The 109,978-nt window shown below is 74.9% G+C and carries 115 protein-coding genes (2 of these 115 running past the window's edge); 62 read left to right on the plus strand and 53 right to left on the minus strand.

Annotation, left to right across the window (positions count from 1 at the left end):
- A protein-coding gene (locus tag K1J57_RS24520) for a sugar nucleotide-binding protein (RefSeq protein ID WP_220560994.1) crosses the window boundary here: on the minus strand, positions 1–383 show its 5' portion. 451 nt of this gene lie to the left of the window's left edge; 383 of the gene's 834 nt are visible here — the first part of the coding sequence; its start codon is at positions 381–383; the stop codon falls past the left edge of the window.
- A 130-nt stretch (positions 384–513) separates the two neighbouring features.
- Here K1J57_RS24520 and K1J57_RS24525 point away from each other — a divergent pair, with 130 nt between their 5' ends.
- The gene (locus K1J57_RS24525; protein ID WP_220560995.1) at positions 514–915 is read left to right on the plus strand and encodes a DUF2784 domain-containing protein; all 402 of its coding nucleotides are present in this window, start codon (positions 514–516) and stop codon (positions 913–915) included.
- A gap of 19 nt (positions 916–934) precedes the next feature.
- Here the strand turns inward: K1J57_RS24525 and K1J57_RS24530 are convergent, their stop codons facing one another.
- Entirely contained in the window at positions 935–1,900 is a 966-nt protein-coding gene (locus K1J57_RS24530) for a DMT family transporter (protein ID WP_220560997.1), read from the minus strand.
- Positions 1,901–1,998: 98 nt separating this feature from the next.
- Complete coding sequence (locus K1J57_RS24535; protein ID WP_220560998.1) at positions 1,999–2,523, minus strand: GNAT family N-acetyltransferase; 525 nt, start codon at positions 2,521–2,523, stop codon at positions 1,999–2,001.
- 41 nt (positions 2,524–2,564) lie between these two features.
- On the opposite strand from K1J57_RS24535, the gene K1J57_RS24540 reads away from it, so the two are divergent.
- Positions 2,565–3,128 carry an XRE family transcriptional regulator gene (locus tag K1J57_RS24540; RefSeq protein WP_220560999.1) on the plus strand — a complete coding sequence of 188 codons (564 nt, stop codon included), beginning with the start codon at positions 2,565–2,567 and terminating at the stop codon, positions 3,126–3,128.
- 13 nt (positions 3,129–3,141) lie between these two features.
- On the opposite strand, the gene K1J57_RS24545 is transcribed toward K1J57_RS24540, so the two are convergent.
- Positions 3,142–3,930, minus strand: coding sequence for a phosphotransferase (locus K1J57_RS24545; RefSeq protein ID WP_338151216.1), 789 nt, complete (start codon positions 3,928–3,930; stop codon positions 3,142–3,144).
- Positions 3,931–4,030: 100 nt separating this feature from the next.
- Between K1J57_RS24545 and K1J57_RS24550 the strand changes: the two genes are divergently transcribed.
- Positions 4,031–4,408 (plus strand): hypothetical protein, encoded by a 378-nt coding sequence (locus K1J57_RS24550; RefSeq protein WP_220561001.1) that lies wholly within the window; start codon positions 4,031–4,033, stop codon positions 4,406–4,408.
- Positions 4,409–4,541: 133 nt separating this feature from the next.
- Here the strand turns inward: K1J57_RS24550 and K1J57_RS24555 are convergent, their stop codons facing one another.
- Both K1J57_RS24555 and K1J57_RS24560 read right to left on the minus strand, forming a co-directional pair.
- The gene (locus K1J57_RS24555) at positions 4,542–5,654 is read right to left on the minus strand and encodes a Gfo/Idh/MocA family protein (protein ID WP_255646568.1); all 1,113 of its coding nucleotides are present in this window, start codon (positions 5,652–5,654) and stop codon (positions 4,542–4,544) included.
- The gene (locus K1J57_RS24560; RefSeq protein WP_220561002.1) at positions 5,651–6,370 is read right to left on the minus strand and encodes a GNAT family N-acetyltransferase; all 720 of its coding nucleotides are present in this window, start codon (positions 6,368–6,370) and stop codon (positions 5,651–5,653) included. The genes K1J57_RS24555 and K1J57_RS24560 overlap by 4 nt, the downstream gene beginning before the upstream one ends.
- A 232-nt stretch (positions 6,371–6,602) precedes the next feature.
- On the opposite strand from K1J57_RS24560, the gene gdhA reads away from it, so the two are divergent.
- From gdhA to K1J57_RS24595, 7 genes are all read left to right on the plus strand, one after another.
- Positions 6,603–7,976 (plus strand): NADP-specific glutamate dehydrogenase, encoded by a 1,374-nt coding sequence (gdhA, locus tag K1J57_RS24565; protein ID WP_220561003.1) that lies wholly within the window; start codon positions 6,603–6,605, stop codon positions 7,974–7,976.
- Positions 7,977–8,387: 411 nt separating this feature from the next.
- Entirely contained in the window at positions 8,388–8,894 is a 507-nt protein-coding gene (locus K1J57_RS24570; protein ID WP_220561004.1) for a DinB family protein, read from the plus strand.
- 64 nt (positions 8,895–8,958) lie between these two features.
- Complete coding sequence (locus K1J57_RS24575) at positions 8,959–9,849, plus strand: DUF2268 domain-containing protein (RefSeq protein WP_220561006.1); 891 nt, start codon at positions 8,959–8,961, stop codon at positions 9,847–9,849.
- A 17-nt stretch (positions 9,850–9,866) separates the two neighbouring features.
- Positions 9,867–10,622, plus strand: coding sequence for a MerR family transcriptional regulator (locus K1J57_RS24580; RefSeq protein ID WP_220561007.1), 756 nt, complete (start codon positions 9,867–9,869; stop codon positions 10,620–10,622).
- Positions 10,623–10,721: 99 nt separating this feature from the next.
- Positions 10,722–11,918: an erythromycin esterase family protein gene (locus K1J57_RS24585; protein ID WP_220561008.1), complete on the plus strand. Its 1,197-nt coding sequence runs from the start codon at positions 10,722–10,724 to the stop codon at positions 11,916–11,918.
- Positions 11,919–12,018: 100 nt separating this feature from the next.
- Positions 12,019–12,888, plus strand: a complete 870-nt coding sequence (locus tag K1J57_RS33680) for a GNAT family N-acetyltransferase (RefSeq protein ID WP_255646569.1) — start codon at positions 12,019–12,021, stop codon at positions 12,886–12,888.
- 250 nt (positions 12,889–13,138) lie between these two features.
- The gene (locus K1J57_RS24595; protein ID WP_220561009.1) at positions 13,139–13,666 is read left to right on the plus strand and encodes a DUF1062 domain-containing protein; all 528 of its coding nucleotides are present in this window, start codon (positions 13,139–13,141) and stop codon (positions 13,664–13,666) included.
- A gap of 75 nt (positions 13,667–13,741) precedes the next feature.
- Here K1J57_RS24595 and K1J57_RS24600 read toward each other — a convergent pair whose 3' ends face one another.
- From K1J57_RS24600 to K1J57_RS24630, 7 genes are all read right to left on the minus strand, one after another.
- The gene (locus tag K1J57_RS24600; protein WP_220561010.1) at positions 13,742–14,497 is read right to left on the minus strand and encodes a DUF899 family protein; all 756 of its coding nucleotides are present in this window, start codon (positions 14,495–14,497) and stop codon (positions 13,742–13,744) included.
- 90 nt (positions 14,498–14,587) lie between these two features.
- Positions 14,588–15,415, minus strand: a complete 828-nt coding sequence (locus K1J57_RS24605) for a phosphotransferase (RefSeq protein WP_220561011.1) — start codon at positions 15,413–15,415, stop codon at positions 14,588–14,590.
- A gap of 24 nt (positions 15,416–15,439) precedes the next feature.
- The gene (locus K1J57_RS24610; RefSeq protein ID WP_370634502.1) at positions 15,440–16,177 is read right to left on the minus strand and encodes a phosphotransferase; all 738 of its coding nucleotides are present in this window, start codon (positions 16,175–16,177) and stop codon (positions 15,440–15,442) included.
- A gap of 308 nt (positions 16,178–16,485) precedes the next feature.
- Positions 16,486–16,875: a VOC family protein gene (locus K1J57_RS24615; RefSeq protein WP_220561014.1), complete on the minus strand. Its 390-nt coding sequence runs from the start codon at positions 16,873–16,875 to the stop codon at positions 16,486–16,488.
- A 363-nt stretch (positions 16,876–17,238) separates the two neighbouring features.
- On the minus strand, positions 17,239–17,799 hold the full coding sequence (locus tag K1J57_RS24620; protein WP_277615508.1) for a DUF4291 domain-containing protein: 561 nt from the start codon (positions 17,797–17,799) through the stop codon (positions 17,239–17,241).
- Positions 17,800–17,867: 68 nt separating this feature from the next.
- Positions 17,868–18,434, minus strand: coding sequence for a YciI family protein (locus K1J57_RS24625; RefSeq protein ID WP_220561016.1), 567 nt, complete (start codon positions 18,432–18,434; stop codon positions 17,868–17,870).
- A 72-nt stretch (positions 18,435–18,506) separates the two neighbouring features.
- On the minus strand, positions 18,507–19,400 hold the full coding sequence (locus K1J57_RS24630; RefSeq protein ID WP_255646570.1) for an alpha/beta fold hydrolase: 894 nt from the start codon (positions 19,398–19,400) through the stop codon (positions 18,507–18,509).
- Between the two features lie 84 nt (positions 19,401–19,484).
- Here K1J57_RS24630 and K1J57_RS24635 point away from each other — a divergent pair, with 84 nt between their 5' ends.
- The 5 genes from K1J57_RS24635 to K1J57_RS24655 all read left to right on the plus strand — a co-directional run bounded on the left by K1J57_RS24635 (position 19,485) and on the right by K1J57_RS24655 (position 22,759).
- The gene (locus K1J57_RS24635; protein ID WP_220561018.1) at positions 19,485–20,078 is read left to right on the plus strand and encodes an ABATE domain-containing protein; all 594 of its coding nucleotides are present in this window, start codon (positions 19,485–19,487) and stop codon (positions 20,076–20,078) included.
- Between the two features lie 324 nt (positions 20,079–20,402).
- Positions 20,403–20,729, plus strand: coding sequence for a co-chaperone YbbN (locus K1J57_RS24640; protein ID WP_220561019.1), 327 nt, complete (start codon positions 20,403–20,405; stop codon positions 20,727–20,729).
- Positions 20,730–20,848: 119 nt separating this feature from the next.
- A complete protein-coding gene (locus K1J57_RS24645; protein ID WP_220561020.1) occupies positions 20,849–21,442 on the plus strand; it encodes a hypothetical protein in 594 nt (197 codons plus the stop codon).
- Positions 21,439–22,014 (plus strand): GNAT family N-acetyltransferase, encoded by a 576-nt coding sequence (locus K1J57_RS24650; RefSeq protein WP_220561021.1) that lies wholly within the window; start codon positions 21,439–21,441, stop codon positions 22,012–22,014. The genes K1J57_RS24645 and K1J57_RS24650 overlap by 4 nt, the downstream gene beginning before the upstream one ends.
- Before the next feature lie 100 nt (positions 22,015–22,114).
- On the plus strand, positions 22,115–22,759 hold the full coding sequence (locus K1J57_RS24655) for a LysE family translocator (protein ID WP_220561022.1): 645 nt from the start codon (positions 22,115–22,117) through the stop codon (positions 22,757–22,759).
- Between the two features lie 48 nt (positions 22,760–22,807).
- Here the strand turns inward: K1J57_RS24655 and K1J57_RS24660 are convergent, their stop codons facing one another.
- The 3 genes from K1J57_RS24660 to K1J57_RS24670 all read right to left on the minus strand — a co-directional run bounded on the left by K1J57_RS24660 (position 22,808) and on the right by K1J57_RS24670 (position 24,939).
- A complete protein-coding gene (locus K1J57_RS24660; RefSeq protein WP_255646571.1) occupies positions 22,808–23,929 on the minus strand; it encodes a hypothetical protein in 1,122 nt (373 codons plus the stop codon).
- Between the two features lie 172 nt (positions 23,930–24,101).
- Positions 24,102–24,743: a DsbA family oxidoreductase gene (locus K1J57_RS24665; protein WP_220561023.1), complete on the minus strand. Its 642-nt coding sequence runs from the start codon at positions 24,741–24,743 to the stop codon at positions 24,102–24,104.
- A 16-nt stretch (positions 24,744–24,759) separates the two neighbouring features.
- Positions 24,760–24,939 (minus strand): hypothetical protein, encoded by a 180-nt coding sequence (locus tag K1J57_RS24670; protein ID WP_220561024.1) that lies wholly within the window; start codon positions 24,937–24,939, stop codon positions 24,760–24,762.
- Positions 24,940–25,024: 85 nt separating this feature from the next.
- Between K1J57_RS24670 and K1J57_RS24675 the strand changes: the two genes are divergently transcribed.
- Complete coding sequence (locus K1J57_RS24675) at positions 25,025–25,429, plus strand: helix-turn-helix domain-containing protein (RefSeq protein WP_220561025.1); 405 nt, start codon at positions 25,025–25,027, stop codon at positions 25,427–25,429.
- A gap of 184 nt (positions 25,430–25,613) precedes the next feature.
- Here K1J57_RS24675 and K1J57_RS24680 read toward each other — a convergent pair whose 3' ends face one another.
- Together K1J57_RS24680 and K1J57_RS24685 are read right to left on the minus strand one after the other, a co-directional pair.
- Positions 25,614–26,096, minus strand: coding sequence for a DUF6194 family protein (locus K1J57_RS24680; RefSeq protein ID WP_220561026.1), 483 nt, complete (start codon positions 26,094–26,096; stop codon positions 25,614–25,616).
- A 155-nt stretch (positions 26,097–26,251) separates the two neighbouring features.
- Positions 26,252–27,154, minus strand: coding sequence for an ADP-ribosylglycohydrolase family protein (locus tag K1J57_RS24685; RefSeq protein ID WP_220561027.1), 903 nt, complete (start codon positions 27,152–27,154; stop codon positions 26,252–26,254).
- 215 nt (positions 27,155–27,369) lie between these two features.
- Between K1J57_RS24685 and nirB the strand changes: the two genes are divergently transcribed.
- The 11 genes from nirB (at position 27,370) to K1J57_RS24740 (ending at position 41,894) form a co-directional block, all read left to right on the plus strand.
- Positions 27,370–29,874 carry a nitrite reductase large subunit NirB gene (gene nirB, locus K1J57_RS24690; RefSeq protein ID WP_220561028.1) on the plus strand — a complete coding sequence of 835 codons (2,505 nt, stop codon included), beginning with the start codon at positions 27,370–27,372 and terminating at the stop codon, positions 29,872–29,874.
- Positions 29,871–30,269, plus strand: coding sequence for a nitrite reductase small subunit NirD (gene nirD / locus K1J57_RS24695; RefSeq protein ID WP_220561030.1), 399 nt, complete (start codon positions 29,871–29,873; stop codon positions 30,267–30,269). The genes nirB and nirD overlap by 4 nt, the downstream gene beginning before the upstream one ends.
- Positions 30,266–31,429 carry a uroporphyrinogen-III synthase gene (locus K1J57_RS24700; protein WP_220561031.1) on the plus strand — a complete coding sequence of 388 codons (1,164 nt, stop codon included), beginning with the start codon at positions 30,266–30,268 and terminating at the stop codon, positions 31,427–31,429. The genes nirD and K1J57_RS24700 overlap by 4 nt, the downstream gene beginning before the upstream one ends.
- Before the next feature lie 5 nt (positions 31,430–31,434).
- Complete coding sequence (locus tag K1J57_RS24705; RefSeq protein WP_220561032.1) at positions 31,435–32,127, plus strand: sirohydrochlorin chelatase; 693 nt, start codon at positions 31,435–31,437, stop codon at positions 32,125–32,127.
- Between the two features lie 101 nt (positions 32,128–32,228).
- Complete coding sequence (locus K1J57_RS24710) at positions 32,229–33,374, plus strand: dual specificity protein phosphatase family protein (RefSeq protein WP_220561033.1); 1,146 nt, start codon at positions 32,229–32,231, stop codon at positions 33,372–33,374.
- A 289-nt stretch (positions 33,375–33,663) separates the two neighbouring features.
- A complete protein-coding gene (locus K1J57_RS24715) occupies positions 33,664–34,395 on the plus strand; it encodes a septal ring lytic transglycosylase RlpA family protein (protein ID WP_220561034.1) in 732 nt (243 codons plus the stop codon).
- A gap of 165 nt (positions 34,396–34,560) precedes the next feature.
- Positions 34,561–38,157 (plus strand): TM0106 family RecB-like putative nuclease, encoded by a 3,597-nt coding sequence (locus tag K1J57_RS24720; protein WP_220561035.1) that lies wholly within the window; start codon positions 34,561–34,563, stop codon positions 38,155–38,157.
- A gap of 154 nt (positions 38,158–38,311) precedes the next feature.
- Positions 38,312–38,635, plus strand: coding sequence for a hypothetical protein (locus K1J57_RS24725; protein WP_220561036.1), 324 nt, complete (start codon positions 38,312–38,314; stop codon positions 38,633–38,635).
- Between the two features lie 10 nt (positions 38,636–38,645).
- Positions 38,646–39,140 carry a hypothetical protein gene (locus K1J57_RS24730; RefSeq protein ID WP_220561037.1) on the plus strand — a complete coding sequence of 165 codons (495 nt, stop codon included), beginning with the start codon at positions 38,646–38,648 and terminating at the stop codon, positions 39,138–39,140.
- A 17-nt stretch (positions 39,141–39,157) separates the two neighbouring features.
- Complete coding sequence (locus K1J57_RS24735) at positions 39,158–40,378, plus strand: integrase (protein ID WP_255646572.1); 1,221 nt, start codon at positions 39,158–39,160, stop codon at positions 40,376–40,378.
- Between the two features lie 127 nt (positions 40,379–40,505).
- On the plus strand, positions 40,506–41,894 hold the full coding sequence (locus tag K1J57_RS24740) for a hypothetical protein (RefSeq protein WP_220561038.1): 1,389 nt from the start codon (positions 40,506–40,508) through the stop codon (positions 41,892–41,894).
- A gap of 78 nt (positions 41,895–41,972) precedes the next feature.
- Here the strand turns inward: K1J57_RS24740 and K1J57_RS24745 are convergent, their stop codons facing one another.
- Positions 41,973–42,491, minus strand: a complete 519-nt coding sequence (locus K1J57_RS24745; RefSeq protein WP_220561039.1) for a hypothetical protein — start codon at positions 42,489–42,491, stop codon at positions 41,973–41,975.
- Positions 42,492–42,664: 173 nt separating this feature from the next.
- Positions 42,665–44,047: an amino acid permease gene (locus K1J57_RS24750; RefSeq protein WP_220565767.1), complete on the minus strand. Its 1,383-nt coding sequence runs from the start codon at positions 44,045–44,047 to the stop codon at positions 42,665–42,667.
- 345 nt (positions 44,048–44,392) lie between these two features.
- Between K1J57_RS24750 and K1J57_RS24755 the strand changes: the two genes are divergently transcribed.
- The 3 genes from K1J57_RS24755 to K1J57_RS24765 all read left to right on the plus strand — a co-directional run bounded on the left by K1J57_RS24755 (position 44,393) and on the right by K1J57_RS24765 (position 47,262).
- Positions 44,393–45,685, plus strand: coding sequence for a sensor histidine kinase (locus tag K1J57_RS24755; protein WP_220561040.1), 1,293 nt, complete (start codon positions 44,393–44,395; stop codon positions 45,683–45,685).
- Entirely contained in the window at positions 45,682–46,329 is a 648-nt protein-coding gene (locus tag K1J57_RS24760) for a response regulator transcription factor (RefSeq protein WP_220561041.1), read from the plus strand. Before K1J57_RS24755 ends, K1J57_RS24760 begins: the two co-directional genes overlap by 4 nt.
- A 183-nt stretch (positions 46,330–46,512) precedes the next feature.
- Positions 46,513–47,262: a class I SAM-dependent methyltransferase gene (locus K1J57_RS24765; RefSeq protein WP_220561042.1), complete on the plus strand. Its 750-nt coding sequence runs from the start codon at positions 46,513–46,515 to the stop codon at positions 47,260–47,262.
- A gap of 60 nt (positions 47,263–47,322) precedes the next feature.
- Here K1J57_RS24765 and K1J57_RS24770 read toward each other — a convergent pair whose 3' ends face one another.
- The 3 genes from K1J57_RS24770 to K1J57_RS24780 are packed head-to-tail and all read right to left on the minus strand — an operon-like array spanning position 47,323 to position 49,932.
- Complete coding sequence (locus tag K1J57_RS24770) at positions 47,323–48,087, minus strand: alpha/beta fold hydrolase (protein WP_220565768.1); 765 nt, start codon at positions 48,085–48,087, stop codon at positions 47,323–47,325.
- A 24-nt stretch (positions 48,088–48,111) separates the two neighbouring features.
- Complete coding sequence (locus K1J57_RS24775; protein ID WP_220565769.1) at positions 48,112–48,912, minus strand: exodeoxyribonuclease III; 801 nt, start codon at positions 48,910–48,912, stop codon at positions 48,112–48,114.
- A gap of 21 nt (positions 48,913–48,933) precedes the next feature.
- Positions 48,934–49,932: a tyrosine-type recombinase/integrase gene (locus tag K1J57_RS24780; protein WP_220561043.1), complete on the minus strand. Its 999-nt coding sequence runs from the start codon at positions 49,930–49,932 to the stop codon at positions 48,934–48,936.
- Positions 49,933–50,088: 156 nt separating this feature from the next.
- Here K1J57_RS24780 and K1J57_RS24785 point away from each other — a divergent pair, with 156 nt between their 5' ends.
- Genes K1J57_RS24785 through K1J57_RS24795 form a run of 3 tightly spaced genes read left to right on the plus strand, consistent with a single transcriptional unit; the run spans position 50,089 to position 52,491 of the window.
- Positions 50,089–50,655: a TetR/AcrR family transcriptional regulator gene (locus K1J57_RS24785; RefSeq protein ID WP_220561044.1), complete on the plus strand. Its 567-nt coding sequence runs from the start codon at positions 50,089–50,091 to the stop codon at positions 50,653–50,655.
- Positions 50,656–50,692: 37 nt separating this feature from the next.
- Positions 50,693–51,646, plus strand: a complete 954-nt coding sequence (locus tag K1J57_RS24790; protein WP_220561045.1) for an ATP-binding cassette domain-containing protein — start codon at positions 50,693–50,695, stop codon at positions 51,644–51,646.
- On the plus strand, positions 51,643–52,491 hold the full coding sequence (locus tag K1J57_RS24795) for an ABC transporter permease (protein ID WP_220561046.1): 849 nt from the start codon (positions 51,643–51,645) through the stop codon (positions 52,489–52,491). The genes K1J57_RS24790 and K1J57_RS24795 overlap by 4 nt, the downstream gene beginning before the upstream one ends.
- 78 nt (positions 52,492–52,569) lie before the next feature.
- On the opposite strand, the gene K1J57_RS24800 is transcribed toward K1J57_RS24795, so the two are convergent.
- The 3 genes from K1J57_RS24800 to K1J57_RS24810 form a co-directional block, all read right to left on the minus strand.
- Positions 52,570–52,875, minus strand: coding sequence for a hypothetical protein (locus K1J57_RS24800; RefSeq protein WP_220561047.1), 306 nt, complete (start codon positions 52,873–52,875; stop codon positions 52,570–52,572).
- Between the two features lie 220 nt (positions 52,876–53,095).
- Positions 53,096–54,178 (minus strand): acetate/propionate family kinase, encoded by a 1,083-nt coding sequence (locus tag K1J57_RS24805; protein ID WP_220565770.1) that lies wholly within the window; start codon positions 54,176–54,178, stop codon positions 53,096–53,098.
- Positions 54,178–56,526 (minus strand): phosphoketolase, encoded by a 2,349-nt coding sequence (locus K1J57_RS24810; RefSeq protein ID WP_220561048.1) that lies wholly within the window; start codon positions 56,524–56,526, stop codon positions 54,178–54,180. The genes K1J57_RS24805 and K1J57_RS24810 overlap by 1 nt, the downstream gene beginning before the upstream one ends.
- Before the next feature lie 907 nt (positions 56,527–57,433).
- Here K1J57_RS24810 and K1J57_RS24815 point away from each other — a divergent pair.
- Together K1J57_RS24815 and K1J57_RS24820 are read left to right on the plus strand one after the other, a co-directional pair.
- Positions 57,434–58,585, plus strand: a complete 1,152-nt coding sequence (locus tag K1J57_RS24815) for a winged helix DNA-binding domain-containing protein (protein ID WP_220561049.1) — start codon at positions 57,434–57,436, stop codon at positions 58,583–58,585.
- A gap of 334 nt (positions 58,586–58,919) precedes the next feature.
- Entirely contained in the window at positions 58,920–59,567 is a 648-nt protein-coding gene (locus K1J57_RS24820) for a flavin reductase family protein (protein WP_220561051.1), read from the plus strand.
- A gap of 165 nt (positions 59,568–59,732) precedes the next feature.
- Here the strand turns inward: K1J57_RS24820 and K1J57_RS24825 are convergent, their stop codons facing one another.
- The gene (locus K1J57_RS24825; protein ID WP_220561053.1) at positions 59,733–60,272 is read right to left on the minus strand and encodes a dihydrofolate reductase family protein; all 540 of its coding nucleotides are present in this window, start codon (positions 60,270–60,272) and stop codon (positions 59,733–59,735) included.
- Positions 60,273–60,582: 310 nt separating this feature from the next.
- Here K1J57_RS24825 and K1J57_RS24830 point away from each other — a divergent pair, with 310 nt between their 5' ends.
- The 3 genes from K1J57_RS24830 (at position 60,583) to K1J57_RS24840 (ending at position 62,651) form a co-directional block, all read left to right on the plus strand.
- Complete coding sequence (locus K1J57_RS24830) at positions 60,583–60,909, plus strand: co-chaperone YbbN (RefSeq protein WP_220561056.1); 327 nt, start codon at positions 60,583–60,585, stop codon at positions 60,907–60,909.
- A gap of 168 nt (positions 60,910–61,077) precedes the next feature.
- Complete coding sequence (locus tag K1J57_RS24835) at positions 61,078–61,344, plus strand: hypothetical protein (RefSeq protein WP_220561058.1); 267 nt, start codon at positions 61,078–61,080, stop codon at positions 61,342–61,344.
- 230 nt (positions 61,345–61,574) lie between these two features.
- A complete protein-coding gene (locus tag K1J57_RS24840) occupies positions 61,575–62,651 on the plus strand; it encodes a hypothetical protein (protein WP_255646573.1) in 1,077 nt (358 codons plus the stop codon).
- Positions 62,652–62,673: 22 nt separating this feature from the next.
- On the opposite strand, the gene K1J57_RS24845 is transcribed toward K1J57_RS24840, so the two are convergent.
- Entirely contained in the window at positions 62,674–63,639 is a 966-nt protein-coding gene (locus tag K1J57_RS24845; RefSeq protein ID WP_220561060.1) for a GlxA family transcriptional regulator, read from the minus strand.
- A 70-nt stretch (positions 63,640–63,709) separates the two neighbouring features.
- Between K1J57_RS24845 and K1J57_RS24850 the strand changes: the two genes are divergently transcribed.
- Positions 63,710–64,663, plus strand: coding sequence for an NADP-dependent oxidoreductase (locus K1J57_RS24850; RefSeq protein WP_255646574.1), 954 nt, complete (start codon positions 63,710–63,712; stop codon positions 64,661–64,663).
- A gap of 50 nt (positions 64,664–64,713) precedes the next feature.
- On the opposite strand, the gene K1J57_RS24855 is transcribed toward K1J57_RS24850, so the two are convergent.
- From K1J57_RS24855 to pabB, 4 genes are read right to left on the minus strand one after another with little or no spacing between them, the layout of a single operon-like run.
- Positions 64,714–66,219: an amidase gene (locus K1J57_RS24855; protein ID WP_220561062.1), complete on the minus strand. Its 1,506-nt coding sequence runs from the start codon at positions 66,217–66,219 to the stop codon at positions 64,714–64,716.
- Positions 66,220–66,266: 47 nt separating this feature from the next.
- Complete coding sequence (locus tag K1J57_RS24860; protein WP_255646575.1) at positions 66,267–67,022, minus strand: MBL fold metallo-hydrolase; 756 nt, start codon at positions 67,020–67,022, stop codon at positions 66,267–66,269.
- Positions 67,019–67,630, minus strand: a complete 612-nt coding sequence (locus tag K1J57_RS24865) for a DUF4291 domain-containing protein (RefSeq protein WP_220561064.1) — start codon at positions 67,628–67,630, stop codon at positions 67,019–67,021. Before K1J57_RS24865 ends, K1J57_RS24860 begins: the two co-directional genes overlap by 4 nt.
- A gap of 53 nt (positions 67,631–67,683) precedes the next feature.
- On the minus strand, positions 67,684–69,681 hold the full coding sequence (gene pabB, locus K1J57_RS24870) for an aminodeoxychorismate synthase component I (protein ID WP_220561066.1): 1,998 nt from the start codon (positions 69,679–69,681) through the stop codon (positions 67,684–67,686).
- Positions 69,682–69,832: 151 nt separating this feature from the next.
- Here pabB and K1J57_RS24875 point away from each other — a divergent pair, with 151 nt between their 5' ends.
- A complete protein-coding gene (locus K1J57_RS24875; protein ID WP_220561068.1) occupies positions 69,833–70,048 on the plus strand; it encodes an SHOCT domain-containing protein in 216 nt (71 codons plus the stop codon).
- A 48-nt stretch (positions 70,049–70,096) separates the two neighbouring features.
- Here the strand turns inward: K1J57_RS24875 and K1J57_RS24880 are convergent, their stop codons facing one another.
- Positions 70,097–70,882 (minus strand): MerR family transcriptional regulator, encoded by a 786-nt coding sequence (locus K1J57_RS24880; protein WP_220561070.1) that lies wholly within the window; start codon positions 70,880–70,882, stop codon positions 70,097–70,099.
- A 301-nt stretch (positions 70,883–71,183) separates the two neighbouring features.
- Between K1J57_RS24880 and K1J57_RS24885 the strand changes: the two genes are divergently transcribed.
- Together K1J57_RS24885 and K1J57_RS24890 are read left to right on the plus strand one after the other, a co-directional pair.
- Complete coding sequence (locus K1J57_RS24885) at positions 71,184–72,326, plus strand: serine hydrolase (RefSeq protein ID WP_220561072.1); 1,143 nt, start codon at positions 71,184–71,186, stop codon at positions 72,324–72,326.
- A gap of 451 nt (positions 72,327–72,777) precedes the next feature.
- The gene (locus tag K1J57_RS24890) at positions 72,778–74,439 is read left to right on the plus strand and encodes an ABC-F family ATP-binding cassette domain-containing protein (protein WP_220561074.1); all 1,662 of its coding nucleotides are present in this window, start codon (positions 72,778–72,780) and stop codon (positions 74,437–74,439) included.
- A gap of 40 nt (positions 74,440–74,479) precedes the next feature.
- Here K1J57_RS24890 and K1J57_RS24895 read toward each other — a convergent pair whose 3' ends face one another.
- From K1J57_RS24895 to K1J57_RS24910, 4 genes are all read right to left on the minus strand, one after another.
- A complete protein-coding gene (locus tag K1J57_RS24895) occupies positions 74,480–74,893 on the minus strand; it encodes a VOC family protein (RefSeq protein ID WP_220561076.1) in 414 nt (137 codons plus the stop codon).
- The gene (locus K1J57_RS24900; RefSeq protein WP_255646576.1) at positions 74,826–75,749 is read right to left on the minus strand and encodes an AraC family transcriptional regulator; all 924 of its coding nucleotides are present in this window, start codon (positions 75,747–75,749) and stop codon (positions 74,826–74,828) included. Before K1J57_RS24900 ends, K1J57_RS24895 begins: the two co-directional genes overlap by 68 nt.
- 41 nt (positions 75,750–75,790) lie before the next feature.
- On the minus strand, positions 75,791–77,149 hold the full coding sequence (locus K1J57_RS24905) for a sugar porter family MFS transporter (protein ID WP_255647242.1): 1,359 nt from the start codon (positions 77,147–77,149) through the stop codon (positions 75,791–75,793).
- 234 nt (positions 77,150–77,383) lie between these two features.
- Positions 77,384–78,742, minus strand: coding sequence for a sugar porter family MFS transporter (locus K1J57_RS24910; protein ID WP_255647243.1), 1,359 nt, complete (start codon positions 78,740–78,742; stop codon positions 77,384–77,386).
- Positions 78,743–79,057: 315 nt separating this feature from the next.
- On the opposite strand from K1J57_RS24910, the gene bioB reads away from it, so the two are divergent.
- On the plus strand, positions 79,058–80,119 hold the full coding sequence (bioB, locus tag K1J57_RS24915; RefSeq protein WP_220561083.1) for a biotin synthase BioB: 1,062 nt from the start codon (positions 79,058–79,060) through the stop codon (positions 80,117–80,119).
- 39 nt (positions 80,120–80,158) lie between these two features.
- On the opposite strand, the gene K1J57_RS24920 is transcribed toward bioB, so the two are convergent.
- Both K1J57_RS24920 and K1J57_RS24925 read right to left on the minus strand, forming a co-directional pair.
- Positions 80,159–80,440 carry a YiaA/YiaB family inner membrane protein gene (locus tag K1J57_RS24920; protein WP_220561085.1) on the minus strand — a complete coding sequence of 94 codons (282 nt, stop codon included), beginning with the start codon at positions 80,438–80,440 and terminating at the stop codon, positions 80,159–80,161.
- An 89-nt stretch (positions 80,441–80,529) separates the two neighbouring features.
- Entirely contained in the window at positions 80,530–81,648 is a 1,119-nt protein-coding gene (locus tag K1J57_RS24925) for an FAD-binding oxidoreductase (RefSeq protein ID WP_220561088.1), read from the minus strand.
- 268 nt (positions 81,649–81,916) lie between these two features.
- On the opposite strand from K1J57_RS24925, the gene ddaH reads away from it, so the two are divergent.
- The 3 genes from ddaH (at position 81,917) to K1J57_RS24940 (ending at position 84,427) form a co-directional block, all read left to right on the plus strand.
- Positions 81,917–82,663 (plus strand): dimethylargininase, encoded by a 747-nt coding sequence (ddaH, locus tag K1J57_RS24930; RefSeq protein ID WP_220565775.1) that lies wholly within the window; start codon positions 81,917–81,919, stop codon positions 82,661–82,663.
- A gap of 76 nt (positions 82,664–82,739) precedes the next feature.
- The gene (locus K1J57_RS24935; RefSeq protein ID WP_370634505.1) at positions 82,740–83,777 is read left to right on the plus strand and encodes an NAD(P)/FAD-dependent oxidoreductase; all 1,038 of its coding nucleotides are present in this window, start codon (positions 82,740–82,742) and stop codon (positions 83,775–83,777) included.
- A 26-nt stretch (positions 83,778–83,803) separates the two neighbouring features.
- Positions 83,804–84,427: a bifunctional 2-polyprenyl-6-hydroxyphenol methylase/3-demethylubiquinol 3-O-methyltransferase UbiG gene (locus K1J57_RS24940; RefSeq protein ID WP_220561089.1), complete on the plus strand. Its 624-nt coding sequence runs from the start codon at positions 83,804–83,806 to the stop codon at positions 84,425–84,427.
- A 33-nt stretch (positions 84,428–84,460) separates the two neighbouring features.
- On the opposite strand, the gene K1J57_RS24945 is transcribed toward K1J57_RS24940, so the two are convergent.
- Together K1J57_RS24945 and K1J57_RS24950 are read right to left on the minus strand one after the other, a co-directional pair.
- Positions 84,461–85,066, minus strand: a complete 606-nt coding sequence (locus tag K1J57_RS24945) for a response regulator transcription factor (protein WP_220561090.1) — start codon at positions 85,064–85,066, stop codon at positions 84,461–84,463.
- A gap of 22 nt (positions 85,067–85,088) precedes the next feature.
- Complete coding sequence (locus K1J57_RS24950) at positions 85,089–86,210, minus strand: sensor histidine kinase (RefSeq protein WP_220561091.1); 1,122 nt, start codon at positions 86,208–86,210, stop codon at positions 85,089–85,091.
- 223 nt (positions 86,211–86,433) lie between these two features.
- On the opposite strand from K1J57_RS24950, the gene K1J57_RS24955 reads away from it, so the two are divergent.
- A complete protein-coding gene (locus K1J57_RS24955; protein WP_220561092.1) occupies positions 86,434–86,916 on the plus strand; it encodes a hypothetical protein in 483 nt (160 codons plus the stop codon).
- A gap of 48 nt (positions 86,917–86,964) precedes the next feature.
- Here K1J57_RS24955 and K1J57_RS24960 read toward each other — a convergent pair whose 3' ends face one another.
- From K1J57_RS24960 to K1J57_RS24970, 3 genes are read right to left on the minus strand one after another with little or no spacing between them, the layout of a single operon-like run.
- Positions 86,965–87,234, minus strand: coding sequence for a hypothetical protein (locus K1J57_RS24960; protein ID WP_220561093.1), 270 nt, complete (start codon positions 87,232–87,234; stop codon positions 86,965–86,967).
- Between the two features lie 11 nt (positions 87,235–87,245).
- A complete protein-coding gene (locus tag K1J57_RS34050; RefSeq protein WP_220561094.1) occupies positions 87,246–87,803 on the minus strand; it encodes a Clp protease N-terminal domain-containing protein in 558 nt (185 codons plus the stop codon).
- A 4-nt stretch (positions 87,804–87,807) separates the two neighbouring features.
- Complete coding sequence (locus K1J57_RS24970; RefSeq protein WP_220561095.1) at positions 87,808–87,999, minus strand: HTH domain-containing protein; 192 nt, start codon at positions 87,997–87,999, stop codon at positions 87,808–87,810.
- Between the two features lie 131 nt (positions 88,000–88,130).
- Here K1J57_RS24970 and K1J57_RS24975 point away from each other — a divergent pair, with 131 nt between their 5' ends.
- Positions 88,131–88,535 carry a RidA family protein gene (locus K1J57_RS24975; RefSeq protein WP_220561096.1) on the plus strand — a complete coding sequence of 135 codons (405 nt, stop codon included), beginning with the start codon at positions 88,131–88,133 and terminating at the stop codon, positions 88,533–88,535.
- A gap of 50 nt (positions 88,536–88,585) precedes the next feature.
- Positions 88,586–89,428 carry an alpha/beta hydrolase fold domain-containing protein gene (locus tag K1J57_RS24980; RefSeq protein ID WP_220561097.1) on the plus strand — a complete coding sequence of 281 codons (843 nt, stop codon included), beginning with the start codon at positions 88,586–88,588 and terminating at the stop codon, positions 89,426–89,428.
- A gap of 4 nt (positions 89,429–89,432) precedes the next feature.
- Here the strand turns inward: K1J57_RS24980 and K1J57_RS24985 are convergent, their stop codons facing one another.
- Both K1J57_RS24985 and K1J57_RS24990 read right to left on the minus strand, forming a co-directional pair.
- The gene (locus tag K1J57_RS24985) at positions 89,433–90,221 is read right to left on the minus strand and encodes an SDR family oxidoreductase (RefSeq protein WP_370634507.1); all 789 of its coding nucleotides are present in this window, start codon (positions 90,219–90,221) and stop codon (positions 89,433–89,435) included.
- A 67-nt stretch (positions 90,222–90,288) separates the two neighbouring features.
- A complete protein-coding gene (locus K1J57_RS24990) occupies positions 90,289–90,825 on the minus strand; it encodes a CGNR zinc finger domain-containing protein (RefSeq protein WP_220561099.1) in 537 nt (178 codons plus the stop codon).
- Positions 90,826–90,880: 55 nt separating this feature from the next.
- On the opposite strand from K1J57_RS24990, the gene K1J57_RS24995 reads away from it, so the two are divergent.
- The 3 genes from K1J57_RS24995 (at position 90,881) to K1J57_RS25005 (ending at position 94,010) form a co-directional block, all read left to right on the plus strand.
- Positions 90,881–92,020 (plus strand): MFS transporter, encoded by a 1,140-nt coding sequence (locus K1J57_RS24995; RefSeq protein WP_255646577.1) that lies wholly within the window; start codon positions 90,881–90,883, stop codon positions 92,018–92,020.
- Positions 92,021–92,059: 39 nt separating this feature from the next.
- The gene (locus K1J57_RS25000; RefSeq protein ID WP_220561100.1) at positions 92,060–93,016 is read left to right on the plus strand and encodes a YafY family protein; all 957 of its coding nucleotides are present in this window, start codon (positions 92,060–92,062) and stop codon (positions 93,014–93,016) included.
- 100 nt (positions 93,017–93,116) lie between these two features.
- Positions 93,117–94,010 (plus strand): GNAT family N-acetyltransferase, encoded by an 894-nt coding sequence (locus tag K1J57_RS25005; protein ID WP_220561101.1) that lies wholly within the window; start codon positions 93,117–93,119, stop codon positions 94,008–94,010.
- Here the strand turns inward: K1J57_RS25005 and K1J57_RS25010 are convergent.
- Entirely contained in the window at positions 93,991–95,004 is a 1,014-nt protein-coding gene (locus K1J57_RS25010; RefSeq protein ID WP_220561102.1) for a Gfo/Idh/MocA family protein, read from the minus strand. The genes K1J57_RS25005 and K1J57_RS25010 overlap by 20 nt on opposite strands.
- A 135-nt stretch (positions 95,005–95,139) precedes the next feature.
- Entirely contained in the window at positions 95,140–96,201 is a 1,062-nt protein-coding gene (locus tag K1J57_RS25015; protein WP_220561103.1) for a YihY/virulence factor BrkB family protein, read from the minus strand.
- A gap of 633 nt (positions 96,202–96,834) precedes the next feature.
- Between K1J57_RS25015 and K1J57_RS25020 the strand changes: the two genes are divergently transcribed.
- Positions 96,835–97,218: a hypothetical protein gene (locus K1J57_RS25020; RefSeq protein ID WP_220561104.1), complete on the plus strand. Its 384-nt coding sequence runs from the start codon at positions 96,835–96,837 to the stop codon at positions 97,216–97,218.
- Between the two features lie 3 nt (positions 97,219–97,221).
- Here K1J57_RS25020 and K1J57_RS25025 read toward each other — a convergent pair whose 3' ends face one another.
- The 3 genes from K1J57_RS25025 to K1J57_RS25035 form a co-directional block, all read right to left on the minus strand.
- A complete protein-coding gene (locus K1J57_RS25025; protein ID WP_220561105.1) occupies positions 97,222–98,196 on the minus strand; it encodes a DUF4097 family beta strand repeat-containing protein in 975 nt (324 codons plus the stop codon).
- Between the two features lie 48 nt (positions 98,197–98,244).
- Positions 98,245–98,859 (minus strand): DNA-binding response regulator, encoded by a 615-nt coding sequence (locus tag K1J57_RS25030; RefSeq protein ID WP_255647246.1) that lies wholly within the window; start codon positions 98,857–98,859, stop codon positions 98,245–98,247.
- A gap of 122 nt (positions 98,860–98,981) precedes the next feature.
- Positions 98,982–100,241, minus strand: coding sequence for a sensor histidine kinase (locus tag K1J57_RS25035; protein ID WP_370634691.1), 1,260 nt, complete (start codon positions 100,239–100,241; stop codon positions 98,982–98,984).
- A 249-nt stretch (positions 100,242–100,490) separates the two neighbouring features.
- Between K1J57_RS25035 and K1J57_RS25040 the strand changes: the two genes are divergently transcribed.
- Together K1J57_RS25040 and K1J57_RS25045 are read left to right on the plus strand one after the other, a co-directional pair.
- On the plus strand, positions 100,491–101,252 hold the full coding sequence (locus K1J57_RS25040; RefSeq protein ID WP_255646578.1) for a (2Fe-2S)-binding protein: 762 nt from the start codon (positions 100,491–100,493) through the stop codon (positions 101,250–101,252).
- Between the two features lie 31 nt (positions 101,253–101,283).
- Positions 101,284–102,039, plus strand: coding sequence for a cyclopropane-fatty-acyl-phospholipid synthase family protein (locus tag K1J57_RS25045; protein WP_220561107.1), 756 nt, complete (start codon positions 101,284–101,286; stop codon positions 102,037–102,039).
- 183 nt (positions 102,040–102,222) lie between these two features.
- Here K1J57_RS25045 and K1J57_RS25050 read toward each other — a convergent pair whose 3' ends face one another.
- On the minus strand, positions 102,223–102,705 hold the full coding sequence (locus K1J57_RS25050) for a VOC family protein (protein WP_220561108.1): 483 nt from the start codon (positions 102,703–102,705) through the stop codon (positions 102,223–102,225).
- A 159-nt stretch (positions 102,706–102,864) separates the two neighbouring features.
- Between K1J57_RS25050 and K1J57_RS25055 the strand changes: the two genes are divergently transcribed.
- The 6 genes from K1J57_RS25055 to K1J57_RS25080 all read left to right on the plus strand — a co-directional run bounded on the left by K1J57_RS25055 (position 102,865) and on the right by K1J57_RS25080 (position 108,144).
- Entirely contained in the window at positions 102,865–103,302 is a 438-nt protein-coding gene (locus tag K1J57_RS25055; RefSeq protein WP_338151217.1) for a helix-turn-helix domain-containing protein, read from the plus strand.
- 97 nt (positions 103,303–103,399) lie between these two features.
- Positions 103,400–104,197: a methyltransferase domain-containing protein gene (locus tag K1J57_RS25060; RefSeq protein ID WP_220561109.1), complete on the plus strand. Its 798-nt coding sequence runs from the start codon at positions 103,400–103,402 to the stop codon at positions 104,195–104,197.
- A 116-nt stretch (positions 104,198–104,313) separates the two neighbouring features.
- A complete protein-coding gene (locus tag K1J57_RS25065; protein ID WP_220561110.1) occupies positions 104,314–105,915 on the plus strand; it encodes a hypothetical protein in 1,602 nt (533 codons plus the stop codon).
- A gap of 92 nt (positions 105,916–106,007) precedes the next feature.
- Positions 106,008–106,619, plus strand: coding sequence for a DUF3887 domain-containing protein (locus K1J57_RS25070; protein ID WP_255646579.1), 612 nt, complete (start codon positions 106,008–106,010; stop codon positions 106,617–106,619).
- Positions 106,616–107,620, plus strand: a complete 1,005-nt coding sequence (locus K1J57_RS25075; protein ID WP_220561111.1) for a CPBP family intramembrane glutamic endopeptidase — start codon at positions 106,616–106,618, stop codon at positions 107,618–107,620. The genes K1J57_RS25070 and K1J57_RS25075 overlap by 4 nt, the downstream gene beginning before the upstream one ends.
- Before the next feature lie 80 nt (positions 107,621–107,700).
- A complete protein-coding gene (locus tag K1J57_RS25080; protein WP_220561112.1) occupies positions 107,701–108,144 on the plus strand; it encodes a nitroreductase family deazaflavin-dependent oxidoreductase in 444 nt (147 codons plus the stop codon).
- A 104-nt stretch (positions 108,145–108,248) separates the two neighbouring features.
- Here K1J57_RS25080 and K1J57_RS25085 read toward each other — a convergent pair whose 3' ends face one another.
- On the minus strand, positions 108,249–108,998 hold the full coding sequence (locus tag K1J57_RS25085) for an SDR family NAD(P)-dependent oxidoreductase (protein ID WP_220561113.1): 750 nt from the start codon (positions 108,996–108,998) through the stop codon (positions 108,249–108,251).
- A gap of 133 nt (positions 108,999–109,131) precedes the next feature.
- Here K1J57_RS25085 and K1J57_RS25090 point away from each other — a divergent pair, with 133 nt between their 5' ends.
- Positions 109,132–109,978: the 5' portion of an AraC family transcriptional regulator gene (locus tag K1J57_RS25090; RefSeq protein ID WP_220561116.1), read on the plus strand. It continues 104 nt past the right edge of the window; 847 of the gene's 951 nt are visible here — the first part of the coding sequence; it begins with the start codon at positions 109,132–109,134; its stop codon lies off the right edge, out of view.

The raw sequence follows: 109,978 nt of genomic DNA on the forward strand, positions 1-109,978 counted from the left end.
GGGTTGACGGGGTCGGGGAGGGCGGTCTCGGGGTAGGCGGGGGCGGTGCCGGAGAACACGGCGTCGCTGGAGACGTGGACCAGGCGGGCGCCGGCCGCGGCGGCGGCCAGGGCGGCGTGGGCGGCGCCGTCGGCGGTGACGGCCCAGTCGCCCTGCCGGTAGGCGGTGTTGACGACGGCTTCGGGGCGCACCCGCCGGACCAGGTCGGTGACGGCGTCGCGATCGCGCAGGTCCAGGGCGTGCCAGGCGATGCCCGGGGCGGCGGGGGCGCCGGTGGTGGAGGTGGCGCTCACCTGATGGCCGGCGGCCAGGGCCCGGCGGGCGACCTCGCCGCCCAGGTGGCCGCTGGCGCCCAGGACGAGGAGGGAGGGTGCGGTGGTCATGGACGCACACGGTACCGGGGTGCGGCCGGGCCGGGAGGGCGGGCGCGCGGGTGCGGATGAGTACGGGTGCTCAGGCGGGGTGAGTACGCGTGCGGATGGCGGGAGGCCTGCCGCTGCGTAGCTTCGGGGCATGACCTCCCTCGTCCTCGCGGCCGGGTACGCCGCCGCGGCCCTGCACTTCGTGTTCTTCGCCTGTGTCGTCCTGGGCGGTTTCGCCGCCTGGTGGCGTCCGCGCCTGTTCTGGGTCCACCTGGGGGTGGCCGCCTACGCGCTGGGGATCGTCATCGTGGACTGGCCGTGTTTTCTGACCGAGATCGAGAACTGGTCGCGGGCGGCGACCGGGCGGGCGGTGATGGAGTCGGGGTTCATCGACTTCTACCTGACCGGGACCCTGTACCCGCGCGAGCACCTGATGACGTCGCGGGTGGTGATCGCGGCGGTGGTCGCCTGCTCGTGGGCGGGGGCCTGGTGGCTGGCGCGGCGCCGTGCGGCCCGGGGGCGGGAGCCGTTCGCGGTGGGCGGGGGCGGCTGAGGGCTGCCGGCCCGGCTGTTCAGGCCAGGGCGGCGGGCCGGTCGGGGTCGGCGGGCTCCGCGGGGGCGGGGGGTTCGGGGGTGCCCGGGACTGCGGTCTGGGCGATGAAGGCCCCGGCGACGATGACGGCCGCCCCGAGGATCTGCACGGGTGCCAGGGCCTCGCCGAGCAGGATCCAGGCGAGCACGATGGCGGTGACGACCTCCAGGTAGGCGACGCCTCCGGCGATCTGCGGGGACAGCAGGCGTACGGCGGCGATGCCGGTGAAGTAGGCGATCACGGTGGAGACCAGGCCCAGCCACAGGGCCAGGGACCAGCCGGGCAGCGGCAGCGGGCCCAGGGCGGTGGTGGTGGCGAGCAGTTCCCAGTCCATGGACCAGGGGCGGGCCAGGGGCAGCAGCAGGACGGTGGCGGTGAGGGAGCCGAAGGCGATGACGGCCAGGGGGTCGGCGTCCTGGCCGGTGCGGTCCGACAGCAGGAAGTAGGCGGCCTGGGCGGCGGCCGCGCCCAGGGCCAGGCCGACGCCCACGGCGTCCAGGCGCATGCCCGCCCAGACCTCCAGCAGCAGGACCAGGCCGGTGACGGCCATGATCACGCCGACGACGGCGGCCGGGGGGACCTTGGTGCGGCGTACCAGGCGCAGCCAGACCAGGACCAGGACGGGGCCGAGGAATTCGATGAGCAGGGCGATGCCGACGGGGATGCGGGCGATCGCGGCGAAGTACAGGGCCTGGACCCCGGCCATGGGGAACACGCCGTAGGCGAGGATGAGCAGGGGGCGGCGGGTCAGCAGGCGGCGGTGGCGCACGGCGACGGGCAGCAGCAGGAGGGCGGCCCCGGCCAGGCGCAGCCAGGTGACGTGGACCGGGTCCAGGCCGGCGTCCAGGAGGGGGCGGGCGAAGACGCCCGAGCCGCCGAACGCCAGGGCCGAGGCGAGGGCGAAGGCCAGGCCGGTGGGGCGGTGGCGGGCGGGTGCTGGGGGCACGGGCTCTCCCGGGGCGGCGCGGAAAAGGTGGGATCTTTCGAGGATAGAGGGCGGTGGGAGCGGCCCGTGTCGCCGGGGCGGCCGGTGGGGGTGGTCGGTCAGGCGTTCGGTGCGGTGAGGTCGAGTTCGGCCCAGGCGACGTCGTGCCAGGCGTCGTGCTTGCGGCCGACCCGGTGCATGACGCCGACGTCGGTGAACCCCAGGGCGCGGTGCAGGCCCAGGCTGGCGTCGTTGGGCAGGGTCATGCAGGCGATGGCGCGGGTCATGCCGCGTTCGGCCAGGCGGGGCAGCAGCGCCGAGTACAGGGTGCGCCCGGCGCCGGTGCGGCGCAGGCCGCGGCGGAGGTAGACGCTGACCTCGCAGCAGCGGTCGTAGGCGGCGCGGGTGCGGAAGGTGCCGCCGTAGGCGTAGCCCAGCAGGGTGCCGTCGGCGTCCTCCAGGACGAGCCAGGCGTGGCGGTCCTGGGCGGTGGCGATGCGGGCGGCCATCTCCCGGGTGGTGGGGGGTTCCAGTTCGAAGGTGATGGCGGTGTCGGTGACGTAGGGCGCGTAGATGTCGGCGCAGGCGGCGGCGTCGGCCGGGGTGGCGTCACGGACGGTGTGGAGGGCGGGCATCGCGTTCATAGTGAGGATGCTAAACGAATGTGTTCACTATAGTGAACGCCATGAGCGATGACCTCTCTGTGGCCCTCGCCACCACCCTCCAGCGCCTGCGCTCGGACCGGGGCCTGACCGGCGCCGCCCTGGCCGACCTGTCCGGGGTCTCCCGGACCATGATCAGCCGGATCGAGAACGGCGACGTCCAGCCCACCGCCTCCCTGCTGGGGCGGCTGTCGGCGGCCCTGGGCATCACCCTGTCGGAGCTGATCGCCGACGCCGAGCGCGGCGAGCGCCGGCTGGTCCGGCGCGCCGACCAGCCGGTGTGGACCGACCCCGACACCGGCTACACCCGCCGGGCCGTCTCGCCCGCCTCGGGCGGGCGCCTGGAGCTGGTGGAGGTGCACCTGCCGCCGGGGGCGCGGGTGGCCTTCCCCGCCGAGGCCTACGCCTTCACCCACCACCAGATCTGGGTCCTGGAGGGGTTCCTGGAGTTCACCGAGGGGGAGACCGTGCACGGGTTGGGGGAGGGCGACTGCCTGCGGCTGGGCTCGGCGGCCCCCTGCGAGTTCCACAACCCCGGGCGGGGCGGGTGCCGCTACCTGGTGGCGGTCACCCGCCGCACCCCCTGACCGGGGGCCGGCCTCAGGCCAGCGCCCGGACCAGGCGGGGGCGCTGGTCGGCGAGCCGGTCGCGGCGCCGGTCCCAGCGCTCCCAGCCGCCGGAAGCGGCGTGGGCGCGGACGAACGCCGCGTCGCCCGCGGCGATCCGCCCGGCCACGAACGCCCGGGCCACCTCCAGGTACTCCTCCACCGTCCGCGGCAGCAGGGTCCGGTCGGCGCCGGCCAGGCCGTAGGCGTCGGCGATCACGCGCAGGCGGCGGGCGGTGTCCAGGCCCTCCCAGACCGTCCCGGCCGCGGCCTCGGGGGGCAGGGTGGGCCCCATGTAGTACGCCAGGGCGGCCACGTCCCACAGCGGACGGCCCGGGGCGGCCAGGTCGAAGTCGATGAGGGCGGCCGCCCTGCGCCCGCGGAACACGAGGTTCTCCACGCACGGGTCGTTGTGGCACAGCAGCGGTCCGCCGTGCGGGTCGGCCAGGTCGGCGGGCCAGGGCGCGGCGGTGTCCACGGGGACGCGGGCGGCCGCGTCGTGGTAGCGGCGCAGCAGGCGGGCGGCCGAGGCCAGGACCGCGTCGTCGGCGATCCAGGCGGGGAACGGGGGCAGGGCCACCTCGCCCTCGACGAAGCCCAGCTCCTCCCGGCCGTCGGGGCCCAGCGCCAGCGGGCGGGGCGCGCCGTCGAACCCGGCTCCGGGCAGGGCGCGCACGTGGGGGTGCAGGGCGGCGGCGGTGGCGGGGGCGGTGCGCAGCACCCGGTCGCCGCGGCGGGTGACGGTGTTCATCATGCCGCCGGGCAGGGGGAGGGGGTCGTTCACGGGTCCAGCCTCGCACGGGTCCGGCGGCGGGAAAACCGGTGGCGCCGGGGCCGGGGCGGGGGACAGGATCGGTGGCAGATGGCGAACGAAGGGAGGGCCCATGGCCCGCCGCCGCTCTCCGCAGGAGGAGAAGCTGCTGTCCTACACCCGTGACCGCCGCAACTGGTACGGCGAGAACGACAAGGCCTCGCGCAAGGGCGTCCCCCGCGCCAAGAGCCGGGTCTCGCGCCGCAACCGGCGCGCGGAGGCCATGGCCCTGTCCGGTGGGCGCACCACCGCCGACCTGGACGCGGGCGCCGACGTGCAGGAGCGCGTCGAACGCAACCGGCGCGCCCGCTGGGCCAAGGCCCCCGACGTGCCGTTGGCGACCGAGGTCCTGTACAAGATGGGGCGGCGCTCGGCCAGGGGCGACGGGGCCGCGGACGAACGGGCCGAGCGAGTGCGCTCCCGGCTGCGCGGGGCGCCGCGGCGCCGGTGATCCCCCGCCTCCGGCCGGGCCCGCCGCCCGTGGGCGGGCGGCCGTCCCGCCGGGGCGGTGCGGCGTTCGCCCTGTTTCGGTCTCCGTCCTGCCCGCGGGCGGGGCGGAGGCCGGGGCCGTCGGCCGGGCGGGGTCAGGGCAGCGGTACGGGGACCGGCCGCGACCCCTCGGCCAGCGAGCGGGCGCCGGCCACCCCGACCAGGGAGGCGGCCACCGCCTCGCGCACCCCGACCGGGGGCGGGGTGCCGTGTGCGACCGTGTCGCGGAACCCCCGCAGGATCAGCACCGTGCCCTCCTCCCCCCGGGCGAGGGGGGCGCCGTCCAGCAGCACCGGCGGTGCTGTGAGCTCCTCCTCGTGGGCCGTGCCGTCGTCGCGGGTCCAGCCCTCGCGGCGTACCCGCACCGACCAGGCGCGCTCCCCGGCGGCCCGGACCGATTCGGCGGCGGCCTGGGTGCCGTGCACCGACATCCGGCTCCAGTGGGCGTCGGACTCGCCCTGGAGGAAGCCGTTGCGGGTCAGGGCCAGGGCGCCGGTGGACAGGCGCACCGCCATCACGGCGGCCCGGCGCGGGTCGGCGGTGTCGACGGGGAACGCGGTGACCTCCACCGGCCACGCCCCGGTGACGGCCAGGATCGGCGACAGCGAGTGCGTGCAGTAGGCGGTGGAGGGGATGCGGCCGCGCCAGTGCGCGGGGTCGCCGGTGAGGGCGCGGACGGCCTCCGGTGACATGCCGTGCAGGTAGTCGGCCTCGATGAGGGAGATCCGGCCCAGGGCGCCCTCGTCGGCCAGCCGGCGCAGGACCCGCACGTGCGGGTGCAGGACGTAGTTCTCGGCGAAGGAGTAGGTGGCCTGGGACCTGTCGGCGGCCTCGACCAGGGCGCGCCCCTGTTCGGCGTCGGTGCAGGCGGCGGTCTCCGACAGGACGTGGACGCCGCGTTCGAGGAAGGCCAGGGCGGGTGCGGCGTGGGTGTCGAAGTCGTCGGCCAGGAGCACCCCGTCCAGGTCGGCGTCGAGCAGGTCGCGCCAGTGCCCGCCCAGCGGGACGCCGGGCAGGTGGGCGCGGGCCCGTTCGCGGGCGGCGGGGTCGGTGTCGCACCCGGCCACCACGTCGATGCCGACCCTGCGGGCCCAGCGGGCCAGGTGGAGCCCCTGCCCGAGGCCGACCACCCCCATCCGCACGGGTCGCGCGGACGGTTCCCGCGCGGGGGAGGGGGCGGCTGTTCCGGGGCGGAGAGGGTCTGTCATGGCGCCCATGATGGTGCGGGGCCGGGGCCGGGCGCACGGGGTTTTCCGGGCGGGGTGCGGGCGATGAGGACGGTGGCGCGGGGCGTCCAGCCCAGGGAGGTGTACAGGTGGCGCCCCTGCGGGGAGGCGACCAGCAGGCCGTGGACGGCGCCCGCGCGGCGGGCGTGCCCGGCCAGGGCCGACATCACGGCCGCGCCCAGGCCGCGGCGGCGGTGGTCGGGTTCGGTGGTGATGGAGTCGGCGACGGCGTCGTCGGCCGAGATGCCCATGACCCCGGTGGCGGCCTCCTCGCCCTGGGCGGTGGAGACCCGTACCCGGATCACCGCGCGGGCCCTGCCGACGGTGACGCGGTAGGGGCGGGGCGGGTCCAGGGACGGGTGTTCGTCCAGGTCCGCGGTCATGAGGGTCTCGGTGCCCGGGTCGACCGCCAGGCCGGCCTCCTCCAGCAGCAGCGCGGTCTTGTCGGGCGCGGCGGTGGGCACGGTCAGCCAGTCGGTGTGCTCCGAGGCCAGGACGCGCTCGGCGGCCGCGGCGATGGTGTCGGGGGCGCCGTCGGCGTCGAGCAGGATGTACTCGTCGTGGCGGTGCGCGAACCCGAAGTGCACGCGCAGCGCCCCGTCGGCCTCGGCCGGCTCGGGCAGGGAGCGCGCCGTCCCCCAGCCCCGTTGCCAGCGGCGGACGAGGTCGGGCAGGGGTGCGGCGGGCGGGTTCGGCATCGGTTTCCTCGCGCAGGGCGGGGCCGGTGGGGCCCCTGGGGCTGGTGTCTGCCATTCGACCACACCGGGGGGACCGTCCCGGCCGGTCGGCCGTGGGGTACCCCGGGGGCGGGGGTGCCGGTGGGAGCGTGTGTAACGTCGATGGCACGCCACCGAAACAGCCACGACCCCGTCATGTCGCGGTCGCCCCGCCCGGCGTCGGGGTGCCGCCATCGAGAGGACCGCGTTGCGCATGTCCGACGTCCACGTCACCGGCCTGGCCGACCACCACCCCGCCGTTCGGGCCGCCTACGAGCGGGTGGTGCGCCGCGACCCCGACCAGCCGGAGTTCCGCCAGGCCGTGCTGGAGGTCCTGGAGACCCTCTCCCCGGTGCTGGTCCAGCACCCCGAGTACGTCGAGGCCGGGATCCTGGAGCGCCTGTGCGAGCCCGAGCGCCAGATCGTGTTCCGTGTGCCCTGGCGCGACGACCGCGGCCGTGTGCACGTCAACCGGGGCTTCCGGGTGGAGTTCAACGGCGCGCTGGGCCCCTACAAGGGCGGCCTGCGCTTCCACCCGAGCGTGGACCTGGGCGTGGTGAAGTTCCTGGGCTTCGAGCAGATCTTCAAGAACGCGCTGACGGGGATGAGCATCGGCGGCGGCAAGGGCGGCTCCGACTTCGACCCCAAGGGGCGCTCGGACGCCGAGGTCGAGCGGTTCTGCCAGTCGTTCATGACCGAGCTCTTCCGCCACCTGGGCGAGCACACCGACGTGCCCGCCGGGGACATCGGGGTGGGCGGCCGCGAGATCGGCTACCTGTTCGGCCAGTACCGGCGCCTGGCCAACCGCTGGGAGGCGGGGGTGCTCACCGGCAAGGGCCTGGAGTGGGGCGGCTCGCGGGTGCGCACCGAGGCCACCGGGTACGGGGCGGTGCTGTTCGCCCAGCGGATGCTGGAGCGCCGGGGCCGGTCCCTGGAGGGCGTCCGCGTGGTGGTGTCGGGGTCGGGCAACGTCGCCCTGTACGCGGCGGAGAAGGCGCAGCAGCTGGGGGCCGTGGTGGTGGCCTGCTCCGACTCGGGCGGCTACGTCCTGGACGAGAAGGGCCTGGACCTGGACCTGCTCAAGCAGATCAAGGAGGTGGAGCGGGGCCGGGTCGCCGACTACCCCGCCCGGCGCGGCGGCGCCGCCCGGTACGTGGCGGGCGGCAGTGTGTGGGAGGTGCCGTGCACGGTGGCGCTCCCGTGTGCCACCCAGAACGAGCTGGACGCCGAGGACGCCCGCGCCCTGGTGCGCAACGAGGTGGCGGCGGTCGCGGAGGGCGCGAACATGCCCACCACCCCCGAGGCGGTGCGGGTGCTGCGCGAGGCCGGGGTGCTGTTCGCCCCGGGCAAGGCGGCCAACGCGGGCGGGGTGGCCACCAGTGTGCTGGAGATGCGCCAGAACGCCCGCCGCGAGTCGTGGTCGTTCGAGTACACCGAGGCGGAGCTGGCCCGCATCATGGCCGACGTCCACGACCGCTGCGAGGAGGCGGCCGAGCGCCACGGTGCCCCGGGCGACTACGTGCTGGGGGCCAACGCGGCCGGGTTCGAGCGGGTGGCCGACGCCATGCTCGCCCAGGGGCTCGTCTAGCCGGTGTTCTCGCGCGCCTCCGCCCCGGTGCGGTTCGTGCCCGGCGCCCCGGGCGGCGCGGGAGGGCGTTCGGAGGACGGGCCGTGGCCGGCCGGGTCCGGTGCGGTGGCGGCGCCCTGCCGCCGCACCGCCCGCCCCGGCCGGCGGCCGCGTCCCGCAGGACGCCCCGGAGGTGAAGGTGTCCGCCGGGCCGGGGCGGTGTCGCCGGAGCACGGGGGCGGAGCTCCTAGCCTTCCGCGTCTCCGGGGCCGGTGCGGACGCCGGTGGCGGAGGGCCCCACCCGGGCGGGGCGGTGTCATCGGAACACCGGAGAAGGCGGCGCTCCCGGCCTCCCCCGCCTTCAGGGCCGGTGCCGGGGCGGGCGGTATTTGCCGTTGACCGCCGTTGCGGGGCGCCCCTAGGGTCGCGGCCATGAGCGATCCCCGTGTGTTCCCGCGGTTCGTGGCCGACGAGCGCACCATGTTGACCCAGTGGCTGGACTGGCACCGCGAGACCCTGGCCCTCAAGTGCGCCGACCTGGACGAGGCGGGGCTGCGCGAGCGCTCCGTGCCGCCCTCGCAGATGTCCCTGCTGGGACTGGTGCGGCACCTAGCGCACGTGGAGTTCACGTGGTTCCAGCGCCACCTGATGGGAGAGGACACGCCCAACCCGGTCAAGTCCCCGCAGGACCCCGACGGCGACTTCCTCGGCGCGGACACCGCGCCGGTGCGGGAGGCGTTCGCGCTGTGGCGGGCCGGGGTGGAGCGCTCCCGCGAGGTGTCGGCGTCGCTGCCGCTGGACGCCCTGGCCCGGAGGGAGTGGCGGGGGAACACCGTCTCCCACCGCTGGATCCTGATGCACATGGTCTCGGAGTACTCCCGCCACAACGGCCACGCCGACCTGCTGCGCGAGCGGGTGGACGGCGCGACCGGCTTTTGACCGGAGCGGGGCCGCGGTTCCCCGGTTTGCGGTTGACGCAGCGTCAACCCCTAGCGTCGGGGCCATGGAGATCACTGTTGTGGACACCCGTACCGGCATGGAGCGCGTGCTGCGCGCCCCGGCCGAGGACCGCCTGGGACTGCTGGCGGAGATGCTCGAACCCGTGCGGGGCATGTACCGTTTCGCGCCCGTGGAGGTCGACCTGGTGGACGTGCACCTGCGGGGCATGGGCTTTCCGCTGGACCGCGACGAGGAGCGGTGCCTGGCGGCGCTGGAGGACCTGGCGCGCGCCGACGCGTGGAACCGGATCGGGGCCGCCATGGAGCGCGGCGCGGCCCGGCTGGCCGAGGCCGTGCCGGGGCTGGAGCCGCACGACGTCACGGTGCTGCTCACCCTGGGCGACCCGGGCGACGCCCACTTCACGGACACCGTGCTGGGCGTGGCCGGGTTCGGCGGCATCTGGGGCTACATCACCATCACGCTGTGGCCGTTCCCGGAGAACCTGGAGCGGTTGGAGACCACCGCCGTGCACGAGCTGCACCACAACCTGCGCTACGCCCCGGGCGGGGTGGTGTGGGACCCGGCGACCGTCACGGTCGGCGAGCACGTGGTGGGCGAGGGGCTGGCCGACGCCTTCGCCCGGGAGCTGTACGGCGACGACCTGGGCCGCACCCGCATCGCCGTGCCGCACCTGCGCGACGAGGCGGTGTTCGACAAGGTGGTTTCGGGGCTGGGGGTGACCGGTATGGAGAACTTCACGGCCTGGGTGCACGGCGACGAGAGCGCCAGGCGCTTCGGCACCGCCCCGGTGGGGCTGCCCGCCGGGGCGGGGTACGCGGCCGGGAACCGGCTGGTCGACGCCTACCTGGCGGCGACCGGGCGCACCGCGGCCCAGGCGCTGCGCGACGACCACGCGGAGGTCATCGACACCGCACTGGCCCGGCTGGGCCGGTGACGGGAAGGGGGACGGCGGTGGAGTGGACGATCGGGGAGCTGGCGGCGCGGGCGGACGTCAGCAGCCGCACCCTGCGCCACTACGACGAGGTCGGGCTGCTGTCCCCCTCCCGGACGGGGCCGGGGGGCCTGCGCCACTACGGTCCCGAGCAGGTCGCCCGCCTGCAGCGGATCCTGCTGCTGCGCCGCACGGGGATGGGCCTGGCCGACATCGGCCGGGTGCTGGCCGAGGAGGTCGACGAGGCCGAGGGGCTGCGGGCGCACATCGCCGCCCTGGAGCAGGAGCGCGAACGGATCGACCGGTACATCCGGGAGGTGCGGCACACCCTCCGGGCGCGGGAGGAGGGGGTGGACCCCTGCCCGGACGTGATGTTCGAGGGGTTCAACGACCGCTACCGGGACGGGGTCGTGGAGCGCTGGGGCGAGGAGGCGTTCCGGGCGGGCAACGAGTGGTGGCACGACAAGAGCGTGCGCGAGCAGCGGGAGTGGAAGCGCGCGACGGAGGCGCTGGTCGCCGACTGGGCGGCCGCCTCGCGGGAGGGCGCCGCCCCGGACTCCGACCGGGCGCAGGAGCTGGCGGCCCGGCACGTGGAGTGGCTGGCGATCCCGGGCACCCCGGTCCACGCGGGCGACAGGGAGCGGTCGATCGCGATGGTGACGTGCCTGGCCGACACCTACGTGGAGGACCCGGCGTTCGCCCGGACCTACGGGGACCGGGAGGGCGCGGAGTTCGTGCGCGAGGCGCTGCGGCTGTACGCCCGCACCCGCATGTAGGACACCTGGGGGTACCAGCGGCTTTGAGGGTTCTTGTCCCAGGCCCCGGGGTTCTCCGCGGAAAGTCTCACCCGGGTTTTCAAAGATAGCGTTGAGGGCATGGCTATCGACATCGCACCGGCCGCACGCCCCGTCGAGGCGGACGCCGTCCTGGACCTGCTCCCCGCCCGGCCCCGGCTGCTCGCCCTGGGCGAGCCCGCCCACGGGCAGGACGCCCTGCTCCGGCTGCGCAACGACCTCTTCCGCATCCTCGTCGAGCAGGCGGGGTACCGGACGATCGCGCTGGAGAGCGACTGCCTGAAGGGGCGGATCGTGGACGGGTACGTCACCTCCGGCACGGGCACCCTCGACCGGGCCGTGGAGGAGGGGTTCGGCCACGGGTGGGGCGCTTTCCCGGGCAACCGCGACCTGGTGCGCTGGATGCGCGCCTACAACGAGGGGCGGCCCGCGTCCGAACGGGTCCGCTTCGCCGGGTTCGACGGACCGCTGGAGATCACCGCCGCCGACAGCCCCCGGCGGGCCCTCACCGGGCTCCACGGCCACCTCGCCGCCCGGGTCGGCGCCGACCTGCTCCCGTGCACCGCCGACACGCTCGACCGCCTGCTCGGCGACGACGGCCGATGGACCGACCCCGAGGCCATGATGGACCCGGCCCGGTCGGTGGGGCGCTCCGCCGAGGCCGTCCGGCTGCGGCTGATCGCCGACGACCTGGTGGCGCTGCTCGACGAACAGGCGCCGCGCCTGGTCGCGTCCTCCTCCCGGGAGGAGTGGGAGCGGGCGCGCCAGGACGGGCGCACCGCCCTGGGCCTGCTGCGCTACCACCACTGGATGGCCGACACCTCGCCGGGGCGCATGGGGCGGCTGCTGGGCGTGCGGGACGCCATGATGGCCGCCGAGCTGCTCGCCCTCGCCGAACGCGGACCCGTGCTGGCGAGCGGGCACAACAGCCACTTCCAGCGGCAGGAGAGCACCATGACCCTGTGGCAGGGGCCGGTGCGCTGGTGGAGCGCGGGCGCGCTGGCGGGCACCCGGCTGGGGGAGGAGTACGCGTTCTGGGCCACCGCCGTGGGCGCCATCGGCGACCGGGGGGTGGGCGCCCCGCCCCCGGACACCGTGGAGGGCATGCTGTACGCGCTCCCGGGCGAGCGCTGTGTCGTCGACCCCGCCGGGCTGGCTACCGCCCTCGCCGGCGCGGAGCCCGCCGCCCGGGTGTCCCCGTGGTTCGGCTACGCGCCGCTGGACCCGGCCCACCTGCCCGGCCTGGACGGTCTCGCCTTCGCCCGGGGGACCGCCTAGCGCCTGCTCCCGGAGGCCCTTGTGCGGTGCCGGGCACGGACCGCGGGTTCGCGCGGGCACCGTCTGGCGTTGGGGGCGGCCCTCCGGGAGGATGGCGCGCATGCATCCGGACGGCTGGCACCTCACCGACGACATCGACGTCTTCCTCGACCGGGCCGGGGGCTTCCTGCGCTCGCGCCCGGCCCTGCACACCACACCGCTGACGGCGCTGGAGAAGGCGCGCGCCGGCGGAGCGGGCCCGCCGGGCGCCGACCCGGCCGAGTTCGGGTGGTGGGAGGACGGGGACGGGGTCGGCGCCTTCTTCTACCGCCTCGGGGGCCGCCGCCTGTACCTCTCCGCCGTGTCCCCCGGGCGGGCCGACGCCCTCGCCGCCCGCCTTTCCGGCCTGGGCAGGTCCCTGCCCGGCGTCCTCGCGGACCGGGACACCGCCGCCGCCTTCGCCCGGGCGTGGCAGCGGCGCACGGGCGCGGCGGCCACCCCTGAGGATTGGTGCGTGCGCCTCCACCGGCTGGGCGTCCTGACCGCGCCGGGACCGGTCCCGGCGGGGCGGGCGCGCGTCGCGGGCCCGGGGGACCGCGAGCGGGTCGTGCGCTGGTGCCGGGACTTCTGCGTCGACGTCGGCGAGCAGACCTCCATCGACGCCATCGACGCCGGGAACTGGGCGGACACCCGCTTCGGCGACAAGGGCTTCACCTTCTGGGAGACCCCGGACGGTACGCCGGCCTCCATGGCGGGCACGACCCCGATGGTCGCGGGCATGGTGCGCGTGGACCCCGTCTCCACCCCGGCGCACCTGCGCGGGCGCGGTTACGCGGGCGCCGTCACGGTGGAGGTGAGCCGGGCCGCGCTGGCGGCGGGCGCGACGGACGTGGTGCTGTTCGCCGACCCGGGCAACCCCACCAGCACGGCCCTGTACCGGCGGATCGGGTACGTCCCGCTGGCCGACTTCACCGTGTACGCGTTCTCCTGAAGGGTCCGCGCCCCGGCGCCTCCCGCCGGCCGGCGGCGGTCGGATAAACGTGTTGCCCCGGCGGGCGGCGGGGCCCTAGCGTGTTCCCGCCCTGTTCGCCTACGTGAGGACAACGCGCGCATGACGCCCCCTGCTCTCTGACCCTGACGCTTTTTCGCGCATCGGACGCCGACGGACACCGTCGGCTCTCTTTCCCGTGCACTCCGTCAGGTCTTGAGAGAGATCAGGTTTGTCCTCACCTACTTTTTCCGTGCTGCCCTGGGCCGTGCGGCGCACCCGCCTGCCCCTGCCCGTCCTCACCTGCGTGGACTGCTCCTGTGAGCGCGCCACCACCAAGGACGGCCGGTTCCGCGTCAACGCCAACGGCAAACTGCTCCACGTCTGGCTGCTGGTCAACTGCGTCGGCTGCGACCGGACCGGCAAGCTCATCGTCCATGAGCGCGTCCCGGTCCGCTCGCTGCCCGCGGACCTGCTCGCCGGGTACACCGCCAACTCGGCGGACCTCGTCGCCCGGGTCCTGCTCGACCCGTCGACCGCCCGGCGCAACCGGTTCGCGCTCGACTGGGAGGGCTGCTGGGAGCTCGACGCGCCCCCGGCCCCCGAGGACCCGTGGCCCGTCCGGGTCGAGGTGTCCTTCGAGGACCCCGTGCCGGTCCGCCCCGAACGGCTCATCGCCCAGGCCCTGGGCATCAGTCGCGGCGAGGTCGCCCGCCGTGTCAAGGCGGACTTCCCGCTGAAGCGCAGGACGGCGCAGGACTTCTCGTTCCTGCTGCTGTAGCCCGTGCGGTCGGGGCGGGGCGCCGTGCCCCGCCCCGACCGGCCCCCGTCGGGCGGCCCGGTGCGGCCGCGGGGCCTACAGCCGGGTCGCCCCGGGGCGGGTCCACTGCGGGGTGGGGCGGCCGGTCGGCCCCCAGGTGGGGTTGCCGTCGGCGTCGGTGAACCAGGTCCAGCAGGAGTCCCCGCCCTCGGGCCAGCCCTCGGGCTTGTCCTCCCACGCCTCGCCTCGGCCGTAGGGCGTCATGTCGAGCAGGCCCATGGAGGCGTTGACCCGCTCGCAGCCGCGGCCGGTGGTGGAGTAGGTGAGGAACGTGCGCTCGCCCTCGCGCAGGTAGCAGACGAGGTAGCCCATCTCGCCGCCGACGGGTTCGGGCAGGCCGCGCACCGAGTACCAGGGCTGGGTGTAGCCCATGAACCCGACGAAGGGCTCCACCTCCTCCCAGCGGCCCTCGGTCACGAACGCCAGGGAGACGCCGCGGGCGTTGAGGTAGGAGGCGTCCCGCAGGTGCCAGGCCGCGGTGGTGCAGCCGTAGCACTGGCCCTGGTGGGGCTCCCCGTCGTTCCACATGTGCCTGTAGACCACGAGTTCGTCGCGTCCCTGGAACAGGTCCGTGAACGGGACGGGGCCGTCGGCGCCCGCGACTTCGACGGTCCCGTCGAACTCCACCATGGGCAGGCGGCGGCGGGCGGCGGCGATGGCGTCGCCCTCGCGGGTGTGGGCCTTCTCGCGGAGGAGGAGCTCGTCGCGGGCGGCCTGCCAGGTGGCCTGGTCGACGACGGGCGGGCGGCCGGGGAGCGCGGTGGTGTCCGGGCCGTCGTTGGTGGTCGTCATGGTGTCCTCCGGGTGTCCGGTGCCGGATCGGTCACTACGACTGACCCCTACCCGGGCCGGAACTCATCGCGAGGGGGAGCGCGGTGTTTCTCAGGCGAGGGCGGCGCGGATCCGGGCGAGCCATTCGGTGCCCATCCGGTGCCCGTCGGGGAACCGGTCGTCGCGGTCCCAGCGCCACGTGGCGATCATCGCCGGCACGAGGATCCGGCAGTCGCGCAGCAGGTCGTGGTCGACTCCCGGGTAGTGCGTGCCGACCTCCTCGGGTGCGTGGGCGAGGTCGAACTCGACGGGTCCGGTGCAGCACGTCTCCAGGTCGACGAACAGCGGGCCCTCGCGTGTGGCGAGCAGGTTGCCGGGGTGGGGTTCGCCGTGCAGGAGCTGTTCGGAGCCGCCGCGTTCGCCGACGGTCCTCTTGAGGGTGGCCAGGGTGTCGCCGAGCAGTTCCCGGTCGGGGTCGGTGAGCGCCGGGGTGCGGTCGCGGTCCGCCACGAGCCGCTGGGCGTCCTGGACCCGGTCGGTGAACCGCGGTGCGGGGAGGTCGATGCCGCGCATGCCGGTGTGCAGGCGTTCCAGGGCGTCGGCGTAGTCGGCCGGCGGGACCGCGTGGGAGGTCACGGGTTCGTGGTAGGTCCACAGGGTGACCGTGAAGCCGTCGCGTTCGTGCACGCGCGGCTCCACCCGGGGGTCGAGGGCGGCGACGGGGCAGCCGGCGCCGACGAGCCTTCGTGCGAGGTCGACCTCGAACCGGGCGACCTGATCGGCCGTCGGCGCCACCCGGGCCAGGACGTCGCAGGGCAGCAGCCGGAGGGTGAGCTTGTTCGAGTCGTGGAGGACGACGGCGTCCTGGGCGTCCAGGCCGAGTGAGGAGGCGATCGCGGTGGCCGCGGCCACCGCCCGTGGGAACTGCTCTGCCCGCATGCGGGTCGGTCCTTTCTTCGGTGTTCACATCCGGGCCTTGAGCACGTCGATCTCGCAGCCCGGCGCCGCCGGGTCGAAGCCGTGCCCGACCAGCCAGCGGATCGCCAGCAGGCAGCGCAGGGACCACCACGCGCGGATCAGGTCGGGGTCGACGTCGGCGCCGTAGCCGGCGATGACGTCGTCGAGGTGCTCCTCGTGGCCCAGGGTCAGGACGGCGAGGTCGAACAGGGCGTCGCCCGGTCCCGCCTCGGTCCAGTCGATGACGCCGGTGACCTCGTCGCCGTCGACGAACACGTGGGCGGGTTGCAGGTCGCCGTGGACGAACACCGGTGTCCACGGCCGGAGCGCGGCCTGCGCGAGCCGGCGGTTGTGCGTGACCAGGTCGGCGGGGAGGAGGCCGTCGTCGAGGAGTCGGGCGCACTCGGCGTCCAGGTCGGCCGCGAGCCGGTCGGGGTCCCGGCCGGACCAGGGGGGCGGCGGCGCGTCGTGGAGTGCCCGCACGGCGGCCCCGGCCGCGGCCCACGCCGCCGGTGACGCGGTGGACGGTCGGCCGAGGCGGCCCAGGGGTCGGCCCGGGAGGGCGGCGAGGGCGAGCGCGGGGGGTCTGCGCCACAGGACCTCGGGGGTGGGGATTGGTGCCAGGGCCATCGCCTCGACCTCGGTGTCGGTGCGGCTCTGGTCGGCGTCGATTTTCAGGAACACGTCGCCGACGCGCAGTGTCGCGCAGTCCCGGTGGGCGACGACCACCTCGACCTCTTCCACGTGGAGCATTGTCACAGGGCGCGCTCCGGCGGGGCCAGGGGTTTTTCCGCGTGCGGGGGCCGGCCCCGCCGCGCGGCCACGGGTCGGCCCGGGGCGCGGGGCGGGATGATCCGCCGAACAGCGCTAGGGCGTGTTCGGTGGATGCTTTCGAGCGTTTCGGCGCTTGCGCCGAATGCCGGGAGCGGGCGCGAGGCGATCTCTCGCAAGACGGCCGGCGCAGGTCGGCCCGGGTTCGGCCGTCCGAGCGCAGGCGGCGCGGCAAGAGGCGGCCTCGCGGGCGCGGGGCGGAATGACCCGCTGAAGGGGCGCTAGGGGCGGCGTGTGGCCAGGACGCAGAACTCGTTGCCCTCCGGGTCGGCCAGCACCACCCAGGTGTCCCCCTCGCCCTGGCCCACGTCCGCGCGCCGGGCGCCCAGCCCCAGCAGCCGTTCGACCTCTTCGGCCTGGTCCCGGTCGGTCGGGTTGACGTCGATGTGCAGCCGGTTCTTGACGACCTTGCCCTCCGGTACCCGGGCGAAGGTCAGTACCGGGGGGACCGGTCCGGGCCTCCGGGCGCCCTCGGGGACCTCGGGTGAGCCGATGGAAACGAAGCCGTCCTCCCGCCCCTGCACCTCATAGCCCAGGACCTCGCACCAGAACCTGGCGAGACCCTCCGGATCCGCGCAGTCGAACGCGAGCTCGGTGAACTTGCTGGCCATGTCGGCATCCCTTTCTCCGGCACCGGTGTTCCCGCCCCCACCCTGCCGAAGAACCGTGCGCCGGCGCCATCCATTTGCCGCGCCCCGCCCGGGGTGTTCCTCACCGTGACCTCGACGGGGCCCTCACTCCCTTGGCCGGCGGCGCACTTCTGCACCGGCGGGTCGCGGTTCGCCCGACCATCCGGCCGGCTCCGCCCCCGTCCACCGCCACGACCGGCGCGGCACCGGTCGCTCCCTCCGGCCGGGGCGGCACACCCACTGCCGGGCCGAATCCCACCCCTGACCCGGATCGGGAGCGTCGGGCACGAACCCTGGCTGGAGCGGCGCGGCACCGGCCGCGCCCACCGGCTGGCGGGCCGCGTCCTAGGCCGGGGTGAGGCGCTCTTCCAGGTCCGGGCCCACCGGGTAGAGGCGCTCGGGGGGCAGGAGCCGCCGGGCCTGGTCGGCGCGCCCGCCGCGGACGAGCGCCGCCGCCTTGTGGACCTGCGGGGTGAGGTCGGTGAGGCCGACCACCCAGTCCTCGGCGAACGTGCGGATCAGGTGGCGGCCGATGCCGACCTGGATGCTGTAGTGGTTCAGGGCCGCTCCGCGCAGCGAGCGCTCGGGGTCCCACTGCAGGTGCACGGCGGCCCTGGACAGCTCCTCGGGAGCAGCGGTGGTCGGTACGGCCCGGGACAGCGCCTGCTCCCAGCCCTGCCGGGTCATCCGCACCGCCAGGACGCGTTCCTGCCCCGGTTTGCGGGCCCAGTTGCTGCGGTGCATCAGCCACAGGAACGAGGGCTTGATCCAGGTCATCCGCTGGAACGAGAAGGGGGCGACGAAGCGCCCCGCCCGCAGTGCCGCGTCGGCGATCGCGGGCGGGTACGCCTGGTAGACCACGATGGTGCGGGCGTCGTAGTCGGCGCGGATCCGGTACTGCGTCATGGGCCGCATCCTGTCATCAGCCGTTCCGGCGCGGCCAGCGGTTTACCGCCGTGCGGGCCCGCCCCGGTTCAGCGGCGCCCGCCGAACTCCCAGGGGTGGACCTCGACCTCGGCGTGCCGCTCCCCGTCCAGCACGGTCCGCGCGGCCCCGGCGTCCGCGGCCCGTACCAGCGCCGCCGTCCCCACTCGGACCGTCCCGTCGTCGGACAGCAGCGGCCCGTAGGCGATCAGCGCGTCCCGGTCGTCGGGCACCGCGGTGTCCGGTGCGTCCCCGGTGTTCTCGGGGCCCAGGCCGAGCACCAGGAACAGGTGGCCGTCATCGCCTCCGCCCTCGGCCCGAGGGAAGTCCCACATGGTGCGCCCCAGCAGGTTGCGCCACCGGCGCAGCAGCACGTCCCGGTACGCCCCCGCCTGGTAGTTCGGCTCCGCGAAGGCGAACTCCCGGGCGGCCGCCGCGTCCGGCAGGTCCACGATGTGCACGCTGCCGGTCGGCGTCTCCCCGTCCTCGGCGAACGTCGGCCCGCGCGCGATCATCCCCTCGGCGAACCGGTCCATGTAGGACCAGTGCGCTTCCAGCAATTCTTCGCGCAGGGCCAGGGATCCCCGCCGGTCGCGGTGGTAACAGAAGAACTCCATGGCCTCATTCTTCACGGGAGGCCCACTCCGGGAGCGGCCGGGGTCGCGTGGGGGATACCGGGGAGCGGGCCCTCACCGCGGGAGCCGGTCCAGGAAGTCGGCGACCAGCGGCGCGATGGCCCCCAGGTGGTCCTCCAGGGCGAAGTGCCCGGTGTCGAACAGGTGCAGTTCGGCGTCGGGCACGTCCCGCAGGTACGCCCGCGCGCCCGGCTCCGGGAAGAAGGGGTCCAGGGCGCCCCACGTGATCAGCGTCGGCGGCCGGTGCCCGCGCAGCCACGCCTGCCAGGCCGGGTAGGCGGCCACGTTGTTCTTGTAGTCGAAGGCCAGCGCCAGCTGGGCCCGCTCGCGTCCGGGCCGGTCGAAGAACGCGGCGTCCAGCAGCGGGCCGTCCGGGTCGATCAGCTCCGGTGCGGCCGCTCCGGTCTCGTACTGGCCGCGGATGCCCTGCGGGGTGAGCAGTCCCAGGACGGCCTCCCGTGCGCCGGGGGCGTCCGGTGTCAGGGCGACGAAGTCCCGCGCCCCCTCCGAGAGGCCCTCCTCGTAGGCGTTGCCGTTCTGTACCACCAGGCCGGTGATCCGCTCGGGGTGCCGCAGGGCGTGGCGGAATCCCACTGGCGCCCCGAAGTCGAACATGTAGAGCGCGTACCGCTCCAGTGCCAGCGCGTCGGTGAACGCGTCCACGACGTCGGCCAGGCGGTCGAAGGTGTGGGCGAACCCCTCCGGTTCCCGGGTGCGCCCGAAGCCCGGGTAGTCCGGGGCGATCAGCCGGTACCGCCGCCCCAGGGCGTCGATGAGGCGGCGGAACTGGTGCGAGCCGGACGGGAAGCCGTGCAGGAGCAGCAGGGTCGGGGCGTCCTCGGCGTCGGGGAGGGACTCGCGGTAGAAGACGTCCGCCCCGGCGGCGGTGACGCGGCGGTGGGCGGTCCGGGCGGGGAGTGCGAGCGGCGGGGCGGTGCGAACGGACATGTCACATGCCTTCCTGTGGAGAAGATGCATTAGTTCTACTCCGGAGTCGGCTAATGCGTCAATGTCGCCATGTAGCATTAGCCCATGGACGAGCGCGGACCCCTCACCGGAGAACCCCTGGCCCTGGACCTGGTCAACACCCGGCCCGCGGGCCCGGACGGACGCCGCACGGACCTGATCGCCACCCCCGAGCTGCTGGCCGCCTGGCTGTCCCTGGAGGCGGACCGCCTGCCCGCCGAGGCCCGCGGTTCCGCCACCGCCGCGGACCTGGCCGCCCTGCACGCGGTACGCGCCGACACCGGGGCGGTGGTGGACGCCCTGCTGGAGGGGGCGGCCCCGCCCCGGGCGGCCCTGGCCGGGCTCAACGCCGCCCAGCGCGCCGCGCCGCCCGTGCGCGAACTGCACCGGGACGGCACCGGGGTGAGGGCGGTGACCTGCCGTACCGGCCCGGCGGGGGCGGTGCTGGCGGCGGTGTTCGCCGAGGCCGCTGTGGATCTGGTCACCGGGCCGGGGGCCGCCGGGATCAAGCGGTGCGAAGCCGAGGGTTGCGTGATGCTGTTCCTGCCCGCCCACCCCCGGCGCCGCTGGTGCTCACCCGCCCGCTGCGGCAACCGCGCCCGTGTCGCCCGCTACTACCGGCGCCACAGGGCGGCGCAGGCCGGTTCCGAGCCGTCCTGACCCGGGCGGGCCGCCTGCGTCGGGCGGCGCCGGCCGACTGACACGTCCGGGCCCCGGGCGCGCTGCCGGTGATCGCGGCCACCGGGCAAGACTCCGCGGCAGGGCGTCCCGGTGGAGCCGCCCCCAGGGCAGGCCGCCGGTCCCGGGCATCGGCTGATCCGGAACCCGCCTTGCGGCGCTCCGGATCCGCACCCGCGAAAGCGGGCGTACCGCCACGAACCCCTCCAGGGAACCGGCGTCGGCTCCGTTCCACCGCGGAACCCGGCACGAAATGGGGACGATGGGCACCGTCATCCCGACCCGCGGTCACGAAGGAGCACCACCATGGCCAACACCGTTCTGGACGTCACCGACGCGGACTTCGAAGCGAAGGTCGTCGAAGCACAGGGACCCGTTCTGGCGGTCTTCCGGGCCGAGTGGAGCGCGGTGTGCAGGGCGCTGGACCCGGTCCTGGCCGAGGTCGCCAAGGAGTACGCGGACCGGGTGACCGTCGCCCGGCTCGACATCGACCGGAGCCCCGAGACGCCTCCCAAGTACGACATCACGGCGATCCCCACCCTGCACGTCTTCAATGGCGGGAACATCGTCGCCACCCGGATCGGGCCCGCCTCCAAGAACAACGTGGTCGACCTGATCACACCGCACCTGTGACACCCGCCCCGGACCGGGCCCCGCGGCCCCACCGGGGGCGGGGCCCGGTCCGCTCCCGCCGTCCGTGGGGGCGCGACCGTCCGGGGCGCGGTGTCGGCGGGGGCCGGTAGCGTTCCCGCATGAGTTACGCGCTGACGACCTACGTGGTCGACCTCGACGTCCTGCACGCCTCCGTGGGTTCGGGGGACGACAAGCTGCGGCGGATGATCGGCGGCCGGTTCAAGCAGCACCTGGAGCACTTCGACGCCCAGTTCTCCGGCCTGGACCTCCTCCCCGTCCGCGACGCGATCCGCGCGGTCATCGAGGGCGGGCCCTTCGAGCCGGACCAGGGCACCATGTACAACTACGCGTACAAGTGGATCTGCGAGTTCCACGGCCGCTACCTGGACAACAACGACTTCTCCCCGATGCGGGCCGGGTGGCCCGAGACCGTCGACGAGGGGCTCGGGGCGGTGGGGGTGACCGCGGTGAGCGTCGCGGAGTTCGGCTACGGCCGCGCGCCCGATCCGGTCCCCGCGCCCTCGGACTTCGTCCCCGGCTACGGCGAGTGGAGCACCGAGCGGTGCCGCAAGGCCCTGGAGCAGTGGGGCGCCGCCGACGACGGGTCCAAGGCCGCGCTCGACCCCGATGTCCTCCAGGCCGCCGAGTCCTGCATGGGGTGGTGCCGGGCCGCCGACGCGGCCGGCCGGGGCGTGGCGGGCTTCTTCAGTTGACCGGAGCGCGGCCCGGCGGCGCGCCCCTCCTGCCGCCGCCCCCTCCGGGGCCCTCGCCCTTCCTGCTGCGGCTGTGGGAGGAGGCCGACCTGCCCCTGGTCGTGGCGGCGGCCGCCGACCCCTACACCGTCAGCGTCACCACGCTCCCCGACCCCTGTGACGAGGCCGCCGCCCGCCGGTACATCGAGAGCCGGGCGCTGGTGCTCTCCCGCGGGGTCGGCGTTCCTCTGGTGATCGCCGACACCCGCACCGGGCGCGGGGTCGGCGGGATCACCCTGTCGCTGCGCGACGCGGCCGAGGGCCGCGGCTCCCTCGGCTACTGGGTGGCCCCGGGCTACCGGGGGTGCGGTGCCGCCGCCCACGCCCTGCGCCTGGCCTCCGCCTGGGCGCACGACGCCCTGGGGGTGCCCCGGCTGGAGCTGGCGATCGAGCCGTGGAACACCGGGTCGCTGCGGGTGGCCGGGGCCGCCGGGTTCCGCCGGGAGGGCCTGATGCGCCGGTGGCAGGAGATCGGCGGCGAGCGCCGCGACCTGTACCTGTACGCCCGCCTGGCCGGGGACCCCCGCCCCTGACCGGCCGTCCCCCGCGCGGCCTTCGCCGGACGGGACCCGCGGAAGGGCCGCCGGGGGAACCGGATTGTGCCGCGGGCGGGGGAGGGGTGTCATAGGGGGCATGGACCTGACGACCTCCCTGCCCGCGTTCCTCGTCGCCGTGGTGCTCATCTCCGCCTCCCCCGGACCCGCGATGGTGCTGATCATGCGCCGTGCCGCGCTGCGCGGCCTGCCCGGGGCCGTGCCCACGGTCCTGGGCCTGGAGGCGGGCCTGTACGTGTGGGCGCTGTGCGTCGGCGCCGGCCTGGCCGCCCTGGTGGCGGCCTCCGAGGCCGCCTACCTCGTCCTGCGCGTGGCCGGTGCGGCCTTCCTGCTGTACCTGGGGGTGAAGGCGCTGCTGTCCGCCCGGCGCGGCCCCGCCGAGGCCGGCCCCGTCGACGCGCACCCGCCGCGGGAGGCGGCCCGGGCCTGGTGGCGGGCCTTCGGGGAGGGGTTCCTGGTGATGCTGGCCAACCCCAAGGCCGCCGCGTTCATGGTCGCGTTCTATCCGCAGTTCGTCCCGGCGGACCGGCCGCTGTTCGCTACGACCGCCCTGCTGGCGCTGCTCCAGGTGGCGGTGGAGATCGTCCTGTACCTGGGGCTGGCCGCCGTGGTCGGCCGGGCGGGGGAGTGGTTCCGGCGCCCGGCCGTCCGCCGCTGGTCGGACGCCGTCAGCGGGACGGTGCTGGTCGGCCTGGGCGTCCGGATGGCCGTCCACGGCCGCTGACGCGGGCGGCCCCGGCCCCCGTGCGGGGGCCGGGGCCGCGGGGGCCTCTCAGGCGGCGGTGCGCAGGTCGCGCGGCTCGGCCTCGGGCAGGCCGCGCTCGCAGGTCCCGCACTCGGCGCGGCGGCGCACCGCGTAGGCCGCCACCGCCGTGGCCAGGGCCACGCCCCACACCGCCATCGACATGAAGATCGCGGTGTGCAGCGCCGACGAGCTCGTCATGCCCACCTGGTCCAGGGCGAACTGCACGATGACGCTGCGCCCCATGGCGATCAGCGCGACCGCGACCGCGGTCGCCGGGACCACCGCCAGCGCCACCGGCACCCGGCGGCCCGCCAGGCCGACCATCCAGAACGGGAACCGCACGCCCCAGCGCTGCACCAGCCCCAGCATCAGCACGGCGCCGACCACTCCCGCCGAGCCCAGGCCCACGCCGATGAACAGGGTGCCCGGGTCGGCCCGCAGCTCCTCGGCGAAGCCCTCGCCCATGCCCGGGGTGATGCCGAACAGCCAGGGGAACCGGATCGACGGGTAGAGCAGGGCGCTCAGGCAGGCGACCAGAACCGCGATCCGGCCCACCCGCAGCGCCCGCACCCGGGTGGCGTGCTCGGCGTGCGGGGTCCAGCCGTGGGCGCGTCCGCAGTCCTGGCAGGCGCCGCGCGCGGCCCGCAGGGCCGAGAGCCCGGCCACCGCCCACAGCGCCGCGCCCGCGGCGAAGAAGAACAGGCCCAGGTTCTCCGGCAGCATCACCTGGGTGATCCACTTCCCGGCCAGGCCGGGCACGAACCAGCCCGCCACCGGCATGATCATCGTGTACCCCAGGAACGCCAGCAGGCTCCCGGTCACGAACAGCGCCACCACGGCCGCCGACAGGCCCCAGGCGGTGTAGGCCACCGCCCGGCCGCCGCGGCCCGGGCGCATCATCAGCAGGGCGGTCGCGGTGCCCGCGGCCCCCAGGGCCAGGGTGGTCCAGGCGGCCGCGCCGGCGCCCCAGCGCCCGTACAGGGAGCCGAACCCGTCGCCGTCGGGGACCCCCGGCGGCAGCAGGCCGGCGGCCCAGCCCAGGCCCAGGGCGAGGGCGACCGCGGACCAGGCCAGGACGGCCCAGGTGATCGGTGCGGTCCGGGCGGCGGACGCGGTCCCGGGTGCGGCGGGGGGTGCCGAGGTGTTCACGGCGTGCTCCTCACAGGCGTGCGGTGTCTTCTCCACCAAGCCTGTCGGCGCGGGGGCGGGTGATCCTCACCTGCGCGGGGGAGCCGCCTCCCCCGTCCGGGGGAGGGTGCCGCGCCGAGGGCCCCGCGCCCGGGGGACCGGGGGCGGGGCCGTGGGAGCGGTGGGGCCGGGGTCAGCCGCGGGAGGCCTGGTGGGCCTTCTCCAGGGCGGAGGCGAACACCTCCACCGGCTGGGCGCCGGACACCCCGAAGGCGCGGTCGATCACGAAGAACGGCACCCCGGTCGCGCCCAGCCGCCGGGCGGCGTCGATGTCGGCGTTCACCTCGGCGGTGTAGGCGTCCCCGGCCAGTACCTCGCGGGCCTCGGCCTCCTCCAGGCCGATCTCCACGGCGATCCTCACCAGGGTCTCGGGGTCGGAGAGGTCCTCGGCCCGCACCAGCTGGGCGTTCATGAACGCCTCGTGGGCGGCGTCGCCCAGGCCCCGGCTCTGGGCCAGGTGGACCAGGCGGTGGGCGTCGAAGGTGTTGACCATGACGCCGGAGGCGAAGTCGTACTCCAGCCCCTCCTCGGCGGCGACCCGGGTGACCTGCTCGGTCATGGCGCGCACCTGCTCGCGCGGGGCGCCCATCTTCTTGGACAGCGCGTCGTAGACGGGGATGCTCTCGCCCTGGGCGAAGCCGGGGTCGAGCTGGAAGCTGCGCCAGGTGACCTCGACCTCGTCGGCGTGCGCGAAGGACTCCAGCGCCCTCTCGAAGCGGCGCTTGCCGATGTAGCACCACGGGCAGACGATGTCGGACCAGATCTCTACCTGCACGGAACGAACTCCCCACTCACCAGCACACGCCGTCCGAGCACGCGGGCGCGTCCTCGGTCCCCACCGTCACCAGGCCCGTGACCATGGCCAGGGGCGGTGTCGCGGGCGGTGCCGGGTCCGCGGGGGCGGCCTCGCGCCCGTCGGTGGTGCCGGTGGCCTGCTGCGGCGCGGTCCGCTCGGTGTCCTGCTCGTCCACGACGCCCCCTTACTTACATATTGTGCGTAACCACATTATCAGTGAGTATGGGGGAGTCGCAGGTCAGGGACAAGGAGGCACTTCAATGTCCGCAACGAACACCCGTGTTCCCCCGGGGGAGGGTGTCGGCCCCGCCGTGAACCCCGACGACTGCCCGGTCCGGGAGGTCCTGGACCGCATCGGCGACAAGTGGAGCGTGCTCGTCATCGTGCTGCTGGGGCGGCGCACCCACCGCTACAGCGAGCTGCACCGCACCATCGACGGCATCAGCCAGCGCATGCTCACCCTCACCCTGCGCGCCCTGGTGCGCGACGGCCTGGTGGAGCGCACCGCCCACGCCAGCGTCCCCCCGCGGGTGGAGTACTCCCTCACCGGTCTGGGCCGCACCCTGCTCGAACCCCTGACCGCGCTGGACCGGTGGGCCGTCGAGCACCGGGAGGACGTCCGGGCCGCCCGCGAACGCCACGATCGCGAACGGCCCGGGGCTTAGGACGGCTCCGGCGGGTCATCCCGGTCGCGGCCGCCTGTGCCCAGGGGGCCGACCCCGACGAACGCTCCCGGCACTCGGGGCGGGCGCCGGGCCTCTCCTTGAGCGCGGTCGGCGAACGGGGATTCCGACGCAGGCTCCAGGGTTCCCGCCGGCGCGGCCCGTCAGGCCGCGGTCCGGCGGGGCCTCAGGCGCCGCCGGTGCGGCGGGCGCTGCGCGCCGCGTCAGCCTCGCGGGCCGTCCGCACCAGTGCGCGCACCCGCTCCGAGGTCGCCTCGCCGGGGCACACGACCGCCACCCACCCCTGGGCCGCGTACAGCGGGTGGGCGATGATCCGGTCCGCCTGCGAGGGGTCCGTGCCGTCGGCGTGCTCGGCGTGCGCGGCCGGCGGGTACCCCACCAGCTCCTCGAACAGCTCCCGCCCCACAGCGATGTTCACCCGGAACACGCCGGGCCGGTCCAGCCGGGAGGCGGTGTCGAACCCGGGGTAGTCCGAGGCCACCACCGTCGCGAACGGCATGTTCCGGCGCCGGGCGGGGTCGCCGCCGGGCTCGTGGAAGAAGAACACGTCCCCCCACGCCGCCTCCGGCGCCCCGTTCTCGGAGCCGGCCCGCACGGTGCCCACCTCCGGCAGTCCTTCGATGAACGCGATGATCTCGTCCTGGGTCATGGCAGGCCCCTTCCGGTCGGTCCACGGGCCCCGGTCGGCGGCCCGTACCTTCCATCGTGGCCTTGAACTCCTTTCGGAACCCCGGAGCCGCGTTCACCCCGTGGAACAGGGGGTGCGGTCCCCGAAACCCTCCAAACGCGGACCAGGGCGCCCGGTCAGTCCAGCGCCCAGGCGGGCAGCGCCTCCACCCGGTCGGCCCACCTCGGGGCCGCCGCCGGGTCCGCGCCCAGCACCCCGCCCACGATCGCGGCCACGGTGTCCATGTCGCCGCCCGGCGCGACCGCGGCCCACAGCGCCGGCTCCAGCGGCGCGCGCAGGTGCTTGGCCGCCACCCACAGCGCGAACGGCACCGTGTCCAGGGCCCGCACCCGCGAGCCGTTGCCCAGCCGGTGGGCCGCGCCCACGGGCTCGGGCACGATGAGCAGCGCTCGCGCGGCCCGCACCCCCTCCCGCAGCGCGCCCCGGGGCAGCAGGTCGGCCACCCAGCCCAGGAACGTCCCCGGAGCCCCCGCCTCGCCCCGTGCCACCAGGGCGGCGGCCACCGCCACCGCGACCGCCCCGTCCACCGCCTCGGGGTGGGTGTGGGTGACGCGCGCGCTCACCGCCGCCCACCCGGCCGCGGCCCCGGGGTCGTCGGCGAAGAACGCGCCCAGCGGGGCCACCCGCATCGCCGCGCCGTTGCCCCACGACCCGGCCCCGTCGAACAAGCCCGCCGCCAGGTCCTGGTGGTCGGCGCCCTCGCGCACCAGCCGCAGCAGGCGGCCGGTGGCGGGCCCGTACCCGCGGTCGAAGTCGTGGTGGGCGGCGAAGGACCCCGCCAGCCGGTCGGCGTCCACCTCCCCGTGCCGGACGACCTCCCGGTACACCGACGCGGCCATCTCGGTGTCGTCGGTCCACGACCACACCCCCTCGGGCAGCTCCCGGGCGCGGTGCCGGAACCGGTTGCCGGGCACGAAGAACTGGGAGCCGAAGGCGTCGCCCACGGCCAGGGCGGACAGGCTGGACAGTGCGCGGCGGGCGCGCTCGGAGGCGTCGAAGGAGAGCGGAGAGGTGGTCATCGCCCGCCATCCTCCCCCACCCGCGCCCTCCCGAACAGGGTGTGACCGAGGTCCCACCGGGGCCCGCGACCCCGCCCACGCTCGCACTATGCCCCCATCACTCGGCTCCCACCTGCGGTGACAGCACAACGAAACATGCCCGACACCATCGCCCAACGCCCGGGTAACACCTCGGAGGTTGCCTGAAACGCAACCGCACCGGGAGGAACACCCCCATGGAAGAACTCGTCGTCATCGGCAACGGCATGGTCGGCCACCGACTCGTCGAGGCCCTGCGCGACCGCGACGCGGCGGGCCACTGGCACATCACCGTCGTGGGCGAGGAGCCCCGCACCGCCTACGACCGCGTCGCCCTGTCCTCCTACTTCGACGGCGCCACCGCCGAGGACCTGTCCCTGGGCGACCTGTCCGGCCCCGCCGTGGACGTGCACGTCGACGAGCGGGCCACCGCCGTCGACCGCGCCGCCCGCACCGTCACCACGGCCTCGGGGCGCACCCTGGCCTACGACCGGCTCGTCCTGGCCACCGGCTCCAGCCCCTTCGTGCCTCCCGTGCCCGGACACGACCTGCCCGGCTGCCACGTCTACCGCACCATCGAGGACCTGGACGCCATCACCGCGGCCGCCCGCGCCGGGGCCCGCACCGGCGTCGTCATCGGCGGCGGCCTGCTGGGCCTGGAGGCCGCCAACGCCCTGCGCCTGCTGGGCATGGACGCCCACGTCGTGGAACTCGCGCCCCACCTGATGCCCGCCCAGATCGACGAGGGCGCCGGATCGCTGCTCGCCGGGCTCGTCTCCGACCTGGGCGTGCACGTCCACACCGGCGCCGCCTCCACCGCCGTGGAGGCCGGCCCCGACGGCCGCGCCGCCCGCCTGCTCCTGGCCGACGGCACCCGCCTGGACACCGACCTGGTCGTCTTCTCCGTGGGCATCCGGCCCCGCGACGAGCTCGCCCGCGCCGCCGGACTGGACGTGGGCGAACGCGGCGGCATCACCGTCGACGACACCTGCACCACCTCCGACGCCCGCATCCACGCCATCGGCGAGGCCGCCTGCCACCGCGGCACCGTCTACGGGCTCATCGCCCCCGGCAACGCCATGGCCGAGGTCCTGGCCGACCGCCTCGTCGGCGGACGGGCCACCTTCACCGGCGCCGACACCTCCACCAAGCTCAAGCTGCTGGGCGTGGACGTGGCCAGCTTCGGCGACGCCCACGGCCGCACCGCCGACTGCCTGGACGTGGTGGTCAACGACGCCGCCACCGGCCGCTACGCCAAACTCGTCCTGTCCGACGACGCCACCACCCTGCTGGGCGGCGTCCTGGTGGGCGACGCCACCGCCTACGCCACCCTGCGCCCCCTGGTGGGCTCGCCCCTGCCCGGCGACCCGCTGGCCCTGATCACCCCCCAGGGCGAGGCCCTGGGCGCCGACGCCCTGCCCGACTCGGCGCAGATCTGCTCCTGCAACGCCGTCACCAAGGGCGCCATCGCCCAGGCCATCTGCGACGGCAACCACGACGTCCCCGCCCTGAAGGCGTGCACCCGCGCCGGCACCAGCTGCGGCTCGTGCGTGCCCATGCTCAAGAACCTCCTGGACAAGGCCGGGATCGCCCAGTCCAAGGCCCTGTGCGAGCACTTCGCCCACTCCCGGGCCGAGCTGCTGGAGATCGTCCGCGCCACCGGCATCACCACGTTCTCGGCCCTCATCGAGGCCCACGGCACCGGCGCCGGCTGCGACATCTGCAAGCCCGCCGTCGCCTCCATCCTGGCGTCCCTGGGCAACGGCCACATCCTGGAGGGGGAGCAGGCCTCCCTCCAGGACACCAACGACCGCCACCTGGCCAACATGCAGCGCAACGGCACCTACTCCGTCGTGCCGCGCATCCCGGGCGGGGAGATCACCCCCGACAAGCTCATCGTCATCGGCGAGGTCGCCCGCGACTTCGGCCTCTACACCAAGATCACCGGCGGCCAGCGCATCGACCTGTTCGGCGCCCGCCTGGAGCAGCTGCCCGCGATCTGGACCCGCCTGGTCGAGGCCGGGTTCGAGTCCGGGCACGCCTACGGCAAGTCGCTGCGGACCGTGAAGTCCTGTGTGGGCACCACCTGGTGCCGCTACGGCGTCCAGGACTCCGTGGGGCTGGCCATCCGCCTGGAGGAGCGCTACCGGGGCCTGCGCTCGCCCCACAAGCTCAAGTCCGCCGTCTCCGGGTGCGCCCGCGAGTGCGCCGAGGCCCGCGGCAAGGACTTCGGGATCATCGCCACCGAGCACGGCTGGAACCTGTACGTGGGCGGCAACGGCGGGTTCACCCCCCGCCACGCCGACCTGCTCGCCTCGGACCTGGACGAGCCCACCCTCATCCGCTACATCGACCGGTTCCTGATGTTCTACATCCGCACCGCCGACCGCCTCCAGCGCACCGCCGCCTGGATCGAGGCCCTGGACGGCGGCCTGGACCACCTGCGCGAGGTCGTCGTGGAGGACTCCCTGGGCATCGCCGCCGACCTGGAGGCCGCCATGGACCGCCACGTCGCCTCCTACACCGACGAGTGGGCCGCCGTCCTGGCCGACCCCGACAAGCTGGCCCGCTTCCAGTCCTTCGCCAACGCCCCCGACACCCCCGACCCCACCATCGCCTTCACCACCACCCGCGACCAGCCCGTCCCCGCCGCGCCCGTCGGGCTCGGCATCCCCACCCTGCGCACCCGGGAGAACGCATGACCGCCTACGCCACCGAGGCCGCCCACCCGGCCGCCGAGGACACCGGCTCCGCCTGGACCGCCGCCTGCCCCAGCGCCCGGCTGCGCCCCGACGACGGCGTCGCCGTCCTGCTGCCCGGCGGCCGCCAGGCCGCCCTGTTCCGCACCCGCACCGGGGAGCTGTACGCCGTCGACAACATCGACCCCTTCACCGGGGCCGCCGTCCTGTCCCGCGGCATCGTCGGCGACCGCGCCGGCGAGCCCACCGTCGCCTCGCCCCTGCTCAAGAACGTCTTCTCGCTGCGCACCGGCCGCAGCCTGGACGACCCGGACGTGGCCCTGGACACCTGGGCCGTCCACGACGACGGCACCACCGTGCGCATCGGCGCCCGGGCCCGTACGGAGGGAGCCACATGACCACCGCCCCGCCGCTCACCCCCGGCCCGCGCACCCCGAGCCCGCCCACCACCGCGCCCCTGGCCGGGTTCACCGTCGCCGTCACCGCGGCCCGCCGTGCCGACGAGCTCTCCGCCCTGCTGCGCCGCAAGGGCGCCCAGGTGATCGCCGCCCCGGCGCTGCGCATCGTCCCCCTGAGCGACGACCAGCGCCTGGCCGCGGTCTCCGACGACCTGGTCCGCCGCCCCGCCGACGTCGTCGTCGCCACCACCGGCATCGGCTTCCGCGGCTGGGTGGAGGCCTGCGAGACCTGGGGCACCGTCGACGGCCTGCTGGACTCCCTGCGCGCCTCGCGCCTGCTCGCCCGCGGCCCCAAGGCCAAGGGCGCCATCCGCGCCGCCGGGCTCACCGAGGAGTGGTCCCCGCCCTCGGAGTCCTCCGCCGAGGTCCTGGACTACCTCCTGCAGCGCGGCGTCCAGGGGCTGCGCGTGGCCATCCAGCTGCACGGCGAGCCCCTGCCCGACTTCACCGCCGCCCTGCGCCTGGCCGGGGCCGACGTCGTGGAGATCCCCGTCTACCGGTGGACCCAGCCCGAGCAGACCGGCCCCCTGGACCGGCTCATCGAGGCGATCACCTGCGGGGGAGTGGACGCCGTCACCTTCACCAGCGCCCCGGCCGCCGCCGGGCTGCTCGCCCGCGCCCGCGCGACCGGCCACGGCGACGCCCTCGTCCAGGCCCTGCGCCGCGACGTGCTGGCCATGTGCGTGGGCCCGGTCACCGCCCGCCCGCTCATGGCCCAGGACATCCCCACCACCTGGCCCGAGCGCGCCCGGATCGGCGCCCAGGTGCGGTCCCTGGCCGAGGAGCTGCCCGCGCGCTTCCCGACCCTGGCCGTGGCCGGGCACCGGCTGCGCCTGCGCGGCCACGCGGTCCTGGTCGACGGCACCGTCCACACCCTCTCGCCCACCCTCATGCGGCTCATGCGCGCCCTGGCCCACCGCCCCGGCCAGGTCCAGGACCGCACCCGCCTGCTCACCTGCCTGGGGGAGGACGCCGACGCCCACGCCGTGGAGACCGCCGTGGCGCGGCTGCGCACCGCGCTGGGCGACCCCAAGATCATCCAGACGGTCGTCAAGCGCGGCTACCGGCTGGCCCTGGACGACACCCCCGGATGCGAGTGAGGACCGTGCACCGACACCCCGCCCTGCTGCTGGCCCTGCACGGCACCCGCGACCCGCGCGGCACCGCCGTCGCCCACTCCCTGGCGCTGCGGGTGGCCGAGCTGACGCGCGTGCCCACCCGCCTGGCCTTCGCCGACGTCCTGGAGCCCGCCGTCGGCCGGGTCGCCGCCGACTCCCCGGGCCCCCTGGTGGTGGTGCCGGCGTTCCTGGCGGCGGGCTACCACGTGCGCACCGACATCCCCGACCAGCTCGCCCGCGCCGGGCGCGCCGACGCCGTCGTCACCCCCGCCCTGGGCGACCACCCGGCCGTGCGCGACACCGCGGTGCGGCGGCTGGTCCGCGCCGGGTACCGGCCCGGCGACGCCGTGGTCCTGGGCTGCGCGGGGACCTCCGACCCCCGCGCCATGGCCGACCTGCGCCGCGCCGCCGACGCCCTGTCGGGCCGCCTGGAGGCCCCGGTCCACCTCGCGTTCGCGGCCACCGCCGCGCCCTCCGTCGCCGAGCGCGTCGCCGAGCTGCGCGCCCGCGGGCACCGGCGCGTCGCGGTGGCCTCCTGGCTGCTGGCCCCCGGGCTGTTCCAGCGGCGGTTGGAACGGTCCGGGGCCGACGTGGTGGCCGGACCCCTGTGCCCGGACGCGGCCGTCGCCCACGCCGTCGCCGCCCGCTACGCCGGGGCCGCCATCCCCCAGCCCGCGTGAACGCCCGGGCGGGTGGCCGATTGCGGCAACCGGGTGCGCATCCGCCCCCGACGGGGAAGACATCCCGGTGGACCCGCCACCGCCCCCCGAGAGGCAGCGCCATGCCCACGCCCCTTGTGTCCGACGACGTCCGCGAACCCGCCTGGGACCGCGCCATGGGCGTCCTGACCGGGGCCGCCGCCGCAACGGCCCTGGTCGGCGCCGACCCCGGCCTGCTCGCCCGGTTCCTGGACCCGGCCCCCTCACCGCCCGCCCGCCTGGCCGTCCTGGCCCGTACCGCGCTGGACCACCGTTCCCCGCCGCCCGCCGACCCCCTGGACCGGGCCTGGACCGATGTCCTGCGCGCCCTGGTGCGCACCGGTGCCGCCCCCGACCGCTCGCCCGAGCTGGAGCACGCCCCCGTCGACGACCCCCGCGGCGCCTCCTGGCGGGCCCTGGTCCGCACGCCCGTCCCCGAGCACGCGCCCCACCGGGGCTCCTTCGCCTGCACCCACCTGGTGGACGCCGTCTGGACCGCCTACACCGCCTCCGGGGACCCGGCCGCCATGTACACCGGGGCCCTGGCCGGGGCGCGCTGGGGCCTGTCCGCCGTCCCCCTGCAGGCGCTGCGGGTCCTGGCCGGGACGGTGGACCCCCACACCCTGGTCGCCGACACCTTCGCCCTGGTCCGCGGCCCCCGCGCCGACCTGTGGCCCCACTGCAGCGTCCTGGCGGCCGAGCCGCGCCGCCTGCCGCCCTTCGCCGTCCCCCACCCCCTGGACCCCGAGGTCCTGCTGGGCAACATCGACCACCTGCGCGCCCGCCCCGAGACCGTCGACGCCGTGGTGTCGCTGTGCCGCACCCACCCCACCGACGCGCCCCACCTGGCCCCGGCCGACTGGGTCCGGGTGTGGCTGCACGACAACCCGAGCACCAACGCCAACCTGCACTTCGCCCTGGACGAGGCCGCCGCCGCGGTCGCCGCCCTGCGCGCCGAGGGCAAGCGCGTCCTGCTGCACTGCTGGGCCGGGGCCTCGCGCACCCCGGCGGTGGCCGCCCGCTACGCCGCCGCGGGGCTGGGAGCCCCCGTGCTGCCCTCCCTGGCCCTGCTCATCCGCACCGTCGGGGGGCACCTGGACAACCCCTCCCTGGCCCGCGCCGTCGCCCACCTCAGCGGCCACGACCTGGCCGACCCGGCCGCCGCCCTGTTCCCCGACGGGATCCCGCCGCGCCGCGCGGACCTGCCCGAGCCGCGCATCACCGGATGACCGACCCGTGACCGGATAGGGACCGTCCGCAACGGTGTCGTGAGAAGTTCCACAAACCGTCGCTTTCCGGTACCGTGACCTCAGCGTTACCCCTTAGGCTCTGCGCTCAGACCCCGCGTGACGCCACCCGGCGGTCCCTCTCCGGCCCCGCGCCCGGGCCCCGGTACGGCCCGGCACCGGCGGGCGCCGTGCACCCGGCGCACCCCCCGCCCTCCTTCATCCGGGCGGCGCCGTGCACGGGCCACCCGAGCGGCCCGCCCTGCCCTGTTCCCGTTCAAAGGACTCCGACGTGGGCGAAAACCAGCCCCAGACCACACCGGTCGACGAGGACACCGCGCTCCTCGACGCCGCCCACGGACCCGCGCCCGTGGGTCCCCGGGTCGCCGCCAAGCGCGCCCGCCGCAAACGCACCCTCATCCTCGCCGGCGCCGCCGGCCTGGCCCTGCTCGTGGGCGGCACCGCGACCGCGGCCGTCGTGGCCACCGGCGCGGGCCCCGAGGGCGCCACCAACGCCACCGTGGTCCCCGAGGCCGACCCCGACCCCCTCGTCCCCGCCCAGGAGCAGGGCGAGCCGGACACCGGGGCCGCCCAGGGGGCCGAGGAGGCCGTCGCCGGGGCCACCCAGACCACCAGCGCCGAGGCCTCCGACATCAAGGAGGAGCCCGAGCCGGAGCCGGAGGAGGACACCTCCACCGACAACGGCGGCGGTGGCGGCGGCGAGCCCACCGGGGAGGGCGGCACCTGCGAGGCCTCCTTCTACGGGGCCGACTTCGCGGGCCGCACCACCGCCAACGGCGAGACCTTCGACCCCAACGCGATGACCGCCGCGCACAAGACCCTGCCCTTCGGGACCATGGTGCAGGTCACCAACCCCAACAACGGGCAGTCGGTGACCGTGCGCATCAACGACCGCGGGCCCTTCGTCGCCGGGCGCTGCCTGGACCTGTCCACGGCCGCGTTCGACCAGATCATCGGCACCGGGGCCGGCGTCGGCCAGGTGCAGTGGCAGGTCGTCTCCTAGCCCCCGACCCGCCCCTCGGGCGCCCCGCACCCTCCCCGAGGGCGCGGGGCGCCCTGCGTTGCGGGCGGTGCGGGATCCGCGTGTGATCCCCCGCACGTCCCCACCGCGTGGCACAATCCCCGTCATTCGCAAGATCATCCACCGACATGCGAGGGAGCAGGGGCGTTGTTCCGCACCACCACCGGCTGGGTCGTCTCACCCACAGACCTCGTCGACACCCTCGAATGCGACCACCGCAGCGCCCTCAAGGCCGCGCTGGCCGCCCGGGTGGAGGGCGCACCCGCCCCCGAGCCCGTCGACCCCCTGGTCGCCCACCACGGCCTCCTGCACGAACAGGCCGAGCTCGAACGCCTCACCGCCCTGTTCGGCCACGTCGTGCACATCCCCGACCCCCACCCCGACGACACCTCCCTGGCCGAGGCCGCGGCCGCCACCGCCCACGCCATGGCCCAGGGCGCCCCCGTCATCTACCAGGGCTGCTTCCACCACCCCCTGCCCTCCCGCGGACCCGTCCCCGTCGCCTTCCACGGCCGCGCCGACTTCCTCATCCGCGCCGACCTGGACCCCGCCACCGGCGCGCCCCGCCCCGACGCCGACCCCGAGGAGCCCTTCACCTACGAGCCCTGGGACACCAAGCTCGCCCGCCGCCCCGGCCCCGGCGCCGTCGTCCAGCTCGCCGCCTACGCCCACGCCGTCACCGTGGCCACCGGCCGCGCCCCCCGCCGCATGCACCTGCTCACCGGCGACGGCCACACCCACAGCCTGGACACCGTCGACTTCACCCCCATCCTGGGCACCGTCACCGACCGGCTGCTGGACTCCCTGGCCGCCGCCCCCGCCCTGCCCTCGCCCACCTGGGGCGCCCCCCGCCCCTCCTGCGACGGCTGCGGCTACTCCACCTGGTGCTCCTCCGGGCGCACCGCCGCCCGCCACCTGTCCCTGGTCGCGGGGCTGCGCACCGACCAGGCCGCCAAGCTCATCGACGCCGGCGTCTGCACCATCGACGACCTGGCCCGCGCCGACGACGACCAGCGCCCCGCCACCCTGCCCCGCCGCTCCTTCGAGCAGCTGCGCGCCCAGGCCCGTCTCCAGGTCCGCCAGGACACCACCCGCACCCCCGACAACCCGCAGGGCACCGTCACCGCCGAGGTGTTCGCCCCCGACGGGCTGGCCGGCCTGCCCGCCCCCAGCCCCGGCGACGTCTTCTTCGACATGGAGGGCTACCCCTACCACTCCCGCGAGGGCGGGCGCGGCCTGGAGTACCTCTTCGGCGCCACCACCGAGGACGAGCACGGAGCCGAGACCTTCCACACCTTCTGGGCCCACGACCGCGTCCAGGAGAAGAAGGCGCTGGAGGACTTCGTGGACTTCGCCTGCGCCCGCATCGAGGCCGACCCCGGCGCGCACATCTACCACTACGCCTCCTACGAGGTCGACCGCCTCAAGCACCTCAGCTCCGAGTTCGCCACCCGCGAGGAGGAGGTCAACCGGCTCCTGCGCGAGCACCGCCTGGTGGACCTGTACACCGTGGTCCGCAAGAGCCTGCGCGTCTCCCAGCGCTCCTACTCCATCAAGTACCTCGAACCCCTCTACCTGCCCGACGCCCGCTCCGGCGGGGTCACCACCGCCACCTCCAGCATCGACGCCTACGCCGCCCACCTGTCCGCCCTGGAGGCGGGCGACCACGACCGCGCCGCCCAGGTCCTGGCCGACATCGCCGCCTACAACCGCGACGACTGCCACTCCACCGCCCGCCTGCGCGACTGGCTGGAGGAGCACCGCACCCTCCAGGGCATCACCGACCGGCCCGCCGTCCAGCTCGAACTCACCGAGGACGAGGCCGAGCGCGCCCGCAAGCGCGCCGAGCGCCTGGCCCGCCAGGCCGCCCTCACCGGACCCCTCCTGGACCAGGTGCCCCAGGACCCGACCGAGCGCACCGAGGAGGAGGCCGCCCGCGCCTCCCTGGCCGCCCTGGTCGGCTACTACCAGCGCGAGAACCTCCCGCCCTGGCGCGAGCACTACCGCCGCACCAACGCCCCCCTCACCGACCTGGAGACCGACACCGACTGCGCGGTCCCCTGGCAGGTCCGGGCGGGGGAGTGGATCGAGCCCACCGGCCGCCAGCGCAAGGTCCGCCGCGAGATCCTCATGCGCCTGGACACCTCCCACCCCCATCCCTTCACCGCCGGACAGGACGTCCACCTGCTCTACCCCGGCGCCCCCGGCCAGCCCGCGCTGGCCGCCACCGCCTCGGTCGCCGAGGCCCGCCCCGACAGCCTCACCGTCCTGGAGACCTGCGACGCCGACGCCCTGCACTTCCGCAACCCCGTCGCGGTCCTGCCCGGCTCGCCGGTCAACCCCGCCCCCAAGGACGGCGCCCTGGAGCTGGTCGCCGGCCGGGCCCTGGAGGACCTGCCCGACTGGCCCCGCCACGCCGGGCTGGACCTGCTGCGCCGCATCCCCCCGCGGCTGGCCCCCGCCGGGCCCCTGCCCGACCCGGCCGCGCACGGCGGCGACCTCATCGAGGCCACCATCGCCGCCGTCGACCGTCTGGACCACTCCTACCTCGCCGTCCAGGGCCCGCCCGGGGCGGGCAAGACCTATCTGGCCGGGCGCCTGATCACCCACCTGGCCCGCCAGGGCAAGAGCGTGGGCGTGTGCTCCACCAGCCACAAGGCCGTGGAGAACGTCATGTCCGCCGCCCTGCGCGCCGCCCGGGAGGCGGGGGTGGAGCTGCCCGCGGCCAAACGCGCCAAGTCCAAGAAGGACGCCGACCCCGACCTGCCCTGGGACCAGCCCACCAGCCCCCAGGCCCTGGCCGGGTGGCGCACCAAGCACACCGCCGAGGGCCGCCCCGTCCTCATCGGCGGCACCGCCTGGGCCATGGCCAACGCCTCCATGGTCGCCGACCCCCTGGACGTGCTCATCATCGACGAGGCCGGCCAGTTCGCCCTGGCCGACACCCTGGCCGTCTCCGCCGCCGCCCGCGACCTGGTCCTGCTGGGCGACCCCCAGCAGCTGCCCCAGGTCGTCCAGGGCACCCACGGCGAGGGCGCCGACGCCTCCGCCCTGCAGCACCTCATGGGCGGCCGCCAGATCATCGACCCCGCCCGCGGCTACTTCCTGGACCAGACCCGCCGCATGCACCCGGCCGTGTGCGCCCCCGTCTCGGACCTGTCCTACCAGGGCCGCCTGCACGCCCACCCCGCCACCGCCCAGCGCACCCTGTCCGTCCACGAGCCCGGCCTGTACGCGCACGTGGTGGACCACCGGGGGCGCACCACCCACAGCCCCGAGGAGGTCGACGCCGTGGTGGCCGCGGCCACCGCCCTGGTCGCCGACAAGGTCACCCTGGACCCCGGTGCCGGGCCCCGGCGGCTGACCGGCCACGACATCCTCGTGGTGGCCCCCTACAACCTCCAGGTGCGGGCCCTGCGCCGGGCCCTGGCCCGCGCCGCCGAGGCCGACCCCGCCCTGGAGGGGGTCCGGGTCGGCACCGTCGACCGCTTCCAGGGCCAGGAGGCCCCGGCCGTCATCTGCTCCATGACCACCTCCGACGCCGCCGAGACCAGCCGCGGCACCGCGTTCGTCCTGGACCGCAACCGCCTCAACGTGGCCCTGTCGCGGGCCCAGCTGATCGCCGTGCTCGTCCACTCCCCGCACCTGGCCACCACCGCCCCGCGCAGCATCGAGGAGCTGCGCCTGCTGGCGTCCTTCACCCGCCTGAGCGGCGCCGCCCGCCCCTGGCCCGACCACCGGTGACGGCGGCCCGCCACCGGTTTCGGGCACCCCGCGGGTGGAGTACGTTTTACAGAGCACGCCCCCTGCCACGGCCGGTCCGCGCGATCGCGAGGCCGTGCGCCGCGCGTGCGCGACGGCCCTCCCCGACCCGTTCCCGAAAGGCACCCCGGCCCCCGTGTCCGACAGTCCCTCCGCCTCCGGTGGCGGCCGCAACACCCGCCACCCCACCGGAATCCGCGTCGTCGTCCTCATCCTGGCCCTGATGGCCCTCGCCCTGGGACCCGCCGGGTACCTCATGGGCGCCAACGCCCAGTCCCACGCCGGGTCGGCCGCGGAGTGGTTCACCCTCTCCTTCGGCGCCTTCGTCGGCATCCCCCTGCTCGCCGCCGCCGTGGCCACCGTCGCCGGGGACCGCAGGGCCGCCCTGTGGTCGCTGGTGCTGCTGGCCTGGCCGCTGGTGTTCGTGTCCCTGATCCACTTCACCCCCCTGGGCGGGTAGGCTCCCGGGCGTGTCACCCAAGAAACGCAGACAGCGCAAACCCCGGCGGGACCACGACCGCGGCGCCGCACCGGAGCGCGCCGGCGCGGAGGCCGGGCAGGAGCCCGGGACCCGGGGCCGGGTGTCGCGCACCCCGGTGGTCCTGGACGACCCGCCCGACCGGCGCGTCACCGCCCTGTGGGTGGTCCTGGCCCTGGTGTGGGGCCTGGGGTCGCCGCTGGCGCTGGCGATGCTGCTGTTCACCACCATGGACGCCGCCGCCGTCGACCCCGCCGACCCGGCCGCCGCGGCGGGGGCCGTGGACTCCATCGGCACCGCCCTGATCTGGCTGCTGGTGCTGGCGCTGGTCGTGCCCGCGGTGTCGGCGGTCGCCGCGGTGGTGCTGCGGCGCAGGATCGCCGCGATCGGGTTCGCCGTCGCCCTGGCCGTCTCGGCCGGCCTGATCTTCTGGGCGATGCCCCCGGCCGAGCTGTGGGACGCCCTGCGCTCCCACCTGTCCGGCTGACCCGCGGGGAGAGCCCGGTGGAGACCCCCGAGCACGCCGTGGCCCTGCCGGACGCCGTGCGCACCCGCCTGGCCGCGGGCACCCAGAGCGTCCTGGTGGACGCCCGCGCCCTGGAGCGGGTGCGCGAGCGCTTCGACGACGACCAGGCGCGGGCGCTGGGCCGGTTCCTGGCCAACGCCCAGTCGCCCAACACCCTGCGCGCCTACCGCACCGACTGGACCGCGTTCACCGCCTGGTGCCTGGCCGAGGGGCGCACCGCGCTGCCCGCCGAGGCGGTCGACGTGGCGGTGTACCTGGCCGCCTGCGCCCAGGCCCGCACCCCCGACGGGCGCCCGGCGCTGGCCCCGGCCAGCATCGAGCGCCGGGCCGCGGCGATCGCCGCGGTGCACGGCGCCCACGGGCTGGCCTCGCCGACCCGCGCCGAGGTGGTGCGTCTGACCCTGCGCGGCATCCGCCGCACCCGCCGGGCCCGCCCGCGCCGCAAGGACCCGGTGGTGCTGGCGACCCTGGAGGCGCTGCTGGCCCACCGGCCCGGGCCGGGGCACCCGGGCGGTGTCGCCCGGCTCCGCGACACGGTGCTGCTGCTGACGGGGTTCGCGGGGGCGCTGCGCCGCTCGGAGCTGGCGGGCATCACCTTCGACGACATCACGGTGCGCACCGACCCGGCGGGCGGGGCGACGACGCTGCTGGTGGAGCTGGGCGCCACCAAGACCGACCAGGAGGGGCGGCGCGGCCACGTCGTGGCGCTGCCCCGGGGCCGCCACCGGCACACCTGCCCGGTGTGCGCGCTGGCCGACTGGGCGGAGCTGCGCACCGCCCACCTGGAGGGCGGCGCCGACGCGGTGCGCGCCCTGCTGGCCCGGGCCGCCGCCGAACCGCCCGCCGCCGCGCACCGGTGCGCCCGCCTGGACGCCGCCGCGCTGGCGCCGCTGGCCGACGGCTCGCAGCGCCCGCTGCTGGTGTCGGTCTCGCGCCACGGCGCCCTGGGCACCCGCGCCATGACCGGCCAGTCGGTGGGGGACACGGTCAAGAAGTACGCGGCCCGCGCGGGGCTGGACCCCGACGCGTTCGGCGGGCACTCCCTGCGCGCCGGATTCGCCACCCAGGCCGCGCTGGGAGGCGCCGCCGACCGTGAGATCATGCGTCAGGGGCGCTGGACCAACCCGCGCACGGTGCACGACTACATCCGCAGCGCGGACCCGTTGGACGACAACGCGGTGACCCGCCTGGGGCTGTGACGGGGCCGGGCGGGGCCTCGTCTCGAATCGTCAACGAACCCGCCTGTGAGGACGGAAAACCGCACTTATCGTGCGATCCTTCACTCACGACACATTAGGTTGGTTGCGTGAGAAAGGGGACGGGCCCATGGTCGACGAATTCCGCGCCACATTCCAACAACTGATCGACGCCTCGGTGACCGCCGACCCCGGCCAGTTCCCCGCCGCGGTCCACCGCGTCCTCGTCCTGGCCTCCCGGATCCCCGTCTCCGAGCGCGAACTCGCCCTGGAGGCCCTGGCCCCCCTCCTCACCGGCGACCACGCCGCCCCCGGCATCACCGCCGACCTGTGCGTCGTCGCCGGGGCGCTCGTCGAGACGGGCACCGACCCCGGCCCCGCCGGCCCCGAGGTCCTGCGCCGCCTGCGCGCCATCGGCCGCGGCGCCATCGTCTTCGCCCGCGCCTGGCAGCGCACCGGCGGCGGCGAGCCGCCCGACCCCGACTCGGTCACCGCCGCCGACGAGAACCGCGTCGCCACCGACCTGGGCGCCGACGCCCCCGGCGCCACCATGTGCTGGTGGACCGTGGCCCGCCACGCCCTGGCCGCCAAGACCATGCTCACCCGCTCCACCGTGCGCTCCCACGTGCGCCGCGACCCCACCCTGCACGCCGAACTCGTCGCCGTCGCCAACCAGCTCGGCGACCACCTGCCCGACCTGCAGGAGGTCCGCGCCCTGCTGCGCATGGCCGAGGCGGGATCGGCCCTGGTCCTGGACCGGGAGTCCGGCCGCGCCTTCCGCGTCCTGTTCGACGGCATCGGCGACAACTTCCAGCTCCACACCCTGCTCGCCGACGCCCTGGTCGGCCCCAACGGCATGGGCCTGGCCGGGGACCCGCCGGACCCGCGCTGGGTGCGCGCCTTCCGCGACGGCGACCCCGACCCGGCCGCCCGCACCGTGCGCGGCTGGTGGAACCTGGTCGCCCACGACGGCACCTGGGTGTGGAACGAGGGCGTCCCCGCCGAGATCCCCACCCTGGACGGCGAGCACGTCCTGGTCCTGGACGAGCAGCCCTACCCGCGCTCCTGGAGCGCCCACCGCCGCCACCCCCTGGTCGCCGGCTGGCTGGAGGTGGAGGGCGAGCTCCTGGCCGAGGAGGCCGCCCTGTGGTGGAAGCGGGTCGCCCCGGCCGAACCGGCCATCCCCGACCCCACCGACGACTCCACCCCCATCCCCGAGCCGGTCCTGGCCGAGGAGGCCGCCGGCGCCGAGCGCGTCCGCGGCTTCCTGCCCCCCGAACCCGAGCCCGAGCCGCTTCCCCGCCGGCCCGAGGCCGCCCCCCGGCCCGAGCCGGCACCGCCGGAGCCCGCGGCGCCCGCAGAACCCCCGGTGCCCCCGGCACCCGCGGCCCGACCTGAACCCGCGCGCCCGGCCGCGGCCGAGCCGCCCGCGCCGCCCCGCACGGGCGGCGGCACCGGCCTGCCGCCGCTGCCGCCCGGGGTCTCCAACAGCTCCGCCTGGGGCCCCACCTGGCGCTGAACCCCCCTTACACGGCCGCGGGCCCGCACCCCCTCTTCCCGGGGATGCGGGCCCGCGGCCGTGCGGGGGACGGGGCGCTCAGGCCCGGTGCCGGGGGACGTGCTGGGCCTCGGGCTCCGCGCGCTTGTCCGCGGGCCGCTCCTCGCCCTCCTCGTACAGGCCCTCGAAGTACTCCTCCTCGGTGACCTCGTGCTCCTCGGAGCGCCGCCAGCGCCCGCCGACGAACACCGTGGCCGCCAGCACCAGCGCCACCGGCACGAACACGCCCAGCGGCAGCAGGTCCAGCGCGCCCTCCAGGCCGGGCACCGGGGGCAGCCGCTCCAGCAGGTGTCCGCGCACCAGCGCCACACCCGTCGCGGAGCCCAGCACCAGCGCCACCGACAGCGGCAGCATCGGGGTCAGCCGCGGGGGGACGGCCAGCAGCGCCACGATGACCCCCACGCCCACCAGGCCCGCCAGGACCAGGGGGCCGCTGCCCTCCAGGACACCGCGTTCGGCGGCGTGCAGGGAGCGCAGGTGGGAGAAGGCCCAACCGCAGGCCAGCAGCAGGACGGGGGCGAGGATGAGACCGGACAGGAAGCCGACGATATGTCGCACGGGGGTGCTCCTCTCAGGGGTTGCGCGACACCTTAGCGACAAAACCGGTGACCAGCACCCGAACCCCCACCGAACGGGACCACCCGGTCCCCGCCCCGCGGTCCGTGCCCCGGACGCGCGGCGGGCGCCGCGCCCCGGTGGGGAGCGGCGCCCGCGTCCGGACGTCCGGTGTGTCAGGGGGCCCCGGGGTCCCGGCGCAGCCCGTCCGCTCCGGCCCGCCCGTCCATGGGCAGGACGCGGTCCGAGGGCGGGCTGCCCAAGCGCCGCCGCACCTCGAAGGCGGCCAGGGCCACCGCGACCGCGCCCAGGGACGCCAGCAGCGCCGGGCGCTGGTCCGGGATGACCAGCATCGCCACCCCGATCACGACCAGGCCGACGAGCGTGGCCCAGGTCAGGTACGGGAACGCCCAGATGGCGAACCCCAGCCGCTCCGGCTCGCGCTCGCGGACCCGGCGCCCCACCACCAGTTGGGAGGCGCAGATCGTCAGGAACAGCACCAGCAGGATCGCGCCGATGGAGGCCACCAGGAACGGGAACACGTGCCCGGGGAACAGGTACTCGGCCACCGCGGCCACGTACCCGACCACCGTGCCCAGCAGGATCGCCCGCACCGGCACGCCGCGCCGGCTGGTCCCGCGCAGCACGCGCGGGGCGTCCCCCTGGCGGGTGAGGGTGAACAGCATCCGGGAGGAGGTGTACATCGCGGCGTTGAGCACGCTCAGCACGGCGATGAACACCACGATCTCCATGATCAGGGCCGCGCCGGGGATCCCGACGTGCTCCATGACCGCCACGAAGGGGCTGGCCCCCGGATCCACCGTACCCCAGGGCAGCACCGCCACGATGACCAGGATCGAGGCCACGTAGAACAGGCCGATGCGCCACAGCACGTTGGTGACCGCCGTGGCCACCCCGCGCTCGGGCTCGGCGCTCTCCCCGGCGGCGACGGTGATGATCTCCACGCCGCCGAAGGCGAACAGCACCACCACGGTCGCGGCCAGCACGGCCGTCCACCCCTGAGGCGCGAACCCGCCGTGCTGCCACAGGTTGGCGACCGAGGAGCCGTCGGCGCCCTGCCACAGGCCCAGCGCCCAGGCGCCGCCGATGAACAGGAACGCCACGATGGTGGCGACCTTGACCAGCGAGAAGAACGACTCGGTCTCGGCGAAGACGCGCACGGAGATGAGGTTGGCGGCCGTCATCGACAGCAGGACCGCCAGGGCCAGGATCCAGGCCGGGACGCCGGGGATCCACCCGGACAGGATGGTGGCGCCGGCGACGGACTCGGCGGCCACCAGGACCGCGTACATCCACCAGTAGACCCAGCCGATGGTGAAGCCCGCGCGGGGGCCGAAGGCCAGGCGCGCGTAGTCGGAGAAGGAGCCTGCGGCCGGGACCGACACGACCATCTCGCCCAGGGCGCGCAGGGTCAGGAAGACCAGGGCGCCGGCGATGAGGTAGGAGACCACGGACGCGGGGCCGGCCGCCTGGATGACCGCGCCGGAGCCGATGAACAGGCCCGCCCCGACCGAACCGCCGATGGCGATGAGCGCCATGTGGCGGCGCCGCAGGGTGTGGGCCAGCCCGGTGGTGGTGGACTGATCTGGGGTGTTCGCCGCGGGGTTGGGCGGCGTTGTACTGCTCGTCACATCCCCAACACTAGGAGCACACCGTCACCCCGGTGAGCACCGACCCCACAGAAAACACCCCATCAACCCATCAATATGGGGCAAATCACAGTGAAATCCGGTCAACCGGCACGCACATGACCGGGGACACCCACGGGGGCGACCGCCGCCACTGCACGGTGTGAGCGCCGCCACGCCACCGGTCCGGACCGGTCCGGACCCTCCCCACCACGGGGGAGGCGCACCGCCGCCCCGGCGTGCGACGATCACCCTGTGCGCCACCTCCACCGACCGCTCACCACGGCCGCCCGGCCCTTCACCAGCGCCCACACCTACCGCCGCTGGGCCTACCTCATCATCGGCGGCGCGCTCCTGACCCCCTACGCCATGGCCGGCCTCGTCCTGGCCACCCTCATCACCCAGGGCGGCACCGCCCAGGAGAGCCCCGGCCCCGGCGGCTGGGTCCTGGGCCTGCTCATCACCCTGGCCGCGCTGGCCGCCACCGCCCGCGTCCCCGCCGTCGCCGGCGCACAGCACCAGCTCGCCCGCGCCCTGCTGCGCGGCCCCCTGAACCTGCTGCCCGACACGCCCCCCGCACCCGGTGCGCGCACCTTCGTGTGGCTGTGCCTGTTCACCTTCACCGGCATGGCGGTCTGCCTGGCCACCATGGTCGGCCTCACCGAGTCCGCCCTGCTCGCCGTCGCACCCCTGACCGGCGACCCCCTCGCCCCCGCCGGGCCCCTCACCGTCCTGGGCCCCTCCCCGGAACCGGTCCCCAGCCCGCTGGGCCCCCTCGCGGGCCTGGCCCTGCTCCTGGCCGTCATCGCCGCCGTCGCCCTGACCGGCCACCTCATGGCCCGGCTCGCCCCGCGCCTGCTGGGCCCCTCGCCCGCCAGCCTGCTCGCCGACGCCCAGGCCCGCGCCCGCACCCTGGCCGAACGCAACCGCCTGGCCCGCGAACTCCACGACTCCCTGGGCCACGCCCTGTCCGTCATCACCCTCCAGTCCGCCACCGCCGCCCGCCTCATCGACACCGACCCCGACTTCGCCCGCCAGGCCCTCACCCACATCGCCGACCAGGCCCGCACCGCCACCGCCGACCTCGACCACGCCCTGGGCATCCTGCGCGAGGACACCACCGCCCCCACCGCGCCGCCCCCCGACCTCACCCACCTCACCCACCTGGCCGAGACCGCCTCCCACACCGGCACGCCCCTGCGCCTGGCCCTGGACGGCGACCCCCGCGCCGTCCCCGCCCTGCTCTCCCGCGAGACCTACCGCATCGCCCAACAGGCCCTCACCAACGCCCTCACCCACGCACCCGGCCGCCCCCTCGACCTCACCCTGGACATCGCCCCCCGCCACCTCCACCTCACCGCCACCAACCCCCTTCCGCCCCGCCGCCCCCTGGGACGGCGCCGCACCGGCGGCCGCGGCATCACCGGCATGCAGGAACGCGCCCACCTGCTCGGCGGCACCCTCACCGCGGGCCCCCACCCCGCCGCCGACCCCACCCACTGGACCCTCGACCTCACCCTGAACTGGAAAGACACCGACACCCCATGATCCGGATCGCCCTGGTCGACGACGAAGCCCTCATCCGCGCCGGGCTCGCCGCCCTCATCAACGCCGAACCCGACATGGAGGCCGTCGGCCAGACCGACGACGGCGCCGGCGTCCCCGACCTCGTCGCCCGCACCCGCCCCGACCTGGTCCTCATGGACGTGCGCATGCCCCGCCTGGACGGCATCCAGGCCACCCGCACCCTCACCGCCCGCCCCGACGCCCCCCGCGTCCTGGTCCTGACCACCTTCGACAACGACGCCTACGTCTGGGACGCCCTGCGCGCCGGCGCCACCGGGTTCCTCCTCAAACGCACCCCGCCCGAGGACATCCTGGCCGCCATCCGCATCACCCACCGCGGCGAGAACCTGCTCTTCCCCACGGCCCTGCGCGACCTGGCCGCCGCCAGCCCCTCCCGGCCGACCCCCGCCGCCCGCGCCGTGGCCACCCTCACCCCCCGCGAATCGCAGACCCTCACCCTCATCGCCCAGGGGCTCACCAACACCGAGATCGCCCACCGCCTGCACCTGGGCACCGAGACGGTCAAGACCCACGTCTCCAACATCCTCACCAAGCTCGGCGCCCGCGACCGCACCCAGGCCGTCATCGCCGCCTACGACTCCGGCCTCGTCCAGGCCCGCCGCTGACCGCGGCCGCGCCGCCGCGGGGGAGGGGCGGACCGGGCCACGGCGGGGGAGAAGGGGCGAACCCCGACGAACCCGCCCCACCCCGGGCCCGCGGCGACGACACGCCCACCACAACCCCGGCACCGGGTCACCGGGCTGCTACGTTCGGCAATCACACTCCGTCGCACCACCGGGAGCAGCACCGTGCCGACCATCGACCTGGACCACATCAGCACCCTCTACCGCACCCACCGCGACGGCCTCGCCCACGCCCGCGACCACATCCGCGCCCTGCCCGCCACCCCGGCCCCCGCCCCCGCACCCCACGACATCGAAGCCGAGATCACCTACCTCCTCGTCCGCCACCACGCCCCCGACCACGTGGTCCGCATCGGCACCGCCCACAGCACCGCCACCGCCTGGACCCTCGCCGCCCTGCACCACAACGGCACCGGCCGCCTCCACACCTTCGACACCCACGACCCCCACCCCCACCACCTCCCGCCCGGCATGGACCCCGACCGCTGGACCCACACCAAGGGCGACGTCCGCGCCAAACTCACCCACCTGCCCGAACACACCGGACTGCTCGCCCTCGACAGCACCCACGGCGGCTGGTTCGCCCGCTGGTACCTCCACCACCTCCTGCCCACCCTGGACCCCCACACCCCCATCGCCGTCCACGGCGTCTTCCAGCACCCCCACACCCCGCCCTTCACCGAGGGCGCCCTCGTCCTGTCCTGGCTCGCCAACAACACCACCGGCTACTTCACCGCCTCCGCCGCCCGCGCGCCCCACACCCACCGCGCCCTCACCGACCTCAAGGCCTCCCTCGGCCTGGACGCCCCCCTGCACCCGACCCGCACCGACCCCGCGATCTTCTTCCACCTGCCCACCCGCCCCCACCCCGCCTCACCGGCCACCACCCGGCCCCGCGCCCACGCCACCCGCTGACCCGGCGCACGAAAAAAGGGGGGCGGCCCCAGGCCACCCCCCCCGCACACAAAACCCGGATCAGTCGGACTTCAGATCCGACTCCAGCGAACGCCCCTCCCGGGCCGCCGCGTTCTCACGCACCCACACCACGTCGGCCGCGTCCGACACGATCCGCGTGAAATCCACCGGCTGGTCCAGACTCACCATGTGACCCGCTCGCGGCACGTTCAACAGACGCCCCTCCGCGCACGCCTCGAAGAACTGCCGCTCATGCAGCCGGAAATGATCCCGCGCCCCGTTCACCAGCCACACCGGCCCCGGGTAGCGCTCCAGCGCCGCCAACGCGTCCATCTCCGCCACCGCGTCGATCACCGCCGTGGCCGCCTCCACCGCCAACCCGCCGTCCAGCACCGCCTCGGCCGCCGTGTCGCGCAACGTCAACCGGTGGAAACGCTCGTTCAACGTCGCACCCTTGTCCGGCAGCCGGTCCATCAGCACCGCCGGGATCCGGTACACCTGCGCCAACGCCTGCGCGGGCTTGGCCGTGCAACTGGCCGCCACCAGGCCCGCCACCTTCCCCGGCGCCGCAGCGGCCGTCGCGATCGACACGAACCCGCCCAGGCTCAGCCCCACCACCAGGGCCCGGCCGCCCACGCCGTCGATCGCCTCCACCACCGCGTCCACCGCACGGCCCAGCGAGAAGTCCTCACCCCGCCGCGACCCGTGGCCCGGCAGGTCGGGCGCGACCACCCGCCGGCCCTGCTCCGTCAACAGGTCCACCTGCGGCCGCCACATGCTCCCCGACACCCGCAGACCGTGCACCAGCACGATCGGCACACCCACCGGAACGCCCACGCACCCCACCCCTCACACCTGGTAGCGCACCGTCACCGGCGCATGATCGGACCAACGCCCCGCACGGTCGGGATACCGCTCCACCCGACCCTCCACCACACGGCCGGCCAACTCCGGCGTGCAGACCTGGTAGTCGATGCGCCATCCCGTGTCGTTGTCGAAGGCACGCCCACGATACGACCACCACGAGTACGGGCCCTCCTGGTCCGGGAACAGCGCCCGCACCACGTCCACGTACCCGGCCTCACCGAACACCCGGTCCATCCACGCCCGCTCCTCGGGCAGGAACCCCGAGTTCTTCGTGTTCGCGCGCCAGTTCTTCAGGTCGGCCTCCCGGTGCGCGATGTTCCAGTCCCCGCACACCACCAGGTCCCGGCCCTGCTTCCGGAGCTCCTCGCGCCGCCCGACCAGGTAGGGCAGGAACGCCTTCATGAAGCGCTCCTTCTCGTCCTGGCGCTCGGTCCCCACCTCGCCCGACGGCAGGTACAGGCTCGCCACCGACACCCGGCCGAAGTCCGCCTCCAGGTACCGGCCCGACGCCTCGAACTCGGCCTCGCCGAACCCCACCCGCACCGCGTCGGGCTCCACCCGCGAGTACACCGCCACGCCGGCGCGCCCCTTGGCCGCGGCCGGGGCCAACGCCACGTGCCACCCCGGGGGAGAGGCCACCTCCGGCGGCAGCTGGGCCGCCTCCGCGCGCACCTCCTGAAGGCACACCACATCGGCCGCCGAGGCCGACAACCAGTCCACGAACCCCGGCGACTTCTTCGCCGCGGCCCGCAGCCCGTTCACGTTCACCGTCGAGATCACCATCGTCTGCTGCACGCACCCAGCCTAACCAGCGCCGCCCACGACCTCGCCGCGATCGCCCCCCGCCAACCGCCGCACCACCCCGTACGTCCGGTTCGACGACGCCGCGTCCCGCGTCGCCCGCGCCGTCACCTCGATGTACGCCTGCGAGGACGCCACCGAGGCGTGCCCCAGCAGGTGCATGATCTCGGTGACCGACGCGCCGTCCTCCGCCAGACGCGTGGCGAACGTGTGCCGCAGCGCGTGCACCAGCGTCCCCCGCGCCACCCGGTCGTTCACCCCCGCGTGCCGGTAGCACTGCCGCACCAGGTACTGCAGCCCGCCCCGCCGCAGCCCCTCGCCCCGGTTGTCCACCAGCAGCGGGTCCGCCCCCGCCACCGCCCCGAACCGCTCCCGCCGCGACGCCAGGTACGCCTCCAGCAGCACCTCCAGCGGCCGCTCGATCGGCAGCACCCGCTCGCCACCCCCCTTGCCGACCACGCGCACCCGCATCTCGCCCGACCGCCCCGACACCGAGTCCACCCGCAACGCCAGCATCTCCGCCGACCGCATCCCCGTCAGCAGCGCCAGCGCCAGCACCGCCAGGTCCCGCTCCGGCCACGGGTCGCGCGCCTTGCGCGCCCCCCGCGCCAGCGCCTCCAGCAGCCGCTCCGGCGTGTCCTCGCCCCGCAGCGGCTTGGGGCCCGAGGGCCGCACCCGCGGCCGCGGCACCGCCGGCATCGGGTTGCCCGACAGCACCCGCTCCGACACCCAGAACCCGAAGAACCCGTTCCACGTCGACCACGCCCGCAGCACGCTCGACGCCGCCCTGGACGCCGCGAACTCCGCGAAGGCCCCCCGCAGCGTCGCCACGTCCAGGTCCGCCCACCGCAGCTCCTCCGGCCGCGCCCCCCGGATCCCGGCCGCGCACCCCAGCACCCCCAGCAGGTCCCGCCGGTAGGCCGCCACCGTGTGCTCCGACGGCTTGGCCGCCCGACGCGCCACCAGATACTCCTCCACCGCATCCACCAGACGCTCGCTCATGCCCACAGCATTCCCGATCCCGGCGCCCACCGCCCACACGGCGGACGGGGGAGTGCCGCACCGCTGGTGACGCACGTCACGGCGAACCCCGCACGCGCTCTACCGACCGGTAGGTAGAGTGAGGTCGCAGGCCACCCCGACACCCGGAGCACCACCATGACCACCGACACCCGCACCCGCGCCATGACCGTCTACGCCGCCCACTTCGCCGCCCACGGCTACCGCGGCGCCTCCCTCGAAGCCGTCGCCCGCGAGGTCGGCGTCCGCAAACCCACGCTCTACCACCACTTCCCCGGCGGCAAGGAGACCCTCCACCAGCTCGTCGCCCTCGACTTCATCGAACGCCGCGGCCGCGACCTGCGCCGCGCCCTGGACACCGAAGGAGACCTCGACACCGTCCTGCGCGCCGTCATCACCGAGGCCGTCTCCGACCCCACCGGCGCCGACACCTCCTTCGACCAGCACCTCTTCGACTCCCTCGACCTCCTAGAGGACGACGTCCGCACCACCATCCGCACCGCCTACACCGCCGCCCTGCTCACCCCCCTCACCGAACACCTGCGCACCGCCATCACCGCCGGAGAACTCGCCGACCGCGACCCCGCCCTGCTGTGCAACGCCTTCCTCCACCTCGCCCGCGCCGTCGACATGACCGGCCCCGACCCCGAACAGGGCGCCCGCGCACTGGTCTCCCTCTTCCTCGACGGCGCCCGCACCCCCTGACCCCCACCCACCCGAACCAGGAGACGAGACAGCCGACGTGAACACCACCTGGGCCATCCAGACCGACGACCTCACCCGCACCTTCGGCGACACCGACGCCGTACGCGGTATCGACCTGCGCGTACCCCCCGCGACCGTCTTCGGCCTCCTGGGCCCCAACGGAGCCGGCAAGACCACCACCGTGCGCATGCTCACCACCCGCCTGCCCCCCACCGGCGGCACCGCCCGCGTCATGGGACTGGACGTACGCACCCACGCCCCACAGATCCGCACCCTCATCGGCGTCACCGCCCAAGAGGCCGGCCTGGACGAAGAACTCCCCGGCACCTCCGCCCTCACCCTGCTCGCCCGTCTCAACGGCCACCGCCGCGCGGCCGCCCGCGACCGCGTCGAACGCCTCCTGGAGGTGTTCGACCTCACCGACGCCGCCCACCGCCCCGTGCACACCTACTCCGGCGGCATGCGCCGACGCCTCGACATCGCCGCGAGCCTGCTGGGCTCACCCCGGCTCCTCTTCCTCGACGAACCCACCACCGGCCTGGACCCCCGCAGCCGCGAACAGGTCTGGGACCTCGTCCGCACCATGGCCCACCAGGGCACCACCGTCCTGCTCACCACCCAGTACCTCACCGAGGCCGACCGCCTCGCCGACCGGATCGCCGTCATCGACCGGGGACGCCTGCTCACCCAGGGCACCCCCCGCGACCTGCGCACCGCCCACGGACACCCCCGGCTACGCCTCCACCTGACCCGACCCGAACAGCACGAACAGGCCCGCCGGACCCTGGCCCCCCACACCGCCCACCTCGACACCGACACCGACGGCGCCCTCACCGCCACCGCCACCGGCCCCCACGGCACCGCCCGCACCGGCGCCGACCTCCTGACCGCACTCGACCGCGCACACGTCCAGGTCGACCGCCTCACCCTCGAACCGCCCACCCTGGACGAGGTCTTCCTCTCCCTCACCGAACGGAACCCCGCAGCATGAACCCGCCCACCGCCACCCACCCGCCCCACCGCCCACAGGACACCGACCGCACCGCCGCACTCGCCGAACTCATGGCCCACCCCGCCCCACCCCGGCCCGGACCCGCCCGCGCCACCGCCCTGCTCGGCCTGCGCGCCCTGTCCCAGCTGCGGCGCGAACCCGTCCAGCTCATCGACGTCACGGTCTTCCCCGTCCTGATGACCGCGATGTTCGCCTACCTCCTCGGCGGCGCCGTCTCCGGCACCACCGACGCCTACCTCGACTTCCTCATCCCCGGCATGACCGTCATGAGCGTGGTCCTGTGCACCGCCGGCAGCGGCGTGCGCCTCAACACCGACATCGCCCGCGGCGTCTTCGACCGCCTGCGCACCCTCGTCACCTGGACCCCCGCACCCCTGGTGGGCTCCCTCCTGGGCGACACCGCCCGCTACCTCACCGCCGCCGCCTGCGTCACGGCCGCGGGCGCGCTCATGGGATACCGCCCCGAAGGCGGAGCGGCCGGCACCGCCGCCGCACTGGCCCTCCTGACCGCCTTCGCCTTCGCCCTCTCCTGGGCCTGGCTGCTCGTGGGACTCCTGGCACGCACACCCGCCTCGGTCACCGCCGCCAGTACCCTCCTCTTCCCCCTCGTGTTCCTGGGTGACGTGTTCGTCCCCGCCCAGACCCTCCCCGCCTGGCTGCGCACCGTCGTCGAACTCAACCCCGTCACCCACCTCACCCGCGCCGTCCGCGACCTCACCGCGGGGGAGGGCGCCACCGCACCCGTCCTGTGGACCCTGGCCTTCTCCGCCGCACTCCTCGCCGTCCTCTCCCCCTGGGTGACGGCCCTGTACCGGCGCCGCTGAACCACCCGCACACGACGAAGGGGCCCCGCGGCACCCGCCGCGAAAGCCCCCACCGGACCCGCCCCTACGGGCGGACCCTCACTCCGTCTCCAGACCGGCCAGGTAACGGCGCACCAGACGCCGGCCCGCATAGCGCTCCCTGCGGTTGGCCGCCCTCACCATCGCCTGCCACTCCGCCCTGCACGCCCGGTCGTTGCACCCCGAACAGCAGGTGCGACCCCCCAGCAGCACACCGGGGTCCTCCCACCGGCACCGCGTCCCCTCGTCCCGGGGACCGGGACGCTCGGGCAGATCACACGGGCCGAAGCGGTGATCGTGCACCGCCCCGGGACCATGCTCGACATGGCGCACCCACAGGGGCTTGGTGGCGTCCGTACGGGACATCTCGTTCCTTCCGGAACCCGCCGCCCGCACCCCGGACCCTCCGGACGGGCGGCCGGATTCTGAACCTCACGACCACCACCTCCCGCCGTACACGCATGGACCCCGGACGATACCCCCCGCCCCCGCCACCGGCAAGGAAGAACCCCGGGGGAGCGCCCCCCCGCACACCACGACGGGCGCGGACCCCACGGCCCGCGCCCGTCCCACCGGGGGAGGGGGCTCACACCCCCGCCACCTCCCGCGCCCCCCGCGCGATCTGCACGTCCTCACGCGTGGGGACCACCAGCGTCCGCACCGACGCCCCCGCACCCGAGATGTCCGCCTCCCCGGACACCCCCTCGTTCGCCGCCCGGTCCACCACCACCCCCAGGAAACCCAGCCCCTGCGCCACCGCCCACCGCACCGGCGCCGACCGCTCGCCCACACCCGCCGTGAACACCAGCACGTCCAGACCGCCCAACGACGCCGCCATCGCCGCCACCGACGCCCGCAACCGGTGCACGTACACCCCGAACGCCAGCACCGACCGCTCCTCGCCCCGCCCGACCCCCGCCAGCACCTCCCGCATGTCCGCCGTCCCCGCCAACCCCACCAGACCCCCGCCCCGCTCCAGCCCCTCCGCCACCTCGTCCGCGCCCAACCCGCCCTCACGCTGCAACCACAGCACCATCCCCGGGTCCACGTCCCCCGAACGCGTCGCCATCACCAGCCCCTCCAGCGGCGTGAACCCCATCGTCGTGTCCACACACCGCCCCTCCGCCACCGCCGCCAACGACGCACCCGCCCCCAGGTGCGCCGTCACGATCCGGCGCCCGCCCGTCCGCCGCGCCGCCACCCCCGACACGTACGCGTGCGACAACCCGTGGAACCCGTACCTGCGCACCCCGAACCGCTCCCGCCACTGCGACGGCACCGCGTACGTGAACGCCTCCGGCCCCAACGACGCGTGGAACGCCGTATCGAAACACGCCACCTGCGGCACCCCCGGCACCGCCTCCGTGATCGCCTCCACCCCCGCCAGCGCCTTGGGCTGGTGCAGCGGCGCCAACGGCGTCAGCGCCGTCAACCGCTCCACCACCCCCGCGTCCAACCGCACCGGCTCCGTGAACTCCCGCCCCCCGTGCACCACCCGGTGCCCCACCGCCTCGGGGGAGGGCAGCCCCTCCAGGAAATCCCGCACCGCCGACGGATCCCACCCGCCGTCCACCAGCTCGACCGTCCGCGACCCCAGCACCGCGTCGTCGGAGTCCAGCAGGCTCAGCTTCAGCGTCGAGGACCCCGCGTTCACCACCAGCACCCGCATCAGTACGGCCACACCCAATCCCTGATGTCCGCCGGGTCCTCACCGTGCTCCCGTGTGTAGAGCCGGTGCCGCAACCGCTCGTCCACCATCCGCTGCCGGATGTGCGCCGCCCGCTCGCCCAGCCCCGGCACCCGGTCGATCACATCGATCACCAGGTGGAACCGGTCCAGGTCGTTGAGCATCACCATGTCGAACGGCGTCGTGGTCGTCCCCTCCTCCTTGTAGCCCCGCACGTGCAGGTGCCGGTGGTTCCGGCGCCGGTACGCCAACCGGTGCACCAGCCACGGGTATCCGTGGAACGCGAAGATCACCGGCCGGTCCGACGTGAACAGCGCCTCGTACTCCGCGTCCGGCATCCCGTGCGGGTGCTCGCTCGCCGGCTGCAACCGCATCAGGTCCACCACGTTCACCACCCGCACCCGCAGCTCCGGGAACAGCCGCCGCAGCAGGTCCGCCGCCGCCAGCGTCTCCAGCGTCGGCACATCACCCGCGCACGCCAGCACCACGTCCGGGTCCCCGCCCCCGTCCGTGCTCGCCCACTCCCAGATCCCGATCCCGCGCGTGCAGTGCAGCACCGCCTCCTCCACCGACAGGTAGTCCAGCGCGGGCTGCTTGCCCGCCACCACCACGTTGATGTAGTCCCTGGACCGCAGGCAGTGGTCCGCCACCGACAGCAGCGTGTTCGCGTCCGGCGGCAGGTACACCCGCACCACCGACGACGGCTTGTTCAGCACCACGTCCAGGAACCCCGGATCCTGGTGCGTGAACCCGTTGTGGTCCTGCCTCCACACGTGCGAGGTCAGCAGGTAGTTCAACGACGCGATCGGCCGCCGCCACGCCAGCCCCTGCGTCACCTTCAACCACTTCGCGTGCTGGTTGAACATCGCGTCCACGATGTGCACGAACGCCTCGTAGCAGCTGAACAGCCCGTGCCGCCCCGTCAGCAGGTAGCCCTCCAGCCACCCCTGGCACAGGTGCTCGCTCAGCACCTCCATCACCCGGCCCCGCCGGGCCAGGTGCTCGTCCACCGGGAGGATCTGCGCCCCCCACACCTTGTCCGTCGCCTCGTACACCGCCGACAGCCGGTTCGACGCCGTCTCGTCCGGCCCCACCAGCCGGAAGTTGTCCGGGTTGTCGCGGATGACGTCGCGCAGGAAGTGCCCCAGCACCCGCGTCGCCTCACTGGTGTGGGTGCCGTGCCCCTCGAACACCGACCCGTAGCGCCGGAAGTCCGGCAGCCGCAGGTCCTTCAGCAGCAGGCCCCCGTTGGCGTGCGGATTGGCGCTCATCCGCCGCCCGCCCTGCGGCGGCAGCCCGCGCAGCTCCTCCACCGGGGCGCCCGCCTCGTCGAACAGCTCCTCCGGCCGGTAGGACAGCATCCACTCCCGGAGCATCCGCCGGTGCTCCTCGTTGGAGCGCACCTGCGCCAGCGGCACCTGGTGCGACCGCCAGGTGTTCTCCACCGGGACCCCGTCCACCTCCCGCGGGCCCGTCCACCCCTTGGGGGAGCGCAGGACGATCACCGGCCACGTCGCCCGCCGCTCCAGCCCCGAGGTCCGCGCCACCCGCTGGATGTCGGCGATCCGGTCCATCGCCTCGTCCAGGGCCTCGGCCATCCGCCCGTGCATGTACACCGGGTCGTCGCCGCTGACCATGATCGGGTGGTAGCCGTGGCCCCGGAACCGCTGCAGCAGCTCGTCCTCGGGGATGCGCGCCGACACCGTCGGGTTGGCGATCTTGTAGCCGTTCAGGTGCAGGATCGGTAGGACGGCGCCGTCCTGCACCGGGTCCAGGAACTTGTTGGAGTCCCAGCTGCCCGCCAGCGGCCCGGTCTCGGCCTCGCCGTCGCCGACGATGCAGGCGACCACCAGGTCCGGGTTGTCGAACACGGCCCCGAAGGCGTGCGCGAGCGCGTAGCCCAGCTCGCCGCCCTCGTGGATGGAGCCCGGGGTCTCCGGGGCGACGTGGCTGGGGATGCCGCCGGGGAAGGAGAACTGGCGGAACAGGCGCTTCATGCCGGGCCCGTCGCGGCTGACGTCCCGGTAGACCTCGCTGTAGGTGCCCTCCAGCCAGGCGTTGGCCACGGCGGCCGGGCCGCCGTGGCCGGGGCCCATGATGTACATCATGTCGAGGTTGCGGGCCTTGATGACCCGGTTCAGGTGGGCGTAGCAGAAGTTGAGCCCCGGGGTGGTGCCCCAGTGGCCCAGGAGGCGGGGCTTGATGTGCTCGGGGCGCAGTTCCTCCCGCAGGAGGGGGTTGTCGAGCAGGTAGATCTGGCCGACGGAGAGGTAGTTGGCGGCGCGCCAGTAGGCGTCGATGCGTTGGAGTTCGTCCTGGCCGAGTCCCATGCTCTTCTCCCTGGATGGTGTGGTCGGGGGAGTGCGGGGATCGGCGGGCTCCCGGTGAGGGGGAGGGGCTCGTCGATCAGGGCCACGGTAACCGCGGGGGATCGCCGAACTCCAGACGCCGAGCCGGTCCGGTGACCTTCGGGGAGGCACGGGGTTCGGGTGCCCTGAAACGGTCATTGGGTGGGATGGAGTGGATTATGGGCATGAACTTCACAAGGACACGCAAATGATGCATAAAGCATGTTATGCATCAAAACTTGGCGGATGGGAGTGGGGCGGAGCGGGGGACGCCCACTGTTCGGCACTTGGCTGTTTCCGGCCGTTTCCGGTGGTCAGGGCCGGAGAGGGTGTCGAGCGGGGAGTCGGGGGCCGGGATGTCCGGAGTCCACCGGAGGTGGCCCTGGGTCGATACCGACGGGATGCGGCGGGCGGCGCCGCCCAGGAGCGATCCCACCAGCGGCGCGAGGGCCCAGGTGACGAGCGTGCGCGGGCGGCCGAAGACGCCGCGGGCGATGGCCGGCGGGCCGATGTCGCGGATGGACGCTCGGACCACGGGTCATGACTCTCCGGATTCGCCGATCACCATCCGTGGCCATCGTTCCCACGGCGAACGCGCCGCCCGTCGGCGCGCCCCGGATTCCGTCGGCGCTCGTGCGTGCTGGCGTTCGTCGAGCCCCAGGCGTCCGAGGCGCCCGAACAACGACCGAAGCGCTGGAACGCCTGTGGTGCGGGCGTTTCAGCCCCTCTCGGCCTTCCCGTACACACCGCCGATAATGCACATTATGTCAAGTAAACGGTGGGAGCGCCCTCCCCACAGGGTTTCCCGGCTCTCACCTCGAGGACAGAACCTGACCTCCACTCTTTCTAGGGTGGAGCCACGGACACGGAGCCACCCCCGAGGAGCACGATGGGCACCCCCACCACTTGGCAGGACATGACCGCGCGACGCCTGTGGCGGCACGGGCTTGCCGCCCCCGGCGACAGCGCCGCCGACGTCGTCTCGGCGATGTCCGGGGCCCACGCCCAAGTGATGTCGGCGGCCGAGCTGTCCGTGGGACTGCGTCTCAAGGGCGCGGACCGCACCCACGTGCGGTCCGCGCTGTGGGACACCCACGAGCTCGTCAAGACCTTCGGGCCGCGCGGGACCGTGCACCTGCTGCCCGCCCGGGAACTCCCCCTGTGGTCCGCGGCGCTGGAGGCGGCCGAACGCGCCCGGGGAGGCAAGGGCGCCCACAACGGCCTGCTCGCACCGGAGCAGGTCCGGGAGCTGGAGCTCGCCGTCACCGAGGTCCTCTCGGACCGGGAGCTGACCGTCGACGAGCTCACCGACGCGCTGGCCGAACACGCGGGCCCCTGGGCGGCGGACCGGGTCATGGAGGCCTTCCAGGACAGGTGGCCGCGCTGGCGGGCGGCCACGCAGACCCTGGCCAACCGGGGTGTGCTGTGCTTCGGTCCGACGCGCGGGCGCAGGGTGACCTACACGAGCCCGCGCCGTTGGCTGCCGGACTTCGCGCCCGCGGAGGCCGGGGCGGCGCTGGAGCACGTGGTGCTGTCCTATCTGCGGGCGTACGGTCCGGCGACGCCGCAGCACTTCGCGCAGTGGATGTCGGCTCCCCGGCGGTGGGCGAGCGCGCTGTTCGCGTCGTTGGAGGGGCGGATCGAGCCCGTGGAGGTGGAGGGGACGGTCGCCTACCGGGTGGCCGGGGACGTCGGGGAGGCTCCGGGGCCGGTGCCGGAGGTGCTGCTCCTCCCCTATTTCGACGCCTACACGGTGGGGTCGCACCCCCGTGACGTGGTCTTTCCCGGTGCGGTCGGGCAACGTGCGCTGGCGGCGGGCCAGGCGGGCAACTTTCCGGTGCTGTACCTGGACGGGGTGGCCGCGGGCGTGTGGCACCAGCGGCGTTCGGGGCGCCGGCTGGACGTGACGGTGGAGGCGCTGGTGCCGCTCTCGGCGGCCCGGCGCGAGGCCGTCGCGGAGCGGGTGGAGCGGATCGGCGAGATTCTGGAGGCGATGCCGCGGTTGACGTTCGGTGCCGTCACGGTGGGTCCGCACGCCTGAGCAGGGGGTCCTCTCCCCCGGCCTGCCGTTGAACTTGTGTTCGGTGATGTGCGTCACTCCGAGATGGCGTTTGCGGGTGGGCGTTCGGGTAGTGGGTTGGTGCACTCGCAGCTCCGTCCCGTACGGGTTCCGCAGTCCCGGGGCGTGTCGAGCGCGAGTGCCGGCCGCGCGCCGATCGGGGGTGACGTGCGTGGCCGCGCCGCGGCCCCGGTCCGGGGGGAACCGGGGACGGCGCACCGAGAGGGCCCCTGCGCGGCGCCGCGTCGCGCGGGGGCCTCCCGGAGCGGGGACACTTCGTCGGCCGGCGAAACGAGTCGTGCCTAGGTTTTCGACCATGACTTCCGACGGACATCTGCGTATCGAACCCCGCATCCTCTACTTCGGGACCCCGGTGGCCCTGCTCTCGACGCTCAACGGTGACGGGACGCCCAATCTGGCGCCCGTCTCGTCGGTCTGGGCGCTGGGGATGACGGTGGTGCTGGGGCTGGGGGCCACCGGGCAGACGGCGCGCAACCTGGGGGAAGGTGCCGGGCTGGTGGTGAACCTGCCCTCTGCCGACCTGTGGGAGCGGGTGGAGCGGCTGGCGCCGCTGACGGGGCGGTACCCGGTTCCCGAGGGGAAGCCGCCGGGCTGCCGGTTCGAGGCGGACAAGTTCGGCGCGGCGGGCCTGACGGCCCAGGAGTCGGAGCTGGTCGGTCCCCCGCGTGTGGTGGAGTGCCCGTTGCAGTTGGAGGCGGTGGTGCGCGAGGTGCGGCCGGACGGTTCCGGTGCCCATGTGGTGGTGGAGGCCGAGGTGGTGCGAGTGCATGCCCGGGAGGATGTGGTGGTGCCCGGGACCGACCATGTCGATCCGGAGCGCTGGCGGCCGCTGGTGTACAGCTTCCGGCACTACTTCGGGCTCGGCGCCGAGGTCGGCCACTCCCACCGCTCCGAGACCGCCGGGGGCCGCTCCCCCGTGCCGGTGCGGGGTGTCGCGTCGTAGGGCGGGTGCGTTCCGTTCGGCCGGCCCCGCCGCCCGGGGCGGCCTACCCCGCGCCGGCGGTGGGCAGGTTCCGGTGGCCGGGTGGGGCCACGGCCGAATGTGGCCGGGGAACGCGAAAAGCCCCGGACTCCGGGAGTCCGGGGCTTCAGGGCGGTCGTGGTCCGGCTACTTGGGGCCGAAGACCATCACCGTGATGCCGTTGGCGAACTCCCTGGTCCGGAGCCGCTCCAGGTGCGTGATGTCCAGGCCGTCCAGCAGCCGCTGCCCGCGGCCCGCGATCACGGGGAACATCCACAGGTGGAACTCGTCCACGAGGCCGTGCTCGATCAGGGTGCGGTCCAGCTCTCCGGTGCCGAACTTCAGGAGGTTCTTGCCGGGCTCCTTCTTGATCCGGGCGACCTCCTCGGCGACGTCGCCCTTGATGACCGTGGCGTTCCAGGCGGTCTCGGTCCCGATCAGTGTCCGGGAGGCCACGTACTTGGGCAGGGCGTTGATGCGCTTGCTGTAGTCGTCCCCGTCCCTGTGCGGCCACGTCGCCGCGAACCCCTCGTAGGTCTGGCGCCCCAGCAGGAGCGCGTCCGCTTCGCCCAGCAGTTCGGCGGCGTAGGAGGAGTGCTCCTCGTCCCAGTACGGCGCTCCCCACTTCTCGGGGGAAGAGAGCACGCCGTCGGTGGTGATGAACGTCGATTCGATCAGCTTGCGCATTTCGCTCCACAGTGTCTTCGTATGACTCTTGACTCTCACTCTCTTGTCGAACGGGGCGGGCCCGGATCGACACGGGGCTGAATTTTTTTTTGAGGGATGGGATCTGGCAGAGGCCGACATCGGCTGCGGCCGCCCCACCTGGTGGGGCGGCCGCAGGGGGTTGCCAGGGTTCGGCGACCAGGCGCATCCGGCGCCCGCTGTCGACCGCCACAGGGAGCGGGCGCCCGCCTCGCGCCACCGCCGCACAGGCCGCGGGGCGGAGACGATGGGCATCGTCATCCCAACCCTGCGGTCACGAAGGAGCGCCACCATGGCCGACACCGTCCTGGACGTCACCGACACGGACTTCGAGGCGAAGGTCGTCAAAGCACAGGGGCCTGTTCTGGCTGTCTTCCGGGCCGAGTGGAGCGGCGTGTGCAGGACGCTGGACCCGGTCCTGGGCGAGGTCGCCCACGAGTTCGCGGACCGGGTGACCGTTGCCCGGGCCGACGTCGACCAGAGCTCCCAGACGGCCTCCGAGTACGGCATCACGGCGACCCCCACCCTGCACGTCTTCAAGGACGGGCAGATCTTCGCCACCTGGATCGGGCCCGCCTCCAAGGGCAAGGTGGTCGAGCTGGTCACGCCGCACCTGTGACACCCGCCCCGGGCCGGGCCCCGGAACACGCGACAAGCCCCGCACCTCGGAAGTTCCGGAGCGCAGGGCTTCGTGGTGCGCGGGGCGCGGCGCTCGGTGCCGGGCTTGTCCGGCTCCGGCTCGGGGGGCGGCGGGACCGGGCCCAGCGGGTCGAATCCGCGGCCGCCGATGCGCTCTCCTCCGCCGGGCCGGCCCCAGCGCATCGTCGGCGCGGAGATCGACGCCTTGGACCGTGTGATGCGTCGACGGGAGCTACGGCGGACGTTCATGTTCTGGGCGTGGGGCACGATCGCGATCACCTGCCTGGGCGCTCTGGTGGGGTTGGTGCTCGACGGGGTCGACGGGGTGTTCGCGATAACCCCGTGGGTTTTCCTGGCAGCGCTTTTCATGGCCGGTATCAATCTGAGCTTCGATATCTACATGAGGAACGACTAGCACCCCCGGACACCGGGTGCGCGGGCGGCGATCCGGCCTTGGAGACACGAAAAGCCCCGCATCCCGGGGGTGCGGTGCTGGGCGGTGTGGCGGGGTCATCGCCCCTTGCCGGCGTACTTGGTTCGCCCCTGCCATTGGAGGGTGCCCGGTACTGGCAGGATCGGCCGTGTCGGTCCGGTGCCCGGGGTGTGGCCACTCCCCTGCCGGGCCCGCTCGGGTGGAGGTCGCCGGTGGTGGAATTCGTGTGCGCGGGATGCGGGACGGTGCTGAGCGCGCCGGTGGAGCGGGTGGCGCTGCCCGACCACGCGCACCAGAAGTGGGGCAACGGTGTGCTGATGCCGGTGTTGATGCGTTCGGGGACGTATGCGATGGACCCCCGGCGGTCGGGTCCGCCGTGGCTGCCGTGGGAGGCGGTGGACGAGGCGGAGGCGGCGGCCCACGGTGTTTTCGCCCCGGTGTACTCGGTGCCCCTGGGGGCCGCGGGTGCGGTGGTGCTGGCCCCGGGTGACGTCCGCGGGACGGTGCTGGTGACGGAGTGGTGCGCCGGTTACTGCTGCGGCTTGGACGGGTCTGCGGGGCCGAACCTGGCGTGCGCCGGGTGTGGGCGGGCGGTGGGCGCCCGGATCGACGACTGTTCGCTGTGGCAGTCGGTGCGCCTGGAGGCGGGCGCGGTGCGGGCGGTGGGTTCCGGGGTCGTGCCTTCGGGGTGGGCGCGGGCGCTGGCGGATGCCCGGTGGGAGGAGCCTCCGGGCGGGGCGGCGCCGGAGCCCGGGTCGGGGGCGTGGCCGAGGGCCTCGGCTCTGGAGGGTGTGTGGGAGGCCGCCGTGGGGGCGGCGCTGGCGCATCTTGTGGTGGCGGGAGCGGGGGCGGGTGTGGTGTGCGAGGGGGTGGCGGCGGTGCTGTTCTCGGCCGCGTGCGAGGCGCTGCTCCCGGCCGGGGACCGGGGGTTGCGGACGGCGCCGGCGGGTCCGGGGCTCGGTGTGCCGGACGCGGATGTGCTGGTGGTGCCGGTGCATCCGCAGACGGGCGAGGTGTGGCGGCCCGGTGGGGATGTGCCCGTGGTGCCGCTCGCCGCGGGCGCCTGGGCGCACCTGGTGCTGCCGGGCGGGGCGGCGTCGGCCGTCGAGTGGGGGCGGGCGCCGGAGCCGGCGCTGCTCGATGAGGTGTCGGTGGGGGTGCTGCCCCACCGGCGGTTCCGTCCGGACCGGGGGGTGTTCCTGGATGTGCTGGCCCGGCTCCCGCAGGTGCGGGAGCCGGGGGTGCGCGCGGTGTACGAGCGGGTGCGGGGCTCCTGGGACGCGTTCTAGGCGCTGTCGCGCGCCGGTTGGGTCAGCCGGTGGGGACGGCGCGGCGGAAGGTGCGCCGGTAGGCGGCCGGGGAGACGCCCAGGGCGGCGCGCAGGTGCTGGCGCAGGGAGGCGCCGGTGGCGAACCCGACCCGGGAGGCGACCTCCTCCACGGCCAGGTCGGTGGTCTCGAGCAGGTGGCGGGCGCGTTCGACGCGCTGGGCGGTGAGCCAGCGGCCCGGGCTGGTGCCGACCTCGTCGGTGAAGCGGCGTACGAAGGTGCGCAGGCTCATCCGGGCGTGGGCGGCCAGGTCGGCGAGGGAGAGGGGTTCGTCCAGGTGTTCCAGGGCCCACTGGCGGGTGGCGGCGGTGCCGGTGCGGTCGGGGTCGGGCACCGGGTGCTCGATGTACTGGGCCTGGCCGCCGTCGCGCCAGGGCGGGACGACGCACATGCGGGCGACGTGGTTGGCGACCTCGCTGCCGTGGTCGCGGCGGACCAGGTGCAGGCAGATGTCCACTCCGGAGGCGGCGCCGGCGGAGGTGAGCAGGTCGCCGTCGTCGACGAACAGCACGTCCGGGTCCAGGTCCACGTGGGGGTACCAGGTGCGGAAGATGTCGGTGAGCGCCCAGTGGGTGGTGGCCGGGCGTTCGTCCAGCAGGCCGGCGGCGGCCAGGGCGAAGGCGGCGGTGCAGATGGACACCAGGCGGGTGCCCGGGCGCAGTCCGGTCAGGGCTGCCAGCAGTGCGGGCGGGGGTTCGCGGGTGATGCGTCCGGTGTCGAACGGGGGGATGACGACAGTGTCGGCCCGGGCCAGGAGTTCGGGGCCGTGGTCGACGGTGATGGAGAAGTCGGCGTTGGTGGGGACGGTGGGGCCTTCCAGGGCGCAGGTGCGCACCAGGTAGCGCCCGTCGGCGGAGCCGAACACCCGGGCGGGGATGCCCAGTTCGAAGGGGTAGACGCCGTCCAGGGCCAGGACGGCGACGAGGTGGGGTCGGGGTTCGGCGCTCATGGCATGATCGTATCGAAAGATGGCGATCATGCCATTGTTCGTCCCCCGGCTGCGGAGCAGGCTGGTCCCCATGAGTCACACGAGCGATGACGCGATGATGCGGGCGGTCTCCCAGGACGCCTACGGCGGCCCCGAGGTGCTGCGGGAGGTGCGCCTGCCGCGGCCGGTGCCCGGGCCGAGTCAGATCCTGGTGCGGGTGCGCGCCGCCGGGGTCAACCCCACCGACTGGAAGCACCGGGCGAACGCCGGGTTCCTGGACCGGCTCCCGCTGGTGCTGGGCTGGGACGTGGCCGGTGTGGTGGAGGCGGTCGGGTACGGGGTGACCCTGTTCGAGCCGGGCGACGAGGTGTTCGGGATGCTGCCGTACCCGTACGGGGTCGGCTCGCACGCCGAGTACGCGGTGGGGCCGGCCCGGGCGTTCGTGCGCAAGCCGGCCGGGATCGACCACGTCCAGGCCGGGGCGCTGCCGCTGGTGGCGCTGACCGCCTGGCAGGCCCTGGTGGACACCGCGGACGTGCGGCCCGGGCAGCGGGTGCTGGTGCACGCCGCCGCGGGCGGGGTGGGGCACGTGGCGGTGCAGATCGCCAAGGCCCGCGGGGCGTACGTGATCGGTACCGCCAGTGCGGCCAAGCACGGGCTGCTCAAGGAGTGGGGTGCCGACGAGGCGGTGGACTACCGGGAGGTGGACTTCGCCGAGGTGGTGCGGGATGTGGACGTGGTGCTGGACCCGTTCGCCGGTGAGGTGCTGGACCGGTCGCTGGGGGTGTTGCGGCCGGGCGGGATCGCGGTGTCGATCCTGGCGGTGACCGCCGGGCACCGGGCCCGGGCGCGGGAGTTGGGGGTGCGGGTGGCGGGCCTGCTGGTGGAGGCCGATCACGCGGGGATGGCGGCGGTGGCGGACCTGGTGGAGCGCGGTCTGCTGCGGGCGCACGTGCAGGAGGTGTTCCCGCTCGCGGAGGCGGCCCGGGCGCACGCGCTGGGCGATACCGGGCACGTGACCGGCAAGCTGGTGCTGGAGGTCTGATGGTGGGGCCGCCTCTGGTCGGGGCGGCCCCGCCTTGTTCCGTGTGGTGGTCAGGCGGTGGCGGGTTCGGGGAAGGGGACGCCGGTGGGGCGGCGGTGCGCCCAGGGGCGGGCCTGTTCCAGTTGGGCGGCCAGGCGCAGCAGGAGCCCCTCCCCCGCCGCCGGGGCGATGAACTGCACTCCCAGGGGCAGTCCGGTGTCGGTCCAGTGCAGGGGCACGGACATGGCGGGGGTGCCGGTGAGGTTGGCCAGGAGGGTGAACGGGGTCGCGGTCAGGTTGTTCATGACCTCGGTGGTGACCAGGTCGGTGCGGGTCACCAGCCATTCGGTGCGGGTGCGCACCAGGAGGCGTTCGGCGCCGCGCAGCCAGGCGGGCGGGTCCAGGCGTCCGATCGTCACCGGGGGGCCGGCGATGGTGGGGGTCAGCAGCAGGTCGTAGCGGGAGTGGAAGTCGGCCAGTGCCAGGATGTGGGCGTTCCAGCGGTCGTGGCCGCGTACGTAGTCGCCCGCGCTGCGGGTCCGGCCCATGGCGGCCAGGATGAGGGTGTCGGGTTCGAAGTCGTCGTCGGTGCAGCCGGTGTCGGCCTTGATGCCGTCGACCAGGGCGGCCATGGACCCGTACCAGAGGGTGAGGAAGTCCTCGGTCAGGGCGCGGCCGTCGATGGCGGGTTCGGCCTCGGTCACGTCGTGGCCCAGGTCCTCCAGCAGGGCGGCGGCGTCGCGTACGGCGCGCACGGCCTCGTGGTGGACGCGGGTGCCCAGGGGTGAGCGGTCGGTGAAGCCGATGCGCAGTCTTCCCGGGTCGCGGTCGGTCTCGGCGGTGTAGGGGCGTTCGGGCGGGGCGATGGGGTAGGGCGAGGTGGGTTCGGGGCCGGCCATGACGTCCAGGAGCAGGGCGCTGTCGCGGACGGTGCGGGTCAGGACGCCGTTGACGGAGGCGCCGTGCATGGGTTCGCCCCAGGCGGGGCCGAAGGGGACCCGGCCCCGGCCGGGTTTGAGGCCGAACAGGCCGCAGCAGGCGGCGGGGATGCGGATGGAGCCGCCGCCGTCGTTGCCGCCCGCGGCGGGTACGACGCCGGCGGCGACGGCCGCGGCCGAGCCTCCGGAGGAGCCGCCGGGGGTGTGGGCGGTGTTCCAGGGGTTGCGGGCGGGGCCGAACTCGCGGGGTTCGGTGATGCCCTTGGCGCCGAATTCGGGCACGTTGGTCTTGGCGAAGGGGACCAGGCCGGCGTCGAGCCAGCGGCGCACGATCTCGGCGTGGCCGGTGGCGGGCACGTGGCGCAGGGCGCGGTTGCCGGCGGAGGTGGGGAATCCGGCGTAGTCCTGGAAGAGGTCCTTGAGCAGGAAGGGCACTCCGGACAGGGGGCCTGTCGGGGGGTGGGCGGCCCGGCGGCGGGCCTCGTCGTACATCTTCAGGACGAGGGCGTTGAGGCGGGGTTCGACCTGTTCGGCGCGGCGGATCGCGGCCTCCAGCACCTCGGGGGCGCTCGCCCGGCCGGTGGCGATGAGGTCGGCCAGGCCCACGGCATCGTGTTGCAGGTATTCGTCGACTCGCATGCACGGAACCTAACACCGTTATGAAACGTGTTCTAGTTCTGTGCGGCTCACACCCGCAGGGTCTCGCCCTCGCGGGCGTGGGCGACCGGGTGCCCCAGGGCGGCGCCGGCGCGGGCCGCGGCCCGTTCGGGGGTCAGGGAGGGGCCGGTGTGGGTCAGGACCAGGCGGGCCGCCCCGGCCTCGGCGGCCGCGGCGGCGGCCTCCTCCGGGGTCAGGTGCGCCCGCTCCTCCCCCGGTGGCGGGGCGTCGTGGTCGGCCTCGCACAGGAACAGGTCGGCGCCGCGGGCGGCGTCCGCCAGCTGCGGGCAGGGGGCGCTGTCGCCGCTGTAGGCCAGGGTGCGCCCGTCGTGTCGGGCGCGCAGCGCGTAGGCCGGAACGTCGTGCACGACCGCGTGCGAGGTCAGTTCCAGGTCGCCCAGGCGCACCCGGTGGCCGTCGTGCAGGTCGTGGAAGGAGAACGTGTTCTCCAGGAACGCGGTGTCGGGGCGGCCGAAGAACCCCGCCAGCCGCCGCGCCAGCCCGGCGGGGGCGTAGACCGGGATCGGCCCCGCGGCGGCGAGGCCGCCGTAGCGCAGCGCGTAGAACGCCGCGGCCAGGTCGGCGCAGTGGTCGGCGTGCAGGTGGGAGATCCACACCGCGTCCAGGGCGGCGGGGTCGGCGTGGGCGCGCAGGGCCGCCAGGGTCCCGAACCCGGCGTCCACCCACACCGACCGCTCTCCCGCCCGCAGCAGGTACCCCGAGCAGGGCCGGTCGGGCAGCGGGGCGGGTGAGGCCGTGCCCAGCACGGTCACCGTCATGGTCATGCCGCGGCTCCGGGGCGCAGGCGGTCCAGCAGGCCGGGGGGCTCGGGGTAGGGGCGCTCGTCGGGCAGCAGGGCGGCGGCCGCCTCCGTCTCGCCCCGCCGGACCAGGTCGTGGACGCGGTGGACGGTGGGGGTGGTGTCGGTGATGGAGACGATCCATTCGTCGGCGTAGCGGGTGGAGGCCTCGCCCGCCAGCCCCAGCTGGAGGGAGCGGTGCTCCAGGGGGCGCAGGCGCAGGTCGCGTTCGGGGTCCCACTGCACCCGGGCGGGGGCGGCGGCCAGCTCCCGCCGCCAGGCGTCGCGGTCGGCGTGCACCCCGGGTTTGTAGTGGGACAGGCAGGCGTGGCGCAGCGCCCACTCGAAGCCCTCGCGGGTGATCTCCACCGCCAGCACGGTCTCCTGGCCCTCCTTGCGGGCCCATCCGCACCGGTACATCATCCACAGGAACGAGGGCTTGATCCAGGTCATGCGGCCGCGCTTCCAGTCGGCGGGGAAGCGGCCGTCCCGGGCGGCGGGCAGCCCCAGGCGCGGGGAGTAGGCCTGGTAGACGGTCACCGTGGTGTCGGTGTACCGGGCGCGGATCTGGTGGGGCGGGACCTCGGTGTTCACGGTATTCACCCTGGCCGCACCCGCCCCGTCCCCGCAAGCCGATTTCGCGGTGGTCAGCGGCCGTGCAGGGGGACGGCGGCCTTGAGGAGCATCTCCGCGTACTCGTCCTCAGGGTCGGAGTCCAGGATGATGGCGCCGCCCGCGCCGATGGTCAGCTCCTCGCCCCGGCGGACGGCGGTGCGGATGGCGATGCTCAGGTCCGCGGCGCCGGAGTCCGACAGGTAGCCCAGGGCGCCGGAGTAGACGCCGCGCGCCGACCCCTCCAGGGCGTCGATGATCTCCATGGTGCGCAGCTTGGGGGCGCCGGTCATGGACCCGCCGGGGAAGCAGGCGCGGACGGCGCCCACCGCCGACACGTCGGCGCGCAGCCGCCCGCGGACGGTGGACACCAGCTGGTGGACGGTGGCGTAGGACTCGGTGTACATGAACGCGGGCACGCCGACGGTGCCGACCTCGCACACCCGGCCCAGGTCGTTGCGGAGCAGGTCGACGATCATGAGGTTCTCGGCGCGGGTCTTGGCGCCGGTGCGCAGCTCCCGGGCCAGGCGGGCGTCGGTGGCCGGGTCGGGGTGGCGGGGGGCGGTGCCCTTGATGGGGCGGCTCTCGGCCTCGCCCTCGCCCGTCACCCGCAGGAAGCGCTCGGGTGAGGCGCTGAGCACGCTGGTGGGGCCCAGGCGCAGCAGGGCGGCGTAGGGCGCCGGGGAGGCGGCCCGCAGGCGGCGGTAGAAGTCCAGGTCGGTGCCGGTGTAGCGGGTGTGCAGGCGGTTGGTCAGGCAGATCTCGTAGCTCTCCCCCGCCGCCAGCTGGGCCAGGCACTCCTTGATGTCGTTGAGGTAGCCCTCGCGGGGGCGTTCCAGCAGGTGGGCGGGGTCTTCGGGGGTGGCGGCCGGGGCCGGGGCGCCCAGCGGGGGGAGGTCGGCCAGGGCGGCGGCGGTGGCCGCCAGCCAGGCGTCGCCGTCGGGTCCGTCGTCGGCGCAGACCAGGTGGGTGCGGCCGGTGTGGTGGTCCACGGCGATGAACCGGTCGCAGCGCAGCCACACCGCGTCGGGGGTGGGCGAGGTGTGGGCGGCGGGGGCGCCGCAGTCGGCCTTGAGCTCGTAGCCGAAGTAGCCCACGTACCCGCCGGTGAACTCGAAGGGCAGCGGGGCGGGGGTGCGCGGCCGCTGCCGGCGTTCCAGGGCGTCGAACACGGTGCCGGGCTCGGTGACGGCGGTGCCGTCGGGGTGTTGGACGCGGACGGGGCCGCCGACCCGGTAGGTGAGGACCTCGCCGGTGGCCGCGCCCAGGAACGAGAAGCGGGCCGGGCCCTGGGGGCGGGAGCTGTCCAGCCAGAACGCGTACTCGGCGTCGCCGTACAGGTGGGCGAAGGCGGCCTCGGTGTCCACCGCTCCCTCCAGGGTGCGGGTGCGCGGTGCGGTCCCGGGGAGGGCGGCGGGAGGGGCGGGCCGCGCGGACGGTGCCGGGGCGGGGCGGTGGGGGCGGGCCAGGTCCAGGAAGTTGCCGATGAGGGCGGCGCCGTGCTCCCCCGCGATCGACTCGGGGTGGAACTGCACCCCCCAGCGGGGCAGGTCGCGGTGCTCCAGGGCCATGACCACGCCGTCCTCGGCCCAGGCGGTGGCCGTCACCGGGGCGGGCAGGGGTTCGGGGACGGCCAGCGAGTGGTAGCGCACGGCGGTGAAGTCCTGGGGGATCCCCGCGAACAGGCCGGTGCCGGTGTGGCGGACGCGGGTGAGGTGGCCGTGCCGGGGCTGGGGGGCGGACTGGACGTCGGCTCCGGCCAGGTGGGCGATGGCCTGGTGGCCCAGGCACACCCCCAGCACCGGCAGGGGTGTGGCGGCCAGCAGTTCGGGGACGCGGCCCAGGTCGCGGGGGTGCTGGGGGCGGCCCGGGCCGGGCGAGACGACGACGGCGTCCAGGTCCGCGAAGTCGAACCCGTCCCAGGCGGGGTCGTCGTTGGTGAGCACGGCGGGCTCGGCCCCGGCGACCTCGGCGATCAGCTGGAACAGGTTGTAGGTGTACGAGTCATGGTTGTCCACGAGCAGAACGCGCATCCCGCCCCTTCTCCTGTGGATGGCGACATTCCAGGATACGGGGAGCCTTCCGGGGTCCGGTCGTCCACAGGGGCGCGGGACCCCCTGGTGCGGGCGGGGCGGCCCGGGTACACAGGAGGTGGGGACTTCCCCCGGCTGAAGGGAGTACGCGGTGACCGGTCTGTTCGTCACGGTCTCGGTCCTGGTGCTGGTGGCGCTGGGCGTCTATCTCGCGGTCACCGTCTCGGCCTCGGTGCGCGCGGGCAGGGCCGACCCGGGGCCGCGGCGCCCACCGGTGGACCGGGCCCAGGAGGAGCTGCGGCTGAGGTACGCGCGCGGGGAGATCGGCCGGGAGGAGTACCTGCAGCGCAAGATCGACCTCGAGTGAGCCCGCCCCGTTCAGGGGCGGCGGTGCGGTCCGGCCGTGGGCCGGGCCTCAGTGGTGCGGGATGGGAACGCCCGCGGAGCGGAGCTCGGCCTCGACCAGTGCGTTGAGCCGGGCCCAGGCCGGCGACCGGTCCTCGCGGTGGTGGTCGATCATCCCGTACCGGGTGGCGGTGTCGGGCCCGATCCTGAAGCCCGCCGGCACCGCCAGCAGTTCGCGGTCGGCCAGCAGGTTGGCGGCGATGGCCGTGGCGAGCTCCTCGATCCGGGGGTCCTCGGGTTCCCAGGACTCCGCCGCCACGCTGCGCTTGATCAGGTCGACGTACCCGGGGTCGTCCAGCCGGTGTTCGAGGTTGGTCAGGAAGTGGTCCAGGCCCTCCGGGGCCAGCGCCCGGAACAGCACCAGGGCCTCGCGTTGGCCGGCCACGTAGTCGGGGCCGAAGCCGAGTCCGGCCATCCGGTCCAGGACCGCGAGGGCGCGGTCGGACAGCAGGGCCCGGTCGTCGGCGAGCCGGTACAGGGCGTCCCGCCGGGCGATCAGGTCCGTGATCCGGTCGGTCAGGCGCCGCTCGACGTCGGCGAGAGCGTCGGCGAACCGCTCCGGGTCGGCGTCGAGCAGGGACGCGATCTCCGACAGCGGTACGCCGGCGGTGGCCAGTGTCCGGGCCTGGACCAGCCGCAGCAGGTCGTCCGAGCCGTACCTGCGGTAGCCCGAGCCGTCACGCCGCGGTTCGGCGAGGAGGCCGAGCCGGTGGTAGTGCCGCACGGTCTTGACCGTGACACCCGCGAACGCCGCCGCCTGCCCGATCGTGACGCCCTCGGCCCGGTCCCCCGTCATCGGTCCGGTCCGAGCGTGCGGTCGCGGCCGGGCGTCGCCCCCGCGGCCTCGGCCGGGGTGTTCTCGCGGGGCGCCGTGCCGGGGGCCGGATCCGGAGATCTCCCCGAACGGGGCGGGTTCGCTGTGGTCACATGGTGAGTGTGCACCCTGACCCTGGGGCGGGGTCAACCCGCGCGGCCACGGGTCGAGGGGCGCGCACGGTCCCGCGGCCCGGCGCGCCGCCCCTCGGCCACGGGTCGTCGGAATGTCGCAGAAAATGGGGGCTTGACCTTGCCCCGAGGTCAAGGTCGACGCTCAAGGCATGAGCGAAACGAAGAACACCGACCGGAACAACGAGACCGCGGGCGGGCAGGACCGCCCGGAACTGCGGGCGGCCCTCCAGGAGATCGTCGGCTCCGGGTTCGCGGGGGTGCAGCTGCGGGTGAACGACCGGGGCCGGGAGTGGGTCGGCAGCGCCGGGGTGCGCAAGCTGGGCGAGAGCGGTGAGCCGCCGACCGACGGGCACTTCCGGGTCGGCAGCGTGACCAAGACCCTGGTCGCGACCGTGGTCCTGCGGCTGGTGGCCGAGGGCGTGATCGGGCTGGACGACCCGGTGGCCGACTCCCTGCCCGGGTTCGGGCTGGACGGGAGGATCACGGTGCGGATGCTGCTGCAGCACACCAGCGGGGTGTTCAACTTCACCGGCGAGTTCGAACCCGACGGGACCCTCCTGCCGGGGATCCCGGCGCAGGGCCGGGAGTACGTGGACGGCCTGTCCCGCACCTACCGGCCGCAGGAGCTGGTCCTGCTGGCGTTGTCCGAGCCGGCCCGGTTCGAGCCGGGAACGGGCTGGAGCTACTCCAACACCAACTACGTGCTGGCCGGGCTGCTGGTCGAGGAGGTCACCGGCCGCCCGCTCGCCTCCGAGATGCGGCGGCTGGTCCTGGAACCGCTGGGGATGGCGAACACCGTGTCTCCGGAGGGCTCGCCGGAGATCCCCGAGCCGCACGCCCACGGCTACTACCGGTACGAGGACGAGGGCCGGTCGAAGCTGGCCGACGTCACCCGCATGAACCCCTCCTGGGCGTCCAGCGCCGGCGACATGATCTCCACCACCGAGGACCTCCACACGTTCATCTCCGCGCTCATGGGCGGCAGGCTCCTGCCGGCCCCGCTGCTGGCCGAGATGCGCACGCCCCACCCCGAGAGCGGCGACTTCCGCTACGGCCTGGGGCTGTTCGTGGAGGACACCGACTGCGGAGGCACGGTCTTCCACCACAACGGCGGCTTCGCCGGCTGGGCGGCGCTGATGTACAGCACGCCCGACGGGGGCACGACCCTCACCGCCTCACTGACCGTCGGGGACGGCGAGCTCGACTTCGCCGCCGTGGCGCAGGCGTTCGAGAAAGCGAAGCGGCGGCTCGTCGCGGAGGTCTTCTGCGGCGGGTCCCGCACGGCGAGCTGAGAGCGCCCCCGGACCCGCGTGCCCTCCCAGGACGGCCGGGGCGGGCGGGCCGCTCCTCCGCTCCCCCGGCCCCGTGCGGGGCCGGGCCCATCTTTCGGGGCTTACTCCGGTACCGAGCGCGCCCGCCCCGGCCCCGTGCGGGGCCGGGGCGGGCGCCGGATCCGGTGGCGGACGGGGGGGTGACAAACACGGAGGGGTCGTGTACGGTGTGCCCCGTCCTGTTGTCTACGAATGAGGTGGACGTTGCGCATCTGAGGTTCGCGATCATCACGCGGCACGGCCCCGACCGGCCGTTCGCCACGGCCCCGGGCCGTCGGCGGATCCGCGTGGATGGAACCTCGGTGCACGAGCCGTCCCCCAACGGGACCCTCTCACCTCTCCTGTCGGCCCCGGCCGCGTGGTGCTCGCATACGAAGCCCCTGTCACTTCGCTTCCGTATTGCGAGAGAACCATGTCCCAACCCACTGTCGCCGGTGCCTCCGTGGCCGTCTCCGCCCTGGGTTTCGCCTGGGCCGACGGCACGACCGTTTTCGAGGACCTGTCCCTGACCGTGGGCCGCGGCCGCACCGGTCTGGTCGGCACCAACGGCTCGGGCAAGTCCACCCTGCTGCGGCTGCTGGCCCGCGAACTACGGCCGGCCTCGGGGTCGGTCACCGTCGGCGGCCGCCTGGCCTACCTGCCGCAGAACATCACCCTGGACACCGGCCTGCGCGTCGACCAGGCCCTGGGCATCGCCGACACCCGGGCGGCGCTGGCCGCCATCGAGTCCGGCGACGTGTCCGAGGAGCACTTCGAGGCGGTCGGCGACGACTGGGACGTCGAGGAGCGCGCCCTGGCCACCCTGGGCGGGCTCGGCCTGGACGGCATCGATCTGGACCGCACCGTCGGGGAGATCTCCGGCGGCGAGGCCACCCTGCTGCGCCTGGCCGCCCTGCTGCTGGAGCGGCCCGACGTCCTGCTGCTGGACGAGCCCACCAACAACCTGGACCTGTTCGCCCGCAAGCGGCTCTACGACGCCGTGGACTCCTGGCGCACCGGCACGCTGATCGTGGTCAGCCACGACGTCGACCTGCTGGAGCGCGTGGACCGCATCGCCGAGCTGCGCACGGGGTCGGTCACCTGGTACGGGGGCGGCTGGTCGGACTACCAGGAGGCGCTGGCGGTGCAGCAGGAGGCGGCCGAGCGCGCCCTGCGGGCCGCCGACGCCGACATGAAGCGCCAGAAGAGGGAGCTGGAGGAGACACAGGTCAAACTGGCCCGCCGCCAGAAGCAGAACCGCAGGGTGCAGGCCCAGGGCGGCATCCCCAAGATCGCCGCCGGCAACCTCAAGCGCTGGTCGCAGGAGTCCTCGGCCAAGCTCAAGGGGGTGCACGAGGACCGGATGCAGGAGGCCCGCGAGCGCCGCGAGGAGGCCGCCGAGGCCGTACGCAGCGACGCCGAGATCAAGGTGGAGCTGCCCGAGACGGCGGTGCCCTCGGGGCGCGAGGTGCTCAAGGCCGAGGGGCTGACCCCGGTGCACGGGGCGCTGGCGAACGCGGACCTGTGGGTGCGCGGCCCCGAGCGGATCGCCCTGGTGGGCCGCAACGGGGCGGGCAAGACCACCCTGCTGCGCACCCTGCTCGGGGAGCTGGAGCCGAGGGAGGGGTCGGCGCGGGTGTTCGTCCCGGCCCGGTTCCTGCCCCAGCGGCTGGACGTGCTGGACGACGCCCTGACGGTGGCCGAGAACGTCGAGCGGCTGGCGCCGGGGGTGGAGGACCAGCGCATCCGCGCCCAGCTGGCCCGGTTCCTGTTCCGGGGGGCGCGCGCGGCGCAGGTGGCGGGGACCCTGTCGGGCGGTGAGCGGTTCCGGGCGGCGCTGGCGGCCCTGCTGCTGGCCTCGCCGGCGCCGCAGCTGCTGATGCTGGACGAGCCCACCAACAACCTGGACGTGTCCAGCGTCCGGCAGCTGACGGGGGCCCTGGAGGCCTACGAGGGCGCGCTGGTCGTGGCCAGCCACGACCTGCCGTTCCTGGAGTCGATCGGGATCACCCGGTGGCTGTTCGTGGGCGGGGAGCTAGTGGAGACCACCGCCGAGGGGGTGCGCGCCCTGCTGGCGGGCGAGCCGGCGGAGTGACGCCGTGCGCCCCGCCGCACCCGCGGCGGGGCGCGCCCGGTCATGCGCCGGGGTAGTCGCCGAAGGACCACAGGTTGCCCTCGGGGTCGCGGACGGTGAACTCGCGGGCCCCGTAGTCGGTGGTCTCCAGCGGCCGGACGATGTCGGCGCCGTGGCCGGCGGCCCGCCGGTACAGGGCGTCGGGGTCGGCGGTGACGACGTAGGTGCCCGCGGTGCCGGGCTCGCGCGACCACGCCCGGCCCGGGGTGTGGTCGCCGAGCATGATCCCGCCGGCCCCCTCGGGCCACAGGAGTTCGGCGTGGGCCACCCGCCCGTCGGCGTCGTCGTGGCGGGCGGTGGCGGTGAATCCGAAGGCCCCGGTGTAGAAGTCGATGAGCGCCGCGGCGTCACGCGCCTGCAGGGTCGCCCATACGCGCGGCCGCAGGGCCGCGGTGGTGGTGTCGTGTGTGCTCATGCCCCCAGGCTCCCCCGGGGGCGGGGGCGGCGTCTTGTACGTTCCGGAACTCCCGGGCGGCCCAGGCGGCCGGGGGCAGTCCGGCGAAGCGGCCGAACTCCCGGCTCAGGTGGGCCTGGTCGGTGTAGCCGGCCGCGGCGGCGGCGCCGGCCAGGTCGGCGTGCCCGTTGCGGCGGATCCCCGCGGCGATGCGGCGGCGGGCGTGGTCGAAGCGCATGAGGCGGGCCACGGTCTTGGGCGGGCGGCCGACCTCGCGGTGGAACAGGGTGCCCAGGTGGCGGGGGGTCAGGCCCACCTGCCGGGCGATGTCCTCCACGCGGGCCCGGCCGCCGGATTCCTCCAGCAGCCGCCAGGCGCGGGCGAGTTCGGGGCGGGGGCGCCGGTCGCGGTAGCGGTCGCGCAGGTGGTCCGCGATGAGCGCGAACCCGTCCTGCCAGGTGGAGGTGGCGGTGAGGCGCTCGTGCAGTTCCCGGCCGCGCGGGCCGGTCAGGGCGAGCCCGTCGTAGTCCTCCACGCCCAGGTCGGCGCAGGGGACCCCGAACAGGGAGCGCACGGCCAGGGGGTGCAGGGCCAGCTGCACCCCGGCCTGGCCGGGCTGCTGGCGCACGTGGGAGGCGCTCAGGTGGAGTCCGCCCAGGAGGACGGGGGCGGGTCGGGCCGTGGCCAGGGAGCGGGCGTCGGGTGCGGCGCGCACGCCCTCGTCGAGGCAGACGATGAAGGTGACGGTCGCCGAGGGCAGGCCCAGGTGGACCGCCTCGGGGACCGCCAGGGCCCGGTAGCCGACCATCGACACGACCCCGGGGGCGGTTCCGGCGGGGGCGGTGGCGAACTCCCAGGCCCGCTCCGGCTCGTCCATGCCTTCGACGCTAACAGAGCGGGCCCGCGCGGGTCGGCGGGTCAGCCGGTCATCTCCTCCAGGGTCTTGCCCTTGGTCTCCTTGACGAACCTCCACACGAACAGCAGCGACAGCACCGCGAAGCCGGTGTAGACGAGGTAGGAGCCGCTCAGGCTCCAGTCGCGCATGCTGGGGAAGGTGACGGTGACGGCCCAGTTGGCGATCCACTGGGTGGCGGTGGCCACGCCCATCGCGGCGGCGCGGATGCGCAGCGGGAACATCTCGCCCAGCAGCACCCACACCACGGCGCCCCAGGACAGGGCGAAGAACAGCACGAACGCGCTGGCGGCGGTCAGGGCCACCACGCCCCAGCCGAAGCTCAGGGTCACCTCCTCGCCGACGGCGGTGGCGTGCCCGAACGCGTAGGCGGCCACCGCCAGGGCCAGTGCCATGCCGGCCGAGCCCACCAGGAGCAGGGGGCGGCGGCCCACCCGGTCGACCAGGGTGATGGCCACGACGGTGCCGACGATGTTGATGATCGAGGTGAACAGGCTCAGCAGCAGCGAGTCCCCCTCGGGCACGCCCACCGACTGCCACAGGGAGGAGGAGTAGTAGAAGATGACGTTGATGCCCACGAGCTGCTGGAACGCCGACAGGGCCATGCCGATCCAGACGATGGGCAGCAGTCCGAGCCGGCCGCGCAGGTCGCTCAGCCTGGGGCGCGTCTCCGAGCCCAGGGCCGACCTGATCTCGGTGATGCGCCGGTCCAGCCGGGCGGGGCCGCCGCCCTCGACCTTGGCCAGGATCTCCTTGGCCTGGTCCACGAGTCCGACCCGCACCAGGTGGCGGGGCGATTCGGGGATGACCAGGGTGAGCAGCAGGTAGACGGCGGCGGGCACCAGTTCGGCGCCCAGCATCCACTGCCAGGCCTGGAGGGGGCCGAGCATGTTCGAGGCGCTGCCGCCGGCGGCCAGGGCGATGAGGTAGTCGGCGAGCTGGGAGACGGCGATGCCCAGCACGATGGCGAGCTGTTGCAGGGAGCCCAGGCGGCCGCGGTGGGCGGCGGGGGCGATCTCGGCGATGTAGGTGGGGGCGATGACGGAGGCCATGCCGATGGCGACGCCGCTGAGCACCCGCCACAGGATGAGGTCCCAGATCGCGAACGGCAGCGCCATGCCCACGGCGCTGACGGCGAAGAGCACGCCGGCGATGCGCATGGTGCGGATGCGCCCGTACCGGTCGGCGAGCGAGCCGGTGACGGCCGCGCCCACCGCCGAGCCGAGCAGGGCGGAGGCGACCGTGAACCCCAGGGTCGCCGAGTCGACGTCGAATCTGGCCTGGATGGCGTCGACGGCGCCGTTGATGACGGCGCTGTCGTAGCCGAACAGGAATCCGCCCATGGCCGCCGCGGCGGCGATCATGGTCACCTTGGCGAGGTCGCCTCCGCCCTCCGCGAGGCCCTCGGTCGCCCCCGCGCTGCCTTTCCCGGTCACACCCGCTCCCTTCCGCGGCGGCGCGCGCCGCCGGTCCCGGTCAGGGTGGCGGGGCGGGTGCGGGGCCGGCGGGCGCGACACCCCGGGGTGGGGCGAACCCGGGGGTGATCATGCCCGGGCCTTGGTCCGGGCCCGGGCGTGCGGGGTGGGCGGCCCCGGGTGTCAGCCGGTCATCTCCTCCAGGGTCTTGCCCTTGGTCTCCTTGACGAACCTCCACACGAACAGCAGGGAGAGCAGGGCGAACCCCGCGTAGATGAGGTAGGAGCCGCTCAGGGTCCAGTCGCGCATGCTGGGGAAGGTGACGGTGATGAGCCAGTTGGCGAGCCACTGGGTGGCGGTGGCCACGCCCATGGCCGCGGCGCGGATGCGCAGCGGGAACATCTCGCCCAGCAGCACCCACACGACCACACCCCAGGACAGGGCGAAGAACAGGACGAACGCGCTGGCGGCCACCAGCGCCACGGCCGCCCACGCGAACGGCAGGCTCACCGCGTCCCCCTCCACGACCGCGTGCCCGAACGCGTAGGAGGCGGTGGCCAGGGCGAGGGTCATGCCGGCCGAGCCCACCAGCAGCAGGGGTTTGCGGCCGATCCGGTCCACCAGCGAGATGGCGATGACGGTGCCGACGATGTTGACGATGGAGGTGAACAGGCTCAGCAGCAGCGAGTCGGACTCGGCGACGCCCACCGACTGCCACAGCGAGGAGGAGTAGTAGAAGATGACGTTGATGCCGACCAGCTGCTGGAACGCCGACAGGGCCATGCCGATCCACACCACGGGCAGCAGCAGGTAGGGGCCGCGCAGGTCGCTCAGCCTGGGGCGCACCTCCGAGCCCAGTGCCCGGCGGATCTCGGCGATGCGGCGCTCGACCCGTTCGGTGCCGCCGCCCTCCACCTCGGCGAGGATGGTGCGGGCCTTGTCGAGCCGGCCCACCCGGACCAGGTAGCGGGGGGACTCGGGGATGAGCAGGCTCAGCAGCAGGTAGAGCAGGGCGGGCAGGACCTCCACGCCCAGCATCCACTGCCAGGCCTGGAGGGGGCCGATCGTGTTGTGGGCGCTGCCGTCGGCGATCTGGGCGATGCCGTAGTTGACCAGCTGCGAGCAGGCGATGCCCAGCACGATGGCGAGCTGTTGCAGGGAGCCCAGGCGGCCGCGGTAGGCGGCCGGCGAGACCTCGGCGATGTAGGTGGGGGCGATGACCGAGGCCATGCCGATGGCGACGCCGCCCAGGACGCGCCAGGCGGTCAGGTCCCACACGCCGAAGGGCAGGGCCGACCCGATGGCGCTGGCCGCGAAGAGCACGCCGGCGACCTGCATGACCCGGATGCGTCCGAACCGGTCGGCCAGCGACCCCGCGGTGGCGGCGCCCAGCACGCAGCCCAGCAGCGCCGACGCGATGGTGAATCCCAGGGTCGCCGAGTCGACGTCGAACCTGGCCTGGATGGCGTCGACGGCGCCGTTGATGACGGCGCTGTCGTAGCCGAACAGGAATCCGCCCATGGCCGCCGCGGCGGCGATCATGGTCACGTGGACGATGTTGGCGTCCGCCCCCGCTCCCCCGTTGACGGTGCTCACGTTCGCTCCTTCCGGTGGGCGTTCTCTCCAGGGTGGTCCTCCTACCCACGATGCGTCACGGGTGCGCTACCGGTGGCGGGGCAACGATGGCCGACGCTTGGCCCGTTCGGGGGCGGGGCGTGGCCTGTGCGCGGCGGGGCGGGTCTGCGCGGCCCCCGGGTCCGGGGCGGGGACGGGTGCGCCCTTACAAGGAGTCGGCCGGTGTTTTTGGCGCGTCCGGGGGGTGCGCGGACCGGGGCCGCGCCCTCAGGATCGTGTGCTGTGACGACCTACCAGAACCTCGCCGACAAGGCGCTGCGCCGGGAACTCCCCTCCCGCGACGAACTGCGCGCCGTCCTGGGCTCCTCCGACGACGACCTGATGGACGTGGTCGCCGCCGCCTTCCGGGTGCGGCTGCGCTACTTCGGCCGCCGGGTCAAGCTGAACTACCTCGTCAACATGAAGAGCGGCCTGTGCCCGGAGGACTGCTCCTACTGCTCCCAGCGGCTCGGCTCGCGGGCCGAGATCGTCAAGTACACCTGGCTCAGGCCCGAACAGACCCGTGAGGCGGTCGCGCAGGGGGTGCGGGGCGGGGCCACCCGGGTGTGCCTGGTGGCGTCCGGCCGCGGGCCCACCGACCGGGACGTGGAACGGCTGGCCCCCACCGTCGAGGACATCAAGAGGGAGCACCCGGGGGTGGAGGTGTGCGCCTGCCTGGGGCTGCTGTCGCAGGGGCAGGCCGAGCGGCTGCGGGAGGCGGGTGTGGACGCCTACAACCACAACCTCAACACCTCCGAGGAGCGGTACGCCGACATCTGCACCACCCACGGGTTCGCCGACCGGGTCGAGACGGTGGAGCGGGCCGCGCACGCGGGGCTCTCGCCGTGCTCGGGGCTGATCGCGGGGATGCGCGAGGGCGACGACGACCTGGTGGACGCCCTGTACGCGCTGCGGGAGCTGGGCCCGGACTCGGTGCCGGTCAACTTCCTCATGCCGTTCGAGGGGACCCCGCTGGAGGGCACCTGGGAGCTGACCCCGCAGCGGTGCCTGCGCATCCTGGCCGCGGCCCGGTTCGTGTTCCCGGACGTGGAGGTGCGTCTGGCGGGCGGGCGGGAGATCCACCTGCGCACCCTGCAGCCGCTGGCGCTGCACATCGTCAACTCGCTGTTCCTGGGCGACTACCTCACCAGCGAGGGGCAGGCGGGCAGGGCGGACCTGGAGATGATCGCCGACGCCGGGTTCGAGGTGCAGGGGGCGGGAGAGCCGACCCTGCCCGCCGAGCGCCACGACCTGCTGCGGCCGCGCCGCCGGGGTGCCGGGACCGCTCTCCCGCCCAACGCCTGACACCGGTTCCGGGCGCCGTCCCCGCCCGGAACCGGCGGCTCAGCGCGGCTGGGGGACCTGCTCGGCGCCGTTCCACTCCTGGTACTGGCGGGCGGCAGCGGCGGCGGCCTGGTCGTCCTGGCGGTCGCGCACGCACTTGGCCAGGGTGAAGGTCGCGGTGATGACGTAGAGCAGGCCCATGCCGAGGAAGGCGCGCATCCACAGGTCGACGGGCAGGAGGACCACTCCGACGCCCAGGCCGACGGAGGCGGCGGCGAAGGAGACCACGGACTGGAGGTAGAACTGGGGGGTGGACCGGGGGGTGGGGGCGAACGGGTTCATGGGCCCATGGTCTCCGGGGCGCGGGCGGCGCGCCTGAGTACGCCTACTCAAGTGCCGGCCCGGTGCCGCCCGGGCGGCGGTCCGCGCGGTCAGGCCGGGGCGGTGGGCCGGTCCGGGCGCAGGGCCGCCAGGTCCTGTCCCGGTTCGCGGCCCGTCGCCAGGCGGGCGGCGACCGCGCCCTGGTAGGCGCCCAGGGACAGGCCCTCCCCGCCCAGGCCGGTGGCCACGATCACCCCGGGCAGCCGCTCCAGGGGGCCCAGCAGCGGGAGCCCGTCGTGGGTGCCGGGGCGAAAGCCCACCCGGGTCTCCACCACGGTGGCGTCGGCCAGGCCGGGCATCAGCTCCAGGGCCGAGGTGAGGTTCTCGGCCAGCCCCTTGGCGGTGACGCGGCGGTCGAACCCGGCCTCGGGCTCGCGGGTGCCCCCGGTGACGACGCGGTCGGGGCCGAACGCGACGGTGTGGCTCTGGTGTTCGCCGAAGCGCACCACCGGCCAGGGGCGGGTGTCGGTCCCGGGCAGCGCGAAGTGGGTCATCTGGCCGCGCACCGGGAACACCGGCAGCTCCACCCCGGCCACCGACAGCAGGCGCCCGGTCCAGGCCCCGGCCGCCACGATCACCGCCGGCGCCTCCAGGTCCTCGCCGCCCACCCGCACCCCGGTGACCCGGTGGCCGTTCCACAGCAGGTGGGCGTCGCCCTTGCGGTAGTGCAGCCCGCGTTCCTCGGCGGCGTTGAACAGGGCGTCGCGCAGCACCCTGCCGTGGACGCGGGCCATGCCCTCGACGTACACGCCGCGGTAGGCGGCGTCCAGCAGGGGGAAGCGTTCGCGGGGCTCGCCCGGGGCCAGGCGCTCGACCCGGCCCATGCCCTCGTACCCGGGCATGGCGGCCAGGGTGGAGACCAGGTCGTACCCGGCGTCGTCGCCCTCCAGGTCCACGGACATGCCGCCGACGCGCTCGTACCCGGTGGCCTGGCCGTCGTCGGCGAGTTCGGCGATGAGCGCGGGCAGGTGGGCGGCGGCGCCCCGTTTGAAGGCCTGCATTCCGGGGTCCTCCCAGGGGAAGGGCCAGGGGAAGACGACGCCCTGCCCGGCGGCGGTGGCCTGCCCGGTGTGGGCGGAGTCCACCAGCGCGGTGGACACGCCCTTGCCGGCCAGGTGGAACGCCGCGCTGGCGCCGACGATGCCGCCGCCGACCACGATCACGTCCATCGCATCCTCCAGGGGTCCTCCGGGGCGGTCGACCACACTATGCCGCCGGTGCGGTGCCCTCCAAGCGTTCGGGCACGTGTCGGGGCCCGGTCCGCGCGGTGGGCGGTGCGGCCCCGCCGGGCGCGGTGCGGCGCGAACGAGCCGAAAGACCCGCGTGCCGTATCCGGGGGCGGGGTAGGCAGCGGCGATAGGTTGTGCGCTCCAGCGAGGAGCACACCCGTTTCCGGAGGTAGAACACGTGAACACGCACTCTCCCGGGGTCGCCCTGATGCGCCGGCCCGGGCCGGGCCTGGCGCAGGGCATCGTCACCCACATCGAGCGGGTGGAGGTCGATCCGGTGCTGGCCGCCCGCCAGTACACCATCTACCAGGAGGTGCTGTCCTCGGCGGGGTGGCGGGTGTTCGAGGTGGACGCGGCGCCCGAGCACCCCGACTCGGTGTTCGTCGAGGACTCGGTGGTGGTGTGCGGGGACCTGGCGGTGCTGACCCGGTCGGGGGCGCCGGAGCGGCGCGGGGAGGTCGACGGGGTGGAGGCCGCGGTGCGGCGGCTGGGGCTGCGGGTGGCGCGGATCGAGCCGCCGGGGGTGATGGACGGCGGCGACGTGCTCCAGGTGGGCGCCACGGTGTACGTGGGCCTGGGCGGGCGTACCGACGAGGCGGGCGCGGCGCAGCTGGAGCGGCTGCTCAAGCCGCTGGGCCGGGAGGTGCGGCGGGTGCCGCTGGGCGCGGTCCTGCACCTGAAGTCGGCGGTGACGGCGCTGGGCGACGGGACCCTCATCGGGCTGGAGGAGCTGGTGGACGCCTCGGCGCTGCCGCCGGTGCGCCGTCCGGCGGAGGAGCCCGGGGCGCACGTGCTGCCTTTGGGCGGACGGGACGTGCTGATCAGCGCGGCGGCGCACGGCACCGTCCACGAGCTGGCCGGGCAGGGGTGGCGGGTGCTGCCGGTGGACATCTCCGAGTTCGAGAAGCTGGAGGCGTGCGTGACCTGCCTGAGCGTGCTGGTCCCCGACCTGTGACCGGCCCCACCTCCAGGCCGTTTGCCATTGCGGCAAAGTTTTTTGTGTTTTTTGCGGGCCGGACCGCATCCTGGCCGTGGAGGTGATCGAGGTGACGGAGAACGGCGCCTACGACTACGACGTGGTGGTGATCGGCGGCGGTGCGGCCGGGCTGAGCGGGGCGGTCGCCCTGGCCCGGTCGCGCCGCTCGGTGGCGGTGGTGGACGCGGGCGAGCCCCGCAACTCCCCCGCCGAGGGTGTGCACGTGCTGCTGGGCCGGGAGGGGGTCTCCCCCCGCGAGCTGGTGGCCCGGGGCCGCGAGGAGCTGCGCTCCTACGGCGGTGCGGTGGTCGAGGGCGAGGTCGTGGGGGCCTCCCGCGGCGACGACGGCCTGTTCGCGGTGGCGCTGGGCGACGGGCGCACCCTGCGGTCGCGCCGCCTGCTGGTGACCACCGGCCTGGTCGACGAGCTGCCCGGCGTGGCGGGCCTGCGGGAGCGGTGGGGGCGCGATGTGCTCCACTGCCCCTACTGCCACGGCTGGGAGGTGCGCGGGCAGCGCATCGGTGTGCTGTCCGTGGGCCCGATGTCGGTGCACCAGGTCCTGCTGATGCGGCAGCTGAGCGACGACGTGGTGTTCTTCGCCCACACCGCGGCGCCCATCGGCGCCGAGGACCGCGAGCGGCTGGAGGCGCGCGGCGTGGAGGTGGTCGAGGGCGAGGTCGTCGCGGTGGAGACCGACGGCGACCGCCTGAGCGGGGTGCGCCTGGCCGACGGCCGGGTGGTGGAGCGCGACGCCGTGGCGGTGGCCACCCGCATGGTGGCGCGCGCCGGCTTCCTGTCCGCCCTGGGGCTGGAGGTGCGGGAGCACCCGATGGGGGTGGGCGAGCACGTGCCGGTGGAGGCCGGCGGGCGCACCGGGGTGCCGGGCGTGTGGGCGGCGGGCAACGTCACCGACCTGATGGCCCAGGTCGGCGCGGCCGCCGCGGCGGGCACCATGGCGGGCGCGCAGATCAACGGCGACCTGGTCATGGAGGAGACCGACCGCGCGGTCGAGCGGATGCGCGCGCGGCGGCCGTTCTCGGCCGAGGCGCGGGTGCACGAGGCGGTGGCGGGCGAGAGCCGCCACGGACTGTGACGCAGGAAATGGAACGAGGGGGACGTATGGGGCAGGAGTTCGACCGGGCCTACTGGGAGGACCGCTACCGGGAGCACGGCCACGGGTACGGCGCGCCGCCCAACCCGCAGCTGGTGGCCGAGGTGACCGGGCTGGCCCCGGGGCGGGCGCTGGACGCCGGGGCGGGCACCGGGGCCGAGGCCCGGTGGCTGGCCGGGCAGGGGTGGGAGGTGACGGCCGTGGACATCTCCCAGGCGGCCCTGGACGCCGCCCGCGAGCGCGCGGCCGCGCTGGACACGGCGGTGGCCGGGCGCATCACGTGGGTGCGCGCGGACCTGACCGAGGAGATCCCCGGGTCCGGGTTCGACCTGGTGTGCAGCCACTACGCGCACCCCACCGGCGGGTACCGGGCGTTCTTCGACCGGCTGGCGGCGGCGGTGGCCCCGGGCGGCACGCTGTTCGTCGTCGGCCACGACCACGCCGACGACCACGGCCACGGGCACGGCGGGTCGCTGGAGCACTCGCGGGTGGGTGCCGCCGAGGTCGCCGAAGGCCTCGACGAGAGGGAGTGGGAGGTGCTGGTGAGCGAGTCCCGCAGCCGCGAGGTCGACCGGGGCGGGCACCGGGCCGTCCTGCACGACTCGGTGCTGCGGGCCCGCCGCCGCGCCTGAGGCCGGGACCGGGGCGGGCGGTGCCCGCCCCGGTCAGAGCCAGTCGTGTTCGCGGGCGTAGCGGGCGGCCTCGTGGCGGGTCCGGGTCTGGGTCTTGTGCATCGCGTTGGACAGGTAGTTGCGCACGGTGCCCTCGGCCAGGTGCAGGCGCGCGGCGATCTCGGCGACCGAGTACCCCTCCCGGGTCTCGCGCAGCACGTCGACCTCCCGGTCGGTGAGCGGGGAGTCGTCGATGACGGCCAGCGCCGACACGTCCGGGTCGATCCACCTCCTGCCGGCGTGCAGGGCCGCGATGACCTCGGCGATGTGCGCGGGGTCGGCCGCCTTGCTGACGAAGCCCTGGACCCCCAGTTTGAGCGCCCGGCGCAGCACCCCGGGGCGGGCGTGCCGGGTCAGCATGAGGACCACCTGTCCGGGGTGCTCCCGGCGCAGCCTGGCGACGGCCTCCAGGCCGTCGGTGCCGGGCATCTCCAGGTCGATGACGAGCACGTCGGGCCGGTGCCGCAGTACCGCCTCCACGGCCTGGGCGCCCTCGGCGGCCTCGGCGAGCACGGAGATGTCCCCCTCCAGGGGCAGCAGCGCCGCCAGGGCCGACCGCAGCAGGGCCTCGTCGTCGGCGAGCACCACGGTGGTGGTCATGGGCGTCCTCTCGGGGTCGTGGTCAGCGGCCGGTGTCCGCGGCGGGGAAGGACACGGCCGTCAGAAAGCGGCCGTCCTCGCGCCGCGCGGTCAGGGTGCCCCCGGCCCCGGCGACCCGTTCCGCCAGGGCGGCCAGCCCGCGCAGGGCTGGGGTGGGGCCCCGGCCCGCGCCGTCGTTGGTGATGATGATGCCCGTCTCGACCAGGGTGATCCCCACCCGGCCGGCCTGGGCGTGGCGCAGGATGTTGGTGGTGGTCTCTCGCAGCACCTGGCCGACCAGTTCCGCGGAGCGCTCGTCCACCTCGCCTTCGCGTTCCACCTCCACCCGGATGCCCGCGGCCTCGAACAGGTTCTTGGCGTTCTCCAGCTCCGCGGACAGGTTGAGCCTGCGCTGGGCGTAGGCGAGCTCCCGGGTCCGGGCGATGGTGTCCCCGACCAGGTCCTGGACCTCGCCCAGTTCCCGTTCGGCCCGGTCGGTGTCGGTGCGCAGGAGCCTGCGGGCCAGGGCCGCCTTCAGTTTGACCACGTGCAGGGTGTGGCCCTGGATGTCGTGCAGGTCGCCGGCGAAGCGCACGCGCTCGCGCATGACGGCCACCTCCGCCTCGCGCTCGCGGGCCCGCTCCAGCTCGGTGAGGATGTCGCGGACCGCGAAGACCAGGGAGACGAGGACGAACCCGGTCGCGGCGACGGCGGCGGTGGCCACCCCGTACCGGAGCGCGGCCTCCAGGGGGCCCTCGGGTGCCAGCGCCGCCTTGACCGCGACCAGGGCCGCGCCGGCGGCGACGAGCGCCGCGGTGGCCGCCCTGGGGCGGCGCGACAGCTCGGAGACGGTGATGGTGGCCACGGCCGCGACGCTGTAGACGGCCGTGGCGGAGTCGGCGGCCAGGACCCCGAAGACCCACACGGCCGCGACGAAGGCCAGGCCGGGGAGGAGGACCGCGGCGCGTGGCTCACGGCCGGCGGCCCACCGGTTGACGATGAGCATGGTCACGGCCAGGGCCGCACTCATCATGACCGCTTCCTGCCAGGTCCCGGCGTCGGTCGCGATCAGCAGGGCGCCCACGGCGGCGATCGCCCCGGACACGATGTCCATGTTGAGCCTGCGCAGGCGCCCCTGGGTCTCCTCGGTCTGCTCCGGCCCCATGCGCGTCCCCCCGTGTCCGCGGCCGTCGGCGCGCCGGCCCGCGGACCCGGCGCGGCGCGCTCCCAGTCTGGCGGGGGCCGGGCCGCCCCCACCAGTGACACGGCGTCACGGTCCGTCCGGGCGAATGTCACGGTCCGGTGGTGACACGGCCGCACTGCCGTGAGCGGGGGGCCGCGGGCGATGGTGGTGCCTGAACGATCCACAACCGGCGAAGGGTTACACCGTGATCGAGTTCCTCCAGGGAGTCACCTCCCAGGTCCCCGTGGCCCTGCAATGGGCCGTTGTGGTCGTACTCGGGGCGATCCCCTTCATCGAGTCCTACAGCGGGTCTGCGCTGGGGGTGGTGGCCGGGGTCCCGGTCTGGGTCGCGGTCCCTGCGGCGGTCGCCGGGAACATCGTGTCCCTGCTGTTCTCGGTGGCCATGTCCGTGCGACTGCGCGACAAGGTGCGTGCGGGCCGCGCCGACCGGCCCCGGACGGAGCCCTCTCCCCGCCGCGCCAAGCTGCGCAAGCAGTTCGACCGGTACGGGGTGGCCGGAGTGGCCCTGCTGGGTCCGCTCGCCCTGCCCAGCCAGATCACCGCCGCCGCGACGGTCTCCTTCGGGGCTCCCCGGGGTGCGGTGGTGTTCTGGCAGTCGGTGGCGATCGTCCTGTGGGGTGTCGGGTTCGGCGCGCTGGCCGCGCTGGGGGTGGCGGTCCTGGCCTGAGGGGCAGGTGCCCCCGAGGTGGGGGGAACCTGCGGTCGGTGTCGCGGGTCAGCGCAGGTCGGCGAAGAACACGCGCACGTCGTCCAGGAGCAGGTCGGGCTCCTCCAAAGCGGCGAAGTGCCCACCGCGACCCTCGACGTCGGTCCAGCGGACGATGGTGTTCTCCGCTTCGGAGTAACGGCGGATGCCGACGTCGTGGGCGAACACGAGGACGCCGGTGGGCACGCCCGAGTCCTCGTCGACCTCGCCCCGGCCCGCCTCGTCGACGTAGCCGACGTAGGCCGAGGAGGTCGCGGTATCGGTCAGCCAGTAGAGCATGGCGTTGGTGATCAGGCGGCCTCGTCGAGGAGTTCGCGGGTGCGGTCGCGGGCGTGGTCGTAGGTGAGGCCGTGTTCGGCCAGGACCGAGGCGGCGGGTTCGGGCAGGCCCTGGCGGAGCAGGGCCAGCAGGATGTGGGCGGAGTCGATGGACGTGTGGCCCGCGGCGATGGTCTCGCGCAGGGACAGCTCCAGGACCTTCTTGGCCCTGGCGTCGAACGGGCTGCCCAGGCGGCCGCGCCGTCTTGGCGGGGCGGGTTCGGCGGGCGGTGTCAGGGCCTGGGGGCCGAAGGCCTCCTCCAGGCGGCGGAACAGGGCGTCGGTGTCGATGCCCACGGCGCGCAGGGCGTGCAGTTCCCGGTCGTTGAGCCCGGCGGGGCCGGTCGGCGGGTCGGCGAGCATGGCGGGGGTGATCCCGGCGTCGGCGAGGATGCGGGCGCCGGTGCCGTCGGCGCGGGCCAGGGTGAGGAGCAGGTGCGCGGGTCCGACCTTGGCGTCGCCCTGCTCGGCGGCGGTGGCGACGGCGTCGGAGACGATGGCGCGGGCGGTGCGGCTGAAGCGTTCGAACACGGTGTCACTCCCGGTGGGCGTGTTTCTGGTGGACGGCCTGGCGGGTGACGCCCAGTCGGTCGGCGATCTCCTGCCAGGACAGGCCCTGCTCGCGGGCGGCGCGCACGTGCAGGGACTCCAGGTGGTCGGCGAGTTTGCGCAGTGCGGCGACGGCGGTCAGGCCGGTGGCCGGGTCGAGCGGCGTTCCCTCATCCATGGTGTCAAGATATGTTGACACTCTTTTCCTGTCAAGGAACCTTGACACGTCTGCCGACGGCAGAAACCAGAACCGCCGCCGCCCCCTCCGCGTTGGAGACGGGTGAGAACACCACCGACCCCGGGAGACCCATGTCCGCCGTCCGCCTCGTCCGCAGCGCCACCCTCACCCCCGACGTCGACTACGCCTACGCCGCCACCGTCAGCGGCCCCCTGCGCGCGGTGTGGACCGCCGGGGCCTGCCCCCTGGACGAGAAGGGGGCCACCGTCGCCGCCGGCGACGTCGCGGGCCAGGCCGAGCAGGTCATGCGCAACCTGCGCACCGCCCTGGCCGACGCCGGGGCCTCGCTCGCCGACATCGTCAAGACCACCGTCTACGTCGCCTCCCCCCGCCAGGAGGACCTGGTGGCCGCCTGGGACGTGGTGCGCGCCCACATGGGCGACCACGACGCCCCCTCCACCCTGCTCGGCGTGGCCGCCCTGGGCTACGACGACCAGCTCGTGGAGGTGGAGGCCGTGGCCGTGGTGGCCGACTGAGCCGATAATCCGATGACAGGACGAAGGGGAAGGCGGTAGACCTGTCCCCCATGGACGTCCACCGCCTTCCCACCGACCCCGAGGCCGCGGCCCGGGTGTCGGCGGCCCTGACCGACCCGGCACCCCTGCGCGACGACGGGGGCGAACCCGCGCCCGGAGGCGTGTGGGCGAACGCCCCGGGCGCCTCCCGTGAACGCGGCGTGCTGCTGTACGTGTACGGCGGCGGGTTCGTCCACCGCGACCCGGGGCTGATCACGGCGGCCGCCCGGCGGCTGTCGGCGGCCACCGGCCGCCCCGCCCTGGCCGTGCACTACCGGCTGGCGCCCGACCACCCCTTCCCCGCTCCCCTGGACGACGTGGTCGCCGCCTACCGCTACCTGCTCGCCGAGGGGTTCGCGCCCGGGCGCGTGGCGGTGGTCGCCGAGTCCTCCGGCGCGGCGCTGGCCCTGTCCGCGCTGCTCGTGCTCAAGGCGGCGGGGGACCCGCCGCCCGGGACCGTGGTGACCCAGTCCGCCGTCACCGACATGACCCTGGGCAGCCCTTCGCTGTCCGCCGACACCCCGGGCGACCCGGGGGTGGACCGCGCCCTCATCGCCGACCTCACCGGCCGCTACCTGGGCGGGGCCGCCCGCGACCGGGCTCCGCAGTCGCCCCTGCACGGCGACCTGGCGGGCCTGCCCCCGCTGCTGATGGTGGTCGGCGGGGCCGAGGCGCTGCTGGACGACACCCTGCGCTACGCCGCGGCCGCGCACGCGGCGGGCACCCGGGTGCGGGTGGACGTCCTGGAGGGGCTGCCGCACGCGTTCTCGCTACTCGCGCTGACCGAGGGCGAGGCCGCCGGGGAGCTGCTCATGGAGCGCGTCGCCGGCTGGATCGACCGCTGGGCCCGGTGAGGGCTCAGCGCTGGGCGGCCGGGCGCACGACGATCTCGTTGACGTCCACGTCGGCGGGCTGGTCCACGGCGTAGGCCACGGCGCGGGCGATGGCGTCGGCCGGGATGCTCGCCGCCCGGTACCCGACCATGAGTCCGGCCGCGTGCGGGTCCGTGATGTGGTCCGCGAGCTCGGACTCCACGACCCCCGGGGAGACGGTGGTCACCCGGATCGAGGGGTCGGACTCCAGGCGCAGCCCCTCGGTCAGGGCCCGGGCGGCGAACTTGGTGGCGGAGTAGACCGCCGACGTGGGCACGACCTCGCGTGCGCCGATCGAGGCGATGGTGACCACGTGCCCCGAGCCCAGGTCGCGAAAGCGCGGCAGCACCGCGGCGATCCCGTTGTAGAGGCCCTTGACGTTGACGTCGAACATGCGGTCCCACTCCTCGACGAGCAGCGACTCCAGGCGGGAGAGCAGCATCACCCCGGCGTTGGCGACCAGGACGTCCAGGCGCCCGTGTTCGGCGACCACGTCCGCGACCAGGTCGGCGAACGCGGCCCGGTCGGTCACGTCCAGGGTGCGGGCCAGGGCGGTGTGCCCGACGCCGGTGAGCTCGTCGGCGACGGCGCGCAGGCGGTCCGCGCGGCGCCCGGTGAGGACGACGGTGTGCCCCTGGCCGGCGAGCCGCCGGGCCACGGCCTCGCCGATCCCGCTGCCCGCCCCCGTCACCAGGACGACCTTGTGCGTGCCGTGCGCGCCCCGGGCGCTGTCGGTGTCTTCGGTGGTCGTTGCGTGTGTGCTCATGGGGTTCACCCTCGCGGCCGCGGACGGTGGGGGGAAGGCCGCGGCGCACCTGGGAGTGCCGCACCCGGGTTCCCGGTCAGGCGCGGGCGCGGTGGGCGCGCACCCGGGAGCGGGTGGCGCAGCGCTTGGAGCAGAACCGGCGCGCGCTGCCGCTGCCGGTGTCGATGAACACCCGGCCGCAGCCCTCGGTCCCGCACACCCCGCCCGGCGGGCGCTGTCGGTCGGTGAGCAGCAGCGCCAGCATCAGGCCGGCCGAGGCGGCGAACCACTCCGCCAGGGGCGCGTCGTCGCGGGAGTCGGTGTGGACGTGCCAGTGGGAGGCGCCGCCGTGGTCGGTGAGCCGGGGCGGGTGCGCGGCGGCCAGCAGGGCGTTGACCCGGGCGGCGGCCGCCGCGGTGGTGCCCGCCTCCAGGACGCGGCGGATCCGCGCGGCGGCCTCCCGCAGCGCGGCGAGGTCGCGGCCGGTGACGGGGTCGTCCTCGCCGTGGGCGCGCAGCACCTCCTCCACGCGGGCCGGGTCCGTGTCCGGTGCGGCCAGGGCGTTGACGAGGTCGGCGGTGCGGGCGGCGACGGCCCGCACCGAGCGGCCGGTCAGGGCGGTGGAGGTCGGCATGCGGCCACTGTAACGCCTCTTCTGTTTTGAGGCGTTACTCCGTAGCGTCCGGTCCGTGCGCGACGTGATGAGGTACCTGGGCGGGGCGACGGCCGCCCGGACGGGCGACGAGATGTCGGGGCCCGCGCTGCTCCTGCTGGGGGTGGCGCTGACCGGTGAGGCCGTGGCCGGCTCGGCGCTGCTCGCCGGGCTGACCGGGGCGGCCGCGGTGGGCGGGCCGCTGGTGGGCGCGCTGCTGGACCGCTCACGGCGGCCGGGGCGCGTGTTGGCGTGGGCGCTGGGCGGGTACGCGGCCGGGTTCGCGCTCATCGCCCTGGCGCTGGGCCGGGTCCCGCTGCCGTGGGCGGTCGGCGCGGCGGTGGCGGTGGGGCTGCTCGGCCCGGTGCTCTCGGGCGGGTGGACGGCGCAGCTGCCCCGGGTGGCGCCGGCCCGGTGGCGCGCCCGGGCGGACGCCTGGGACGCGATGACCTTCGGCGCCGCCTCCCTGCTGGGTCCGGCGCTGGCGGGGGTGGTGTCCGCGGGGGCCGGGGCCGGTGCCGCGGTGGTCGCCGCGGCGGTGCTCATCGCCCTGGCGGTCCCGGCCGCGCTCGCGCTGCCCGGCGCCCCGGCGGCGCACGCCGCCGGCCCGGTCCTGCCCGGGCTGTGGGAGGGGGTGCGCGCGGTGTTCGCCCCGGGGGCGCTGCGCCGGGCCACCGCCTCCAGTTCTCTGTCCATCGCCGGGACCGGGATGCTCGTGGTGTGCGCTCCGCTGCTGGGGTCGCGCCTGCTGGGCGGGGCCGAGCAGGGGGCGCTGCTGCTGTCGGGGATGGCGGTGTGCTCGCTGGCCGCCAACCTCCTGCTCGCCCGCCGCCCCGGTGCGCTCTCCCCCGACGCGCTGCTGCGGGTGTGCGTCTGCGTCCAGGGGCTCGGCACGGCGGGCGCCGCGCTCGCGGCCGGGCCGCCGGCGCTGCTGGTGTGCCTGGCCCTGGTGGGCGCCGCCGAGGGGCCGCAGCTGACCGCCCTGTTCGCGATCCGCCACCGGGAGGCGCCCGACCGCCTGCGGGCGCGGGTGTTCACCACCGGGGCGAGCCTGAAGATCTCGGCGTTCGCCGCCGGCGCCGCCCTGGCCGGGCCGCTGGCCCAGGTCTCGCTCCCGGCGTGCCTGGGCGCGGCGGCGGCGCTGCACCTGGCCGCCGCCCTGATCCCCCACCGGTAGCGGACACATCCTGTCCTGCACTCCTGGCAGACTGCGGGTATGTCGACCACCACGTCCTCACGCCTGCTGCGACTGCTGTCCCTGCTCCAGACCCGCAAGGACTGGCCCGGGAGCGAGCTCGCCGACCGCCTGGAGGTGAGCGCCCGCACCGTGCGCCGCGACGTGGACCGGCTGCGGGAGCTGGGCTACCCGATCCAGGCCACCATGGGCACCGGCGGCGGCTACCAGCTGGGCGCGGGCGCCGCCCTGCCGCCGCTGCTGCTGGACGACGACGAGGCCGTCGCCGTCGCGGTGGGCCTGCGCACCGCCGCCCAGGGCGGGGTGAGCGGTATCGAGGAGACCTCGGTGCGCGCCCTGGCCAAGCTGCTCATGGTGCTGCCCTCGCGGCTGCGCCGCCGGGTGGACGCCCTGGGCACCTTCACCGTCCCCATGCCGGGCCGGGGCCCCAGCGTGGACGCCGACGTGCTGGCCCTGGTGGCGGGCGTGTGCCGCGACGGGGAGCGGCTGCGCTTCGACTACGAGCGCCACGACGGCACCGTCTCGCGCCGCGTCACCGAGCCGCACCGCCTGGTCTCCCGGGGGCGGCTGTGGTACCTGGTGGCCTGGGACAACGAGCGCGAGGACTGGCGCACCTTCCGGGTGGACCGGATGCGCCCGCTCACCCCGACCGGGCCGCGGGTGCCCCCGCGCGACCCGCCCGAGCAGGGGGTGGCCGCCTACCTGGCCGAGCGGATGAACTTCCACATGTGGCCGCACCGGGCCCGGGTGCGGCTGCTCATCGGCGCCGAGGAGGCCGCCGGGCGCGGCATCGGCGAGTACGGCCGCCTGGAGCCGGTCGACGACACCTCCTGCGTCCTGGAGGTCGCGGGGGACTCGCTCCGGACCATGGCCTGCTACCTGGCCATGCTCGACGTGGAGATGCGGGTGGAGGAACCGGAGGAGCTGCGCACCGAGATGGCCGCCCTGGCCGCCCGCCTGCGCCGGTCCGCCGACTGATCCGGCGGGGGCCTCCTGCGGGAAGTCCGAGCGGGCACATCCCAGAACAACTACTGTGGGCAGTCACCTGACTTCCTAGAGTGATGAAAGTGGGATCCGCGTGCTCACCCGGGACCGTGCCCTCCGACCGACGCCCGCCCTCGACCCGCCGCCGACCGTCCGCGACCTGTGCCCCGGCTACCGGATCGCCCGCTGGGACTCCCCCGCGTCCCTGTCGGCGGACCGGCGGGAACGCCTCCACATGATCCTGCGCGGCCTGGCCGCCCGCGCCTTCGGCGCCGACCACTCCGCCTACTGGCACGCCCGCATCGAGGGCGGGTTCTTCGACCGCGTCACCTCCCTGGCCCTGATCCTGGACCACGGCGGCGTCCCCGTGGGCTGGGGCGGCTACCACCGGCTGCGGCTGGACGGGCGCCCGGCCCTGTACCTGGACGCCACCGGCGTGGTGCCCGCCCACCGCCGCACCGGGCTCACCTCGGCGCTGATGACCCACTTCCTCACCCGGGAGATCCGCACCCGGCCGCTGCGCGGCATGGACGTGGTCATGCGCACCCGCCACCCCGCCGTCTACGCCGGGTGGCTGCACGGCCTGGGCCCGCACCGGGTCTTCCCCAACACGCGCCGGGCCCTCCCCGCACGGGTCCGGCGCGTGGCGGCCGAGGCCGCGGACTGGCTCGGCGACGGCCCCGGCCTGGACCCCGACACCCTGGTGGTGCGCGACGCCTACCGGGTGTTCGAGGGCGACGTCTACGGGGTGCGGCCGCGCAGCGGGCACAGCGACATCGACGACCTCTTCGCCCGCACCGTCGGCCCCAAGGACGCCCTCATGGTGGTGGCGCACCTGGACGCGGCGGCGCTGGCGCGCTGCGCCCTGGCCCGCGCCGCCCGCTCCCGGGTGCGGCGCATGCCGGCCCTGGGCGGGCGGCCCCGGCGCGGCGGGGCCGCGCCGGTCCACCCCGACACCGCGGACCTGCTCACAGCGGCACGGCCTTGACCGTGGGCGCGCTGTACACCAGCCCGCCCATGTCGCGCACCTTGTCGGTGAGCGCGGCCAGGCGCAGGCTCTCCTCCCAGGGCATGTCCGGGCTCTGGGACAGCCCGGCGGCGACGCACCGGGCGACCTCCTCGGCCTCGTACTCGTAGCCGTTGGCCCGGAAGGGGCGCTCGAAGGTCTCCGGCTCGCGGCCCTCGCGGTGCAGGACCACCTCGGTCGCCGCCCAGAACAGCGGGAGCTCCACCCTGCCGCGGGTCCCGGCCAGCACGGCCCGGTCCGGCAGGGTGGTGAGCGAGGCGCACGACAGGGTGGCGGTCGCCCCCTGCTCCCCGCGCACCAGCACCGTGGTGTGGGTGTCCACCATGTGGTCCGGCGACAGCCGGCGGGTGGCCCCCACCACGGTGAGCTCCCCCAGGTACCACGACGCCAGCATCAGGGGGTACACGCCCAGGTCGAGCAGGGCGCCGCCGCCCAGGTCGGCGTTGAACAGCCGGTGGTCGGGGTCGTAGGGGGCGTTGACGCCGAACTCGGCGGAGATCTGCCGCAGTTCGCCGATCGCCCCGTCGGCGACCAGCTCGCGGGCCAGGCGGTGGGCGGGCAGGAAGCGCGTCCACATCGCCTCCATGAGGAACACGCCGTTGTCGCGGGCGGCCCCGGTCATCTCGGCGGCCTGGAGGGCGTTCATCGCCATCGGCTTCTCCACCAGCACGTGCTTGCCCGCGTTCAGGCACAGCAGGGTGTGCGGGTGGTGCCAGGGGTGGGGGGTGGCCACGTAGACCACGTCCACGTCGGGGTCGGCGGCCAGCTCCGCGTAGGAGCCGTGGGCGCGGGGCACGTCCCAGGCGGCGGCGAACTCCTGGGCGCGCTCCCATGTGCGCGAGCCGACCGCGGTGACCCGCGCCGTGGGGGTGGCCCGCAGGCCTTCCATGAAGGAATGGGCGATCCCGCCCGTGCCGAGCACGCCCCAGCGCAGTACGCCGTTCTCATCTGTCATGGGGGCATCCTAAAAACCCGGTCGTCTCCGGATCGACGGGGGGCGGGTCCCCGGGCCCGCCCCGGCCGTTGCCGCGGGCCCAGGCACGGAGGGGCCCCGGCGCGCGGGCCGCCCCGCGCGCCGGGGCCGGGGACCTCAGGAGCTGTGCTGCTCCCGGTGGCGGTCCTCCCGGGACCTCCCCTGGCGCGGGACACCCCCCTCGTGCCCGTGGTCCCGCCGACGGCGCCCGCGCCCGTCGGCGGGATCGTCGCGCATCTCGACGTAGGGCTCCACGTCCTCGGGGAGCCCCCCGGAGACGGCCCGTCCGCGCTCGATCTCGGCGTTGAACTCCTCGCCGAGCAGGATCGCGATGTTGCTGATCCACAGCCACACCAGGAAGACCACCACCGTCGCCAGGCTGCCGTAGGTCCTGCCGTAGGAGGCGAACTCGGCCACATAGAAGGCGAAGGCCGCCGAGGCCGGGATCCACAGCACGATCGCCAGCACGCTCCCGGGGCTGACCCACCGGAACCCGCGCCTGGCGTTGGGCGAGGCCCAGTACAGGAGCGCGATCATGAACACCACCATGAACAGCAGCACGGGCCACTTGGCGATGTTCCAGACCGTCACCGCGGTCGGCCCGAGCCCCAGCAGGTTCCCGAGCCGCTCCGCCACGCCCCCCGTGAGGGTGATGCCGACCACGGTCAGGGTCAGCAGCACGACCATCAGCAGGGTGACGCCGACACGGATCGGCAGCGTCTTCCAGATCGGCCGTCCCTCGGGGACGTCGTAGACGATGTTGGAGGCGCGCATGAAGGCCGCGATGTAGCCGGAGGCCGACCACAGGGCCACGGCCAGGCTGACCAGACCGAAGATCCCGGCCGCCGCCCGGTTGGCCTGCAGGTTCTCGATCGCCGTGGTCAGGAGTCGGCCGGCGTCGGCCGGCACGGTCCCCGTGATGTTCTCGGTCAGGGTCCGCGTGGCCTCGGGTCCGGCCAGGCCCACCAGGGACACCAGCACGAACAGCGCCGGGAAGACGGCCAGGATCGTGTAGTAGGTGAGACCGGCGGCGAGGTCGGTCAGGGCGTCGGCGCGGAACTCGGTCACGGTCCGGCGCAGGGAGGCCCACCACGAGGAGGCGGGCATGTCGGTCGGCGCGTCGGCCCCCTCACGGGCGGAGCCCCGCGCACGCGCTTCCTCGGAATCGTGTCCCGCCATCTTCCGCTCCTTCCTCGTTCGGCCCCGGCCGCCGGGCCCTCGCACACCGGCCGGGAGAGGCGGCGGCCGGGCGGCCGGGGCAGGAACCGCGCGTCTCCTCGGCGGCCGCCCCGGCCCCGTGCCGGACGTGCCCGCCCGGGCGCTGGGCGGCCCGCTGCCCGGTACGGCTCCCGGAGAGGACCGAGGCGGCCGGCGAGCCGGCGCCGAAGGCCGTCAGCCCGGCGGCGACGGGGCCGCCCCGGGGCCGGCGCACAGCCTGGTCGGCCGCCTGGTCGGCGGTGTGCCGGCCCCGCCCGTCCCCTCGTCCGAGTGCGTCACCAGGCCTCCTCGAAGCCGGTCGTCCCCTCGGTTGGAGCCGCGCCTACCCGTGCCGCCTCCCGGCTACACATCGCACGCAGGGGCCCCGTGGGGAACATGGATCGGAGAGGGGGCGGATACGCCCCGGGCCGTCCCCCCGGGAGCGGGATCGCCCTTCTCCCGGCGGATCCGAGCCCCACGGCCCCGGGCCGGGGCATCCTAAAAACCCGGTCATCTCCGGGTCGACGGGGGGCAGATCCTCGGTTTCCGGCCGCCGGGCCCTTACCGTGTCCCCTAGGACGCGAAGGGGTCCGTCCGCAGGAATCGGAGGGGGACATGTCGGAGACGCTCGCCCACAGGCTCGGGGTCCGCGCCGGGGACCGGCTGCTCGTCCTCAACGCCCCCGAGCGGTACCTGCGGCTGCTGGAGCCGCCGCCCGACACCCACATCGACCTGGGCCCCATCGAGGGGGCCGAGTACGACTCCGTGCACCTGTTCGCGCTGGACCGCGCGACGGTGGACCGCGAGGTCCACCCGGTCCTGAAGACCCTGTCCCCGGCCGCGGCGGTGTGGGTGTGCTACCCCCAGCCCGGCGGCACCATCATCACCGACCTGCGCTCGGACCGGGGCTGGGACGTCCTGGTCGACGACGGGTGGCGCCCCGCCGCCCAGGTGCCGATCGACTCGGACTGGGCGGCGCTGCGCTTCACCCGCGGCTGAGCGTCAGCCCCCGTGGACCCGGACGCCGCCGCTGACGGTGTCCACCTGGACGCGGGGGCCGTCGGAGGAGGTGCCCACCTCGATGTCGCGCCCGCCCGAGACGGACTCGCCGGTCACGTCGTAGTCGCCGGAGGGGACCCGGACGTCGACGGAGCCGCTGGTCGTCTCCACCACCAGGGTCCGGAACGGGGCGTCGGTGTCGACCTCCACCCTCCCGGAGACCGAGGAGATCTCGGCGGTGTCGAACCCGCCGCCCACGGCCACCCCGCCGCTGGTGGACTCGGCCTCCACCGACTGCGCGGCGAACCCGGTCACGTCCACGTCGCCCGAGGTGCTGACGGCGCGCAGCCGCTCGCCCTCGCCGGAGGCGCTGACGGCCCCGCTGGTGGACTCCAGGTCCGCGGACCCGGTGACCCCCTCGGCCTCGATCCGGCCGCTGGTGGTCTCGACCTCCACGTCGCCGGTGATGTCGGCGAGCTCCACGGCCCCGCTGACGGTGGACACCTCCACCCCGCCCTCGATGCCGGTGGCGGTGACCTCGCCGCCGATGGTCTCCACCAGCACGGCCACCCCGGCGGGCACCGCGATGTCGTAGTCGATCGAGCAGCCGCCCAGGAACCACACACCCGAGCACTCGGCCTCGATGCGCAGGTCCCCGCCCTCGGCCTCGATGTCCTCGTCGGGCTCGGTGAGGGGGGTGCCGCGCAGCTCCCGCTCCACCTGGACCTCGTCGTTCCCGGCGGCGGAGAAGGCCACCCGGCCCCCGGTGCCGTTCTCGACGACCACGCGCTCGGGGGCGGCGAAGGAGTCCCGCCGGTCCCCCCGGTCCACGCCCACGTTGCCCAGGACCGAGACCGCGGTGATCGCGATGAGGGCCACCACCAGGACGCCGCCCAGCACCAGCCACGGCCCGATGCGGAACCCCGTGCCGGGCTCCTTGCTCGACGAGGCGTACAGGCCCCGTGCCTTGAAACTCACTGTCTTCCTCTCCGTTCGGGCTCTCGCCCCCTTGGGTCCCGGTGCCGGTCAGTTCCGGTCGTGGTCGCGCAGGTAGTGCAGGACCGCCTGCACCCTGCGGTGGTCGTGGTCGTCCTGGCCCAGGTCGAGCTTGGTGAAGATCGACCGGATGTGCTTCTCCACCGCGCGCTCGGTGACGGTCAGCCGGGCCGCGATGCCCGCGTTGTTGAGGCCCTGAGCCATCACCTCCAGCACCTCGGTCTCCCTGGGCGTGAGCCGGTCCAGGGCGCTGCCCCGGTGCCCGCTGAGCAGTTGCGACACCACCTCGGGGTCGATCGCCGCGCCGCCGCCGGCCACACGGCGCAGCACGGTCAGGAACTCGTCGATGTCGGCGACCCGGTCCTTGAGCAGGTAGCCGACCCTGGACATGTCGCGCCCGCCGAACAGTTCGGCGGCGTAGCGGCTCACCACGTGCTGGGACAGCAGCAGCACCGCCACGTCGGGGTGCTCCTCGCGGATGCGGATGCCCGCCTTGATGCCCTCCTCGGAGAAGGTGGGCGGCATGCGGATGTCCACCAGGCAAAGGTCCACGTCCGGGTGGTCGGCGATGGCGGCCATCAGCGTGTCGGCGTCGCCGACCTGGGCCAGCACCTCCACCCCGGCGTCCTCCAGGAGCCGGACCATGCCGCTGCGCAGCAGCACCGAGTCCTCCGCGATGATGACCCGCGGCCCCCCGTCCGGGGCCCCGGTGTCCTGCGCGGCCCCGTAGGGGACCGTTCGCGCGTCGTGGCCGTGGAACACGGTTCTCATGCCTCCCAAGGGATGTCGGCGGTCAGGACGGTGCCCTCACCGGCCGGGCTGTGCACGGTCAGGACGCCGTCGACGGCGTCCACCCGGTCCCACAGGCCGTACAGGCCGCTGCCGGAGTCGGGTTCGGCGCCGCCGGCGCCGTCGTCGGTGACGGCGACCCGCAGCAGGTCCCCGCCCTGGCGGGCGGGGCGCTCCACGCGGTGGGCGGACACGGTGACGCGGGAGGCGCCGGAGTGCTTGGCGACGTTGGTGAGCGCCTCGCACACCACGTAGTAGGCGACGCCCTCGGCGCGCGCGGAGGGGCGTTCGGGCAGGTCCACCTCGACCTTGGCCGGGACGGGCGAGCGTCCGGCGGCCACGGGCAGGGCGGCGGGCAGGCCGCGGTCGGTGAGCACGCGGGGGTGCAGGCCGCGGGCGACCTCGCGCAGGTCCTCCATGACCTCGCGGGACTCGCGCTGGGCCTCGGTGATCAGCTCCAGGGCGGCGCCGGGGTCGGTGCCCACGCGGGCGCGGGCCCGGGTGAGGGTCAGGGTCAGGGCGAGCAGGCGCTGCTGGGCGCCGTCGTGCAGGTCGCGTTCGATGCGGCGCCGTTCGGCCTCGGCGGCGTCGACCATGCGCAGGCGGCTGTCCTGGACGTGGGACAGGCGGCGGCGCATGCGCACCTCGGGGGCGTCGAACAGCAGGGCCCGGTGCAGCGCCACCTCGGTGGACACCGCGTACGGGGCCAGGCGCACGCCGATGAGGACGGCCAGCGGGGCCAGGACCACCTGGACCAGCGGGCCGACCAGGTCGGAGGGCTGGCCCTGGACGAGGATGAACACGGTGCCGACCAGGGCGCCGACGGCCACGGCCAGTCCGCACACCACCAGGGCCACCACGATCCCGCCGAACAGCAGCCCGTGCAGGCCGGCGGCGGTGGTGTACACGACCATGGACCAGGCCTCGCGCCCGAACACGAACCGCCACAGCCGCGACCAGCGGCCGTCGGGGGCCAGCGGGTCGGGCGGGGCGGTCTCCACGATCCCGAAGACCGTGCCCAGCCGGTGCCGCTGCACCCGGCAGGCCAGCCGGGAGAGCAGGGTCGCGGCGGCGGGCAGCAGGACCAGCATGGTCAGCGCGCCGGTGAGGAGGCCGTCGAAGCCCTCCCGCCAGGGGTCCTCTCCCCCGGGGGCGATCATGAACCCCACCCAGGAGGCGGAGACGACCAGCAGGAGCGCGGGGATCAGGTAGAACAGCGACAGTGAGAACGAGGTCATCAGGTGGGCGATCTCGACCGCGCGCGTGCGCCAGGGCGCCCTGTGGGCCGCCGCGATGGCGCGCGCGAGCCCGGCGGGGGCCTCGGGCGGGCCTCCGTGGCCGCCGGGGCGTGTGATGGATGGACTGTGACCGGTCACGTGTCCCAATCTAGGTTCGGGGCGGCCGGGACACGATGTCATCAGCACGTGGACACGGGGTGGTGGTGGCACTACCCGGGGCGTGCGGGGGTCTGCGGGAGAGGGGCGAGGGTGGGCGACGGGCGGGTCGAGGTGGGGCCGGTCCTGGCCGGTGTGGGCCGGATCAACATGCTGTTCGTCCTGGACGCGGCGCCTCCCGGGCCCCGCTGGCGGGCGCTGGGCGACCCCGGCCCGGGGGCGGTGGCGGCGGAGGTGGAGCGGGTGCGCGGGAGCTTGGCGGGGTCCGCCGGGGTCCCGGCGCGGGAGGTGGAGTGGCGGGTGGGCGCCTCGCTGTTCCAGCAGGGGCTGGCCACCCGGACGCTGTCGCCGGTGCTGGCCGCGGCGCTGTGCCACGGCGCGGCGCTGCGGGCGGAGGACTTCCACCGGGACCCGGGGGCGGAGGGGCCCATGGTGCTGCGCACCTCCCAGCGGTGGGCGGAGCCGATCGCGCGCGAGGACCCCGCGGCGGTGGCCGGCCACATCGCCGCGACCGTCCTGGCCGGGGTGCTGGAGCCGGTGGCGGCCGCCCTGGACGCGGTGCCCCGCGGCACGGGCCGGGTGGCGCCGGGACTGCTGCGCGGCAACACCGCCTCGGCCCTGGCGGGGGCGGCGCGTTCGCTGGGCCTGGCCCGGCCCGCGGTGCGGGAGGGGGCCGAGGAGGTGGTGCGGCTGCTGGCGGCGTCCCCGGCGCTGGCCGGGACCGGCTCCTACACCGGGCGCGACGCCGGCGGGGCGGCGGTGTTCCGGCGCACCACCTGCTGCCTGTACTACCGGGTGCCCGGGGCGGGGTACTGCGGCGACTGCGCGCTCGCCGCGCCGGGGAAATCGGGGTGACACCGGGCGGGGGGCGTGCCACCCTGCCCGGATGACCACTCCTGAGATTCCTCCCCTGCACCGGGACTGCGACTTCAACGGGCCGCTGTCGGACGCCCACGCCGCCCGGCTCATCGACACCCTGGGGCCGCTCGACGGCCGACACGTCGTGGACGTGGGCTGCGGGTGGGCCGAGCTGCTGCTGCGCACGCTGGAGGGCGCGCCGACCGCGACCGGGTTCGGCATCGACATCGGCGAGGGGGCCGTCGCCCACGGCCGCGCCAACGCCGCCGCGCGCGGGCTGGCCGACCGGGTGGAGCTGGTGGTGGGCGACGCCGGGAAGTGGTCGGGCGGCGGGGCCGACGTCGTGTTCAACATCGGGGCCACCCACGCCTGGGGCGGCGAGCCGGTGACCCATACCGCCAACGCCCTGGAGGCGCTGTCGGGCCTGCTGCGGCCGGGCGGGCGGCTGCTGTTCGGCGAGTGCTTCTGGGTGCGCGAGCCCACCGACGCCGAGCTGGCGGCCATGTACGACACCCCGCGCGAGCAGTACCGGACGATGCGCGGGCTGGTGGACATGGCGCTGTCCTACGGGTTCCGGCTGCGGGCGCTGTCGCAGGCGTCCCTGGAGGAGTGGGACGACTTCGAGAACCGGCACGCCAAGGCGTGGGAGGAGTGGCTGCTGGAGAACCCCGGCTCCCCCGACGCCGAGGAGGTCCGCGCCCTGTCCGACCGGCAGCGGGTGGCCCGCGTCGACGGCTGGCGCGAGGTGATGGGGATGGCGTACCTGACGCTCGTGCGGGTGTGAGGCGGGTCCGTGCGGCCGGGGCCCGCCCCGGCCGCACGGTGCCCCTGCGCGCCTTCGCCGTGCTGCGGCCCGTCCGGCGCCGTCCGCGAGGGCCCGCGGCCGCGGGCCCGCCCCGGGGACCGCTTCCGCGGCGCACGGCGGCCCGGGGGCGTCCGAAGGACGGGCCCGGGCCGCCGGGGCCGGTCAGGCGGCGTCGGCGGCCCGGCGCACCTCCTCGATGTCGATGCGCTGCATCGTGAGCATGGCCTTGACGGCCCGCTCGGCCCGGCCGGGGTCGGGGTCGGTGACCAGGTCGTCCAGCTCGCGGGGGAACACCTGCCAGGAGAACCCGAAGCGGTCCTTGAGCCACCCGCACTGGCTCTCCTGGCCGCCGCCCTCCAGGAGGGCGTACCAGTAGCGGTCGGACTCGGCCTGGTCGGCGCACGGCACCTGGAGGGAGAACGCCTCGCTGAAGGTGAACTCCGGGCCGCCGTTGAGGGCGGTGATCCGCTGGCCCTGGATCTCGAAGTCGACGGTCAGGACCGACCCCTGGGTGCCGGGCATGCCGGGGCCGTTGTGGACGACCTTGAGGATGCGGGCGTCGTCGAACACGCCGACGTAGAATTCCGCGGCCTCCTCGGCCCGGCCGTCGAACCACAGGCACGGGGTGATCTCGAGCTCGGTCATGGTGGTGTCCCTTCGGTGCGTGCTGCTCCGTCACAGGTACAGACCCGGCGCCGGGCCGGAACTCATCGCGGTCCGGACGGTTTTCTCCGGCGTTCTCCGCGGTCCTCCAAGCTCCCTCATCCTCCCCCGTAGAGCCCTAGGATCAGGGGATATCCGGCAGTGGAGGGACGTTTCGTGGAGCAGCGGTACTACTCGGTGGACCAGGTGGCGGAGCTGTTGGGGCTGCACGTGAAGACCGTGCGCGGCTACATCCGCGACGGGAGGCTGGCGGCGACGCGCATCGGCAAGCAGTACCGGATCCGGCGCGAGGACCTGGAGGCGTTCGGCGGGGGCCCGGTGGAGGCGCCGGAGCCGCAGGGGCCGGCCTCGGCGGAGGTGTCGGCGGTGGTGCGCCTGGAGGGGGTGGACCGGGACCGGGCCGACCGGGTGACGACGCTGCTCACGGCGGCGGCCGCCACCCCCGGGCAGGGGCGCCCGCCGGTGCACGTCCAGGCGGTGCACGACCCGGGCGCGCGCAGCCTGCGGCTGGTGATCCTGGGGGACGCGGCGGGGACCGCGGCCCTGTTGGACCTGGTGGACCGGGTCGCACAGAATTGATGTCTCACATGTTGATATTGAAATCTCACCTTTAGAGACGTCGGGTGTAGGGTCGGGGTACCGCGAACACGGCGGTCCCCCGACGGAAAGGGCGACGATGACGCGCTACACCCACGGCCAGCACCCCTCGGTCACCGACTCCTACCGCTGGCGCAACGCCGCCAACTCGGCCGGGTACGCGCTCGCCGAGATGACCCCGGGGCGCTCCCTGCTGGACATCGGGTGCGGTCCGGGCACCATCACCGTCGACCTGGCCGCGCGCGTCGCGCCGGGCAGGGTGGTGGCCGTGGACTCCTCCGCCGAGGCGGTGGAGCTGGCCCGCGCCACGGCGGAGAAGGAGGGCGCCGGGAACATCGACTTCCGGGTCGGCGACGTCCACGACCTGGACCTGCCCGACGCCTCCTTCGACGTGGTGCACGCCCACCAGGTGCTCCAGCACGTGGCCGACCCGGTGCGGGCCCTGTCCGAGATGCGCCGGGTGACCGCGCCGGGCGGGGTGGTGGCGGCCTGCGACAGCGACTACTCGGGGATGTACTGGTACCCGCGGCCGCCGGAGCTGGACGAGTGGATGGACCTGTACCAGCGCGCGGCCCGCGCCAACGGCGGGGAGCCCGACGCGGGGCGGCGCCTGCTCGCCTGGGCCCGCGCCGCCGGGTTCGAGGACGTCACCTACGCCGCCGAGGTGTGGGACCACTCCTCCCCCGAGCGGCGCTCCTGGTGGGGCGGCATGTGGTCGCGCCGCATCCTGGAGTCGGACCTGGCCCGGCAGGCGGTCGCGGAGGGGCTGGCCTCCCCCGCCGACCTGGAACGCATCTCGGCGGGGTGGGCGGCCTGGAGCCGGGACCCCGACGCGGTCTTCGTCATCCCCCGCGGCACCGTCCTGTGCCGGGTCTGAGACGGCGGACGGACAAGGCCCCCGCCGGTGCGCACCGGCGGGGGCTCCCGGGGCGGCCCGCGGTCTGATTGGGTGGAGAACACACGGTCACCCCCTCGTCACGGCCGGAGCCCTCCATGACGGAACCCGAACACCCCCTCCCCTCCCCCGAGACCCCCGCCGATCCCGACACCTCCGCCGATCCCGGAGTCCGCCCCGAGGCCGGAGCCGCAGAAGGCCCGGAACCGCCCGGGGGCCCCGACGCGTTCTCGGTCGTCCTGGGCAACGCCACCCTGCTCGGGCTGGGCTACCTGCTGGTGCGCCGCCCGCGCCGGGCCCTGGCCGCCGCGGGCGCGGCGCTCGCCCTGGTCGCGCTCATCGCCCTGTTCCCGCACGTCACGGCCTGGAGAGTGCTCCTGGGGCTGGTGTGGGCGGGCACGGTCGTGCACGCCTGGTGGCTCACCCGGCGCCCCGGCGGGACCCCGGCCCCGGCCCCGGGCGGGGCGGCCCCGCCGCGGTGGCGCACCCGGGTGCTCACGGGCTCCTGCGTGCTCCTGGTCGCCCTCGCGTGGCTGCGGCTGGACGCCTGGGCGATCACCCGGGACGCCGGGGCCGCGCACACCGCGGGCGACTGCGACCGCGCCCTGGCCTCCCTGCGCTGGCTCCTCCCGGCGCACGGGATCGCCCACGGCCCGGCCGCCGACCGCGGCGTCCAGCAGCGCCAGGCCTGTGAGCTGCTCGCCGCCGCCCTGTCCGACCCCGACCCGTCGTCCGCGGCCGAGAAGCTGGAGCGGTACCTGTCCGGACCGGGCGCGCTCTGGGACGGCGCCGGCCCCGAACGCGCCGAACTCCTGCTCGGCACGGTCGTGGCGCGGGCCCGGGAGCAGGAGGCCGCCGGCGAGGCGCTGGGCGGCCACGGCCCCGCGGTGGCCGCCGTGGAGGACGCCTTCACGCAGCTGGCGCGGACCCTGGAGGACGCCCCCGGCCAGAGCGGGCGGGTGGGCGCCGTCGCGGAGTCGTTCCTGTCCTCCCTCGACGGCATGGCCCCGTGCCGGGCCCGGGAGATCGACGGCTGGCTGCTCGCCCAGGACTGGGAGGACCCCGCGCTGGCCCGTGTGATGGAACCCCAGGCCGAACAGGCCCCGGTCCGGATGTTCGACTGCGCGGAGGCCCTGGCCTCGGTCCGGCCCGAGGAGGGGGCGGGGGCCCACCAGGAGTTCCTGGCGGCCCATCCCGAGCACCCCCTGGCGGCGCGCTCGGCCGAGAGCCTGATCGCGACCGAGGAGTACTGCGCGCACCCGGCCGCGTTCCCGGCCGCGCCCGCCTACGAGGGGGAGGGCCCGCACGCGATGCGCGTGTCGGGGCTGGACCCCGAGGAGTACGGCTTCCCGGACTCCTGGCGGGCCGGCACCGTCGAGGAGACGGTCCTGGTGGTCTGCGTGCAGGGCCCCGAACGGGGCTCCTTCCAGCGGACGTGCGCCTACGAGCCGGGCGAGGACCAGCTGCTGCTCCCGTTCTCGGGGTCGACGGACGTGGACTTCTACGCCAGCGCGTTCACCCTCCAGGCCTACGAGCTGCGCAGCGGCGAGCCGGTGGAGGAGTACACCGAGGAGATCGGCGACCCCTGCCCCGAGGAGCTGGAGTACGAGTCCTACTTCCTCGACATCGTGCCCGGGGAGTACGACTCGGACTACTCCGCGGCGGACGTGCGCGGGATGTTCGACCGCCTCATGGACTGAGCGCCGCCCGGGGCTTCCGGGGCCGGGGCCCGCGGGCCCCGGGCCGCACCCCCTGCTTGCGCTCGGCCCGCTTGTAAACCTATGCTTTACAAGTGCAAGAAGATTTGACGGATGCGCTGCGGTCGCTGAAAACGCACACCGAGGAGTTCCTCGCCTCGCGTTTCCGGACCGCGGACGAGGACTGGGCCGGCTCGATCGCACTCGCCCTGCGCATGCAGGCGGACGCCGACGGGGTCGTGCGCGCCGTCGTGCAGCAGGCGCGGCGCAACGGCGTCACGTGGCAGGTCATCGGCGACGCGCTCGGCGTGACCCGGCAGGCGGCGTTCCAGCGCTACGGCAGACCGGTCGACCCCAGAACGGGAGAACCCATGGACACCACCCCCCTCCCCGGTGCCGCCGAACTGGCGGCCTCGGTGATCGAGGACCTCGCGGCGGGCCGGTGGTCGCGGATCACCGACCGGTTCGACCCGGCCATGCGCGACGGCCTGTCCGAGGACGCGCTCGCCGCCGCCTGGGCGCAGATCGTCGGCATGTCGGGGGCCTTCGAGGGGCACGGGGAGCCGGAGGTGGCCCGTGCCGCCGACGTGACGGTCACCAACACGCCGCTCTCGCTGGAGGCCGGCGACTACACGGCGCGCATCGCGTTCCGCGACGACCGGACCATCGCCGGTCTGCACATCCTCGACGAGAGCCGGCGGCCGTGACCGCCGCCGCGCCCCCGGGCGGGCGCCGCACGAGCCGCCACGACCTGCGCTCCGTCGCCGTCTTCACGGGCCTCGCGTTCGCGCTCGCCTGGCTTTTCGCGCTCCCGCTCTGGCTGGGCGAGGGGATCGCCGACCCCTGGTTCGCCCCCGTGGCCGTCGCCGTGATGGGGACCCCCGCGATCGCCGCCCTCGTCGTCGTGTTCTTCGTGGAACGGCCGCCGCACAAGGCGCGAACGCTGGGGCTGTGGCCGCTGCGGCCGGCCCGCAGGGTGCTGGGCTACGCGGCGGCGGGGATCCTCGTGCCCATCGCGCTCGTCCTGGCGGCGCTCCCGGTCGGCGCGCTGCTGGGGGTCTACCCGGCCGACTTCACGGGCTTCTCGGCCTTCCGGGAGGTCCTCGACGAGCAGGCGGGCGCCCTGGGAGCGGACGGGATCCCGGTACCGGTCGGCGTGCTCGTCGCCGTCCAGGTCGCCGCGCTCCCGATGGCGGCGTTCATCAACCTCCTCCCTGCGCTGGGCGAGGAGCTCGGGTGGCGCGGGTGGCTGCTCCCGAAACTGATGCCGCTGGGCACCCTGCCGGCCCTGCTGGTCTCGGGCGTGATCTGGGGGGTCTGGCACGCCCCGCTCGTCCTCCTGGGGTACAACTACCCGGACGCGCCGGGCTGGCTGGCCGTGGTCATGATGACCGGAATGTGCACCGTGGTCGGCGCGGTCTTCGGCTGGCTGCGGCTCCGGTCGGGGTCGGTGTGGCCCGCGGCCCTCGCCCACGCGGCCTTCAACGGCGCGGGCGGGACCTACCTCCTCTTCGCCGCGGCGGGAGAGCACATCGACACCACGCAGGCGACGGTCCTGGGCTGGAGCGGGTGGATCGTGCCGCTCGCGTTCGTCGCGGTCCTCGTCGCCACCGGCCGGTTCGCCCCCGCGCCGCCACCGCCCCCCGCGCCGTCGGGGCGGGACGCTCCCCTGGAGGACGCGGGTCCGGAACGCGCCGCCGGCGGGTAGCCGTACCGGCTCGCGGGCGGGACCGACCCGCCCGCGAGCCGGTGGTCCCCCGGGGCCGCCGTTGCTGTTTGACTGGGCGCATGCCTTTGCACGGTGAATACGAACCCAGTACCTCCGCCCGCGCCCGCGAGCAGGCGGAACTCTACGAGTCCTCCGGCGGCACCGAGGGGACCACCATGAACGGCCTTCCCGTCGTGCTGCTGACCTCCATCGGCGCCAAGACCGGGAAGCTGCGCAAGACGCCGCTGATGAGGGTCGAGCACGAGGGCCGCTACGCCGTCGTCGCCTCGCTCGGCGGCGCGCCCGAGCACCCCGTCTGGTACTTCAACCTCAAGGCCGACCCCCGGGTGGAGCTCCAGGACGGGCCCGAGCGCAACGACATGGTGGCGCGCGAGCTCACCGGCGCCGAACGGGAGCTGTGGTGGGAGCGCGCGGTGGAGGCGTTCCCCCCGTACGCGGACTACCAGACCAAGACCGACCGGCGCATCCCGGTCTTTCTGCTGGACCCCGCTCAGCACGACTGACACCGGGGGCCGCGCACCGCGCGGCCCCCGCGGGCGCCGGTCCCCGCGACCGGCGCCCGCCCCGGAACCCCCCGCGACGCGCGGCGGCTTCCCGGACCCGGTCCTCAGACCTGGTTCACGCCGCCGTCGACGTAGATGTTCGCCCCCACGACATAGCCGCTCTGCTCCGAGGCCAGGAAGGCGACGGCCGCGGCGACCTCCTCGGGCTCGCCCGTACGGCCCTTGACCACGGTCTCGGCGGCACCGGTCCGGGCGGCCCGCGCGCCCTCCTCACCGAGGAGGGCGGTGGCGCCGGGGGTCTCGATCATGCCCGGCGAGACCACGTTCACCCGGATGCCGCGCCCCTTGAGCTCGACGGACCAGGTCCGCGCGAACGACCGGACGGCGGCCTTGGACGCGGCGTAGGCGCCGAACGCCTCCATGCCGCGGTCGGCGGCCGTGGAGCCGATGAGGACGACCGAGGCCCCGTCGTTGAGCAGCGGGAGCGCCTTCTGCACGGTGAACACCACGCCCCGGGCGTTGACCGCGAAGGTCGTGTCGAAGTGCTCCTGGGTGGTCTGCTCCAGCGTCGCGAACTCACCGATCGCCGCGTTGGCGACGAGCACGTCCAACCCCCTGCCCCGGGCCCGGACCGCCGCGTAGAGCCGGTCCAGGTCCTCCGGATCCGAGACGTCGCCGACGACGCCCGTGGCCCGGTCCGCTCCGACCGCCTCGACCGCGGCGTCCAGCTCCGCCTTGCGCCGACCGGTGATGAAAACGTGCGAACCCTCGTCCGCCAGCCGTTGGGCGGTGGCCAGGCCGATGCCGCCGTTGCCACCGGTGACCAGCGATGTCCTGCCGTCGAGCTGTCCCATGGGAACTCCCCTGTCACTGTCCGCGCGGATCTCGGCCGATCTCCGCTCCGCCAACGATCATGCTGCGCCTGACAGGCAAGATCCATAATGTAAGATCCCTGATTCTTTACAGATCGTCCAGGAGGGCCGCGTGTTGCTCGGTTTCAGAGACCCCGTCGCCGACGCGATCGGCCTGCTCCGGCCCAGCACGTCGATCGGGCCCAGCGTGCAGGCCACCGGGGAGTGGGCGGCGCGCTTCGACGGGGCCGCGCACATGAGGACCGGCTTCGTCGCGCGCGGCGGGTGCTGGCTGCTCCTCCAGGGGCACGAACCCGTGCGGCTGGAGCGGGGCGACTACTACCTGCTGGGCAACCCCGACCCGTACGTGCTCTCCGGCACGCCCACCGCGGACCCGCGCTCGGCGGTCCGGGTGGGAGGGAACGCCGCGGGCGGGGTGGTCCGCATCGGCCCGGAGGCCGAGGACGACACCTACGTGTGCGACGGGCGGTTCACGTTCGAGGACGCGAACGCGTCGGTGCTGACCGACATCCTGCCGCGGCTGGTGGTCGTGCCCTCCACCGACCCGCGCGCCCGGCACCTGGCGCTCGTCTGCGAGCTGCTGGTCGTCGAGCTGGAGGCCGACGCGGCGGGCGGCCCCCTGGTCCTCAACCACCTGGGGCAGATCATGCTCGTGCACATGCTCCGCGCCCACGCGAGCCGCACCGGCCGCCCCGTCGGCTGGCTCTGCGCGCTCAACGACGACGGGATCGGTGCGGCGCTGCGCGCCATGCACGCGGACATGGCGCACTCCTGGACGCTCAGAGAACTCGCCGAGGCCGGGCACATGTCGCGTTCGGCCTTCGCCCGGACCTTCAAGGAGCGGGTGGGGGTGCCGCCGCTGGAGTACCTGATCCAGTGGCGGATGAGCCTGGCGCGCGACGCTCTGCGACACGGGACGCTGTCGATCCCCGAGCTGGCCTCGGCGACCGGTTACCGGTCCG

It is taken from the genome of Nocardiopsis sp. MT53 (assembly GCF_019598965.1).
GTDB lineage: Bacteria > Actinomycetota > Actinomycetes > Streptosporangiales > Streptosporangiaceae > Nocardiopsis > Nocardiopsis changdeensis.

Coding starts and splice junctions, on each gene's coding strand:
- K1J57_RS24525 (WP_220560995.1), top strand. CDS start 514: ATGACCTCCCTCGTCCTCGCGGCCGGGTACGCCGCCGCGGCCCTGCAC.
- K1J57_RS24535 (WP_220560998.1), bottom strand. CDS start 2,523: ATGAACGCGATGCCCGCCCTCCACACCGTCCGTGACGCCACCCCGGCC.
- K1J57_RS24540 (WP_220560999.1), top strand. CDS start 2,565: ATGAGCGATGACCTCTCTGTGGCCCTCGCCACCACCCTCCAGCGCCTG.
- K1J57_RS24550 (WP_220561001.1), top strand. CDS start 4,031: ATGGCCCGCCGCCGCTCTCCGCAGGAGGAGAAGCTGCTGTCCTACACC.
- K1J57_RS24555 (WP_255646568.1), bottom strand. CDS start 5,654: ATGACAGACCCTCTCCGCCCCGGAACAGCCGCCCCCTCCCCCGCGCGG.
- K1J57_RS24560 (WP_220561002.1), bottom strand. CDS start 6,370: ATGCCGAACCCGCCCGCCGCACCCCTGCCCGACCTCGTCCGCCGCTGG.
- gdhA (WP_220561003.1), top strand. CDS start 6,603: ATGTCCGACGTCCACGTCACCGGCCTGGCCGACCACCACCCCGCCGTT.
- K1J57_RS24570 (WP_220561004.1), top strand. CDS start 8,388: ATGAGCGATCCCCGTGTGTTCCCGCGGTTCGTGGCCGACGAGCGCACC.
- K1J57_RS24575 (WP_220561006.1), top strand. CDS start 8,959: ATGGAGATCACTGTTGTGGACACCCGTACCGGCATGGAGCGCGTGCTG.
- K1J57_RS24585 (WP_220561008.1), top strand. CDS start 10,722: ATGGCTATCGACATCGCACCGGCCGCACGCCCCGTCGAGGCGGACGCC.
- K1J57_RS33680 (WP_255646569.1), top strand. CDS start 12,019: ATGCATCCGGACGGCTGGCACCTCACCGACGACATCGACGTCTTCCTC.
- K1J57_RS24600 (WP_220561010.1), bottom strand. CDS start 14,497: ATGACGACCACCAACGACGGCCCGGACACCACCGCGCTCCCCGGCCGC.
- K1J57_RS24605 (WP_220561011.1), bottom strand. CDS start 15,415: ATGCGGGCAGAGCAGTTCCCACGGGCGGTGGCCGCGGCCACCGCGATC.
- K1J57_RS24615 (WP_220561014.1), bottom strand. CDS start 16,875: ATGGCCAGCAAGTTCACCGAGCTCGCGTTCGACTGCGCGGATCCGGAG.
- K1J57_RS24620 (WP_277615508.1), bottom strand. CDS start 17,799: ATGACGCAGTACCGGATCCGCGCCGACTACGACGCCCGCACCATCGTG.
- K1J57_RS24625 (WP_220561016.1), bottom strand. CDS start 18,434: ATGGAGTTCTTCTGTTACCACCGCGACCGGCGGGGATCCCTGGCCCTG.
- K1J57_RS24630 (WP_255646570.1), bottom strand. CDS start 19,400: ATGTCCGTTCGCACCGCCCCGCCGCTCGCACTCCCCGCCCGGACCGCC.
- K1J57_RS24635 (WP_220561018.1), top strand. CDS start 19,485: ATGGACGAGCGCGGACCCCTCACCGGAGAACCCCTGGCCCTGGACCTG.
- K1J57_RS24640 (WP_220561019.1), top strand. CDS start 20,403: ATGGCCAACACCGTTCTGGACGTCACCGACGCGGACTTCGAAGCGAAG.
- K1J57_RS24645 (WP_220561020.1), top strand. CDS start 20,849: ATGAGTTACGCGCTGACGACCTACGTGGTCGACCTCGACGTCCTGCAC.
- K1J57_RS24655 (WP_220561022.1), top strand. CDS start 22,115: ATGGACCTGACGACCTCCCTGCCCGCGTTCCTCGTCGCCGTGGTGCTC.
- K1J57_RS24675 (WP_220561025.1), top strand. CDS start 25,025: ATGTCCGCAACGAACACCCGTGTTCCCCCGGGGGAGGGTGTCGGCCCC.
- K1J57_RS24680 (WP_220561026.1), bottom strand. CDS start 26,096: ATGACCCAGGACGAGATCATCGCGTTCATCGAAGGACTGCCGGAGGTG.
- K1J57_RS24685 (WP_220561027.1), bottom strand. CDS start 27,154: ATGACCACCTCTCCGCTCTCCTTCGACGCCTCCGAGCGCGCCCGCCGC.
- nirB (WP_220561028.1), top strand. CDS start 27,370: ATGGAAGAACTCGTCGTCATCGGCAACGGCATGGTCGGCCACCGACTC.
- nirD (WP_220561030.1), top strand. CDS start 29,871: ATGACCGCCTACGCCACCGAGGCCGCCCACCCGGCCGCCGAGGACACC.
- K1J57_RS24700 (WP_220561031.1), top strand. CDS start 30,266: ATGACCACCGCCCCGCCGCTCACCCCCGGCCCGCGCACCCCGAGCCCG.
- K1J57_RS24710 (WP_220561033.1), top strand. CDS start 32,229: ATGCCCACGCCCCTTGTGTCCGACGACGTCCGCGAACCCGCCTGGGAC.
- K1J57_RS24740 (WP_220561038.1), top strand. CDS start 40,506: ATGGTCGACGAATTCCGCGCCACATTCCAACAACTGATCGACGCCTCG.
- K1J57_RS24750 (WP_220565767.1), bottom strand. CDS start 44,047: ATGGCGCTCATCGCCATCGGCGGTTCGGTCGGGGCGGGCCTGTTCATC.
- K1J57_RS24760 (WP_220561041.1), top strand. CDS start 45,682: ATGATCCGGATCGCCCTGGTCGACGACGAAGCCCTCATCCGCGCCGGG.
- K1J57_RS24775 (WP_220565769.1), bottom strand. CDS start 48,912: ATGGTGATCTCGACGGTGAACGTGAACGGGCTGCGGGCCGCGGCGAAG.
- K1J57_RS24780 (WP_220561043.1), bottom strand. CDS start 49,932: ATGAGCGAGCGTCTGGTGGATGCGGTGGAGGAGTATCTGGTGGCGCGT.
- K1J57_RS24785 (WP_220561044.1), top strand. CDS start 50,089: ATGACCACCGACACCCGCACCCGCGCCATGACCGTCTACGCCGCCCAC.
- K1J57_RS24795 (WP_220561046.1), top strand. CDS start 51,643: ATGAACCCGCCCACCGCCACCCACCCGCCCCACCGCCCACAGGACACC.
- K1J57_RS24800 (WP_220561047.1), bottom strand. CDS start 52,875: ATGTCCCGTACGGACGCCACCAAGCCCCTGTGGGTGCGCCATGTCGAG.
- K1J57_RS24805 (WP_220565770.1), bottom strand. CDS start 54,178: ATGCGGGTGCTGGTGGTGAACGCGGGGTCCTCGACGCTGAAGCTGAGC.
- K1J57_RS24810 (WP_220561048.1), bottom strand. CDS start 56,526: ATGGGACTCGGCCAGGACGAACTCCAACGCATCGACGCCTACTGGCGC.
- K1J57_RS24815 (WP_220561049.1), top strand. CDS start 57,434: ATGGGCACCCCCACCACTTGGCAGGACATGACCGCGCGACGCCTGTGG.
- K1J57_RS24820 (WP_220561051.1), top strand. CDS start 58,920: ATGACTTCCGACGGACATCTGCGTATCGAACCCCGCATCCTCTACTTC.
- K1J57_RS24825 (WP_220561053.1), bottom strand. CDS start 60,272: ATGCGCAAGCTGATCGAATCGACGTTCATCACCACCGACGGCGTGCTC.
- K1J57_RS24830 (WP_220561056.1), top strand. CDS start 60,583: ATGGCCGACACCGTCCTGGACGTCACCGACACGGACTTCGAGGCGAAG.
- K1J57_RS24835 (WP_220561058.1), top strand. CDS start 61,078: ATGCGCTCTCCTCCGCCGGGCCGGCCCCAGCGCATCGTCGGCGCGGAG.
- K1J57_RS24845 (WP_220561060.1), bottom strand. CDS start 63,639: ATGAGCGCCGAACCCCGACCCCACCTCGTCGCCGTCCTGGCCCTGGAC.
- K1J57_RS24850 (WP_255646574.1), top strand. CDS start 63,710: ATGAGTCACACGAGCGATGACGCGATGATGCGGGCGGTCTCCCAGGAC.
- K1J57_RS24855 (WP_220561062.1), bottom strand. CDS start 66,219: ATGCGAGTCGACGAATACCTGCAACACGATGCCGTGGGCCTGGCCGAC.
- K1J57_RS24860 (WP_255646575.1), bottom strand. CDS start 67,022: ATGACCATGACGGTGACCGTGCTGGGCACGGCCTCACCCGCCCCGCTG.
- pabB (WP_220561066.1), bottom strand. CDS start 69,681: ATGCGCGTTCTGCTCGTGGACAACCATGACTCGTACACCTACAACCTG.
- K1J57_RS24880 (WP_220561070.1), bottom strand. CDS start 70,882: ATGACGGGGGACCGGGCCGAGGGCGTCACGATCGGGCAGGCGGCGGCG.
- K1J57_RS24885 (WP_220561072.1), top strand. CDS start 71,184: ATGAGCGAAACGAAGAACACCGACCGGAACAACGAGACCGCGGGCGGG.
- K1J57_RS24890 (WP_220561074.1), top strand. CDS start 72,778: ATGTCCCAACCCACTGTCGCCGGTGCCTCCGTGGCCGTCTCCGCCCTG.
- K1J57_RS24895 (WP_220561076.1), bottom strand. CDS start 74,893: ATGAGCACACACGACACCACCACCGCGGCCCTGCGGCCGCGCGTATGG.
- K1J57_RS24900 (WP_255646576.1), bottom strand. CDS start 75,749: ATGGACGAGCCGGAGCGGGCCTGGGAGTTCGCCACCGCCCCCGCCGGA.
- K1J57_RS24905 (WP_255647242.1), bottom strand. CDS start 77,149: ATGATCGCCGCCGCGGCGGCCATGGGCGGATTCCTGTTCGGCTACGAC.
- K1J57_RS24910 (WP_255647243.1), bottom strand. CDS start 78,742: ATGATCGCCGCCGCGGCGGCCATGGGCGGATTCCTGTTCGGCTACGAC.
- K1J57_RS24920 (WP_220561085.1), bottom strand. CDS start 80,440: ATGAACCCGTTCGCCCCCACCCCCCGGTCCACCCCCCAGTTCTACCTC.
- K1J57_RS24925 (WP_220561088.1), bottom strand. CDS start 81,648: ATGGACGTGATCGTGGTCGGCGGCGGCATCGTCGGCGCCAGCGCGGCG.
- ddaH (WP_220565775.1), top strand. CDS start 81,917: ATGCGCCGGCCCGGGCCGGGCCTGGCGCAGGGCATCGTCACCCACATC.
- K1J57_RS24940 (WP_220561089.1), top strand. CDS start 83,804: ATGGGGCAGGAGTTCGACCGGGCCTACTGGGAGGACCGCTACCGGGAG.
- K1J57_RS24945 (WP_220561090.1), bottom strand. CDS start 85,066: ATGACCACCACCGTGGTGCTCGCCGACGACGAGGCCCTGCTGCGGTCG.
- K1J57_RS24950 (WP_220561091.1), bottom strand. CDS start 86,210: ATGGGGCCGGAGCAGACCGAGGAGACCCAGGGGCGCCTGCGCAGGCTC.
- K1J57_RS24960 (WP_220561093.1), bottom strand. CDS start 87,234: ATGCTCTACTGGCTGACCGATACCGCGACCTCCTCGGCCTACGTCGGC.
- K1J57_RS24970 (WP_220561095.1), bottom strand. CDS start 87,999: ATGGATGAGGGAACGCCGCTCGACCCGGCCACCGGCCTGACCGCCGTC.
- K1J57_RS24975 (WP_220561096.1), top strand. CDS start 88,131: ATGTCCGCCGTCCGCCTCGTCCGCAGCGCCACCCTCACCCCCGACGTC.
- K1J57_RS24980 (WP_220561097.1), top strand. CDS start 88,586: ATGGACGTCCACCGCCTTCCCACCGACCCCGAGGCCGCGGCCCGGGTG.
- K1J57_RS24990 (WP_220561099.1), bottom strand. CDS start 90,825: ATGCCGACCTCCACCGCCCTGACCGGCCGCTCGGTGCGGGCCGTCGCC.
- K1J57_RS25000 (WP_220561100.1), top strand. CDS start 92,060: ATGTCGACCACCACGTCCTCACGCCTGCTGCGACTGCTGTCCCTGCTC.
- K1J57_RS25010 (WP_220561102.1), bottom strand. CDS start 95,004: ATGACAGATGAGAACGGCGTACTGCGCTGGGGCGTGCTCGGCACGGGC.
- K1J57_RS25015 (WP_220561103.1), bottom strand. CDS start 96,201: ATGGCGGGACACGATTCCGAGGAAGCGCGTGCGCGGGGCTCCGCCCGT.
- K1J57_RS25020 (WP_220561104.1), top strand. CDS start 96,835: ATGTCGGAGACGCTCGCCCACAGGCTCGGGGTCCGCGCCGGGGACCGG.
- K1J57_RS25030 (WP_255647246.1), bottom strand. CDS start 98,859: ATGGTCCGGCTCCTGGAGGACGCCGGGGTGGAGGTGCTGGCCCAGGTC.
- K1J57_RS25035 (WP_370634691.1), bottom strand. CDS start 100,241: ATGACCTCGTTCTCACTGTCGCTGTTCTACCTGATCCCCGCGCTCCTG.
- K1J57_RS25045 (WP_220561107.1), top strand. CDS start 101,284: ATGACCACTCCTGAGATTCCTCCCCTGCACCGGGACTGCGACTTCAAC.
- K1J57_RS25050 (WP_220561108.1), bottom strand. CDS start 102,705: ATGACCGAGCTCGAGATCACCCCGTGCCTGTGGTTCGACGGCCGGGCC.
- K1J57_RS25060 (WP_220561109.1), top strand. CDS start 103,400: ATGACGCGCTACACCCACGGCCAGCACCCCTCGGTCACCGACTCCTAC.
- K1J57_RS25065 (WP_220561110.1), top strand. CDS start 104,314: ATGACGGAACCCGAACACCCCCTCCCCTCCCCCGAGACCCCCGCCGAT.
- K1J57_RS25080 (WP_220561112.1), top strand. CDS start 107,701: ATGCCTTTGCACGGTGAATACGAACCCAGTACCTCCGCCCGCGCCCGC.
- K1J57_RS25085 (WP_220561113.1), bottom strand. CDS start 108,998: ATGGGACAGCTCGACGGCAGGACATCGCTGGTCACCGGTGGCAACGGC.